111 protein-coding genes and 1 pseudogene (1 of these 112 only partly in view) are annotated in these 111696 nt (G+C 68.3%); 48 read left to right on the top strand and 64 right to left on the bottom strand.

Annotated features, from left to right (window positions below; translation table 11 throughout):
- Nucleotides 1-341, top strand: partial view of a DUF742 domain-containing protein gene (locus YWM_RS25085; protein ID WP_084612171.1) — the final stretch only. Its footprint begins 694 nt before the window's first position; the window shows 341 of its 1035 coding nt (coding positions 695-1035); its start codon lies off the left edge, out of view; the stop codon is at nt 339-341.
- Here YWM_RS25085 and YWM_RS26030 read toward each other — a convergent pair.
- Nucleotides 338-553: a hypothetical protein gene (locus YWM_RS26030; RefSeq protein ID WP_028849608.1), complete on the bottom strand. Its 216-nt coding sequence runs from the start codon at nt 551-553 to the stop codon at nt 338-340. The two genes, YWM_RS25085 and YWM_RS26030, sit on opposite strands and share 4 nt — an antisense overlap.
- Before the next feature lie 203 nt (nt 554-756).
- Between YWM_RS26030 and YWM_RS0103890 the strand changes: the two genes are divergently transcribed.
- The gene (locus tag YWM_RS0103890) at nt 757-1143 is read left to right on the top strand and encodes a cold-shock protein (protein ID WP_028849607.1); all 387 of its coding nucleotides are present in this window, start codon (nt 757-759) and stop codon (nt 1141-1143) included.
- Nucleotides 1144-1147: 4 nt separating this feature from the next.
- Here YWM_RS0103890 and YWM_RS0103885 read toward each other — a convergent pair whose 3' ends face one another.
- The 3 genes from YWM_RS0103885 to YWM_RS0103875 all read right to left on the bottom strand — a co-directional run bounded on the left by YWM_RS0103885 (nt 1148) and on the right by YWM_RS0103875 (nt 4445).
- Nucleotides 1148-1606 (bottom strand): DUF2771 family protein, encoded by a 459-nt coding sequence (locus YWM_RS0103885; protein WP_028849606.1) that lies wholly within the window; start codon nt 1604-1606, stop codon nt 1148-1150.
- A 9-nt stretch (nt 1607-1615) separates the two neighbouring features.
- The gene (locus YWM_RS22100; RefSeq protein ID WP_425426501.1) at nt 1616-3604 is read right to left on the bottom strand and encodes an MFS transporter; all 1989 of its coding nucleotides are present in this window, start codon (nt 3602-3604) and stop codon (nt 1616-1618) included.
- Nucleotides 3605-3752: 148 nt separating this feature from the next.
- Nucleotides 3753-4445 carry a glutaminyl-peptide cyclotransferase gene (locus tag YWM_RS0103875; RefSeq protein WP_342664926.1) on the bottom strand — a complete coding sequence of 231 codons (693 nt, stop codon included), beginning with the start codon at nt 4443-4445 and terminating at the stop codon, nt 3753-3755.
- On the opposite strand from YWM_RS0103875, the gene YWM_RS22095 reads away from it, so the two are divergent.
- Nucleotides 4413-5486, top strand: a complete 1074-nt coding sequence (locus YWM_RS22095) for a DUF3027 domain-containing protein (RefSeq protein ID WP_342664920.1) — start codon at nt 4413-4415, stop codon at nt 5484-5486. The two genes, YWM_RS0103875 and YWM_RS22095, sit on opposite strands and share 33 nt — an antisense overlap.
- Here YWM_RS22095 and YWM_RS0103860 read toward each other — a convergent pair.
- Complete coding sequence (locus tag YWM_RS0103860; protein WP_052344531.1) at nt 5471-5764, bottom strand: DUF2530 domain-containing protein; 294 nt, start codon at nt 5762-5764, stop codon at nt 5471-5473. The two genes, YWM_RS22095 and YWM_RS0103860, sit on opposite strands and share 16 nt — an antisense overlap.
- 76 nt (nt 5765-5840) lie before the next feature.
- On the opposite strand from YWM_RS0103860, the gene YWM_RS0103855 reads away from it, so the two are divergent.
- A complete protein-coding gene (locus YWM_RS0103855) occupies nt 5841-6278 on the top strand; it encodes a MarR family winged helix-turn-helix transcriptional regulator (protein WP_028849603.1) in 438 nt (145 codons plus the stop codon).
- A 170-nt stretch (nt 6279-6448) separates the two neighbouring features.
- Entirely contained in the window at nt 6449-6577 is a 129-nt protein-coding gene (locus tag YWM_RS27020) for a hypothetical protein (protein ID WP_281168790.1), read from the top strand.
- Between the two features lie 12 nt (nt 6578-6589).
- Here YWM_RS27020 and YWM_RS0103845 read toward each other — a convergent pair whose 3' ends face one another.
- Nucleotides 6590-7210, bottom strand: coding sequence for a superoxide dismutase (locus tag YWM_RS0103845; RefSeq protein WP_028849602.1), 621 nt, complete (start codon nt 7208-7210; stop codon nt 6590-6592).
- 196 nt (nt 7211-7406) lie between these two features.
- Nucleotides 7407-8897, bottom strand: coding sequence for a glutamate-cysteine ligase family protein (locus tag YWM_RS0103840; RefSeq protein ID WP_028849601.1), 1491 nt, complete (start codon nt 8895-8897; stop codon nt 7407-7409).
- A gap of 197 nt (nt 8898-9094) precedes the next feature.
- Between YWM_RS0103840 and YWM_RS0103835 the strand changes: the two genes are divergently transcribed.
- The 4 genes from YWM_RS0103835 to YWM_RS0103820 are packed head-to-tail and all read left to right on the top strand — an operon-like array spanning nt 9095 to nt 11458.
- On the top strand, nt 9095-9916 hold the full coding sequence (locus YWM_RS0103835) for a TrmH family RNA methyltransferase (RefSeq protein ID WP_028849600.1): 822 nt from the start codon (nt 9095-9097) through the stop codon (nt 9914-9916).
- Nucleotides 9917-9939: 23 nt separating this feature from the next.
- Nucleotides 9940-10533 (top strand): DUF2537 domain-containing protein, encoded by a 594-nt coding sequence (locus YWM_RS0103830; RefSeq protein WP_028849599.1) that lies wholly within the window; start codon nt 9940-9942, stop codon nt 10531-10533.
- Nucleotides 10534-10542: 9 nt separating this feature from the next.
- Nucleotides 10543-10911: an MmcQ/YjbR family DNA-binding protein gene (locus YWM_RS0103825; protein WP_028849598.1), complete on the top strand. Its 369-nt coding sequence runs from the start codon at nt 10543-10545 to the stop codon at nt 10909-10911.
- Between the two features lie 4 nt (nt 10912-10915).
- The gene (locus YWM_RS0103820; RefSeq protein ID WP_028849597.1) at nt 10916-11458 is read left to right on the top strand and encodes an MOSC domain-containing protein; all 543 of its coding nucleotides are present in this window, start codon (nt 10916-10918) and stop codon (nt 11456-11458) included.
- Nucleotides 11459-11475: 17 nt separating this feature from the next.
- Here the strand turns inward: YWM_RS0103820 and sepH are convergent, their stop codons facing one another.
- The 5 genes and pseudogenes from sepH to YWM_RS0103800 form a co-directional block, all read right to left on the bottom strand.
- Nucleotides 11476-12345, bottom strand: a complete 870-nt coding sequence (sepH, locus tag YWM_RS0103815) for a septation protein SepH (protein ID WP_028849596.1) — start codon at nt 12343-12345, stop codon at nt 11476-11478.
- A 199-nt stretch (nt 12346-12544) separates the two neighbouring features.
- Nucleotides 12545-13663, bottom strand: coding sequence for a phosphoserine transaminase (gene serC, locus YWM_RS0103810; RefSeq protein ID WP_425426465.1), 1119 nt, complete (start codon nt 13661-13663; stop codon nt 12545-12547).
- 101 nt (nt 13664-13764) lie between these two features.
- Nucleotides 13765-14098 (bottom strand): annotated as a pseudogene (locus YWM_RS25540) (ATP-binding cassette domain-containing protein); the annotation flags it as partial.
- Nucleotides 14099-14193: 95 nt separating this feature from the next.
- Entirely contained in the window at nt 14194-15540 is a 1347-nt protein-coding gene (locus tag YWM_RS0103805) for a serine hydrolase domain-containing protein (protein WP_028849594.1), read from the bottom strand.
- 100 nt (nt 15541-15640) lie between these two features.
- Complete coding sequence (locus tag YWM_RS0103800; protein ID WP_043659582.1) at nt 15641-16771, bottom strand: citrate synthase 2; 1131 nt, start codon at nt 16769-16771, stop codon at nt 15641-15643.
- A gap of 257 nt (nt 16772-17028) precedes the next feature.
- On the opposite strand from YWM_RS0103800, the gene pdxH reads away from it, so the two are divergent.
- From pdxH to YWM_RS22090, 5 genes are all read left to right on the top strand, one after another.
- Nucleotides 17029-17712: a pyridoxamine 5'-phosphate oxidase gene (gene pdxH, locus YWM_RS0103795; RefSeq protein ID WP_028849592.1), complete on the top strand. Its 684-nt coding sequence runs from the start codon at nt 17029-17031 to the stop codon at nt 17710-17712.
- A 304-nt stretch (nt 17713-18016) separates the two neighbouring features.
- Nucleotides 18017-18832, top strand: coding sequence for a hypothetical protein (locus YWM_RS0103790; RefSeq protein WP_028849591.1), 816 nt, complete (start codon nt 18017-18019; stop codon nt 18830-18832).
- On the top strand, nt 18826-19515 hold the full coding sequence (locus YWM_RS0103785) for a hypothetical protein (RefSeq protein ID WP_156914627.1): 690 nt from the start codon (nt 18826-18828) through the stop codon (nt 19513-19515). Before YWM_RS0103790 ends, YWM_RS0103785 begins: the two co-directional genes overlap by 7 nt.
- Before the next feature lie 111 nt (nt 19516-19626).
- Nucleotides 19627-20067 (top strand): hypothetical protein, encoded by a 441-nt coding sequence (locus YWM_RS0103780; RefSeq protein WP_028849589.1) that lies wholly within the window; start codon nt 19627-19629, stop codon nt 20065-20067.
- 38 nt (nt 20068-20105) lie between these two features.
- Nucleotides 20106-21443: an MFS transporter gene (locus tag YWM_RS22090; RefSeq protein ID WP_156914626.1), complete on the top strand. Its 1338-nt coding sequence runs from the start codon at nt 20106-20108 to the stop codon at nt 21441-21443.
- A gap of 13 nt (nt 21444-21456) precedes the next feature.
- Here YWM_RS22090 and YWM_RS0103770 read toward each other — a convergent pair whose 3' ends face one another.
- The 7 genes from YWM_RS0103770 to YWM_RS0103730 form a co-directional block, all read right to left on the bottom strand.
- Nucleotides 21457-21819 carry a hypothetical protein gene (locus tag YWM_RS0103770; protein ID WP_156914625.1) on the bottom strand — a complete coding sequence of 121 codons (363 nt, stop codon included), beginning with the start codon at nt 21817-21819 and terminating at the stop codon, nt 21457-21459.
- A gap of 242 nt (nt 21820-22061) precedes the next feature.
- Nucleotides 22062-22862 carry a hypothetical protein gene (locus YWM_RS0103765; protein WP_156914624.1) on the bottom strand — a complete coding sequence of 267 codons (801 nt, stop codon included), beginning with the start codon at nt 22860-22862 and terminating at the stop codon, nt 22062-22064.
- A 54-nt stretch (nt 22863-22916) separates the two neighbouring features.
- Entirely contained in the window at nt 22917-23693 is a 777-nt protein-coding gene (locus YWM_RS26025; RefSeq protein WP_156914623.1) for a hypothetical protein, read from the bottom strand.
- The gene (locus tag YWM_RS0103750) at nt 23690-24295 is read right to left on the bottom strand and encodes a hypothetical protein (protein WP_028849585.1); all 606 of its coding nucleotides are present in this window, start codon (nt 24293-24295) and stop codon (nt 23690-23692) included. Before YWM_RS0103750 ends, YWM_RS26025 begins: the two co-directional genes overlap by 4 nt.
- A gap of 14 nt (nt 24296-24309) precedes the next feature.
- Nucleotides 24310-25656 (bottom strand): putative T7SS-secreted protein, encoded by a 1347-nt coding sequence (locus YWM_RS22085; protein WP_052344530.1) that lies wholly within the window; start codon nt 25654-25656, stop codon nt 24310-24312.
- Entirely contained in the window at nt 25656-26021 is a 366-nt protein-coding gene (locus YWM_RS22080; RefSeq protein WP_043659579.1) for a hypothetical protein, read from the bottom strand. Before YWM_RS22080 ends, YWM_RS22085 begins: the two co-directional genes overlap by 1 nt.
- A 1266-nt stretch (nt 26022-27287) precedes the next feature.
- Nucleotides 27288-28436, bottom strand: coding sequence for an acyl-CoA dehydrogenase family protein (locus YWM_RS0103730; protein WP_028849583.1), 1149 nt, complete (start codon nt 28434-28436; stop codon nt 27288-27290).
- A 206-nt stretch (nt 28437-28642) separates the two neighbouring features.
- Here YWM_RS0103730 and YWM_RS0103725 point away from each other — a divergent pair, with 206 nt between their 5' ends.
- Nucleotides 28643-29956, top strand: coding sequence for a citrate synthase (locus tag YWM_RS0103725; RefSeq protein WP_052344529.1), 1314 nt, complete (start codon nt 28643-28645; stop codon nt 29954-29956).
- A gap of 178 nt (nt 29957-30134) precedes the next feature.
- Here the strand turns inward: YWM_RS0103725 and YWM_RS0103720 are convergent, their stop codons facing one another.
- From YWM_RS0103720 to YWM_RS0103710, 3 genes are all read right to left on the bottom strand, one after another.
- On the bottom strand, nt 30135-31340 hold the full coding sequence (locus tag YWM_RS0103720; protein ID WP_028849581.1) for an ABC transporter permease: 1206 nt from the start codon (nt 31338-31340) through the stop codon (nt 30135-30137).
- Entirely contained in the window at nt 31333-32256 is a 924-nt protein-coding gene (locus tag YWM_RS0103715) for an ABC transporter ATP-binding protein (protein WP_028849580.1), read from the bottom strand. Before YWM_RS0103715 ends, YWM_RS0103720 begins: the two co-directional genes overlap by 8 nt.
- Before the next feature lie 163 nt (nt 32257-32419).
- Nucleotides 32420-34045 (bottom strand): long-chain fatty acid--CoA ligase, encoded by a 1626-nt coding sequence (locus tag YWM_RS0103710; protein ID WP_028849579.1) that lies wholly within the window; start codon nt 34043-34045, stop codon nt 32420-32422.
- 237 nt (nt 34046-34282) lie between these two features.
- On the opposite strand from YWM_RS0103710, the gene mihF reads away from it, so the two are divergent.
- Nucleotides 34283-34594, top strand: a complete 312-nt coding sequence (gene mihF / locus YWM_RS0103705) for an integration host factor, actinobacterial type (protein WP_028849578.1) — start codon at nt 34283-34285, stop codon at nt 34592-34594.
- A gap of 126 nt (nt 34595-34720) precedes the next feature.
- Nucleotides 34721-35890: an isochorismate synthase gene (locus tag YWM_RS0103700; protein WP_052344571.1), complete on the top strand. Its 1170-nt coding sequence runs from the start codon at nt 34721-34723 to the stop codon at nt 35888-35890.
- On the opposite strand, the gene YWM_RS0103695 is transcribed toward YWM_RS0103700, so the two are convergent.
- Complete coding sequence (locus tag YWM_RS0103695; RefSeq protein WP_245565910.1) at nt 35874-36593, bottom strand: 4'-phosphopantetheinyl transferase family protein; 720 nt, start codon at nt 36591-36593, stop codon at nt 35874-35876. The two genes, YWM_RS0103700 and YWM_RS0103695, sit on opposite strands and share 17 nt — an antisense overlap.
- Nucleotides 36594-36639: 46 nt before the next feature.
- On the opposite strand from YWM_RS0103695, the gene YWM_RS0103690 reads away from it, so the two are divergent.
- The gene (locus tag YWM_RS0103690) at nt 36640-37401 is read left to right on the top strand and encodes a beta-ketoacyl-ACP reductase (RefSeq protein ID WP_028849575.1); all 762 of its coding nucleotides are present in this window, start codon (nt 36640-36642) and stop codon (nt 37399-37401) included.
- Between the two features lie 264 nt (nt 37402-37665).
- Here YWM_RS0103690 and YWM_RS0103685 read toward each other — a convergent pair whose 3' ends face one another.
- Genes YWM_RS0103685 through YWM_RS0103675 form a run of 3 tightly spaced genes read right to left on the bottom strand, consistent with a single transcriptional unit; the run spans nt 37666 to nt 40600 of the window.
- A complete protein-coding gene (locus YWM_RS0103685) occupies nt 37666-38310 on the bottom strand; it encodes a TetR/AcrR family transcriptional regulator (RefSeq protein ID WP_028849574.1) in 645 nt (214 codons plus the stop codon).
- Nucleotides 38301-39845 (bottom strand): ATP-dependent acyl-CoA ligase, encoded by a 1545-nt coding sequence (locus YWM_RS0103680; RefSeq protein ID WP_028849573.1) that lies wholly within the window; start codon nt 39843-39845, stop codon nt 38301-38303. Before YWM_RS0103680 ends, YWM_RS0103685 begins: the two co-directional genes overlap by 10 nt.
- Nucleotides 39842-40600 carry an enoyl-CoA hydratase/isomerase family protein gene (locus tag YWM_RS0103675; RefSeq protein WP_043659570.1) on the bottom strand — a complete coding sequence of 253 codons (759 nt, stop codon included), beginning with the start codon at nt 40598-40600 and terminating at the stop codon, nt 39842-39844. The genes YWM_RS0103680 and YWM_RS0103675 overlap by 4 nt, the downstream gene beginning before the upstream one ends.
- Nucleotides 40601-40649: 49 nt before the next feature.
- Here YWM_RS0103675 and YWM_RS0103670 point away from each other — a divergent pair, with 49 nt between their 5' ends.
- From YWM_RS0103670 to YWM_RS0103660, 3 genes are read left to right on the top strand one after another with little or no spacing between them, the layout of a single operon-like run.
- Nucleotides 40650-42278 carry an amidohydrolase gene (locus YWM_RS0103670; protein WP_028849571.1) on the top strand — a complete coding sequence of 543 codons (1629 nt, stop codon included), beginning with the start codon at nt 40650-40652 and terminating at the stop codon, nt 42276-42278.
- Nucleotides 42265-42702, top strand: coding sequence for a GNAT family N-acetyltransferase (locus YWM_RS0103665; protein ID WP_028849570.1), 438 nt, complete (start codon nt 42265-42267; stop codon nt 42700-42702). Before YWM_RS0103670 ends, YWM_RS0103665 begins: the two co-directional genes overlap by 14 nt.
- Nucleotides 42703-42716: 14 nt before the next feature.
- The gene (locus tag YWM_RS0103660) at nt 42717-43403 is read left to right on the top strand and encodes a metal-dependent transcriptional regulator (RefSeq protein ID WP_028849569.1); all 687 of its coding nucleotides are present in this window, start codon (nt 42717-42719) and stop codon (nt 43401-43403) included.
- Here the strand turns inward: YWM_RS0103660 and YWM_RS0103655 are convergent, their stop codons facing one another.
- Nucleotides 43404-43736 carry a YnfA family protein gene (locus tag YWM_RS0103655; protein WP_028849568.1) on the bottom strand — a complete coding sequence of 111 codons (333 nt, stop codon included), beginning with the start codon at nt 43734-43736 and terminating at the stop codon, nt 43404-43406.
- A gap of 409 nt (nt 43737-44145) precedes the next feature.
- Here YWM_RS0103655 and YWM_RS22075 point away from each other — a divergent pair, with 409 nt between their 5' ends.
- The 5 genes from YWM_RS22075 (at nt 44146) to lysS (ending at nt 51423) form a co-directional block, all read left to right on the top strand.
- On the top strand, nt 44146-44547 hold the full coding sequence (locus YWM_RS22075) for a hypothetical protein (protein WP_156914621.1): 402 nt from the start codon (nt 44146-44148) through the stop codon (nt 44545-44547).
- A gap of 221 nt (nt 44548-44768) precedes the next feature.
- Nucleotides 44769-47273: a bifunctional FO biosynthesis protein CofGH gene (locus tag YWM_RS0103645; RefSeq protein ID WP_043659662.1), complete on the top strand. Its 2505-nt coding sequence runs from the start codon at nt 44769-44771 to the stop codon at nt 47271-47273.
- 245 nt (nt 47274-47518) lie between these two features.
- Complete coding sequence (locus tag YWM_RS0103640; RefSeq protein ID WP_028849566.1) at nt 47519-48538, top strand: tryptophan--tRNA ligase; 1020 nt, start codon at nt 47519-47521, stop codon at nt 48536-48538.
- A gap of 133 nt (nt 48539-48671) precedes the next feature.
- Nucleotides 48672-49673 carry an inner membrane protein YhjD gene (gene yhjD / locus YWM_RS0103635; protein WP_028849565.1) on the top strand — a complete coding sequence of 334 codons (1002 nt, stop codon included), beginning with the start codon at nt 48672-48674 and terminating at the stop codon, nt 49671-49673.
- Between the two features lie 88 nt (nt 49674-49761).
- Entirely contained in the window at nt 49762-51423 is a 1662-nt protein-coding gene (gene lysS, locus YWM_RS0103630; protein WP_028849564.1) for a lysine--tRNA ligase, read from the top strand.
- Nucleotides 51424-51751: 328 nt separating this feature from the next.
- Here lysS and fxlM read toward each other — a convergent pair whose 3' ends face one another.
- The 3 genes from fxlM to YWM_RS22070 all read right to left on the bottom strand — a co-directional run bounded on the left by fxlM (nt 51752) and on the right by YWM_RS22070 (nt 55365).
- On the bottom strand, nt 51752-52945 hold the full coding sequence (gene fxlM, locus YWM_RS0103625; protein WP_028849563.1) for a methyltransferase, FxLD system: 1194 nt from the start codon (nt 52943-52945) through the stop codon (nt 51752-51754).
- 61 nt (nt 52946-53006) lie between these two features.
- The gene (locus YWM_RS0103620; protein WP_028849562.1) at nt 53007-53942 is read right to left on the bottom strand and encodes an esterase/lipase family protein; all 936 of its coding nucleotides are present in this window, start codon (nt 53940-53942) and stop codon (nt 53007-53009) included.
- A 187-nt stretch (nt 53943-54129) separates the two neighbouring features.
- On the bottom strand, nt 54130-55365 hold the full coding sequence (locus YWM_RS22070) for a D-alanyl-D-alanine carboxypeptidase family protein (RefSeq protein ID WP_052344528.1): 1236 nt from the start codon (nt 55363-55365) through the stop codon (nt 54130-54132).
- Nucleotides 55366-55448: 83 nt separating this feature from the next.
- Between YWM_RS22070 and YWM_RS0103610 the strand changes: the two genes are divergently transcribed.
- The 3 genes from YWM_RS0103610 (at nt 55449) to YWM_RS22060 (ending at nt 57324) form a co-directional block, all read left to right on the top strand.
- Complete coding sequence (locus tag YWM_RS0103610; RefSeq protein WP_028849561.1) at nt 55449-55799, top strand: hypothetical protein; 351 nt, start codon at nt 55449-55451, stop codon at nt 55797-55799.
- Between the two features lie 183 nt (nt 55800-55982).
- On the top strand, nt 55983-56879 hold the full coding sequence (locus tag YWM_RS22065) for a glycoside hydrolase family 16 protein (RefSeq protein WP_043659658.1): 897 nt from the start codon (nt 55983-55985) through the stop codon (nt 56877-56879).
- Nucleotides 56880-56949: 70 nt separating this feature from the next.
- Nucleotides 56950-57324, top strand: a complete 375-nt coding sequence (locus YWM_RS22060; RefSeq protein ID WP_043659565.1) for a hypothetical protein — start codon at nt 56950-56952, stop codon at nt 57322-57324.
- 60 nt (nt 57325-57384) lie between these two features.
- On the opposite strand, the gene YWM_RS0103595 is transcribed toward YWM_RS22060, so the two are convergent.
- Genes YWM_RS0103595 through sdhC form a run of 4 tightly spaced genes read right to left on the bottom strand, consistent with a single transcriptional unit; the run spans nt 57385 to nt 60819 of the window.
- Nucleotides 57385-58164, bottom strand: coding sequence for a succinate dehydrogenase iron-sulfur subunit (locus YWM_RS0103595; protein ID WP_028849560.1), 780 nt, complete (start codon nt 58162-58164; stop codon nt 57385-57387).
- Nucleotides 58164-59951 (bottom strand): succinate dehydrogenase flavoprotein subunit, encoded by a 1788-nt coding sequence (sdhA, locus tag YWM_RS0103590; RefSeq protein ID WP_028849559.1) that lies wholly within the window; start codon nt 59949-59951, stop codon nt 58164-58166. Before sdhA ends, YWM_RS0103595 begins: the two co-directional genes overlap by 1 nt.
- Before the next feature lie 26 nt (nt 59952-59977).
- On the bottom strand, nt 59978-60394 hold the full coding sequence (locus YWM_RS0103585; RefSeq protein WP_028849558.1) for a succinate dehydrogenase hydrophobic membrane anchor subunit: 417 nt from the start codon (nt 60392-60394) through the stop codon (nt 59978-59980).
- Nucleotides 60394-60819, bottom strand: a complete 426-nt coding sequence (gene sdhC / locus YWM_RS0103580) for a succinate dehydrogenase, cytochrome b556 subunit (protein WP_084612169.1) — start codon at nt 60817-60819, stop codon at nt 60394-60396. Before sdhC ends, YWM_RS0103585 begins: the two co-directional genes overlap by 1 nt.
- A gap of 344 nt (nt 60820-61163) precedes the next feature.
- On the opposite strand from sdhC, the gene YWM_RS0103575 reads away from it, so the two are divergent.
- The 6 genes from YWM_RS0103575 to YWM_RS0103550 all read left to right on the top strand — a co-directional run bounded on the left by YWM_RS0103575 (nt 61164) and on the right by YWM_RS0103550 (nt 68187).
- Nucleotides 61164-62258 carry a BMP family lipoprotein gene (locus tag YWM_RS0103575; RefSeq protein ID WP_245565909.1) on the top strand — a complete coding sequence of 365 codons (1095 nt, stop codon included), beginning with the start codon at nt 61164-61166 and terminating at the stop codon, nt 62256-62258.
- Between the two features lie 98 nt (nt 62259-62356).
- Nucleotides 62357-63943 (top strand): ABC transporter ATP-binding protein, encoded by a 1587-nt coding sequence (locus YWM_RS22055; RefSeq protein WP_052344526.1) that lies wholly within the window; start codon nt 62357-62359, stop codon nt 63941-63943.
- On the top strand, nt 63940-65238 hold the full coding sequence (locus tag YWM_RS22050; protein ID WP_084612168.1) for an ABC transporter permease: 1299 nt from the start codon (nt 63940-63942) through the stop codon (nt 65236-65238). The genes YWM_RS22055 and YWM_RS22050 overlap by 4 nt, the downstream gene beginning before the upstream one ends.
- Complete coding sequence (locus YWM_RS0103560; RefSeq protein ID WP_028849555.1) at nt 65235-66530, top strand: ABC transporter permease; 1296 nt, start codon at nt 65235-65237, stop codon at nt 66528-66530. Before YWM_RS22050 ends, YWM_RS0103560 begins: the two co-directional genes overlap by 4 nt.
- The gene (locus YWM_RS0103555) at nt 66527-66919 is read left to right on the top strand and encodes a cytidine deaminase (protein WP_043659560.1); all 393 of its coding nucleotides are present in this window, start codon (nt 66527-66529) and stop codon (nt 66917-66919) included. The genes YWM_RS0103560 and YWM_RS0103555 overlap by 4 nt, the downstream gene beginning before the upstream one ends.
- Nucleotides 66916-68187 (top strand): thymidine phosphorylase, encoded by a 1272-nt coding sequence (locus tag YWM_RS0103550; protein ID WP_028849553.1) that lies wholly within the window; start codon nt 66916-66918, stop codon nt 68185-68187. Before YWM_RS0103555 ends, YWM_RS0103550 begins: the two co-directional genes overlap by 4 nt.
- 187 nt (nt 68188-68374) lie before the next feature.
- Here YWM_RS0103550 and YWM_RS0103545 read toward each other — a convergent pair whose 3' ends face one another.
- A complete protein-coding gene (locus YWM_RS0103545; protein ID WP_052344570.1) occupies nt 68375-69403 on the bottom strand; it encodes a hypothetical protein in 1029 nt (342 codons plus the stop codon).
- 249 nt (nt 69404-69652) lie between these two features.
- Entirely contained in the window at nt 69653-70924 is a 1272-nt protein-coding gene (locus YWM_RS0103540) for a hypothetical protein (RefSeq protein WP_028849551.1), read from the bottom strand.
- A 148-nt stretch (nt 70925-71072) separates the two neighbouring features.
- Here YWM_RS0103540 and YWM_RS0103535 point away from each other — a divergent pair, with 148 nt between their 5' ends.
- Nucleotides 71073-73604: a DEAD/DEAH box helicase gene (locus YWM_RS0103535; RefSeq protein ID WP_052344525.1), complete on the top strand. Its 2532-nt coding sequence runs from the start codon at nt 71073-71075 to the stop codon at nt 73602-73604.
- A gap of 15 nt (nt 73605-73619) precedes the next feature.
- On the opposite strand, the gene YWM_RS26020 is transcribed toward YWM_RS0103535, so the two are convergent.
- The gene (locus YWM_RS26020; RefSeq protein WP_156914619.1) at nt 73620-73781 is read right to left on the bottom strand and encodes a hypothetical protein; all 162 of its coding nucleotides are present in this window, start codon (nt 73779-73781) and stop codon (nt 73620-73622) included.
- 87 nt (nt 73782-73868) lie between these two features.
- Between YWM_RS26020 and YWM_RS0103525 the strand changes: the two genes are divergently transcribed.
- Nucleotides 73869-74825, top strand: a complete 957-nt coding sequence (locus YWM_RS0103525) for a helix-turn-helix domain-containing protein (RefSeq protein WP_028849549.1) — start codon at nt 73869-73871, stop codon at nt 74823-74825.
- A gap of 1 nt (nt 74826) precedes the next feature.
- Here YWM_RS0103525 and YWM_RS0103520 read toward each other — a convergent pair whose 3' ends face one another.
- From YWM_RS0103520 to YWM_RS0103510, 3 genes are read right to left on the bottom strand one after another with little or no spacing between them, the layout of a single operon-like run.
- A complete protein-coding gene (locus YWM_RS0103520; protein ID WP_043659556.1) occupies nt 74827-75399 on the bottom strand; it encodes a TIGR03086 family metal-binding protein in 573 nt (190 codons plus the stop codon).
- 2 nt (nt 75400-75401) lie between these two features.
- Nucleotides 75402-76406 carry a sigma-70 family RNA polymerase sigma factor gene (locus YWM_RS0103515; RefSeq protein ID WP_028849547.1) on the bottom strand — a complete coding sequence of 335 codons (1005 nt, stop codon included), beginning with the start codon at nt 76404-76406 and terminating at the stop codon, nt 75402-75404.
- Nucleotides 76407-76452: 46 nt separating this feature from the next.
- Nucleotides 76453-76824: a VOC family protein gene (locus tag YWM_RS0103510; protein ID WP_043659554.1), complete on the bottom strand. Its 372-nt coding sequence runs from the start codon at nt 76822-76824 to the stop codon at nt 76453-76455.
- Nucleotides 76825-76951: 127 nt separating this feature from the next.
- Here YWM_RS0103510 and YWM_RS0103505 point away from each other — a divergent pair, with 127 nt between their 5' ends.
- Nucleotides 76952-79138, top strand: a complete 2187-nt coding sequence (locus tag YWM_RS0103505) for a carbon starvation CstA family protein (RefSeq protein WP_028849545.1) — start codon at nt 76952-76954, stop codon at nt 79136-79138.
- Nucleotides 79135-79332: a YbdD/YjiX family protein gene (locus YWM_RS0103500; RefSeq protein ID WP_043659550.1), complete on the top strand. Its 198-nt coding sequence runs from the start codon at nt 79135-79137 to the stop codon at nt 79330-79332. The genes YWM_RS0103505 and YWM_RS0103500 overlap by 4 nt, the downstream gene beginning before the upstream one ends.
- Before the next feature lie 86 nt (nt 79333-79418).
- On the opposite strand, the gene YWM_RS0103495 is transcribed toward YWM_RS0103500, so the two are convergent.
- Complete coding sequence (locus YWM_RS0103495) at nt 79419-80255, bottom strand: helix-turn-helix domain-containing protein (protein ID WP_052344524.1); 837 nt, start codon at nt 80253-80255, stop codon at nt 79419-79421.
- A complete protein-coding gene (locus tag YWM_RS0103490; RefSeq protein WP_028849542.1) occupies nt 80252-80770 on the bottom strand; it encodes a DUF6879 family protein in 519 nt (172 codons plus the stop codon). The genes YWM_RS0103495 and YWM_RS0103490 overlap by 4 nt, the downstream gene beginning before the upstream one ends.
- 381 nt (nt 80771-81151) lie before the next feature.
- On the opposite strand from YWM_RS0103490, the gene YWM_RS0103485 reads away from it, so the two are divergent.
- On the top strand, nt 81152-81526 hold the full coding sequence (locus tag YWM_RS0103485) for a hypothetical protein (protein WP_156914618.1): 375 nt from the start codon (nt 81152-81154) through the stop codon (nt 81524-81526).
- A 93-nt stretch (nt 81527-81619) separates the two neighbouring features.
- Here YWM_RS0103485 and YWM_RS0103480 read toward each other — a convergent pair whose 3' ends face one another.
- From YWM_RS0103480 to YWM_RS0103465, 4 genes are read right to left on the bottom strand one after another with little or no spacing between them, the layout of a single operon-like run.
- Entirely contained in the window at nt 81620-82537 is a 918-nt protein-coding gene (locus YWM_RS0103480; protein WP_084612166.1) for a carbohydrate ABC transporter permease, read from the bottom strand.
- Nucleotides 82534-83421, bottom strand: coding sequence for a carbohydrate ABC transporter permease (locus YWM_RS0103475; RefSeq protein WP_028849539.1), 888 nt, complete (start codon nt 83419-83421; stop codon nt 82534-82536). The genes YWM_RS0103480 and YWM_RS0103475 overlap by 4 nt, the downstream gene beginning before the upstream one ends.
- A gap of 10 nt (nt 83422-83431) precedes the next feature.
- Nucleotides 83432-84700, bottom strand: a complete 1269-nt coding sequence (locus tag YWM_RS0103470) for an ABC transporter substrate-binding protein (protein ID WP_028849538.1) — start codon at nt 84698-84700, stop codon at nt 83432-83434.
- A gap of 44 nt (nt 84701-84744) precedes the next feature.
- Nucleotides 84745-85746 carry a LacI family DNA-binding transcriptional regulator gene (locus tag YWM_RS0103465; protein ID WP_211232429.1) on the bottom strand — a complete coding sequence of 334 codons (1002 nt, stop codon included), beginning with the start codon at nt 85744-85746 and terminating at the stop codon, nt 84745-84747.
- A gap of 209 nt (nt 85747-85955) precedes the next feature.
- Between YWM_RS0103465 and YWM_RS0103460 the strand changes: the two genes are divergently transcribed.
- Entirely contained in the window at nt 85956-86570 is a 615-nt protein-coding gene (locus tag YWM_RS0103460) for a thymidine kinase (protein WP_028849536.1), read from the top strand.
- Between the two features lie 360 nt (nt 86571-86930).
- On the opposite strand, the gene YWM_RS0103455 is transcribed toward YWM_RS0103460, so the two are convergent.
- A complete protein-coding gene (locus YWM_RS0103455; protein WP_028849535.1) occupies nt 86931-87209 on the bottom strand; it encodes a DUF2277 domain-containing protein in 279 nt (92 codons plus the stop codon).
- A 119-nt stretch (nt 87210-87328) separates the two neighbouring features.
- Nucleotides 87329-88021: a C40 family peptidase gene (locus YWM_RS25080; RefSeq protein ID WP_052344523.1), complete on the bottom strand. Its 693-nt coding sequence runs from the start codon at nt 88019-88021 to the stop codon at nt 87329-87331.
- Between the two features lie 469 nt (nt 88022-88490).
- Between YWM_RS25080 and YWM_RS0103445 the strand changes: the two genes are divergently transcribed.
- Nucleotides 88491-89468, top strand: coding sequence for a patatin-like phospholipase family protein (locus YWM_RS0103445; protein WP_052344522.1), 978 nt, complete (start codon nt 88491-88493; stop codon nt 89466-89468).
- 130 nt (nt 89469-89598) lie between these two features.
- Here YWM_RS0103445 and YWM_RS0103440 read toward each other — a convergent pair whose 3' ends face one another.
- Nucleotides 89599-90321, bottom strand: a complete 723-nt coding sequence (locus YWM_RS0103440) for a TetR/AcrR family transcriptional regulator (protein ID WP_245565908.1) — start codon at nt 90319-90321, stop codon at nt 89599-89601.
- A 65-nt stretch (nt 90322-90386) separates the two neighbouring features.
- Here YWM_RS0103440 and YWM_RS0103435 point away from each other — a divergent pair, with 65 nt between their 5' ends.
- From YWM_RS0103435 to YWM_RS26550, 4 genes are all read left to right on the top strand, one after another.
- A complete protein-coding gene (locus YWM_RS0103435; RefSeq protein WP_028849532.1) occupies nt 90387-93089 on the top strand; it encodes an MMPL family transporter in 2703 nt (900 codons plus the stop codon).
- Nucleotides 93086-95131: a YhgE/Pip domain-containing protein gene (locus tag YWM_RS0103430; RefSeq protein ID WP_028849531.1), complete on the top strand. Its 2046-nt coding sequence runs from the start codon at nt 93086-93088 to the stop codon at nt 95129-95131. Before YWM_RS0103435 ends, YWM_RS0103430 begins: the two co-directional genes overlap by 4 nt.
- Before the next feature lie 128 nt (nt 95132-95259).
- Nucleotides 95260-95403, top strand: a complete 144-nt coding sequence (locus YWM_RS26555) for a hypothetical protein (protein ID WP_211232425.1) — start codon at nt 95260-95262, stop codon at nt 95401-95403.
- Nucleotides 95404-95427: 24 nt separating this feature from the next.
- Nucleotides 95428-95853: an alpha/beta fold hydrolase gene (locus YWM_RS26550; protein ID WP_028849530.1), complete on the top strand. Its 426-nt coding sequence runs from the start codon at nt 95428-95430 to the stop codon at nt 95851-95853.
- An 85-nt stretch (nt 95854-95938) separates the two neighbouring features.
- On the opposite strand, the gene katG is transcribed toward YWM_RS26550, so the two are convergent.
- The 15 genes from katG to YWM_RS22025 all read right to left on the bottom strand — a co-directional run bounded on the left by katG (nt 95939) and on the right by YWM_RS22025 (nt 109562).
- A complete protein-coding gene (katG, locus tag YWM_RS0103415; protein ID WP_028849529.1) occupies nt 95939-98170 on the bottom strand; it encodes a catalase/peroxidase HPI in 2232 nt (743 codons plus the stop codon).
- Between the two features lie 19 nt (nt 98171-98189).
- Nucleotides 98190-98627 (bottom strand): Fur family transcriptional regulator, encoded by a 438-nt coding sequence (locus YWM_RS0103410; protein ID WP_028849528.1) that lies wholly within the window; start codon nt 98625-98627, stop codon nt 98190-98192.
- A 214-nt stretch (nt 98628-98841) separates the two neighbouring features.
- Nucleotides 98842-100056 (bottom strand): ABC transporter permease, encoded by a 1215-nt coding sequence (locus YWM_RS0103405; protein ID WP_028849527.1) that lies wholly within the window; start codon nt 100054-100056, stop codon nt 98842-98844.
- Nucleotides 100053-100742: an ABC transporter ATP-binding protein gene (locus tag YWM_RS0103400; protein WP_028849526.1), complete on the bottom strand. Its 690-nt coding sequence runs from the start codon at nt 100740-100742 to the stop codon at nt 100053-100055. The genes YWM_RS0103405 and YWM_RS0103400 overlap by 4 nt, the downstream gene beginning before the upstream one ends.
- A complete protein-coding gene (locus tag YWM_RS0103395) occupies nt 100739-101809 on the bottom strand; it encodes a peptidoglycan-binding protein (RefSeq protein ID WP_052344521.1) in 1071 nt (356 codons plus the stop codon). Before YWM_RS0103395 ends, YWM_RS0103400 begins: the two co-directional genes overlap by 4 nt.
- The gene (locus tag YWM_RS0103390; protein WP_028849524.1) at nt 101806-102408 is read right to left on the bottom strand and encodes a hypothetical protein; all 603 of its coding nucleotides are present in this window, start codon (nt 102406-102408) and stop codon (nt 101806-101808) included. Before YWM_RS0103390 ends, YWM_RS0103395 begins: the two co-directional genes overlap by 4 nt.
- Nucleotides 102409-102455: 47 nt before the next feature.
- Nucleotides 102456-104282: a sensor histidine kinase gene (locus tag YWM_RS22035; protein WP_043659547.1), complete on the bottom strand. Its 1827-nt coding sequence runs from the start codon at nt 104280-104282 to the stop codon at nt 102456-102458.
- Nucleotides 104260-104952 carry a response regulator transcription factor gene (locus YWM_RS0103380; protein WP_028849523.1) on the bottom strand — a complete coding sequence of 231 codons (693 nt, stop codon included), beginning with the start codon at nt 104950-104952 and terminating at the stop codon, nt 104260-104262. The genes YWM_RS22035 and YWM_RS0103380 overlap by 23 nt, the downstream gene beginning before the upstream one ends.
- A 181-nt stretch (nt 104953-105133) precedes the next feature.
- Entirely contained in the window at nt 105134-106012 is an 879-nt protein-coding gene (locus YWM_RS0103375) for a nitrilase family protein (protein ID WP_028849522.1), read from the bottom strand.
- 55 nt (nt 106013-106067) lie between these two features.
- Nucleotides 106068-106421, bottom strand: a complete 354-nt coding sequence (locus YWM_RS0103370) for a VOC family protein (protein ID WP_028849521.1) — start codon at nt 106419-106421, stop codon at nt 106068-106070.
- A gap of 47 nt (nt 106422-106468) precedes the next feature.
- Nucleotides 106469-107995 (bottom strand): long-chain-fatty-acid--CoA ligase, encoded by a 1527-nt coding sequence (locus YWM_RS0103365; RefSeq protein WP_028849520.1) that lies wholly within the window; start codon nt 107993-107995, stop codon nt 106469-106471.
- Nucleotides 107996-108035: 40 nt separating this feature from the next.
- A complete protein-coding gene (locus YWM_RS25525; RefSeq protein ID WP_084612165.1) occupies nt 108036-108281 on the bottom strand; it encodes a hypothetical protein in 246 nt (81 codons plus the stop codon).
- The gene (locus YWM_RS27015; protein WP_281168788.1) at nt 108278-108400 is read right to left on the bottom strand and encodes a hypothetical protein; all 123 of its coding nucleotides are present in this window, start codon (nt 108398-108400) and stop codon (nt 108278-108280) included. Before YWM_RS27015 ends, YWM_RS25525 begins: the two co-directional genes overlap by 4 nt.
- 32 nt (nt 108401-108432) lie before the next feature.
- Nucleotides 108433-108828, bottom strand: coding sequence for a DUF4254 domain-containing protein (locus tag YWM_RS22030; RefSeq protein ID WP_245565907.1), 396 nt, complete (start codon nt 108826-108828; stop codon nt 108433-108435).
- Nucleotides 108829-108911: 83 nt separating this feature from the next.
- Nucleotides 108912-109562: a bifunctional DNA primase/polymerase gene (locus YWM_RS22025; RefSeq protein ID WP_245565906.1), complete on the bottom strand. Its 651-nt coding sequence runs from the start codon at nt 109560-109562 to the stop codon at nt 108912-108914.
- Between the two features lie 568 nt (nt 109563-110130).
- On the opposite strand from YWM_RS22025, the gene YWM_RS22020 reads away from it, so the two are divergent.
- Together YWM_RS22020 and YWM_RS26740 are read left to right on the top strand one after the other, a co-directional pair.
- The gene (locus YWM_RS22020; RefSeq protein WP_245565905.1) at nt 110131-111195 is read left to right on the top strand and encodes a transcriptional regulator; all 1065 of its coding nucleotides are present in this window, start codon (nt 110131-110133) and stop codon (nt 111193-111195) included.
- A gap of 187 nt (nt 111196-111382) precedes the next feature.
- Nucleotides 111383-111696: replication initiator (locus YWM_RS26740; RefSeq protein ID WP_043659545.1), on the top strand; the 314-nt coding region annotated here is incomplete at its 3' end.

The raw sequence follows: 111696 nt of genomic DNA, 5'->3' as shown, positions 1-111696 counted from the left end.
CCGAGCTGGACGACGTCGGCTGGGTGCGTCCCTACGTCTGGACCGGCGGCAAAACCGCGGCCCCGCCCGTGTTCGCCATGGAGACCCTGGTCAGCGCCAACCCTCAGGCGGCGACCGAGGTGGTGCGGGACGAACACCGGCAAGTTCTTGCGCTGTGCGACGAACCCCGCTCGGTCAGCGAGATCGCGGCCATGCTGTCCGTTCCGCTCGGCGCCGCCAAGGCCTTGCTCGGCACGATGGTCGAGGAGAACCTGCTCACCGTCCACCGAGCGGGCGCGGGTGCCGACGGCCCAGGACTGGAGCTGATGGAGCGCGTCCTGCGCGGCCTGCGCAACCTCTAGCCGCGCCGTCGGGCCTCCCGGACCAACGCGACAAGGCCCAGCGCGAAGCCGATCGTCGTCAGGCCGATCGCGGCCACGTTCAGCCACCACGGCAGCTCGGTCTGCCCGGCGGCGAACAGCCCGAGGATCACCAGCACGCCGAGGATTCCCGCGACGAAACACGCCACCGCGAGGGGAACAAGCCGGTTCGGTTTACGGGACTGAACGGTCACGGGATCCCAGGTTACGGCGCACTGTGTCGGATGCCGCAGCCGCGTGAGAATTCTTCGCGCCGCACCACATAAACTCGCTACGCTGTACTTGACGCGCGTCGGGAGGTTCGACTCCCGGTGCGCGTTCGTCGTGCGAGCAGGCTTGCGCGCGTGCTCGACGAGTTTGCGCGCGCCCTCGAGCAGGAAAAGGAACGGTGAGTTCGGTGCCGACCGGCAGGGTCAAGTGGTACGACGCGGAGAAGGGCTTCGGTTTCGTCTCCCAAGATGGAGGCGAGGACGTGTATGTCCGGAAATCGGCGTTACCGCGGGGCGTCGAGACGCTCAAGACCGGGCAGCGCCTGGAGTTCGGCGTTGCCGACGGTCGGCGTGGCCCGCAGGCACTGTCGGTGCGTCTGATCGATCCGCCGCCGTCCGTCGCCGAGGCTCGCCGCCGCCCGGCCGAGGAGCTGCACGGCCTGGTCGAGGACATGATCAAGCTGCTGGAAGCACGAGTGCAGCCCGACCTGCGTCGCGGCCGCTACCCGGACCGCCGCCACTCCAAGCGCATCGCCGAGGTCCTGCGCGCGGTGGCCGACGACCTGGATCCGTAGGCCGTCAGCGTCCGCGCAGCTGCACCGACCACACCCCGCGCGCGAGCACCTCACCGTTCTGGTCGAACCGGGCGCCTGCCTGCTGCACCTCGACGGTGAGCAGTCGCTGGCCGGGCGCGGGGCGTGCGGTGTAGGCGTAGGACTCGTCGGGGGCGAAGAACGTTCGCTGCACGGGCTGTGGCTTGCCCTGCGCGTCGACCGTCTGCACGTAGACCACCCACGGCGAGTCGGCGACGTCCGGCGGCACCGAGATCTGCATCGGTTTGCCGGGCCGCAGCGTCAACGTGCCTGCTGCCTGGGGGTTGGCCTGGCAGTCGGTCACCTGCACGTCGCAGTACTGCACCGGCGCGAGCTGCACAGCCTTCCCGTCGGCGTAGACCGTCACTTCCGGAGGGCTGGGCGCCGAGCAGCCGGCGACGAGGGCCAGGGCAGCGAGCAGCACGGCGAGGATCCGTCGTGGCATGCCGCGACTCTACTGGGGCGTCCACTTGGTGGTGCGCGGCCGCTGCTGCCGTGTGGCGCCGGACGCGCCTGCCTGCGGCGCCTCGCCCGCGGACGGACCCGGTGACTGCTTCGCCGACGCACCGGACGACGTCTTGCGCCGGGCGAAGACCTCCCGGCCGGGCAGCATCGTCCTGCCCTTGCGCACCAGGATCGTCTGCACAAGGCCGACCACCAGCATGATCGAGACGACCAGGAAGCCGAGCCAGTAGGTCGGCGGCAGCAGCAGGCCGACCGCGCCGCCGAAACACCAGGCCATCTGCAGCACGGTCTCCGAGCGGCCGAACGCGGACGCGCGGGACTCCTCGGGCAGGTCGTGCTGGATGACCGCGTCCAGGCTGATCTTGGCCAGAGCGCTGCACGTCGACCCGACGAGGCCGACCATCGCGGCGGTGGCGATCCCCGGCATCAGCGTGGCCAGCACGGTCGAGGTCAGTGTGACGGCGACGGCGATCGTGATGACCTGATCCGTGCTGCCCAGATGCAGCCGCGAGCCGATGGCGTTGCCCACGAAGCCACCCGCGCCCGCCGCGGCACCGATGACGCCGAGCAGCAGCAGCTGGGTGAACGGCCCCTGGTCGTTCTGCTCCGCCGAGGCCTTGACCGCGAACGCGGCGAACAACATCAAGAACCCGGTCAGCAGCCGGATGGTGCCGTTACCCCACAGCGCGACCAGCACGCCGGTGGTGATCGGCTGCTTGCCCGCAGGCTTGCGCCGGATGGCTTGCGAGTTCAGGGTCGCGGGCACCTCGCCCTCGGTGACCTCGACCCACGACGGGATGCGCATCGCCTGCCCGGCCCCGACCGCGCAGATCACCGCGGCCACCCAGGCCGCACCGGGTGAGCCTGCGATCCAGCTGAACAAGCTGGCGATGGCGCCACCGACACCACCCGCGGCCAGGCCGAACACGGTGAGCCGCGCATTGGTCTTGGACAGCGTGATCTCCGGCGGCACCACGCGCGGCGTGACCGCGGACTTGAGCACCATGTACGACTTCGACAGCACCATCTTGGCCAGTGCTGCCGGGTAGAGCAGCCACGTGTCGAAGTTGACCGCGATGACCATGCACGCCACCGCCGACGCCGCGGACGACACGGCCATCGCCAGCCGCCTGCCGCGTTGGATCTTGTCCAGCGCGGGCCCGATCAGCGGTGCGATGACCGCGAACGGCGCGATGGTGATCAGCAGGTAGAGCGCGACCTTCCACTTCGACTCCGCGCTGGCTGCGGAGAAGAACAACGTGTTGGCCAGCGCGACGGCCAAGGCCGCGTCGCTGGCGTAGTTGAGCATCAGCGACCAGCTCAGCGACGTCAGGCCGGACTCGTCGGCGCCGTCGGCCCGGTGCGCGCGCTGGAACAGGTGCACGGCCCGCTCGGACAGCTCGCGGCCGCGCATCGCGGCCACCCTGGTGACGGTGAGCTTCTTCGGCATCCGCCCGCCCGGACCCGCCGGGCCTTCCTGCGGTGGGTTGGGGCCACCCGGTGGTTCCTGGCCTCCGCCTGCCGCCCGGTAACCCGGTCGCTGGTAACCGCCGCGGTCGTCGTACCCGCGGTCGCGTGGCTCGTAGCCCGGCGGCGGGTAGCCCCGGTCCTCGTACCGCCGCGGTGGCGGCTCGGAACGCGACCGGTAGGAGGGCGGACGAACATAGCCGTCGGTGCCGTACCGGTCGAAGCCGCGCGCACCCGGCTCGGTCGGCTGCTGTCCCGGTCGGTCGGCGCGCCGCTCGCGCTCCAGCTCGACGGTGTACGCCTGGTCTGCGGTGATCCGCGGCGGCTGCTCGGGCTCCGGTGCCTTGGTGGTCGGCGGCTCGGGGTGGCGCGGCCGCTCCGGCTCGGGCCGCGGCGGCTCGGGATAACGCCTGGTCGGCGGGGGCACGAACCCGCTGGGCTTGGCCTGCGGCTCGGGCGTCCACTTCCGGCCCGACTTGTTGCGGCCACGACGAGTCCGGCCCCCGAACACCGAGGGGCCCTTCCTGTCGTCGGAACCGGAACCGATCACCCTTCTCATCCTGCCTCAACAACCCTGCGTTGTGCCCGAAACCCCGCAGCAAGGTCAGGTGAAAATCAGGGTGGTCTCGGACACTGTCGGTGGCCCCGCACCGGTGCGACTAGTTATCCGGAACGAACCGAACCCGAAACGTCTTCGGCCACAGTTTCCCGGTGATGAAGAACGCGTCGGTGCCCGGGATGGCCGCGATGCCGTTGAGCACGTCCGCCTCGTCCCGTTCGTCCGGCTGCAGCAACCCGGAAGCGTCGATCTCCCCGGTGACGACCCCTTCGTCGGGATCGATACGCAGGATCGTGTCGGTCTGCCAGACATTGGCGTAGACGACGTCGTCGACGCACTCCAGCTCGTTCAGCTCGTCCACCGGCCCGCTCCCGGAGCGGACCCGCACGCGGCCGATCGTCTCGAACGTCTTCGGGTCGCGGAAAGTCAGCACGTCGGAGCCGTCGCTCATCACCAGTCGCTCGGCCTCCGGCTGGTGGCAGATGCCCCAGCCTTCGCCCGCGTACCTGATCCGTTCGCGCTCTTCCAACGTGCGTGGATCGCGACGGAAGGCCACCCCGTCCTTCCAGGTAAGCTGCCACAGGTCGGTGTCGGTGATGGTGATCCCTTCCCCGAACATCGACGAGGGCAGCAAGATGCGGCGTCGTTCCTTGCCGGTCGTCAGATCGATCGCACGGACATAGGACTGGCCCTCGAGGCCGGTGCCCTCGTACAGTGTCCCGCGCGCGATCTCCAACCCCTGTGTGAAAGCGTTCCGATCATGTCGAAGCGTTTCAAGGACCTGTACGCGCAGGCGCTCGGGCGGCTGTTGCGCGACGAGCGGGTCCCGCCCGCCATCCGCGCGCGGATCGCCCGGTTCGCAGGCGAGCACGGTCATGCACCCGAGCACGGCCAGTACCACGCCGAGCCTGCTGCGGCACGCGCGCCGGAACCGCAAGGGGGTGCCGAGCCCGAGCAGTCGGGGGAGACGACGTCCGCGGTGCACCGGCCCAGCGTGCCAGATCCCTCGACGTCTATTCTCGAGCCCATGACTACCGCGACCGAGGCACCGCCGCGCCCGGCACCGGAGTTGCTGGACGCGGTCGAGACGGCCCGCGCCGTCGCCCTCGAGGAGGCGGAGGAGCGCGGATACGACGCCTCGGCGGTCGGTGACTACGTGGACCAGGTCATCGAGGACCACGCTGCGGTGACGTACCGGTTCGACGCCCACGTTCCCGGCTACCGGGGCTGGTTCTGGGAGATCACGCTGGCGTCGGCGGGTGAGGGCTTGCCGGTCACGGTCAGCGAAGCGGTGCTGCGGCCCGGCCCGGACGCGCTGGTCGCGAAGCCGTGGGTGCCGTGGGAGAGGCGAGTCCGGCCGGGTGACCTGGGCATCGGCGACCTGCTCCCGGCCGACCCCAACGACGAGCGACTCGTGCCGGGCTACCTGCACCATCCGGATCCGGCGTTCGAGGAAGTGGCGCGCGAGGTCGGCCTCGGTCGCCAGCGGGTGCTGTCGTACGAGGGCAGGATGCAGGCCGCGGCGCGCTGGCGTTCCGGGGAGTTCGGCCCGCGCTCGGACATGGCCCGCAGCGTCCGGGAGAGCTGCGGCACGTGCGGCTTCTACTACCCGTTGTCGGGTGCGCTGCGCGCGGCGTTCGGGGTGTGCTGCAACGAGTACTCGCCTGCCGACGGCCATGTCGTGCACGTCGAGTACGGCTGCGGTGCGCATTCGGAGATCAAGGTGCAGCGCGGCTCGCGTGTGCCGGTGGCCGAGCTGGTCTACGACGACTCACAGCTGGACGTCGTGCCGATGACGACGGGTGCCGACGACGGCGGTCAGAGTCCGCGCTGAGCTCCGCGCGAGCCACGCCGGGATGCTCGGCGTTGCCACGACACGATGCCCATTCCGATGAATCCGAGCGCCACGCCGGCCAGTGCCGTCTGCGGCCAGAGCCCGACGTCGACGCCACCGACGTATCGCAGCAACAGCGAGGCAGCGAGCGCGATCGCCCACAGCACCGTGCCGATGATCACCGGGGGTAGCAGGTCCACCAGGCTCTTGGGCAGTTCCGGCGGGGTGCGCCGACCATCCGTGGTGGTCGCGCCCCCGGTGTCCCGCTCGGTGGTCATGTCCCGCAGCCTACCTACGTCGCCGATCGGCTCGCCGACCTGCGTATCGCCCGCCGCGACTCGGTAGGCTGACGGAATGGACACCGTGCAGCGGACCAGTGAACGTGGGCTGGCTGCCCGCCTGCGGTTGGCCGTCGTCCGGCTCAGCAGGCGCCTGCGGGCGCAGAACCCCCCTACCGGTGTCACGCTCACGCAACTGTCCGCGCTGTCGACCTTGCACAAGTGCGGGCCGATGACGCCAGGGCAGCTCGCCGGCAAGGAGGGCGTCCAGCCGCCGTCGATGACCCGGGTGATCGCCGCGCTGGAGAAGATGGGCTACGTCGACCGGCGACCGCACCCCACCGACGGCAGGCAGGCGATCGTCGAGCTCAGCAGGCAAGGCTTGGAGTACGTCAACGCGACCATCACCGCGCGCGAGGCGTGGCTGGACGAGCAGCTGGCGAAGTTGACCCCGCAGGAGCGCAAGATCCTGGATCAGGCCGCGGAGCTGATCCAGCGAATGGCTGAACCGTAGGCCGAGCCTGGCACGATCGGGGACCCGGTGTTGCGCTGTAGGTGAGGTTAGGCTAACCTCAGTCTCGTCGCTTCGTGGTGGGAGCGGCAGTCAGTTCGGGAACGCACGAAGGCCCCGTGGCGGAGCAAGCGCCACGGGGCCTCGTCGCATCCGCATGATACTCCGGTCGGATGTCGGCACGGATGGTGGTGATGCCGGCCACGCAGACAGTGGCCGGCGAGTACCGCCCCCGGGTGCCGGAGATCATGCCGCCGAAACGGCAACTGGCCCGGCCGGCGAAGCCGGATCCGGGCCAGTGAAGCGGGTTGAACTCAGCCGAGCAGGCCGTTGCCGCCGTTGACGGCGTTGTCGAACCGCTTGCCGATCTCCGCCCAGTCGTAGACGTTCCACAGCGCCTTGGCGTAGTCCGGCTTCACGTTCTTGTACTGCAGGTAGAACGCGTGCTCCCACATGTCGGTCATCAGGATCGGCGTGGTGGGCAGCGCCATGTTGTTGTGGTGGTCCCGCAGCTGCTGGATGATCAGCCGCTTGGCCAGCGGGTCCCAGGACAGCGCGGCCCATCCGTTGCCCTGGATCGTGGTGGCCACCGCGTTGTAGTGGGCCTGGAACTTGTCGAACGAACCGAAGCTCTCGTCGATGGCCGCTGCCAGCTCGCCGGTCGGCTTGTCCCCGCCTTCCGGCGACAGGATCTTCCACCACACCACGTGGTTGGCGTGCCCGGCCAGGTTGAACGCCAGCGTGGTCTCCAGGCCGACGATCGCGCCGTAGTCACCGGCCTCGCGGGCCGCCTCCAGCTTCTCCATCGTGTCGTTCGCGCCCTTGACGTAGGTCGCGTGGTGCTTGCTGTGGTGCAGCTCGTTGATCTCGCCGGAGATGTACGGCTCGAGCGCGCCGTAGTCGTAGTCGAGATCGGGAAGCTCGTAGAGCGCCATCTGTGCTCCCTCAATTCACACGGGTGGGAATTCCGCTATCCAACCTAGTCCCGATCACCCCAAGGGTCGAACCGGGTGATCATCTGCCGAGACCACGATGCAACCTCGACTTAGCTGGAGGTCAATCGGGATGTGGTCACGACCACGTGATACCCACCCGCCCGGCTGAGATAACCGCAGGCTCACCCGGGCACGGCTACACCGGCCACTCGTGCACCGGATCGCCCCGGTGCATCAGGCCGATGTAGTCGGACAGCATCGCGCGCAACGCGTGCTCGCGGTCCATGCCCGCGCGTTCCAGCTTGTCGACCGTGGCGCGCTGCCACGCCGCGCCGGTGCGCCGGGTGAGGCACCGCTGCTCGATGACCCCGAGGTACTTGTCGGACACGCGCGACGACACCCCGGCGGCGGCCAGGCCCTCGGCGGCCAGCGGCAGCAGCTCGCGCAGCACCAGTTCGTCCGGCGGCACACAGCCCAGGCCGGGCCAGTAGAGCTCGGCGTCCATGCCGTGCCGGGCGCCGCGGTGCATGTTGTCCTCGGCCGCCTGGAACGACATCGACGTCCACACCGGCCGCTCCGCCTCGGCCAGGGCGCGCTGGGCGCCGTAGAAGAACGCGGCGTTGGCGACCATGTCGATCACCGTCGGGCCGGCGGGCAGGACGCGGTTCTCCACCCGCAGGTGTGGCTCGTCGTCCACCACGTCGTACACCGGCCGGTTCCACCGCCACACCGTGCCGTTGTGCATGCGCAGCTCGGTCAGTTTCGGTGTGTGGCCCGCGGCGAGCGTGTCCAGCGGGTCCTCCGGGTCGGTCTCGGTGAGCAGGCCGGGGAAGTAGCGGACGTTCTCCTCGAACAGGTCGAAGATCGAGTTGATCCACCGCTCGCCGAACCACACGCGCGGCCGCACGCCCTGGTTCTTCAGTTCCTCGGGGCGGGTGTCGGTGGACTGCTCGAACAGCGGCAGCCGGGTCTCGTGCCACAGCGCCTTGCTGAGCAGGAACGGTGAGTTGGCCGCCACCGCGAGCTGCACGCCCGCCAGGCATTGCGCGGCGTTCCAGTACGGCGCGAACTCCTCGGGACCCACCTGCAGGTGCAGCTGCATCGACGTACAGGCAGCCTCGGGCAGGATCGTGTCCGAGTACGCGCGCAGCCGCTCCGGTCGCCGCCCGGGCAGCGCGACGCCGTCCATGGTCAGCAGCGTGTGCTCACCGCGTTCGGCGAGGATCTTGTCGTTGAGTTTCGAGTAGCGGGCGTTCGACGTGAGCCACTTGGCCTCGAAGTGCTCGGCCCCCAGCGTCGGCAGGATGCCGATGATCGCCAGGCCCGCGCCCCATTCGCCGGCTTTCGCGTCCGCGTCGCTGAGGAAGTTGCGCAGTTCCAGGTCGAGCTCGAGCAGCGAATCGGCGTCCAGCCTGCGCGGCGGCACGTTCAGCTCCAGGTTGTGCCTGCCCAGCTCGGTGGTGAACGACGGGTCGTCCAGTGCCGCGAGCACTTCGGAATTGGTCATCGACGGGCGCATCTGCTCGTCGATGAGGTTGAGTTCGATTTCCAACCCGATGCGCTGCGGCCGGGAGATGAAACTGCCTTCGGCCAGCATCTGTGCGAGGGTGTCCAGGCACCGCTGGACCTTGCGCCGATAACGGGCACGGTCCGACGAGCTCGAGCTCGCCAGCACATCGTCGGTCATTGTTCTTGCGCTCCCCGCCCCGTTCGTCGTGGTGGCACTCGTGGCGAACCCCGGCCTGTAACGGTGACACGGGTTTGCCCGCAGCGGCTAGCGGCCAAACCGGTACAACGGGTAAGGCGGGGTTGACGCTGCGCAGTCGTTCCTGGTGGGAGACCCCTCGTCGTCGCCTGGACAGAGCACTGCGGGAGACTCGGCACGTGGCTGAGCTCGTCGACGTCGCCGATCCCGCGGACCACCGGCTGGATGACTACCGCGACCTCAAGCGCGCCGATCGCCGCCCCGACCGTCCCGGTGGCCGTGGTCTGGTGATCGCCGAGGGGACCAGTGCGGTGGAGCGGTTGCTCGATTCGCCGTATCCGGTCCGCTCGGTCATGGGTGTGCGCAACCGGGTCGAGGAACTGGCCGACCGGCTGGACAAGGTGGCCGTGCCGGCCTACGTGACGACCGCGGACGTGATGGATCAGGTGATCGGCTTTCATCTCAATCGCGGCGTGCTGGCTGTCGCCGACCGGGCCGCACCGGTGCCGTGGGAACGCCTGCTCGCGGGCCGCGTGCTGCTCGCCATGGAAGGCGTCAACGACCACGAGAACATCGGTTCGCTGTTCCGCAACGCGGCCGCGTTCGGGGTGGACGGGGTGATCGTCGGCCCCGGGTGTCCGGACCCGTTGTATCGACGCAGCGTGCGGGTGTCGATGGGTCACGTGCTGCACGTGCCGTTCACGACGGTGGACGACCTGGCAGTTGCGGCCGCATCGCTGCACGAAGCCGGTTTCACCATCGGCGCGCTGACCCCACGGCAGGGCGCCGTGTCGGTGCGGGAATTCGGTCGTCGACATCCCGGCAAGGTCGTCTTGCTGCTCGGCTCGGAGGGACATGGCCTCAGCGAGGAGGCGCTGGCGGTGTCCGACGTCGCGGTGCGCATCCCGATCGCCGAGCACGTGGACTCGCTGAACGTCGCGGTGGCGGGCGCGATCGCCTGCTACGAGCTGGCGGAACAGGCTAGGCTCGGCGAACGATGACGGCCGATCGCCAACGCTCGAGTGTGGAGCTCCGCGTCCGGGGTGAGCGTGCCGTGCTCACCGCCGGACGGCACGCCGCCGAACCCGAGTCCTTCCCGCTCGGTGACGAGCTGGCCGCGGCCCTGCACGAGTGGGCGCGGGTCGCCACGGCCATCCGCACCACGGAATCCACCGCCGAAACCGTCGGTGTGGTCAGCCGTCGTGGTCATCAACTCGCCGGTCGAGTGGCCGCGGAGTTGCATCGCCCGGTCCGCTACGTCGACCCCGTGACGGATTCGGCGATCGTGGTCGTCCCACAGGAGCCCACGCCACGACGGGCCACGCCGGCCGCGCACTGGTTCCGCCGCACCCCCGGCGAGCCGACGCCGTGGGGGCCGGGGCTGACCGTGTCGGTGATGATCGGTGCGGTCGTGCTGGTCGGCATGCTCGCGCTGGCCACCACGATCACCGAGGCCGTGGCAGGCTGGGCGGCCCTCGTCGCCGCGCTGATCGTGACCGCGGGCATGGCGCCGTCGCTGTGGATCGGCCGGCACGTGCCGACCATGCGGTGGGTCTGCTTCGGAGCCGCGGGCGGCCTGGCCGTTTCCTGGCTTGGCGTGCTGGTCGTCCTGCTCTAGCCTGCCCGCATGTCGGACGACCCGCTGCCACGCCTGCGCGCGCTGTGCCTGGCGCTTCCGGAAACCACCGAACGCGTCAGCCACGGCGAGCCCGCGTGGTTCGTGCGGGACAAGAAGCTGTTCGTCAGCTATGCCGATCACCACCACGACGACGTGCTCGGTTTCTGGTGCGCGGCCGCGCCCGGGGTGCAGGAAGCGCTGGTCGGCAGCGACCCACAGCGGTTCTACCGGCCGCCCTATGTCGGTCATCGCGGATGGCTCGGGGTCAACCTGGGTGTCGAGCAGGACTGGGACGAGATCGCCGAGATCGTGCGGGACGCCTACCGGTGTGTGGCGCCGAAAAAACTGGTAGCCCTGCTGGATCGATCGGCAGACTGACGGCATGGATGGAGTCGTCACCGCGGTCGCCGTCAGCCCGACCCACTCGTTCAGCAAGTACTCCCAGCCGGAGATCACCCTCGTCGCCGGGGAAGGTGCGGTCGGCGACGCGCACCGCGGCGCAAAGGTCAAGCACCGGTCCCGGGTCAAGCGGGATCCCGAGCAGCCCAACCTGCGCCAGGTTCATCTGATTCACTCCGAGCTGCACGACGAGCTCGTCGCGCAGGGCTTCACCGTCAAGCCGGGCGATCTCGGCGAGAACATCACCACCCGCGACGTCGACCTGCTCAACCTGCCGACCGGCACACGGCTGCGCATCGGCCACGAGGTCGTGGTCGAGGTGACCGGGCTGCGGAATCCCTGCTACCAGATCGACGACTTCTCCAGCGGCATGCTCAAGGCGGTGCTCACCAAGGACTCCTCAGGTCGCCTGGTCCGCAAGGCAGGCGTCATGGGCGTCGTGGCAACCGGCGGAACCGTCCGACCCGGGGATCCGATCTCGGTGGAGCTGCCCGCCGAGCCGCACCAGCCGCTCGAGCCGGTCTAGCCGCGCCGGCTTTTCACCTAGCCGCGCTGGCTCTTCACGCCCAGCAGGACGTCCTCCCACGCCGGAACGACCGGGTGGTTCTTGCGGCCCTTGCGCCTGCCGTTCGACGACGCGGCCGGGACCTTCGGGATCTCGGTGGTGTCGTCGTCGGCTTGCTCCGGACCGGGGTCGGGCGTTTCCGCGCGCGCCGGCTCGGGGCTCTTCGCGGCCGGGGTCTCCTCGAACGCCTCGTCCAGCGTGCCCTGCCAGTCCTCGCGCTCCTCCGCGGGCGGCGCGGTCTCCTCCAGCACCGGGCGCAGTTCGCGCGAGCGACCCTCCGGGTCCAGCAGGTCCTCGGCGGGTTCGTCCAGCGCGACCGCGGTGCCGCCGTGCGCGCCGGGGGAGTACGACCAGTGCGCGCGGTTGTCCGAGCGGCCCGCCTTCCAGCGCAGGCAGACCACCCACTTGCCGTCCTCACCACGCCAGGAATCCCACGTCGCGCTGCTGTAGTCCTGGCCGCGGACCGAGAACGCGTGCGCCACCACGTCACCGAGCGTCTGCACGTCCGGCCCGTCCTCGCGCACCGGGTGGGCTTGCTGGGCGAGCTCGGCGATCCGGGACCGCTCCAGCAAGACCGGGTAGGCGAAGCGCTCGACTCGCTGCTCCGGCATGCCCGCGGCGGCGGCGACCTGCGCGACCGTCTCACCGGCGCGGATGCGGGCCTGAATTTCGCGTGGGCGCATCTGGCTCTCCAAACTGATCTGGACCTGACCGAGCCGACTGAGGTCGCCCCGAGCTGCGGCAAGCAGCCGTTCGTCCACGGGGATCGAGTACTTCTCGCCTGCGGAGTCTTCGCACACGACGGACTTGCCGTCCTCGTGCAGCCCGACCACCCGCAGCGCTCGCATGTATCCCGCCTCCCACGACGTCACCTGTCTGGGTGGTAACCGTAGTTCGGCGTGGCGGCTTGACGTGCGAGGCGCGCCGGGGCACGCGCAGGTTGTTGTAGTTGATCACGCAATCGGGCTAGGTGCCTTGCCGAAGTGTCCGAAACGGACTAGCGCCGGGCCCCGATCACGGGACCCGGCGCCAGTCGGTGTCTCGGTGTCAGGCGAGCCGCTCGACGACCCAGTCGACGCACGCGGTGAGCGCGGAGATGTCGTCCGGCTCGATGGCCGGGAACATGCCGATGCGCAGCTGGTTGCGGCCCAGCTTGCGGTACGGCTCGACGTCCACGATCCCGTTGCTGCGCAGCGTGGCGGCGACGGCCGCGGCGTCCACGTCGTCGGAGAAGTCGATGGTGCCGACGACCTGCGAACGCAGTGCCGGGTCGGACACGAACGGCGTGGTGTAGGCGGTCTTCTCCGCCCACGTGTACAGCCGGTTCGCCGACTCGGCCGTGCGCTGCGTGGTCCACTCCAGCCCGCCGTTGTCGAGCATCCAGCGGATCTGGTCGTCGAGCAGGAACAGCGTGGCGACCGCCGGGGTGTTGTACGTCTGGTCCTTGCGCGAGTTGTCCAGTGCGGTGGTCAGCGACAGGAATTCCGGCACCCAGCGGTCCGACTTGCCGATCTCCTCGATGCGCTGGACGGCCGCGGGCGAGAGGATCGCCACCCACAGCCCGCCGTCGGACGCGAACGACTTCTGCGGCGCGAAGTAGTAGGCGTCGGCTTGCGTGATGTCCACCGGCAGTCCGCCCGCGCCGGACGTGGCGTCCACGGCCACCAGCGCACCGTCGCTGCCCTCGGGCCGCTGCACCGGCACGGCCACACCGGTCGAGGTCTCGTTCTGCGCCCAGGCGACCAGGTCGGCGCCCTCGGCGTAGGTGATCTCCGGCGCGGTGCCCGGCTCGGACTTGACCACGATCGAGTCGTCCAGGAACGGGGCACCGTCGGTGACCTTGGCGAACTTGGTGGAGAACTCGCCGTAGGCGAAGTGCTGCGCCCGCCGGCTGACCAAACCGAACGCGGCCGCGTCCCAGAACGCCGTCGTGCCGCCGTTGCCCAGCACCACCTCGTAGTCCTCCGGCAGCGAGAACAGCTCACGCAGACCGCTGCGCACGCTGCCGACCAGGGACTTCACCGGCTTCTGGCGGTGCGACGTGCCCATCACCGAGGCACCGGCGGAGGCCAGGTTGGCCAACTGCTCCGGGCGCACCTTGGACGGCCCGCATCCGAAGCGGCCATCGGACGGCTTGAGGTCTGACGGGATCTGCAGCTCGCTCATGCCGCTCACGGTAGTCGCCGTTCCCGCGGGTCGGGACACCGAGCCCGCAACGTCACACCGCCCGTCCAGCATGTGGGAGCAGGCCGCGTTCCAGTCGAGGAAACCAGCTCAGGATTGCCGATGATGCCCAGCGCGACGTCCAGGCGGCGGCGCTGCCCGCCGGACAGGCCACGTACGCGAGTGGTCGCCTTGTCGGGGAGCCCGACGGCGTCGATGACCTCGTCGGGATCGGCAGGTCGCGGGTAGCACGCGGACCTCACCTGCGTCGCGTGCGCGGTGGCCCTCCAGGATCTCGACGGTCGTCGTCTTCCCGGCGCCGTTCGGGCCGAGCAGGGCGAACACCTCTCCCTGGCGGATGGTCAGGCCGATGTCGTCGACGGCGCGGACGTCGCGATGCGCCTTGCGCAGCCCGCGCACTGTGATTGCTGCTGTCATGCCCCGATCGTGCGGTCCGCGCCACGCCTGGCGGGACGTCCAGCGGACCGAACCTGGGTGTCAACCGAACAGTGGACAGCGGCTGACGACTCGGGTCAGCGCCAGCCTTTCGGGTCCACGCCTCCCGGCACCGGCGCCTGAGGGTCGTACGGGGTGCGGGTGAAGATGAACGTCGCCAGGTTCAGGTACTTCGGGGCACCGTCGGCGTCCCGTCCGACCCGCAACGTCTCGCCCGCGTAGTAGCCGTCGAGCCCGACCCACTCGTCCTGTCCGGTCGGCCGGAAGCGGGAGCGTCGTCCACCGTCGCCGACCGGCGCCAGGTACAGCCAGCCGTTCGGCATGACGCGCAGATGGTGCGGTGTCGGGCCCCAGTGCCACAGACCGGTCAGCTCCAGCAGCGTGGTGTCGATGTCGGCGGGCTGCCACGGCTGCGGCAGCGGCGGCTCGTGCTGGTCGGCGAGTGCGATCAGGTCGAGCGTGACACCGAGGATCGGCACGCCCGCGGTTGTGTTGCTCATGGCGAGCGCGCCGGTGCCGGTGGCGCTGTCGACCATGGTGCAGGCGATGAAACCGGGCATCGACCCGGTGTGCCCGGCGTAGGCGTGCCCGTCCCGGCGCACCAGCTGAAGGCCGAGCCCGTAGCCGCTCTGCCATTGCTCGCCGTCCTCGACGGTGGCTGCCGCGCGCATCTCCGCCACGGTGTCCGCGGACAGCACGCCCGCGGTGTGACCCGCGACGAGCGCGGTCAAGCGGGAGAGGTCGTTGACCGTCGACCACAGCTGACCGGCCGGGGCCATCGCACCGGCGTCCGGTGCCGGTTCGGGGTGGAGCACGTCGGCGAACGGGTGCACCGCCCAGCCCTGGGCTGCGTGGTCGTCCGGGTGCGGGACCGTGCGCATCATGCCCAGCGGTTCGAGCACCTCGGCCTTCAGCGCCTCGTACCACTCCTTGCCGCGCAGCCGTTTGACCAGTTCGCCGAGGATCCCGTAGCCGACGTTGGAGTAGTGGAACTGCTGCCCGGCGCGGAGCTTGAGCTCCTCGGGCGTCAGGCTCTCCGCCAGCTGGTCCCAGCCGCCTCCTGGGCTGCGTTCCCACCACGACCCCGGGGACTCCGACGTGACGCCACCGGTGTGGGACAGCAGTTGCGCGATGGTCAGGTGCCCGAACGGTGAGTCGCCGAGGTGACGGCTCACAGGGTCGTTCAGCGCCAGCTTGCCTTCGTCGCGCAAGCGCATGACCAGCACCGCGACCAGCGATTTCGTGATCGAGCCGATGCGGTACTGGGTGTCGTTGTCCGGGATCGAGCCGTCGACGAATCCGCGCGCGCCGGACCAGACGAGTTCACCGTCTCGAACGACACCGGCCACCAGCGACGGCGCCCGGCCGTGGGCCTGCGCGGTGGCGATGCGCGACAGCAGCGCGTACTCCGTGGTGGGAAGCATGCGAGCCATTCTGCAGCGCTGATCGGCTTGGGGTGCCCATCGTTGCCGCTGGCCACATCCGGAAACCGAACTTCATTCGGATGTCGCAACCGGCGCGGCCTCAAACCTCCTGGTCAAGCACGGTGACCGACTCCCAGCCGGCGACCTCGTCCGGTTTGCGCGGCCCCGGTCCGATGTAGGAAGCGGACGGGCGCACCAGCCGCCCGGTGCGTTTCTGCTCCAGGATGTGCGCGCACCAGCCGCCGGTCCTGGCGCAGGTGAACATCGCGGGCATCATGTGCGGCGGAACCTCGGCGAAGTCCAGGATGACCGCGGCCCAGAACTCCACGTTGGTCTCGATCGCGCGGTCCGGTCGGCGTTCGCGCAGTTCGGCCAGGGCCGCTTGTTCGAGCGCCGCCGCGGCCTCGTACCTGGGAGCGCCGAGGTTCTTGGCGGTGCGGCGGAGAACGCGAGCGCGCGGATCCTCGGCGCGGTAGACGCGGTGCCCGAAGCCCATCAGCCGTTCCTTGCGATCCAGCAGGCGCTTGACGAAACCGGTGGCGTCACCGGTGCGTTCGACCTCCTCGACCATCGGGAGCACCCGCGCGGGAGCGCCGCCGTGCAGCGGGCCGGACATGGCACCGATGGCGCCGGAGAGCGCTGCCGCCACGTCAGCTCCGGTGGAGGCGATGACGCGAGCGGTGAACGTCGAGGCGTTCATGCCGTGCTCGGCGGCGGACACCCAGTAGGCGTCGATCGCCCGGACGTGCGCGGGGTCCGGTTCTCCGCGCCAGCGCGTCATGAACCGCTCGGTGATGGTGGAGCACTCGTCGATGCGTGCCTGCGGGACCGCGGGCTGGTGGATTCCGCGGGCCGACTGGGCCACGTAGGACAACGCCATGACGGCGGCCCTGGCGAGCTGTTCACGGGCTTGCTCGTCGGTGATGTCCAACAGTGGTTCGTAGCCCCACACGGGCGCGAGCATCGCCAACCCGGCCTGGACGTCGACGCGTACGTTGCCGGTGTGCACCGGGATCGGGAACGGTTCGGCCGGCGGCAGGCCGCGGCCGAACCTGCCGTCCACCAGCAACGCCCACACGTCGCCGAACGTCACCCGGCCCGCCAGGTCTTCGATGTCCACGCCGCGGTAGCGCAGCGCGCCCCCGTCACGGTCCGGCTCGGCGATCTCGGTGCGGAAGGCGACCACGCCCTCCAACCCGGGCACGAAACCGTCGGTCGCGCTGTCTGCCATGGTCAGGCCTCCTTCGCCGTTCCGGCCGGGCCGTCGGCACGGTGCGCGGCGGCGGTCCGCAGCGACGCGCGAGGGCTGGGTCGGTGTGTGTTACCAGGTCAGCGCGGGTCGAGAGATTGCTCACGTCGCGCTGCCATTGATAATGGTCCTGGCGTTGCCGAACCTCCAGTCGACGTTTTGGGTCTTCCCTAGAACTCGGCGCACGCTTTAACGTCGGTTGGGATCTGTCCGCTCCCGAAACCCGGAGGCGCTGCAGTATGTCCCAGACCACCACTGATCACGGCGAAGTACCCGATCTCGCCGTCGTGTTGCCTGGCATGCGGGTCTCCTACGAAGGGGAGGCCCTCAACGAGGCCGATCTGGCCCCGACATGGACAGAGCAACTACAGCGGTGGCTGGACGAAGCCATCTCGTCGGGCGTTTCCGAGCCGAACGCGATGGTGCTGGCGACCGCGGACCCGGAAGGTCGTCCGTCGTCGCGCACGGTGTTGTGCAAGGGACTGGACAGCCGCGGTGTGGCCTTCTACACCAACTACACGTCCGCGAAGAGCCACGAGCTGGCGAGCACGCGGTACGCGTCGGCGACGTTCCCGTGGTACCTGCTGCACCGTCAGGTACACATCCGTGGTCCGGTGGAGAAGGTGCCTGCCGCGGAGACCGCGAAGTACTGGGCGTCACGTCCGCGGGGTTCGCAGCTTGGCGCGTGGGCGTCGCCGCAGTCGGGCATCATGCCGGACCGGCGGGCGCTGGAGAACGCGCTGAAGGCCGTCGAGCGGCGCTTCGCCGACGTCGAGGAGATTCCCCCGCCGCCGCACTGGGGTGGCTGGCGCATCAAGCCGGACGTCGTCGAGTTCTGGCAGGGCAGGGAAGACCGCATGCACGACCGGCTTCGGTACGTGCGCGACGACGACGAATGGCGGATCGAGCGGGTCGCTCCTTGAGCTGAAAAGGGCCTCTTCGCCGGTTTTTCTTTGCCGGGCCCGTATACAGGCGGGCAGTCGGCGCGATCTGCGTTTGCGCGGCGGCATACGGCATCGCTTCGACTGGGCGACGCGAGTGGCGCATCAGGTGCGCTTAAACGCTCTGTTCGATACCCCTGACCGGTGACCACCCCGGCTTTCCCAGTACAGAGCGGGTCCACCGTGCGAAACTATCCCTCGACTGGAAGGGTCTGGGGGATTCATGTTGCGGGCGTTCGTTGCTGACGTCGCTCTGTGTCTGCTCGCTTCGGGTTGTAGTGCCACCGTGGCAGGCAAGCCCGTGGCAGGGCAGGTCGCTCCGGCGCCGTCCGCGCCGGCGAAGAAGGCCGAGCGGCCGAAGGATCGCAGTCAGGTCGCTGTGCTCTCGGCGCTGCGGCGAATCGACGCCTGCGCGCTGGTCGATCTGAAGCTGGCCAAGCGAGTCTCGTCGGAAAGTTCTGTGCAGAAGGCTCCGCTCGGCCCACACGCGTGCGCCGCGGTGGAGAAGCGATTCGGCGGCGACATCATGAGGGTGGCCGTCGGCGAGGTGCAGGAGCACATCGCCAGGTTCCGGGCCAAACCGATCGAACTCGCCGGCGCCAAGGCCTACGAGATGCGCACGCTCGGCGAGCTGGAGCAGTGCCGCGTGTTCATCCCGGTCAGCTTCGACCTGAGCGTCGATCTGGATTACGAGGACGAAGCGGGGGCTGGGCTCGACGCGTCCTGTGGTGTGCTCCACAGCTGGGGCGAGTACGTGGTGAAGAAGCTGCGCAGGCCCGGCTCGATCAAGCTGGCGCCGAACAAGCGCCCGTTCGCCGCGTGGGACGGCTGCACGATGCTGGTCGAGATTCTCCCGGACAGCAAGAAGTGCAAGTACCGGCCGAACGGGACATACGACCCGTTCAGTGGGTGCTGGGCTCTGGGCGAGAACAAATCGGTCAAGCTCGAGGTCCAGTACGGCAGTAAGGACGACATCCGGTCCGGTACGCGGCGCACCATCGGGGGCAAGAAGGTCACGGTGCGCGCCTGGTCGACGACTGCGTGGCCGAGTAGGTGCAGGGGCCCTCGCGGGTTGCCCAGGACGGCTCCGAGTCGTTGCTGATGGAGCTGTCGGCTCCATGCGGTCAGATCAACGGCCTGGTGTCGAAGGTGATCAAGAAGGCGAAGGGTAAGCCGTCGTCAGCGGGCAAGCCGCAATCCAGGTTGCTGTACAAGCCGACGGAGAACGATACGGCGGCTCCGGGTGCCTGCGCGCACTTTGCGAACGGGGCGGGGCCGCACTGCGAGCCGTATCACCCAGTACAGGCTGCGCGTGGCTATGACGCGATGGTCGAGGCGGACACGAAGACTCGCGACGCCACGTGCGCGGTGTTCTATCCGGCCATCCAGAAGCACTTCGGCGAGAATTTCGAGGCTGCCACTTACGGGGCATTCTGCTACTTCGTCGACGAGACGCACACGATCGACATCGGGGCTTCCGTACTTCCGGAGTTGCCGGGACACATACCCAATCAGTACGGCGACGAGCCGGGCGCATCGGTCGATCGTCGTCAGATCGAACTCGGTGGTCGTCCTGCACTGGTGTTCTTCGACAGCAGGAGAAACCAGTACGACATTTATGTCTCGCACGTGAATGATTTGGATGCACCGGGTGGATTGAATTTGTTCGTCCAGGTGTCGCCACCACGGGGGATCGATACGGACGAGAATCCGACCGTGAGCCCGGAACTGGTGGAAAAGGCCCAGAGGGCCATGGCGGATGTGGTGGAGCGGTCGCTGAACTGACCTGATGGACCGCCGAGCGCTGGTCGATCGGCCCGGCATGTCGGCGGTTCGGGCCTCGCCCGCCGGGCGCGCGAAGCAGCCCCGGAGGGGTACGAGGCGATCACCGCAGCCATGGCGCAAGACCCGAACGTTCAGTGCGCCGTGTTCGAGTCGGCCGTGAAAGCGCACTTCGGTGACAACTTCGAGCCACTGAATTTCCGGCAATCCTGCTACTTCGTCTCGCCGGATCACGAGCTGGAGATCACCACGAACGTGCTGCCGCCCGCTCCGATGTACGTCCCCCGGGAGTACTCCGACCTTGCCGGGCCCGGCGAGCTCGAGGAGATCCAGCTGAATGGCAAGCCTGCGCTGTCCTTCCGCACCGAGATCGGCGAGTACGACATTTACCTCTCGCATGTCGGAAACGTCGATGCTCCGGGCGGGTTGCACATCGGGTTGCGTCCGTTCCCGCCACGGGGGTGGTCCGTCAACGACACGCCGGAGATCAGTGCCGGGCAGGTGCAGCAGGCGCAGCAGGTGATGAAGGACGTGGTGAAGGCCTCGCCGAATTGAGTGGGAGTCGCTGCCGACCGTGAGTTAGCCTCACGAATATGGCGACGGGCACCCGGCGTGTGTCCCGGGTGCGCTCAGCGCTGGCCCGGGCGGTGATCGACACCCGGCCACTTCGCGTACCACAATTCCGGTTGCTGTGGTTCTCCACCGTGGCCACTGCCATCGGCAGTCAGCTGACCGCGGTGGCGGTGCCCAAGCAGATCTACGACATCACGCAGTCATCCGGGTGGGTCGGGGTCGCCGGCGGTGTCGGCCTGGTGCCGCTGTTGGTGTTCGGCCTGTGGGGTGGGGCGATTGCCGACGCGGTCGACCGGCGCACGGTGATGCTGGTCAGCAACATCGGCGTCGCGGTGACGTCCGCGCTGTTGTGGGCCCAGGCCGCGAGCGGGCTGAACTCGGTCGCGGCCGTCCTGGTGTTACTCGCACTCCAGCAGTCGTTCGTCGCGGTGAACATGCCGACACGGTCCGCGGCGATCGCGCGACTGGTGCCGATCGAGCTCGTGCCGACGGCCAACGCGCTGAACTTCACCACGACCACGTTCGGCATGGTCTTCGGTCCGCTGATGGCCGGGGCGCTGATCCCGGTGCTTGGCCTGTCGACGCTGTATCTGATCGACACGATTGCGCTGATTCTTGCCGCCCTCATGGTGTGGCGGCTGCCGAGAATGCCGCGTGCTGCGGAGGCCACCGGGCGCGCGGGCTTGCGTGACATCGCAGACGGCTTGCGCTACCTCGCCGCACGCAAGCTGCTGATGGTGTCGTTCCTGGTCGACATCATCGCGATGGTCGCGGGCATGCCGCGCGCGCTGTTCCCCGAGATGGCCGAGACGACGTTCGGTGATCCGCCGGGTGGCGGGCCCGCGCTCGGGTGGCTGTTCGCCGCGATCCCGCTCGGCTCGGCCATTTTCGGGCTGTTCTCCGGCTGGTTCTCGCGCATGTCTCGCTCCGGAGCCGTCATCGCCGTCGCGGTCATCTGTTGGGGTCTGACCGTCGTCGGTTTCGGCTTGTCGACCTCGCTGTGGCTCGCGGTGCTGTTCCTGGCGCTCGGCGGTGGTGCTGACCTGGTCAGCGCGGTGCACCGCAGTTCGTTGCTGCAGCTGGAGGCCACCGACGAGATGCGTGGTCGCATGCAAGGCGTGTTCACCGTGGTCGTCGCGGGCGGTCCGCGGGTTGCCGACCTCGTGCACGGCTGGGGCGGCGCCGCGGTGGGGGCGGGCTTGGCCAGCGTCATAGGTGGGGTCCTGGTCGTCGTGTTGACGATCGCGGTCGTGGCGTGGCTGCCGAGCTTCTGGCGCTATCGCACGCCGGCCGCGAGCGCACGACCCGCCGACGAGGCGGCGGACGAACACCCGGCGGTGTCGACCAAGCAGGATTGACCGGCTGTGCGGGTCAAATCCCGTCGATGAATATCTCCACCAGCTTGCCGCGTGCCCCGAACGGATCCAGCCAAGACACCCAGGTCTTTCGGGCGTGCGGCAGGTGGACCATCTTGTGGTCGACGATCCGTCCACCGCGAGTGGTCAACAAGGCTGCTGCGGTGTGGTCGTTGTCGAGCCGGGTCGTGGTCTCGTACCTGAGGTGAGCGGTCAGTTCCTGGGCGAGCCGGCGAGCGTCGTTCTCGGTAGGTGTCGTGATGACCGTGAGGGTGCCGATCTGCTTGTTCTCCGGCCGCCTTCGGATGACGTCGACCCGGCCCTGCTTGCTGGGGTTCCGACTGCGCGACCGCGCCGGCGAAGCCACTCGTGTGGCCACGCGTTGCGCTTTTCCGAGAAGATCGCTTCCAAGAATTGCTGCGGCCTGGACAAAACGACGGCGTCCGGCTGGATGCGGTCCGCCATGACGAGATTCGGTGCTCCACTTGCCACTCGCCGCTGTCCGGGTCCTTGATCCGTTGAGCAGGGCGGAGGATTGTCGGCCGACGAACTGACGTCGCCTCTGCGCTGATCCTGGTCGTGGTTTCTGTTGATCGCATGTCAGCTGTGCCTGCGCATGAGTCAATGTCCGAGGAAGTGGCCCAGCATCTGCCAGCGGAAGCCGCCAGGGTCAATTCGGTCTACGAGCGTCATGGTGTCAGGAATCCCGCCCAGGTGGACCATTTTCTCGTCGGCGATCCGGCCCTTGTGGCTGATCACAAGGCTCTGCATGTCCGGGTCGCGCGAGACAGTGACCGGAGCATGGTGCGTCAGCTGGGTAGCCAACGTCTGGGCCAGGCGGCGTGCGTCGTCTTCGGTCGGGGTCATGACGACCGTCAGTGCGGCGATACGTCCGTTCTCAGGCAGCGTCCTCAGCACGTCGACGCGTCCCTGCTTGCCCGACTGAAGGCGCTGAATCGCGCCGACGATCCACTGAATGAGAACTTCACAGCCGAGGAGAACCGAGAACATCAGCGCAACGGCCAGCCGAATCACCATTTCGAGCACCGTCAACGCGATCAAGAATAACGAGTAGGCGAAGCCCAGGACCCAAAGAACGATGAAGAGCAGGCCGTACGGAATTAGTTTCCAGGTGAACTCGTCGAGCGCCTCCTTCGGTTTGTCCGCGGTGTCCCCAGCTTCTTTGGAACCCCCGTTCTTCTTCAGCGGTGTTGGTGCCGGAGATGTTGGCCCGACTTCGCTGTAGCGCCTGGGTGTGAACCAAACGAGCGAAATTGGCTGGATACGCCGCCGCCATGGCGAAATACGGTGCTCGACCTGCCATTGCACACCGGCCGGATCCTCGACATGTAGAGCGGGGCGGAGAAGGGTCGGGCTGCGAATCTTCTTCGGCTCGGTATTGGTGCTGCTCGGGCTCGTCATGGGTGTGGCTCCCTGAGAAGTTTCTGCCGACGTAGATGAAACGGGCGTGCGGCATCACCGGAACAGACGGCGCCAGACGTCTGCGCGGGCGCTGCCGTCGGGGTCCAGACGGTCCGCAATGGTCAAGTTCTCGGCGCCCCCGCCCAGATGAACTGTCTTCACGTCAGTGATGTGCCCGTGGTGTCCGATGATGAGACTCTGTGCCTCGGGGTCGTCGCTGAGTTCGACCGGCGAGTGCTGCTGCAGATACGCGGCCAAGGCCTGAACGAGCTGACGTGCGTCGGCCTCGCTCTGCGTGGTGACAACCGTCTGAGCGGCGATGCATTTGTTTTCCGGAAGCGTACGGAGTACATCCACTCGTCCGCGCTTTTTGGGTGAGAGTCGGCTTATCGAGCCGACGATCCACTGCGCGAGCACTTCGATACCGAGGAAGACCGAAAGGATCAGGGCGACAGCCAGGCGGGCGGCTATGTCGACGACCATGAGTGCTAATACGAACATGCCGTAGAGCATCTCGAGTACCGCGATCAGAACTATTGTTATATAAGCGAGCCACGCGGGAAGCTTTTCCAGTCGATTCTTTCTCGGTCGCCGGATTTCCTGGGTCTTCTCGTCTTCGTCGCTCGGTGGCCTCGGTGCCGGTCGTTTCGGAGTGACCTCGCTGTAGCGACGCGGCATGAACCAGACAAAAGCGATCGGTTGAATTCGGCGTCGCCACGGCGAGATACGGTGCTCGACTTGCCACTCGACGCCATCTGGGGCCTGGACGCGGAGCGCAGGCCGCACCAGCGTCGGTCGCTTGACTTCGTGTGACCGCTCTGTTGTGGTCATTCCTCTTCCCACGTGAAGGTGTCGAAGATGTGCTTCGCCAAGCCGGCCACGTGTGACCAATCCTCCGCGTTGTTGCTGCTGACCTCGATAACCACCGTTTCTGGTAGGTGCGGTGCGGGGATCCACGCGCTGAGACTCCGGGTGGTCAGCGTGACCGGCCCGATCGGACTCTCGTGTCGGCCGGCGTGGCTGGTCTCGGTGACGATGCTCTCCCCGGCCGGGAGTGACACGCGCTCGAGACGGTCGAAACTATGAGTCGTTGAGAGCTTTTGCACCAGCTCCAATGCCTCGGACACTGCTTCGTGATCTGTCCGTTCGGTGAACAGATTCACCAGGACCATGATCGGGCGAGCGGCTTCCGGCGAACGGTAGAGCGCTGCCGATGTGTGCGTCGAACCCGCCACTGCGGCGGCCGTTCCGGTCGCCGCAAGCATGGCCGCGGTCTCCAGGCTGCCTTCGGTCAGTTCGCCCGGGTTCGGTACCCCGAGTGCGGCCTGCCACTCCTGCGCGAGCTCGACGAGACGCTCGGCGGATGGTTCGCTTTCTCTCGGTAACTCGACGAATCCTTCGGGTAAGGTCACCGAGAACGAAGGAACTTGCATGAGTCGGTTCGTCCTTAGTCGTCCGAGAACTTGTCTTTAGCGTATTCCGTTCCTAGTTTGATTCCTCCCGACTTCCCGGCCTGAGCGAGCGCGCCACCAATCATTCCGTCGGTCGAATAGGGCCCCTTGATCTCTTTGCCGAACCCCTTCGCAAAGAAGTTGGCAAGTTTGACGTTGTTCTGGTGTGCCTGCTTGGCGGCGTCGTGGACGATGTCGGAGATTCTTCCGCGGCCGAGGTTTCGAGCGAGATCTTTCGCGGCCGAGAAGTTGCCGGGTTGGAGTTTCTTGGCCAGGCCGGGTGAAATTTTTCTCAGCATGTTCTTGCCGGCGTCCTTTGCTGCGCCCATGGCGGCTTGACCGGCGGCTGTCTTCAATCCGGTGAGCGTCCGTCCGACTGTGCCGCCTTTGGCCATCGTGACTGTGATCTTGGATGCCTTCCCGGTGCTGGCGAGCTTGGTTGCTGCGCCGAGCCGGCCGCCGGGGACAGCCCCCAGGCCGTCCATGACGATGCTCATCGTCGAGATATCGGCCCCACCGGCCTTGGCCAGTAGTTTCGTGCCGGCCGCCAGGCCGCTGATACCTGCTGCGGCTGCGGCGGTCACGGCATTGACACCGGGAATGAATGAGGTGGCAAGCGCGAGAACTCCCATGGCGTTGCCGAGTACCGATAGGCACTCACCGAGTGTGGCCAGCGCGTCGGAGATGTCGGCGAGCAGGCCTTCGATGGTGTCGGCGACGTCGGAGAAGAAGTCACCGATGGCGTCGAACAAGCCGCCGATGTCGATCCACGGCGTGTCCGGAGCGATTTCGCGCGCCCTGTTGAGCGCAGCGGCGACCCGGACGGCCTCCTCGCCGTGGGACTCGAACAGGCGCCGTGCTTGCCGCCGGATCTCCTCGAGGCTGCGGTGTGCCTTCTCGACCTCGGCCTCGGCGGCTTGGAGCAAGCGCCGGGCGCGATCCAGTTCCGGGCCGATCGGGAAGCTGCGGTTCGCCAGGTCCAGGTCCGGGTTGGCTTGCGCCCGTTTCAACTCGCCTGCCGCCCTGGCGGCCTCCGCCTCCAGCGACGCGGCCTTCCGTTGCAGCTCGACGAGATCGTCGGCCCAGCCGGACAGGGCGGTGGAAGCATCGGAGAACGACCGGTGCGCCTTGTCCAAATACTCCGGCAGGTCCTCGACCGTTTCCGAGAAGGCTTGCGCGGCGGAACCCGTCCAGATGCCTTCCGATTTGCCCAGGTTGACCAGGTCCGTGTGGGCCTCACCGAGGTCCCGAGCGATGGTGCCGAGGTTGTCCGCCAGCGTGTTGATCCGGTCGATGTTGCCGGGTGCCGGATCGAAGCCGAGGGCGGGAAATTCGCGCGCCATCAGTTCCCCTCCAGGCGCTGCTGAATGATCGAGCTCCCGGGGTCGGGCCCGATGCTGCTCGCCACATGGCCCTGATCCCCACCGCCGAGCGTGTCCCGGACGCCCTCGTCCAGCTCCTGGTAGACCTTCAACGCTTTCCGTAAGCCGTCGACGATGTCCCCGGTGAGATCGCTGATCTCGTCGATGCCGTCTTCCCAGTCGTCCTGGAATTCCTCGGCCGCCTTGTCCAGGTGCGGATGACCGAGGTCGGTGAAGCTCGCGTCCCGCAGCTGATCGGTGGCGCGGGTCATGCGTTCTTCCGCATGTTCCAACGTGTGCACCAAGTGGCGCACCTCGGACAAATCGATGCTGAACCCGCCAGACATGAAACCCCCTGGTTCCTCCCTCCGGCGGCGAGGACAACACACCGACACTGCGGCTGCAACCGGATCCGGAAAACTCAGCCCGGAAGGGTCGCGGACAGCGGTACGAGGTTCACTCAGAGTGGTTCAACCAGGTCACAGGCGCCGAAAATCGATCGGGTCGACGTTCGCGTCCGCCGATACTGAGCAGCGTGAAGCGCAAGCAGCAGGGCTATGTGGTCTGGACGGCATCCCGGGAGTGGTCGCCGTCGAGGCGGAGCCGCAGGCTGCTTGCATTGCCNTGGCGGGTCGTCGACGCGATCCGGATGAACCGACGTGTCGTTCCCGGCATTCACATCTACGTCCTGGCTGCCGTGGTCGGGTTGGGGCTCGGGCTCGCCTCGGCCTTCGCGCTCGACTGGCCCTGGTGGCCTTTTCCCCTCGGCGCGCTAGCGCTGACAGTTGTCGTCTCCGCGGCCACGGCATTCACCTCGCCCGTGACGCGCAGCTACACGATGGAGGAATTGTACACCGTCATGTCGGCCGTTTCTTCCGATTACCACGAGCGGCGCCGCGCCGAATACGCGAAACGATTCACGACCGCCGACGTTCCGCTGTACGGGCTGGAGCCGACATGGCGTGGACTGCGATATTTCGACACTCTGATCGACGACACCAGACAGTTCACGTGCTGGGGCCTGACTCACCGACGCGACGACGACGCCGAGCTCGAAGTCATGACCTGTCGCACGGAGCAGACCCGGGCACAAGTGATCGACGAGATCTGGCTGAGCCGGGCCGACGAGGAGTTCGCCACGCTGCCGGAGCGAACCGACGTCACCTGGGAGGCTCTCCCGGTCGAGGTCGACGGTGAGCAGTACGAGTTCGCCCTGCTGGCGGGTTCGACCGAGTGGTGGGCGTACCACAACATCGGCGGTCAGGGGATCGTTTTGCACGGCAGGCAGGGTTTCCCGCGTGCGGGCATCCGGCTCGCCCGCATGCGGGATCTCGGGCCTTACCTCAGCGGGCACGCCGAGATGGAGCGCCGGCTCACCGAACAGTGAGCGCCGCCGGTCGGCCAGGTCTTCAGTGACCGTCCCGGAGGAGAACGCCGGTCGGCCAGGTCTTCAGTGAGCGCCCGGAGGACAACGCCGGTCGGCGAGGTCCTGCACGCGCGAGTGCCGAACAAGGCGAGCGGACCAGGCCGCCGGGGACAACGCCGGGGCAAGGGGCCGGGAACGCCCGTGCCGGGTGAGCAGCAGAGGCGGCTCGCGAACCCCGAAGGAGCCGTCAGGACGACTTGCGCAGTTCCCGCGCGATCACCAACCGCTGAATCTGGTTGGTGCCCTCGAAGATCTGCGGCACCTTCGCCTCGCGCATGTACCGCTCCACCGGGAAATCGCGCGTGTAACCCGCGCCGCCGAGGACCTGCACCGCGTCCGTGGTCACCTTCATGGCGTTGTCCGTCGCGACCAGCTTGGCGATCGACGCCTGCCGCGCGAACGGAAGCCCACGATCCCGGCGCCGCGCAGCTTCCAGGTAGGTCGCTCGCGCCGACTCCACCGCGGCCGCCATGTCCGCGAGCATGAACTCCACCGCCTGGAAGTCGATGATCGGCTGACCGAACTGCCGACGCTCACGCGCGTACGCCAACGCCTCGTCCAGCGCCGCCTGCGCGAGGCCGACCGCGCACGCGGCGATCCCGAGTCGTCCGGACGCCAGCGACTCCAGCGCGATGCGCAGCCCCTGACCTTCCTCGCCGATCCGGCGTTCCGCCGGAACCCGCGCGTCGTCGAAAATCATCTGTGCGGTGGTGGAGCCGGTCAAACCCATCTTCTTCTCCGGCTCGGCAGCCGAAAGGCCTTCGGTGTCCGCGTCCACCAGCAGGCACGTGATGCCCTTACCGCCGTCCGGTGACGTGCGCACCATCGTGGTGTAGAAATCCGCCTCGCCGCCGTGCGTGATCCAGGCCTTCGTGCCATTGATCACATACTCGTCGCCGCTACGCACTGCGCGGGTGGACAGTGCCGCCGCGTCCGACCCGGCATGGCTCTCCGACAAGGCGTAGGCGCCCAGTAGTTCACCACTCAGCATGGCCGGGAACCACTTGTCACGCTGTTCATCAGTGCCGTAGTGCGCCAGCGCGAAGCACGACATGGTGTGCACGGACAATCCGACGCCCATCGACATCCACGCCGTGGCGATCTCCTCCAGCACCTGGAGGTAGACCTCGTACGGCACGTCTCCGCCGCCCCAACGCTCCGGGTAAGGCAGCCCGAGCAGGCCAGACTTGCCGAGCAAGCGGAACTTCTCGCGCGGGAACCGCCCCTGCTCCTCGTACTCGGCGGCCAGTGGGGCCAACTCCTCGCGGGCGATCTCGCGCGCCAGCGACACCAGATCCTCGGCCTCGGTGGAGGGGAGCAGACGCTCGGCAGGCATGGACGGGTTCCTCCGATTTGATGCGAACAGCTGCTCACTTAAGACTACCGAGCGGCACCCGTCCGACACAGCCCAGGCGGGCGAGTGAGGTCGATCACCCGAACGGCCAGTGATGGTGGTGACGCAAAGTCGTCAGCGTGCTGCATAAACCGGCGTGAGTCGGATAGGTTAGGGCCGAATCCCCAATCCACGTGAGAGGACCACCCATGTCCGACGCCGCAGCCAAGCCGAGCAGCGCAGAGACAGCGACGCTGCGAGTACCGGGTGGCGAGCATGAGATGCAGATCGTGCCGGCCGTGGAAGGTGCTTCCGGCATCGAACTCGGCAAGTTGCTGGCCTCCACCGGGTACATCACCCTGGACCCCGGATTCGTTAACACCGGGGCGGCATCGTCTGCGATCTGCTACATCGACGGCGACGCGGGGATCCTGCGCTACCGCGGTTACCCGATCGAGCAGCTCGCCGAGAAGTCGTCGTTTATGGAAGTGTCGTACCTGCTGATCTACGGCGAACTTCCCACCGCCGAGCAGCTCGAGTCGTTCACCGACCGCGTCCAGCGGCACACGCTGCTGCACGAGGACCTCAAGCGGTTCTTCGACGGCTTCCCGCGCGACGCGCACCCGATGCCGGTGCTGTCCAGCGCGGTGTCCGCGCTGTCGACCTTCTACCAGGACTCCCTCGACCCGTTCGACGCCGAAGCCGTCGAGCTGTCCACCGTGCGTCTGCTGGCGAAGTTGCCGACCCTGGCCGCGTACTCGTACAAGAAGTCGATCGGCCAGCCGTTCCTGTACCCGGACAACTCGCAGAGCCTGGTGCAGAACTTCCTGCGGATGACCTTCGGACTGCCCGCGGAGCCCTACGAGGCGGACCCCGAGGTCGTCAAGGCGCTGGATCTGCTGTTCATCCTGCACGCCGACCACGAGCAGAACTGTTCGACGTCCACCGTGCGGCTGGTCGGTTCGTCCGAGGCGAACCTGTTCGCCAGCATCTCGGCGGGCATCAACGCCCTGTTCGGCCCGCTGCACGGCGGCGCCAACCAGGCGGTGCTGACCATGCTGGAAGGCATCCGCGACGACGGTGGCGACGTCGACCGGTTCGTCAGCCGGGTCAAGAACAAGGAGAAGGGCGTACGCCTGATGGGCTTCGGCCACCGGGTGTACAAGAACTACGACCCGCGCGCCAAGATCATCAAGCAGACCGCCGACGAGATCCTCAACAAGCTCGGCAAGAACGACGAACTGCTCGATCTGGCCGTCCGGCTGGAAGAGCGCGCGCTGTCCGACGAGTACTTCATCGAGCGCAAGCTGTACCCGAACGTCGACTTCTACACCGGCCTGATCTACCGGGCGCTCGGCTTCCCGACCGAGTACTTCACCGTGCTGTTCGCCCTCGGCCGGTTGCCGGGCTGGATCGCGCACTGGCGGGAGATGATGAACGACCCGGCGCGCAAGATCGGCCGTCCACGGCAGGTCTACACCGGTTACGGCAAGCGCGACTACGTTCCGATCGAGCAGCGCTGACGCAGCCTTCACCCAGGCCCGCGGAATCTCCCGAGCGAGATCCGCGGGCCTTCGTGCGTCGGGAAGCAGGCATCGCGTGAGCGGGCCTTCGTGGGTCTGCCGGCGAGCCGTGTGACGTGTCGGCGGGCTCTCCTGCGTCTGGAGCGGCGCACACGGGGCCTGGCTGCCCTTCGGGCGGCTAGAGGCGAGCCCCGCGCAGCGCGTCCCGCACCCGCATGCGGCTGCCGGTGTGCAGCACCGCGTTGTGGTAGACGCGGCCCCCGAGCCAGGTCAGGGCCGCGACCGTCGCCAACGTGACCACCAGCGACACGGCAATCTCCCAACCGGCCACCTGCCCTGCGGTGATGCGCCCCGGCATGACCACGGGGGACAGCAGGGGGATGTGGGACATCGTCACCACGCCGCTGCCGTTCGGGTTCTGCAGCATCAGGTTGAGGCCGACGACGAACCCGATGGTCAGCACCATGGTCACCGGCGTGGTCACCGACTGCACATCCTCCTGCCGGGACACCAGCGAGCCTGCCGCGGCGAAGATCGTGGCGTACAGCAGGAAGCCGACGAAGTACCAGACCACGCCCCAGACCAGGGCGCTCACGGCGACGCCGGACAGGGTCACCACGCCGCTGGCCATCGCCATGACCAGGCCGACACCGGCCACGATCATCAGTTGCGCGAGCCCGACCGCGCCGATTCCGATGACCTTGCCGAGCAGCAGCTGCCACGGTCGCACGGTGGCCAGCAGGATCTCCACCACCCGGCTGGCCTTCTCCTCCACCACGCCCTGGGCGACCATCGTTCCGTACGTGCTGATGGCCATGAACAGCAGAAACACCATGACCAGGCCGATGCCCAGGCGTTGCCCGTGCTCGGCGCCCGCCGGCTCGATCGTGCTGACGGCGACGTCGGCCTGGCCCGCCTGGGCGAGCACCTCCTGCGGGTCCGTGACGCCTGCCTTGGCCAGCTCTCCGGCGAGAATCTGCTGCCGCGACAGCTCGGTCAACGCGGTCCGCAGCCGCGAGTCCAGCTCGGCCCGCACCAGTACCTTGAGTTCGGCCGGATTGCCGTACACCACCGCGTCCAGCTCGTCGGCCTCGAGCTTGGCGCGGCCCTGCGCCTTGTCGGTGACCACGCTGGTGTGCACGTCGAGGCCCACCTGCTCGCCGGCGACCTGCAGGGGACCGGCGAGATTGGACGCCTGGCCGCTCAGCCCGACATCGGTGCGCGCGGCGTCGGTGAAGATCGACGCCTGCAGCAGGAGATAACCCACGAGCACGGCGATGATCACCGCGGTCGACAGCACGAACGAGCGGGTACGCAGCCGGGTGTTCAGCTCGCGCCGGGCGACCAGCCGGACAGCGGTCAGCGGAGCGACTTCGTCACGCATCGACCCTCCCGCCGGTCTCGTCGGCCACCACACTTCGGAACAGCTCGGCCAGCGACGGACGATGCCGGGTGAAGCCGGTGACCGGTCCGGTGGCGAGAGCAGCCTGCAACACCGCCTGGTCGTCGGCCCCCGCGGCGAGTTTCAGCAGCGTGCGTGGTGGCCGCTCCTCGACGACCGTCACACCGGGCACGTCGTTCGCCCAGCCCGGCTCCGCCTCCGGGGCGACGATCTCCAGCTGCGTCTCGGCCGACGAGGTGAGTTCCTCGACCGACCCGACGGCCACCATGCGGCCGTTGGCGATGATGCCGACCCGGTCGCACAACCGCTCGACCAGATCGAGCTGGTGGCTGGAGAAGATCACCGAGACGCCGCCGGCGGCTTGTTCGCGCAGCACCTGGCTCATCACGTCGACCGCGACCGGATCGAGCCCGGAGAACGGCTCGTCCAGCACCAGCAGGTCCGGCTCGTGCACCAGAGCGGCCGCCAGCTGGACCCGCTGCTGATTGCCCAGGCTGAGTTTCTGCACCTCGTCCTGGCGTCGGTGGCTCAGATCGAGCCGCGCCAGCCAGCGTTGGGTCGCGGCCTGTGCGTCCGCGCTGCTCATGCCGTGCAGTTCGGCCAGGTAGACCAGCTGGTCGGCGACCTTCATCTTCGGATACAGACCGCGCTCCTCCGGCATGTAGCCGATCCGGGTGCGCACCGCCCGCGTGATCGGCTCCCCGTCGAAGATCACCTCACCGGAGTCCGGGGTGAGCACGCCGAGCACGATCCGCATCGTCGTGGTCTTGCCTGCGCCGTTGCTGCCCACGAACCCGAACAGCTCGCCCGGCCGCACCTCGAAGCCCACGTCGTGCAGCGCGACCACCGAGCCGAAGCGCTTGTGCAGACCCTTGATGGCCAGCGTGTGCTCGGGCACGGCGTCCTCCCCGGTGAGCCCAGGCAAACATGGGGTGTCGCGGGCAATGATCGCCTACGACGACCGAACGGCCGTCGTGGGGTCGGCCAGTTGGCGGCAGGGGTACCGACGACAAGCGGGAGGCGAGCCGTGCCCGCCTCCCGCTCGCTCCGCTTGCCTGCGGCTACTTCACCGTCTCGATGTTCAGCGTCCCGTCGGCGTGCTGCGCCCGGATCCGCTTCTTGTCGAACTTCCCGACCGAGGTCTTGGGCACCTCGTCGATGAACGTCCAGTACTCCGGCAGCTGCCACTTGGCGACCTTGTCGACGAGGAATTCCCGCAGCTCGGCAGCGGTGACCGACTCGCCTTCCTTGACCACCACGGCCACCAGCGGCCGCTCGTCCCACTTCTCGTCCGGGATGCCGACGACCGCGGCCTCGGACACCGCGGGATGCGCCATCACGTGGTTCTCCAGCTCCACCGACGAGATCCACTCACCGCCGGACTTGATGACGTCCTTGGCCCGGTCGGTCAACGTCAGGAATCCGTCCGGGGTGATGTGCCCGACGTCGCCGGTGCGCAGCCAGCCGTCGTGGAACTTCTCCGGGTCGGGGTCGCGGTAGTAGGCCGCCGCGATCCACGGGCCCGCCACCTCGAGCTCGCCGACACTCTTGCCGTCCCACGGCAGCTCGTTGCCCTGGTCGTCGACCAGTCGCGCCTGCACGCTGGCGGGGAAGCGGCCCTGGGTGTACCGGTAGGCCCACTCCTGCTCGCCGGTGGCCTCCGCGGGCGGCCGAGCCACGCTGCCCAGCGGCGACGTCTCGGTCATGCCCCAGGCGTGCAGCACCGGCACGTTGTGCTTCTCCATGAACGCGTGCATCAGCGACGGCGGCACCGCCGAACCGCCGACGACGACTTCCCGCAGGTGGGAGATGTCCTGTGGGTTCTGGTCGAGGTACTGCAGCAGGCCCTGCCACACGGTGGGAACCGCGGCGGCGTGCGTGGGCTTCTCCGCCGCCAGGATCTTGGCGATCGGCTCCGGCTGCAGGAACCGGTCCGGCATGACCAGCGACGAACCGGACATGAACGCCGCATACGGCAGACCCCAGCTCATCGCGTGGAACTGCGGCACGATCGCCAGCGTCTTGTCCGCCTGCGACAGCGCCATGCCGTCGGCGGCGCAGACCTGCATCGAGTGCAGCCAGATGGAGCGGTGGGAGTACACCACGCCCTTCGGGTCACCGGTGGTGCCGGACGTGTAGCACATCGCGGCCGCGGTGTTCTCGTCGAACGTGGGCCAGTCGAACTCCTCCGGCTGGGCGGACAGCAGATCCTCGTAGCCGTGCACCTCGACGCCTTCCGGTGCTTCCACCGTCGCCGGATCGCCGTTGGCCACCACCACGTGCCGCACCGTGGTGAACTGCGAGAGCTGCTTGTTCAGCAGCGGCACCAGGGTCCCGTCGACGATGATCACGTAGTCCTCTGCGTGGTTGACCACGTAGATGAGCTGCTCGGGGAACAACCGGATGTTCAGCGTGTGCAGCACCGCGCCCATGGACGGCACCGCGAGGTAGGCCTCGAGATGCTCGTTGTTGTTCCACATGAACGTGCCGACCCGCTGGTCACCGTCCACGCCGAGCTGACGCAACGCGTGCGCGAGCTGGGCTGCTCGGCGGCCGATCTGCGCATACGTCGCCACGCGCGATTCGCTGCCGGTCCACGTGGCGACCGTGCTGGTGCCGTGCACGCTCGACCCGTAGCGCAGCAACTGTCCGATGGACAGCGGCACGTCCTGCATAGTTCCGAGCATCGCCTTTGCCTCCCGAACGATCGTTTCCGTGCGGCGAGCCTAGCCCTGGTTTGGCTGCCTCAAAAGGGGGTAAACCGGGTGGTCAGGAGGGTTAAAACCGCTCGTCGGCATGGCGTGTCGGTTGCGCTGCCAGCGCATTCGTGGCGTTTACTTGGGGCAGCGCACCGGCCCGGGGCACACGTCAGCGGCACACCGCCGCATCCGGGCGGGTGAAACTGGATAGGAAGGATTAGTACGTTGGCTCTGCCTACGTTGACTCCCGAGCAGCGCGCCGAAGCGCTGGCCAAGGCCGCAGAGGCCCGGAAGGCGCGGTCGGAACTGCTCGCGTCGATCAAGTCCGGCAAGCAGAGCATCGAGAAGGTGCTCAAGGCTGCCAAGGACGACAAGACCATCGGCAAGACCAAGGTCGCTCAGCTGCTGAAGGCGGTACCCGGCCTCGGCGCGGTGAAGGTCGCCAACCTGATGGAGCAGGCAGGCATCGACAAGGACCGGCGGGCCGCGGGCCTGGGTCAGCGGCAGCGCGAGGCGCTGCTGAACGCGCTGAAGTAAGTCGGACCGGCTCCGTCGCGGCGGGTGCGCGTCCGGCCCTGGCCAGGCGCGGCCTGTCGGCACGCTCGCCGTTGCCCCGGTCACTTGCGGCCGGGACGGCAGTCGGCAGCGTGACACAATCGGGTGGTGACCGATACCGCGCGCGCTGAGGCAACCGATCCGGCCGACTTACTGGACGGTTACCGAGCGGGCGAGTTCGCATTCGTCACGCCGGAGCGCACGGTGCTGGCCGCGGGCGTCGACCGCGAACTGACCGGCACCGATGTGTTCACGCTGGACGAAGCGCTGCCCGAGGAGTTCGCCACGGCGGCGACACCGGTCGCGGTCGGTGTGCTGCCGTTCTCCGACAGCGCTCCGGCGCGGCTGGTCGTTCCGAGCCACATCCGATCCACTGGTCCGGCGCACGCCGCCATGGCGCGCAAGCCTGACCGCGTGCTGGGTACCCCGGTCCGCATGACCGCGGTCCCGTCGGAGCAGCAACACCAGCAGGCGGTCGCCGAAGCGGTGCGCCTGCTGCGCGAGGGGCAGCTGCACAAAGTGGTGCTCGCTCGCGCGCTCGACGTGGAGTTCCCCGCTCAGGTCGATCCCGCGTTCGTGCTGCACAACCTGGTGTCCGGCAATCCGAGCGGGTTCACGTTCGCGGCCCCGCTGCCTGGCCCACGCGCGGCGACGCTGGTGGGTTCGTCGCCGGAGCTGCTGGTGCGACGCGTCGGGAACCGAGTTTTCGCACATCCTCACGCCGGCACGGCGCCGCGCTCGAACGACCCGGTCGAGGACGCGAGGAACGCCGAGCGCCTGGCGGCCTCGAGCAAGGAGCGCACCGAGCACTCCCTGGTGGTCGAGGCCGTGGTGGAGGGACTGCGGCCGTTCTGCCGACGGATGACCGTACCGTCCGAGCCGTCGTTGACCTCGACTCCTGCGGTGTGGCATCTCGGCACGATGATCACCGGGGAGTTGTCCGATTCGGGAACGGACGCCAGTGCGCTCCGGCTGGCCGCTGCCTTGCACCCGACGCCTGCCGTGTGCGGGACGCCGACCGAAGCGGCGCGTGGGCTGGCGGAGAAGCTGGAGCCGTTCGCCCGTGACTACTACGCGGGCGCCGTCGGCTGGGTGGACGCCGCGGGCGACGGAGAGTGGGCGGTCAGTATCCGCTGCGCCGAGGTCGACGGCCGGACGATGCGCCTCTATGCCGGTGGCGGGATCGTTGCCGCCTCGGACCCGGCGGCTGAGCTCGCCGAGACCTCGGCCAAGTTCGCCACGCTGCTGCGCGCCATGGGGATCAACTCAGCGGTCTGAAGTCGGCTGACTGCCACCAGTGCTGGGTGACGGCCAATCCGTTCGGCGTGAGTGCGGCCACCGCGGCGGCATAGCCAGGGCCGCACTGCAGGTCCACCAGGGCCGTACTGGCCGGCTGCACAGCGTCGTGGGCGCTGCCGACCACAGCCGGCTGTTGGCCAGGCGGTGTGAGCGTGACGCTTTTCAGCGGGATCTTCAGACCGAGTCCGGTCGCCTTCATCACCGCTTCCTTGCGTGCCCAGTAGGTGAAGAAGACGTCCGCTCGGTCAGCCTCCGGCAGCGCCGCGACCGTGGTGTACTCGGCGTCGGAGAGCACGTATCGCAGCAGATCGTCGCCGCTGTTGCGTGTCGTCGCCTCGACATCCAGCCCGACCGGTGTGCCGGAGCTGACCGCCAACCCGACCCGGTCCCCGGCGTGGCTGATCGACAGCTCGAGATCACTGTCGGGTACGCGTGGTTTGCCGTGCGGGCGGCCGCAGTCCGGACACGTTGCGTCGAGTTCCACGTCGGCCGGCGCGATTCCCAAGCGCCGGCCGAGGACAGTTCTGGCAAGCACCCGGCCGGTCAGAAAGCGGTCGCGGTCCTCGGCTTTCCGGTACGCGTCGAACCTGGTGCGCTCGACCGGAGTGAGCAGCGCAAGCCAGGCGTCGTCCGCGGGCAGGGGCGTTGCCCACCACACATCACACTCCACGGGGCCCGGCACGCTGTTAAGTTACGCGCCAGGAACCCAGCGGAAACCGGGAGGGCTGATGGCTGATCTGAAGGGCCGAGTCGCAGTGGTCACCGGCGCGGCGCGCGGCATCGGTGCGGCGACCGCGCAGCGTCTTGCCGCTGACGGGGCGGCGGTCGCGGTGCTGGACCTCGACCCTGCTGCGGCCGAGCCGACCGTCTCGGCGATCACGCAAGCGGGCGGCAAGGCGATCGCCGTCGGCGCCGACGTCAGCGACGAGGACGCGGTCAACAGCGCGCTGGAGCGGGTCGCCGACGAGCTGGGCCCGGTCGGTGTGCTGATCAACAACGCGGGCGTGACCAGGGACAACCTGTTGTTCAAGATGTCCACGCAGGACTGGGACACGGTCATGGGCGTGCACTTGCGCGGCGCGTTCCTGTGCAGCAGGGCGGCGCAGAAGTACATGGTCGAGCAGAAGTGGGGCAAGATCGTCAACACGTCGAGCGTCTCGGCGCTCGGCAACCGCGGTCAGGCCAACTACTCGGCGGCCAAGGCGGGCCTGCAGGGCTTCACCCGCACGCTGGCCATCGAGCTCGGCCCGTTCGGCATCAACGTCAACGCGGTCGCGCCGGGCTTCATCGCCACCGAGATGACCGACGCCACCGCGAAGCGCCTCGGCCTGGAGCCGGAGAAGCTGCGGGAGGAGACCGCCAAGGTGACGCCGCTGCGGCGGGTCGGCGCTCCGCAGGACATCGCCAACGTCGTGTCGTTCCTGTGCAGCGAGGACGCCTCGTTCGTCACCGGTCAGACGATCTACGTCGACGGCGGCCGCAAGCTGTAACGCTCCCGGCTCGCGGGTCGGCTCGGTACGCCGGCCCGCGCGCTGTCAGGGCCGCGCCACGATCACAACCCAAGGATCGTGAGCTGTGACATCGGCCGCGCGTCAGACCGGTGTGCACCGGTCGACGACGGCCCCGTTCGACGCGCGTCGGGTCCGAACGGCGCACGCGCAGGCTGTCAGACCGCGAACGGCGCACGTGCGGACGGACACCGCGAATCGCGCCACGCGCGGCCACCACACCGCGAACGGCGCACATGCGGGTCGTCAGACCTTGGTGCCCCACGTGTAGCGGACGATGGTGCGGCAGCGCTCCATGTCCGGCTCCGGCGGGTTCGGCCCCGCTCCGGCCGCCCGCAGCGTCAGCGTGGCGTAGCGGGAACCGAGCTCGCGCAGCGTGAGCGGGCCGCGCGGGGAGTACCAGCGCGCCACGCCGCTGCACATCTCCAGCAGCGCGCGCCGGGTGATGCCGTGCTCGTCGGGCAGGAAGACACCTGCTTGCTGTCCCTCGTCCAGCGCCTCGGCCCAGAGCCCCTCGTAGGCGTCGCGCTGCTTGATGATGCGCCGTCGTAGCTTCGGCGACAGCGCGCGCAGCTCGTTGTCCACCACCGCGGTCTCCTTGGCTTGCGCGGCGTGCGCGATGGCGTGCAGCGCGGCCAGCCTGCCGAGCTTCTCCTGCGGGTCCTGCACGTCGGTCGTCGCCAGCATCGCCGCGGACAACAACCGCTCCAGGCAGTCCCACATGATGTCGGCGAGCAGCTCTTCCTTGGTGCCCATGTAGTGGTAGAGGCTGGCCGAGGAGAGCTTGGCCGCTTCGGCCAGCTCGCGGATGCCGACGCCGTGGTAGCCCTTGGCGGCGAACAGCCGCACCGCCGCTTTGCGGACCCTGGTGTGGGTGGAGTTCACAGCCACGACCGCGCCACCCTGTCGTACACGCCGGCCAGCGGTTCGGCCGACCGCAGCTGTCCTTTGGCCACTCGCTCGGATGCTGTCATGGGTAAGTCGTCGACCACCTTCCAGTAGCGCGGCACCTTGAAGTAGGCGAGCTTTCTCGCGCAGTGTTCGGCCAGTTCGTCCGGGCTCGGATCAGCACCGTCCGCCGGGACGACCAGCGCCTTGACTTCTTCGCCGCGAATGTCGTCCGGTACGCCGATGACCGCGGCAAGCCGTACGTCGGGGTGCTGCAGCAACGCTCGTTCGACCTCGTCGGCGGAGATGTTCTCCCCGCTGCGGCGGATCATGTCCTTGGTGCGGCCGACGTAGAAGATGCGGCCGCGGTCGTCCATCCTGGCCAAATCACCGGTGTGGAACCAGCCGTTGCGGAACGCTCGCGCGGTGTCCTCCGGGCGGTGGTAGTAACCCAGCATCAGGCCGACGCCGCGGATCGCCAGCTCACCGGTCTCGCCACGGGGGAGTGGCTGGTCGTCGTCACCGAGGATGACCACGTCCCGGCCGGGCACCGGGCTGCCGATGCAGCCGCTGCCGACCAGTTCGTCGTGATCTTCCGGCCGCATGCGGATATCCGCCCCGGTCTCGGTCATCCCGAACGCCTCGAACCACGGCACGCCCCACCGCTGTTCGAGCTCGGCGTGCAGTTCGCGGGGGATGGCCGAAGCGTGGACGGCCCGCACGCGGTGCTTCTTGTCCTCGGGCGACGGCGGCTGGCGCAGCAGCAGGGTGGGCATCATGCCCAAGCAGTAGAACCAGGTCACGTCGTGCTCGCGCACCTTGGCCCAGAACGTCGACGGGTGGAAGCGGTCCAGCACCACCAACCGCGCGCCCGCGGCCAGCCCGAGGGCGACGTGCCACTGCGGGTCGATGTAGTGAAACGGCTGCGCGGTCAGCATGACGTCATCCGAGCCGATCGTCGGGTGCTCGGTGATCATGCCACGGGCCAGTGTGGTCCAGTACCGATGCGGCAGCACACAGCCCTTCGGGGCGCCGGTCGTGCCCGAGGTGTACTGAATGTTCACCGGCCGCTCGCCGGCGGGAGTGGGGAACTCGGGCGTCGGCTTCCCGGCCGGCAGCTCCGCCGCGGTCAGCACCCGCGCGTCGCCCGCGTCGGGGGCGATCCGGCGCAGCATGTCGGCGAATTCCGGCTCGCAGATCACGACCCGGGCGCCGGAGTCGGACAGCACGTGCGCGCCGTCGAGCTCGCGGTAGTTGATGTTCACCGGCACCATCGCCGCGCCGAGCTTGGCGGTGGCGAGCCACAGCAGGGGGAAGTCCGGACCGTTGCGCAGCATCAGCGCCACCCGGTCGCCCGGCGCGACACCGAGACCGGCGAGCGCACCGGCCAGCTCGTCACTGCGGGCGTTGACCTCGGCGAACGTCAGCGAGCGCGGCGTGCCGCCGGTGTCGAAGACCCACGCGGTCCGGTCCGGCCACAACTCGGCGGCCCGGACCGTCAGCCGGGTCAGGTCGTCGATGCGGTCCAACGCGCTCACGCCGACCCCTGGGCACGGAAGCGGGCGGAGGACTCGGCGACCTCGGCGGCCGTGTCGGTGATCAAGGCGTGGGCGACCTCCAGCTCCAGCGCGGGCTCCAGGGCCGAGTCGATGCCGGAGTCGAGCGCCCGCTTGGCCAGCGTGACCGCGTACGCGGGCTTGTCCGCGATGGCCCGAGCCCACTGCAGCGCTGCCGCGCGGGCATCCGGCACCACGGCGTTGACCAGCCCGAGACGGCCCGCCTCCGCGCCGCTGATTCGCTCCCCGAGCAGGAGCAGTTCCTTGGCCTTCAGCGGTCCGACGAGCAACGGCAGCAGGCGGGAGACGCCCCCGGTGACGCTCAGGCCCAGCCCGGCTTCGGGGAACGAGAACTGGGCGTCATCCGTGGCGAGGACCAGGTCGCAGCCGAGGGCGAACTCCGCCCCGGCGCCGATGGCATAGCCGTGCACCGCCGCGATGACCGGTTGCGGTAGCTCACGGATGCGGCGAGTCACCTGCTGGATGCGTTCGATCCTGCGCCGGGAGTCCCCGCCTGCCTGCGGTTCTTTCAGGTCGTGCCCGGCACAGAACGCGCGGCCGGCGCCTGCTAACACCACCGCGCGGGCTTCGCTGGCCGCCACCTCGTCCAGCACGGCCAGCAGATCGTCCACCAGAGCTGGGACGACGGCGTTCATCCGTTCGGGTCGGTTGAGGGTCACCACCGCAACGCCGTCGAGCATCTCGAGCGTCACGGTGCGCGTCGTCGGAACCGCCATGCCTGCAGAGTCTAGCTTCACGATCGATCGATCGATAGGCTTTCTGGTCATGCGGGTTGACGTGGTGTACACCGGGGCGCGGGTGCTCAGCGGGGCGGACTTCCGCCCGGTCGACGCCGTGGCCGTGCACGGCGGCCGGGTGGTGGCGCTCGGCGCGGAAGCGGTGGAGATCGAGGCGAACAAGCGCATCGACCTTTCCGGCGCGGTGGTCGTGCCGGGCTTCCACGACGCGCACAACCACATGGCCTGGTACGGCATGGAGAAGACCGCGCTCGATCTGAGCGAGCGGACGTGCCGCCGCGTCGACGACGTCTACGCGGCGGTGGCGGAAGCTGCGGGGAAGCAGCCGCCGGGCAGCTGGATCATCGGCAGCGGCTACGACCAGAACAAGCTCGTCGGCGGTCATCCGACGGCCGAGGGGCTCGACCGCGTGGCAGGCGAGCACCTGGTCCGGCTCGGGCACACGTCCGGGCACATGTGCGTGGTCAACTCGGCCGTGCTGCGACAGCTGGACCTGGACCACGTCCCCACCGGCGGCGACGTGGTGCGCGACGAGAGCGGCCGCCCGACCGGACTGCTGCGGGAGCAGGCACAGCGGTTGCTCGACCCGCTCCGCTACCCGGTGCCGCTGGACGACATCGCCCGCGGCATCGCGCTGGCGAGCAAGCAGTACCTGTCCGAAGGCATCACCAGCGTGCAGGAAGCGGGCATCGGGCGCGGCCTGGTCGGCAACAGCCCGATCGAGCTGGCCGCGTATCAGCAAGCCAGGGAAGCCGGGCAGCTCGGGGTTCGCACCACGCTCATGGTGGCCGCACAGTCATTGCACGCGCTGCAGCACGCGCAGGCCGACGACGTCAGCTTCGGCCTGGACCTGGGCATCCGCACCGGCTTCGGCGACGACTGGCTCCGCATCGGGCCGATGAAGCTGTTCTCCGACGGCTCGCTGGTCGGCCGGACGTGCGCCATGCACGAGCCGTTCGACGGCGAGCCGGACAACCGCGGCTACTTCCAGATGCCTGAGGAGGACATCGCGGACACGATCCGCGCAGCCCACCGGTCGGGCTGGCAGATCGCCACACACGCCATCGGCGACCGAGCGGTCAGCGTGGTCCTGGACGCCTATGCCGCAGCGCTCGCCGACTTCCCGCGGCGCGACCATCGGCATCGCATCGAGCACTGCGGCGTGATCGACGATGCCGAGCTGGCCCGACTGGCCGAGATGGACATCATTCCGGTCCCGCAGGGCCGGTTCGTCAACGAGATCGGCGACGGTATGCGCGCCGCGCTCGGGCCGTCGCGCGTTGACCGGTGCTACCGCCAGCGCAGCTTCCTCGACGCGGGTTGTGTCGTCCCCGGCAGTTCGGACCGGCCGGTGGTCGAGGGAGCGCCGCTGCTCGGGATCGCCGACCTGGTTCGTCGCCGCACGTCGAGCGGGTTCTTGCTGGGCGCCGACGAGCGGATCAGCGCCACCGAGGCGCTGCGGGCCTACACGTTCGGGTCGGCGTACGCCTCGTTCACCGAACGGGATCGCGGGACGATCGACGTGGGCAAGCTTGCCGACTTCGCGGTGCTGTCGCACGACCCGACAGACCCCGAGTCATTGGACGAAGTGCGTGTGCTGGCCACCGTGGTCGGTGGCGACATGGTTTACGAAAGGAGCGGGGATGCCGGTACGTGACGCCGAACCTGCCGACGTCGAAGAAATCTGCGCGCTGATCGAGGAGCACGCGGCCTACGAGGGCAGACACGATCTCAAGCTCGATCGGGCGGAGATGGCCGGGCACCTGTTCGGCGACGACCCGAAGGCCTGGGTCGTGCTGGCGCACCCCGACGGCCGGCCGGAGGTCGTCGCCGGCTTCGCGTTCTGCTGCTGGAACTTCTCCACGTGGGAGGGCAAGCCCGGCATCTGGATGGACGACCTCTACGTTCGCCCGCAGTTCCGCCGCAGCGGGTTCGCCACCGAACTGCTCCGGGAGCTGAAATCCCGCACCGACGGCCGGGTCGAGTGGGAGATGCAGGTCGACAACGCCAAGGGCAAGGCCTTCTACCAACGACTGGGCGCCCAGCCGGTCCCTGGTTGGATTCGCTACCGGTGGCTCTGACTTATCGTGAACATATGCCGGAGGCGAAGCGACGCTCGGCGTCGATCGAGGACTACGTGCGGGTGATCTACGGCCTTGCCGAACGCGGCGAGGAGGTCACCAACACGTCGCTGGCTGCCCGGTTGGCGGTCAGCCCGTCGTCGGCGTCGGGCATGGTCACCAAGCTGGCGCAGCAGGGTCTGGTCGCGCACGTGCCGTATCGCGGCATCGAGCTCACCGCCGACGGCAAACTGCTGGCTCGCTCGGTGCTCCGTCGCCATCGCCTCATCGAGACGTACCTGGTCTCGGAGCTCGGCTACACGTGGGACGAAGTGCACGCCGAGGCCGATGCGTTGGAGCACGCCGTCTCCGATCGGCTGATCGAGCGCATCGCGGCCAAGCTGGGCAATCCCGAGCGTGATCCGCACGGCGACCCGATCCCCACGTCGGACGGAGCGGTCAACGAGGCGCCGCTGCGCATCCTCGACGAGCTGGAGCCCGGCGCGGTCGGGGAGATCGCCAGGGTGTGGGACACCGACCCGGAGCTGCTGCGCTACCTGGCCGAACGGGCCATCAGCCTGGGTGAACGCATCGAGGTGATCGAGCGGCAGCCGTTCGGCGGGCCGCTGGTGGTCAAGGTCGGATCACCGCCCCGCGAGGCCACCCACGCGCTGGGTTCGGAGATCGCGCGGGCGCTGTCGGTCGCGGTCCAGCCCGGCTGATCAGCCGCGCGGCCCGTACATGATCACGGCGACGCCGACCAGGCACAAGGCCGCGCCGATCACATCCCAGCGATCCGGCCGGAACCCGTCGACGAGCACGCCCCACAGCAGCGAGCCTGCGACGAACACGCCACCGTAAGCGGCCAGGATCCGCCCGAAGTGGGGGTCGGGTTGGAAGGTGGCGACGAAGCCGTAGGCGCCGAGCGCGATGACCCCGGCGGCGACCCACAAGTACCCCGCGTTCTCGCGAATGCCCTGCCACACCAGCCAGGCGCCGCCGATCTCACACAGTGCCGCCAGCGCGAACAGCAACACCGAACGTGCCACGGTCATCGCCCGAGGCTACTGCGGGCCGGCGCCCCGTCGCCTGCAGCCGTCGGCGACTGAGCGCGGGGCCGCACGTCGCGGGCTCGTCGCCCGGCCGCAGCCCGTCGTGGAGTTGCAGGGCTGTGCGCCGACCCGTCGCGGATTTGCAGGCTGCCGCGCGTCTGCGACGCCGCCGGATCGCCGAGGCAGCCGCCGAGCGCGCTGAACTGCACGTTCACCGACGACTCGGCCGACACGCTCCGAATGTGCGCTGTCACGCTGTGACCCCGGTGCACCATCGACTACGACATTCGATAATCTCTGCCGCCGAGTCCGGGCGCGGGCAGCGGACTTGACACACTCGGTAGGTTTTCGCCTCGACGAGCTGAGGATCTGCCCACTCACAAGGGTGACAGCGATCTGGGAGGTACGGCGCGTGCGTAACCAGGAGCGGAGCAAGGTCGCCTCGGTGGCTGAGTGGGCGTTCCGGCTGGGCACCACCACGCTGGTAGTCCTCGGTGGCTTCGTGACCCTCGGCTCGCCCGCATGGGCTGCGGACATGGCAGCGCCGGCCAACTTCGGCATCCTCGGCCCGGTCGGCCTGATCGCCGTCGGTGTCGGCGTGCTCGGCATGATCGCCGGCCTGGCGCGCAGGCGCAGGCAGGCCCTCGGTCGTTCGGTGGCGGCTCGCAGCGCGGCGGCCGAGCAGGCCGCGGCGGACCGTGCCGCGCGGGTGGCCGCTTCGCAGCCGATCGGTGAGCAGCACGTTCCTGGTCCTTCGCAGCCCGCCGCGATCGAGCGGACCGGACAGCAGACGGCCATCCGCGAGCCCGCGTAAGCCCGTGCATTCGTGGCGACAGCCCGGCACTGAGCCGGCGGCTGTACATCGACTATGTGAGCGAACACACAGTGCTCGCGGTGACCGGGGCGTCGGCCGCGGTGGCCTACCTGGACACCCGTTTTCGTGGGGTTTCCGCCCCGTCGACGTGCTGAGTCCGGTACGCGTGACCGGTGGAACGGCGTGGCGCCTACGGCCGCTCCTTCCGTAGTGTCGGCTGCATGATCCCGTCTCGTTCGGCACTGTCGCGGGCGCTTCGTCGTGCGGAGACCGGAGCGACACTGGACGTCACCGAGGCGACCACGCTGCTGCATGCCACAGGCGAGGAGTTCGACCGGCTGTTGGCGGCGGCCGCCCGGGTACGCGATGCGCACCTGACCGACCAGGGTCATCCGGGCGTGCTGACCTACAGTCGCAACGTCTTCATCCCGCTGACCAGGCTGTGTCGCGACCGGTGTCACTACTGCACGTTCGTCACGGTCCCCGGCAAGGTTCCGCACTCGCTGTACCTGGAGCGCGACGAGGTCGTGGAGATCGCGCGCAAGGGCGCAGAGCTGGGCTGCAAGGAAGCCTTGTTCACGTTGGGGGACCGGCCGGAGGCCCGGTGGCCGCAGGCGCGCGAGTGGTTGGAGGCGCGCGGCTACTCCTCCACCGTCGACTACGTTCGCGCGTGCGCCATCGCCGTCCTCGAGGAGACCGGGCTGCTGCCGCACCTCAATCCCGGCGTGCTGTCGTGGGAAGAGCTGCAGCGGCTCAAGCCGGTGGCAGCCAGCATGGGGATGATGCTCGAGACCACCGCCGAACGGCTGTGGTCGGAGAAGGGCGGCCCGCACTACGGCTCGCCGGACAAGGAACCCGCGGTCCGGTTGCGCGTGCTCGACGACGCCGGCCGGGTCGGCGTGCCGTTCACCACCGGGATCCTGATCGGGATCGGGGAGAACCGCGAGGAGCGGGCCGAGTCGTTGCTGGCCATCCGGCAGCGGGCCCGGCAGTACCGCAACATCCAGGAAGTCATCGTGCAGAACTTCCGGGCCAAGCCGGACACCGCGATGCGGTCGGCGCCCGATGCCTCGCTGCACGACCTGGCGGCCGCGGTGGCCGTTGCCCGGCTGCTCATGCCGCCGGGGGTGTCCATCCAGGCTCCGCCGAACCTCATCGGCGAGGAGCACGAGCTGCTGCTGCGTGCGGGCATCGACGACTGGGGTGGCGTCTCCCCGGTGACCCCGGACCACGTGAATCCCGAACGTCCGTGGCCCGCGTTGGAGACGTTGACCGAGTGGACCGAGGCGGGCGGCTTCGAACTTCGCGAGCGCCTGACGGCGTACCCGCGCTACGTGCGTGCTGCCGAGCGGTGGATCGACGTCCGGTTGCACGGGCATGTGCGGGCGCTGGCCACCGAGGACGGTTTGGCCAACCCGGACGCCGAGGTGGTCGGCCGCACCTGGCAGGAGCCCGACGGTGGGCTGGAGACCGTCGGCCGGGCGGACCTGCACTCGGCGATCGACTCCGAGGGCCGCACGGACGACCGTCGTGGCGATTTCGACTCCGTCTACGGCGACTGGGATGTGCTGCGGGACCAGGTCTCCGCGGACCGTGCGCCGGAACGCCTGGACGGCGACGTCCTGGAGGGCTTGAAGCTGGCCGCGGACAAGCCGTCCGCGCTGTTGGAGCCGGAGAACGAAGCCGCGGCGCTGGCGCTGATCACGGCCGAGGGTGACGCCCTCGAGCAGCTCACGCGACTTGCCGACGACCTGCGCGCGGACGTGGTCGGTGACGACATCACCTACATCGTGAACCGCAACATCAACTTCTCCAACGTCTGCTACGTGGGCTGCCGGTTCTGCGCCTTCGCTCAGCGCGAGCGGGATGCCGACGCGTACCGGCTCTCCGTCGACGAGGTCGCCCAGCGGGCGGTGGAAGCCGCGGAGGCGGGGGCGACCGAGGTGTGCATGCAGGGCGGCATCGACCCGAAGCTGCCGGTGTCGTACTACGCCGACATCGTGCGGGCCATCAAGAAGGCGGTGCCGGAGATGCACGTCCACGCCTTCTCGCCGATGGAGATCGTCGCGGCGGCGTCGAAGGCAGGTGTGTCGGTCGAGGAGTGGCTGACCGAGCTGCGCGACGCCGGGCTGGGGTCGATCCCGGGCACGGCGGCGGAAATCCTGGACGACGACGTGCGCTGGGTGCTGACCAAGGGCAAGCTGCCCGCGCAGACGTGGGTCGAGGTGGTGTCGACCGCGCACCGGCTCGGCATCCCGTCCAGCAGCACGATGATGTACGGGCACGTCGACCGACCGCAGCACTGGCTCTGGCACTTGCGCGTGCTGGCCCGCGTGCAGGACGACACCGGCGGCTTCACCGAGTTCGTCGGCCTGCCGTTCGTGCACCACAACGCCCCGATCTACCTGGCGGGCGTGGCGCGCCCCGGCCCGACGATGCGGGACAACCGCGCGGTGCACGCCTTCGCGCGGCTGGCGCTGCACGAGCGCATCGACAACATCCAGTGCTCGTGGGTGAAGCTCGGTGACGAGGGCACCGCGCAGTTGCTGCGCGGCGGCGCCAACGACATCGGCGGCACGCTGATGGAGGAGACGATCTCCCGGATGGCCGGGTCGGAGCACGGCTCGTCACGCACCAGGAGCCAGCTCGAGCAGCTGGCAGCGCTGGCGGGTAGGCCCGCGCGGCAGCGGACCACCACGTACCAGCGGGTGCCTGCGTCCGTCTGAGCGGCGGGGCTCGCCTTTATCGGGCGGGCCGCGCGCCGGCGTGGCCCGAGCCGCAGGCGTCTTCGTCGGGCAAGGCCCATCGGCCGTGTACCTACGGCCGCTCGCGTCGGCCGATCTACGGCCCAGCCGCGGGCCGGCCTCCATCGGGCAGGCCGCGCGCCGGCGTACCGCCGTGTACCTACGGCCGCTCGCGTCGGTCTGAGCTGGCGCTCATCGCCTGCGCCGCCGTCAGTACGATGACCCGTATGTCGCAGCCATCCCGGAAGATCTCGCTCACGGGCATCCAGTCCACTGGTGACCCGCACCTCGGCAACCTGGTTGGCGCCATCCGTCCGGCGCTGAAGCTGGCCGAGTCGTACGAGACGATGTACTTCATCGCGGACTTCCACGCGGTCAACGCGGTCCGCGACCCGCAGCAACTGCAGCACAACATCCGGTCGGTGGCGGCGACGTGGCTTGCGGCGGGTCTCGATCCCAGTCGCACGATCTTCTACCGGCAGTCGGCCGTCCCGGAGATCTTCGAGCTCAACTGGGTGCTGTCGTGCGTGACCGGTAAGGGCCTGCTGAACCGCGCGCACGCCTACAAGGCCGCGCGGGATCGCAACATCGAGGCGGGCAAGGACCCGGACGACGGCGTCAACATGGGGTTGTTCAACTACCCGGTGCTGATGGCCGCGGACATCCTGATCATGGAGGCCAATGTCGTCCCGGTCGGCAAGGACCAGGTGCAGCACGTCGAGTACGCCGCGGACATCGCAGGCAGCTTCAACCACCTGTACGGCGACAAGTACTCGTTCGTGATCCCGGAGGTGCTCATCCCGGAGTCCGAGAAGGCGCGCACCGTGCCCGGCGTGGACGGCCGCAAGATGAGCAAGTCCTACGGCAACACGATTCCGCTGTTCCTGCCGGAGAACAAGCTGAAGAAGCTGGTGCGGCGGATCCCGACCGACTCGACACCGGTGGAGGAGCCCAAGGACCCGGACAGCTCGTCGGTGTTCCAGCTGCTCGAACTGTTCGGGCCGGACGACCTGGTGGCCGAGACGCGCAAGCGGCTGGAAGCCGGTGGCATGGGCTGGGGCGAGGTGAAGAACCAGCTGTTCGAGGTGCTCAACACCGAGCTGGCGCCGATGCGCGAGCGCTACGACGAGCTGATGGCCGCAGGCAGCGATCTGGACAAGGTGCTGGCCGAAGGCGCCGAGCGGGCTCGCGAGCGCGCGTCTCGGGTGCTGAAGTCGGTGCGGTCGGCCGTCGGCATCGACGCCTGAGCTGACTCGACCGGTCGGGCGCGACGCCTGATCGCGGGCGTTCGCGTCGTCGACGTCCACCAACCGGCTCACCCTCGGCGTCTACCCGCGTGCACAACGCGCGGAGCGGCGCCGTGGCCGTTAGCGTGGCGGAGTGAGCGAGCAACGCGAAGGCTTCGTCACCAGAATGCGCAAGCGCTATCTGTGGCTGGACCACATCCTGCGCGCGCACGAGGCGTACAGCAAGCGATACGGCGACCACTACGCCGCGGCCATCACCTACTTCAGCGTGCTGTCCATCGTGCCGATGCTGATGGTCGCGTTCGCCGCCGCCGCGTTCGTGCTGGCGGGCAACCAGGAGCTGCTCGACGAGCTGAAGGGCGCCATCACCTCGGAGGCGCCCGAGGAGATGGCGGCGACGTTGAACCAGGTGGTCGATCAGGCGATCGAGTCACGGACCACCGTCGGTGTGCTGGGTCTGCTGACCGCGCTGTACGCCGGGATCAACTGGATGTCGAACCTGCGGGACGCGCTGACCGCGCAGTGGGGCCTGCGCAAGGTCGATCGCCCGCTCATCAGCGGCACGCTCAAGGACCTGCTCGCCCTGCTCGGCCTCGGGCTGGCGCTGGTGATCTCGTTCGGGCTCACCGCGCTCGGTGTCGGTGCCGGCGAGTACGTCCTGGAACTGATCGGGCTGGCGGAGTACGGCTGGGCGCGGGCCGGGCTCACCGCGGTGGCCATCGTGCTGTCGATCGCGGCCAACTGGCTGGTGTTCCTGTGGGTGATCGCCAAGCTGCCGAGGGAGAAGGTGGTGCTGCGCGCGGCGGTGAAAGGCGCGCTGATCGCGGCGATCGGGTTCGAGATCCTCAAATCGGCCGCCACAGTGTTCCTGTCGTCGGTCACGTCGTCGCCCACCGGCGCGGTGTTCGGGCCGATCATCGGTCTGCTGATCTTCGCCAACCTGGTGGCCCGGTTCCTGCTGATGGTCACCGCGTGGACCGCCACGGCGTGGGAGAGCGAGAAGCCGCCACCCGAGCCGGAGCCGGTGCTGCTTCGGGTCGAGGTGCAGGAGGGCCCGCGGACCGGTCAGGTGGTCGGCCTGCTCGGTGTCGGCGGCCTGCTCGGCGCGGGACTGAGCCGGTTGCGTCGCAAGTAGCGGCAGGTGAGCCAGGTGGCGGCGGGTCGGTGCCGCGCTGCTAGCGTTGACTACCGCTGATGAGGCGTTTTTCGTTTACGGAGGATCGGTGTCCGAGTCGGAGTTGAGCTGGGTTCAGCGTGCCGCCGACCAAGCGATCGAGCACGCCCACCGGGCCGGTGCCAAGAAGATCATTTGCGCGTCCGGTGTGTCTCCGTCGGGGCCGATCCACCTCGGCAACCTGCGCGAGGTGATGACCGCGCACTTCGTCGCCGAGGAGATCAAGGCGCGCGGCCTGGACGCGGTGCACCTGCACTCCTGGGACGACTACGACCGGTTCCGCAAGGTGCCTGTCGGCCTGGACGAGAGCCTGTCGGAGCACGTGGGCAAGCCGCTGTCCGCGGTGCCAGACCCGTACGGTGAGCTGGACTCCTACGCGTCGCACTTCATCGAGGAGTTCTCTGCGTCGCTGCGCCGGCTCGGCGTTCACATGCACGAGATCCGCCAGTCCCGGCAGTATCCACGCGGCACGTACAACGCGGCGATCCGCAAGGCGATGGAATCGCGCGGCCAGGTGTTCGACATCCTGGCGTCGTTCCAGACCGAGGGGCGGCACGAGACCCCGGTGGAGGAGCGGCGGGCGCGCTACTACCCGTTCAAGCCGTACTGCGAGTCGTGCGGCAAGGACTTCACCACGGTGACCGACTACGCCGACCCGGTGGTCAGCTACGAGTGCCGGTGCGGCCACTCCGGTCGGATGACGCTGGAGGACGGTGCGGAGATCTCCGGCAAGCTGGTGTGGAAGGTGGACTGGCCGATGCGCTGGGTCCACGAGGGCGTGGACTTCGAGCCGGCAGGCGAGGACCACCACGCGCCGTCCAGCAGCTTCGCCTCCGGAAAAGTGCTGGTCGCCGACATCTTCGGTGGTACGGCGCCGTACTCGTTCGCCTACTCGTTCGTCGGCCTGGCCGGTGGTTCGAGCAAGATGTCCGGATCGGCCGGTGGTGCGGCCATCCCGGCGACCGCGCTGGACGTGATCGAGCCCGCGATCCTGCGGTGGCTGTACGCGCGGCGGCTGCCGTCGCAGAAGTTCACCATCGACCTCTCGCCGCGCGCGGTGCAGCGGCTGTACGACGAATGGGACCGCTTCAACGACCGGGCGGCCTCCACCGAGGGTTCGGCCATCGAGAAGCATCTGCTCGGGCTGTGCCGCCAGACCACGGCGGGTCCGGTGGAGTACTCGACGCGTCCGGTCTCCTTCCGGCTGCTGTCCTCGGCCGCGGACATCACGCAAGCCAACACCGAGCAGATGGCCCGGCTGGTCCGGCAGCACTTGGACGCCGACGCGCCTGCCGACGACGACACCATGTTCGCCGAACTCGAGCCGCGGCTGACCTGCGCGATCAACTACGCGACCCGGCTGGTGCCGCCGGAGGAGCGGACCATCCTGCGGTCGGAGTTCAACACCGAGGCGTGGGAGCAGCTGGACGAGCAGACCCAGAAGGGCGTGCAGATCCTCGCCGAGCGGTTGACCGAGGACTGGACGCTGGACGGCCTGACCCGGCTGGTCTACGGCGTGCCGAAGATCCTCAACGGCTTGCCGGAGGACGCCCAGCCGACCCCGGAGCTGAAGAAGGTGCAGCGGGCGTTCTTCAAGGCGCTGTATCAGCTGCTGTGCTCGTCGGACACCGGGCCGCGGCTGCCCACGCTGTTCCTGTCGATCGGGCCGGAACGGTCGCACCAGTTGCTGGTGGGCCAGGCGTCGGAGTAGGTGGCGCACGGCGGTCGCCCAGCTCCGGAGTGGCCGGCCCGCGGCGATCACCCAGCTTCGGAGTAGCCGGCCCGCGGCGATCGGCAGGTGTCAGAGCACGGAGCTCGCGGCAGTAGCCGGACGTCGGAGCAGGTGGCCCGCGGGCACGCACCAGGCGTCAGACCAGGTGGCCACGGCGACCGTCAGGCACACCGCAGTAGGCGGCCTGCGGCGGTCGCCAGGCCTCGGCCGACGGCGCCGTCCGTCCCCGCGCCGGTCGCCCTCCGGGCACTCGCACCCCGGATACCCGCCTTGCCGGGGTCGACCGACCTGGACGTGCCGCGCGCCGTCACCCGTCTTGCAGCACCAGGGTGGTCTGCCGCTTGGCGATGACCTGCCCGCTCACGCGCGGTTCGGTCCCGACCGGCCACGCGGTGATGACCGGCTGGGCCGCACGGTTGCCGTCCCAGCGCTTGATCGTCGCCACGATTCGATCGGCCAGCTCGTGCCCGCGGGGCCCGTGCCCGGTGGCGCCCAGCGCGTAGCGACGCTGCCCGTTCGCCGTCCGCCGCGCACTGGTGAGGTACGCCAGCGAATCGCCGTCGACGACCGCAGGAGCCCAACCGGGAAAGATCGGCTTCACCGGCCCGTGCGCGATCGCCGCCTCCGTCGCTGAGATGCGGCACGTGCCGGCCTCGGTGGCGGTGAGCCGGAGCCAGATCCCGTCCACACCCTCGTGCGGGGCGACGGTGACCCCGGACCACAGCGTGGTCCCGACGCCGCCGACCGCGGACCGCAGGGCAGCGGTGTCGATGCGCTGATCTTCGTCCCAGTGCAACGAGACACCGTCCGCGAGACCGGCGGAGCGCTCGCCACCCGCCACGTCGCCGACCATGGGAATGAACGCACAGGGCTGGCTGTCCACCGCCCGCAGGTGATCCTCGTGCCGCGTGAACGCAATGCTGCGGGACTGGCCCCGCCAATACAGCGGGACGACCAGCCGCCCGACCACGGCGAGCTGGTCGAACCACGCAGCCGGCAGATCCCACGGGCCCACGGTGACGATGATCTTGTCGTACGGGGCTCGATCCGGCGCGCCGAACGCTCCGTCCGCGTTGATCACCCGTACATGGTGGTAGCCGGTGGCGTCCAGCGCCTCGCGAGCGTGCGCGGTGACGTCCGAGTCGATGTCGATCGTGGTCACCGCTCCCGCCGGGCCCACCAGTTCGGCGAGCAGGGCGGCGTTGTAGCCGGCGCCCGCGCCGATCTCCAGCACGTTGTCACCCGGCAGCGGATCGAGCTGGCGCAGCATGATCGCCACGACCGACGGCATGGACAGCGTGCTCACCGGACCGTCCGGCCCTGGTTTGACGGTCACGGTCCGGTCCGCGTAAGCGTCCGCCAGGGACGCTGCGGGCGCGAACTCGTGCCGCGGCACGGTCCGCATGGCTGCCTCGATCCGCGCGGATCGCAGCAGACCCGCGCCGATGATGCGGTCGACCATCCGACCGCGCAGTTCCTCCGGGCTGTTCGCGCTGGTCATGCTGATCCTTCGGCTCGGCGGTCTCAGTTCGAGTGTGCCAATCCCGCCTGCCGAGGTCAGGTCACAAAACCGGCAGCCCGTATCCTCGGCACTCCGGCTGGAAGTTCTTCGGCCCGTCGGCCAGCGCGTTCAACGTCAGCTGCATCGTCGGCTCGTCGTTGAACAGGCCCACGTGGCCTGCCGGGTCCTGCGGGCAGCGTTCCTGCAGCACGACGTTGTTGACGTCCCGCCCGGCGAGCTTCTGGGTCTCGTACGGCGTCACCACGACGTCGTAGCGTGACATGATCACCGTGTACTTCGGACCCACGGGCACCTCGGGACCGTCGGCCCAGAGTTCCTTGGTGTAGTCGCTGGTGTAGAACTGGTCCAGCACGCCGGGGATCTGGCCGACCTCGGCGATCGGCATGGCGAAGCCGAGCAGCCGGAGCTTGTGCGCGAGCGTGACCACGCCGTCCACCGACGTGCCGTGTGAGCTGGGTGCCCAGCCGACGTAGTGGGCCACCTTGTGCGCGTTGCCCATCTTCTTCATCCAGTACATCGGCACGTTGCCGCCTTGCGAGTGGCCGATGATGTCGACCTTCTCGGCGCCGGTGGCTCGGAGCACCTTGTCCACGAACGCATCCAGCTCCTTGGCCGACTCCGGGATGTGCTTCAGGCCGCCGACTCGCCCGAGCGACACCGACGTCATGCCGTAGTTGGTGGCGAAGACGCAGTAGCCCTCGTTGTGCAGCCGGGGAGCGATCTTGACGAAGTTCACGCCGATGTTGAAAAACGTGCCCGGTAGCAGGACGACCGGGTGCGGCTTGTCCTTCGACGGTTTGCACGACCAGTCGTTGGCTCCGGCCACGGCGTCCGGCGACGCGACGTAGTTGACCAGGGCTTGGGGGAGATCGCCTTCGGGGATCTTCTCCGCAGCGTGGGACGGCGCCGCGCCGAGCGTGATCGCGACGGCGCTGATGACGGCGGTGAACAGGACACGCAAGCTTCGACGAGCCATGGGCGCTCCCCTTCGTGCGCAGCGAACTCTCCGGCGAGTGAGCATGATCTTGGCCTGGGGCGACGACCTGCACAATCCTTCGATCGGGGGCAAACCGAACGTTTGTTGTGCGGGATACGGTCGGCCGACCCTTCTGTCCGGCTCGTTGCGCGGTCCTGACGTCTCGTTGCGCGGTCCTGACGTTCGGTCAGCGTTGCCCGCGCGGCTTGCGCCGGAACACGAACCCGCCCGCCAGCGCTGCGGCGATGATCGCCAGCCCCAGGATCCACGGTGTGCTCGACGAACCCTCGTCCGTGCTCGACGCCGGTGCGGCTTGATCCGACGCGTCGGGCTGGGGAGGTTCGGCCTCGACCGTGTTGTCCGGCTGCGGGTCGACCAGCTGCCCGACCGGCTCGGTGTCCGCCTTGGCCAGCTTGAACCCGTAGTCCAGCAACCTTCGTGCCTGCTCGCTCGGCCGCAGCGGATCGGCCTCGGCACGCATCAACACCACGAACAGCCGCCGCCCACCGCGCTCTGCACCGCCGACGTACGTGTGCCGCGCGTCGTCGGTGAAACCGGTCTTGCCGCCGAGAAAGCCCGGGTAGGCGTCCGGGCCGTGCAGCAGCCGGTTGTCGTTGTACAGCGTGATCGGCCGCTTGCGTTCGTGCCAGCGGAACCGCATCTCGGTGGTGCGCACCGCCTTGGCGAACCGCGGCTGCTGCATCGCCGCCCGATAGATCAACGCCAGGTCGTAGGCCGAGCTCGACATCCCCGGACCGTCCAGCCCGGACACGGTGGCCGCCCGGGTGTCCAGCGCCCCCAGCCTGCGGGCCATCGCGTTCATCTTGCGCAGCGCCTTGCCGTTGCCGCCCAGCGCCGTGCCCAGCGTGTGCGCGGCGTCGTTGCCGGAGCTGATCAGCAGGCCGGTGAACAGCTTGTGCACCGGGTAGCGCTGCCACGCCTTGATGCCGATGCAGGTGCACTCCTGGCTGGCGTCGGTCTTGGTGGCCTGCACGATCTTGTTCGGCGGCAACTCGTCGATCACCACCAGCGCCAGCAGCATCTTGATCAACGATGCCGGCCGGTGCCTGGCGTGCGGCGCCTTGGCGGCGAGCACCTCACCCGAGTCCAGGTCGGCGATGATCCACGACGCGGCGGTGATGCGACGCGGCGGCCGCAACGGCGTGTCCGGCAGGATCGGCAGGCAGCCGCCCATCCGCGGGCCCCCGACGGGCTTGTCCGGCACCGGCAGCGGCTTCGGCGACGGCCGGCCGGGTGGTGGCACCTCGGACGTGTCGACCGGCGGCGGAGGAGCGGCCTGGTTCGCGCACGGCTTCGACGTCGTCGGCGGCGTCGGCTGGGCGGCGTGCGCAGGCGCCAGGCTCCCGGCGGCCAGCAAGCCGCAGAGCGCAGCGGTCAGTACGCGACGTGAGAGGCGGGACACGTCGGCAGGTTAGCGTCCGCATGATCGCTGATGCGCAGGGCTACCATCGCGGCAATCCTGCGAACGACAAGCGAGGTCCCACCATGGAGTTTGTGCGGCTGTTGCTGGTGTTCTTGCACCTGCTCGGCATGGCGATGTTGATCGGTACGTTCATGCTGCAGGCCAAAGCGGGTGCCGGGGCCCCGGTGAACAAGGGCTGGCTGCATGGCGCTGGTCTGCAGTTGATCACCGGCCTGATCCTGATGGGCCTGGACCCGATCAACGACGAGGTCGAGTACAACCCGATCAAGATCGGCATCAAGCTGCTCGTGCTGGTCGTCATCGGCGGACTGGCGCTGGGATTCCTGCGCAAGCCGACGGCGCCCAGCTGGCTGAACCCGACGCTCGGTGGCTTGGTCGTCCTCAACGTCGGCCTCGCCGTCTTCTGGACGTAACACCGAGACTCCTCGAGCGGACTTGCCGCGCGATCGGGTCGACTTGCCCGAGTGAACCTACTCACAGGTATCGACGTACATCTTTCAACCGATCGGGCGAACCAGCGTGCCACCATACGCGGCGGGAGGTCGATACCTGTGTCCGTCTTGCCTCGTCTCACCAGCAGATTCCGATCGCGAAAGATGCTGGCGCTCCCGGCCGCGGCCGTTGCCGCGCTGGCCGTGGTCGCTCCGGTCGCCGAAGCGGAAAGCGCAGCGCAGCAGCCCGAGTGGGTGGAGATCTGGTCCGACAACTTCGACGGCCCCGCCGGGTCGCTGCCGTCGGCCGACAACTGGATCATCGACACCGGTCACGGTTATCCGGGTGGCCCGGACAACTGGGGCACCGGGGAGATCCAGGAGTACACCGCCAACCCGGACAACCTCCAGCTCGACGGCAGCGGCAACCTGACCATCACGCCGCGCCGGGACGGTTCGGGCAACTGGACGTCGGCCCGCATCGAGACCCAGCGCAAGGACTTCAAGCCGCCGTCGGGCGGCGTGCTGGCGATCGAGGCGCGGATCTCGCTCCCCAACGTCTCGGGCAGGCAGGCGCTCGGCTACTGGCCGGCGTTCTGGGCGCTCGGCGGCCCGTATCGGGGCAATTACTGGAACTGGCCGGCCATCGGCGAGTTCGACATCTTGGAGAACGTCAACGGCATCAACCAGGCGTGGGGCGTGCTGCATTGCGGTGTCCAGCAGGGCGGCCCGTGCAATGAGACCGAGGGCATCGGCAACAGCACCGAGTGTCCGGGTTCGCCGTGCCAGGGCAACTTCCACACCTATCGCTTCGAGTGGGATTCCGGCGCCGACGAGCTGCGCTGGTACGTCGACGGTCAGCAGTTCCACACGGTCACCAGGGCGCAGATCGGCGACCAGGCGTGGAACGACATGACGTCGCACGAGGGCTACTTCGTGCTGCTCAACGTCGCGATGGGCGGTGCATTCCCCAACGGTGTCGCGGGCGAAGGGACTCCGGTGGCCGAGACCGAGCCGGGGCACCCGATGGTCGTCGACTACGTGAAGGTGGAAACCAGCTGATCGACTCCTGCTCGCGCACGCGGCGGGACGGAAACCAGGAAGACATGCCGCTGGGATTAGTCTCAGCGGCATGTCTTCTGCTCAGCCGCGGCGCGGCACGGTGATGGTCGTCGGAGTCCTCGGACTCGTCCTGGGCGCCGGGATCATGGCGTTGGTGTGGTGGATCAGCTCGGCGAGCTCCGGCGGGCCGGCGGCCGATGCGAACGCCGCGTGCGCGGTGGTCGATCGCACCGACTCGCTGGACCCGAAAACCGACATGGCCGGTCTGCGGCGGTGGGGTGGCGCGGCCGAGCTGGCGGCGGCAGCGGCCGAGGGCGACGCCGAGTACAAGTCGCTGGCCGATGCGCTGGTCAAGCCGCGCGAGTTGGTGATGCGGCACTTCGACGGTGAGCACCCGGAGGTGCTGCAGGCCGTCGAGGACGCCAGGAAGGCGTGTCAGGCGTAAAGCGCAAAGCGCCCGGCCACCGCGAGGTGGCCGGGCGCTTCGGGATTGTCTCTCGGACGGTCAGACGCGGCGGAACAGCAGGGCCCGCTTGACCTCCTGAATGGCCTTGGTGACCTCGATGCCGCGCGGGCACGCGTCGGTGCAGTTGAACGTGGTGCGGCAGCGCCACACACCCTCGGCGTCGTTGAGGATGTCCAACCGTTCCTCGGCGGCCTCGTCGCGCGAGTCGAAGATGAACCGGTGCGCGTTGACGATCGCGGCCGGACCGAAGTAGGTCCCGTCCGCCCAGTACACCGGGCACGACGTGGTGCACGCCGCGCACAGGATGCACTTGGTGGTGTCGTCGAACCGCTCCCGGTCCGCGGGCGACTGGATGCGCTCACGGGTCGGTTCGTTGCCGTAGGCGATCAGGTACGGCTTGATGGACCGGTACGCCTCGAAGAACGGCTCCATGTCGACATAGAGGTCCTTCAGCAGCGGCAGGCCCTTCAGCGGCGCCACGGTGATCGTGGTCTTGCCCTTCTTGGCCAGCAGGTCCTTGACCAGCACCTTGCACGCCAGCCGGTTGACCCCGTTGATCTGCATGGCGTCCGAGCCGCAGATGCCGTGCGCGCACGAGCGGCGGAACGCCAGCGAGCCGTCGATGTAGGACTTGATGTTGATCAGCAGGTTCAGCACCCGGTCGGTGGGCAGCGCGGGGATGTCGTAGGACTCCCAGTGCGGCTCGCTGTCCTGTTCCGGGTTGAACCGCTGGATCTTCACCGTCACGTCGACGGAGCCCTCGGGAGCGGGGACGCCGGAGGGATGCGTGGTGGGTTCGGCAGTAGCGGGTGCAGCCATCAGTACTTCCGCTCCATCGGCTCGTAACGGGTAAACACGACGGGCTTGTAGTCCAGCCGGATGTCGGCGGTGAAGCCGGTCAGGCCGAGCGGCGCGTCCGGCTCCGGCTCGGCGGGCAACTGCTTGTACGACATCGAGTGCCGCATGAAGTTCGTGTCGTCGCGGTTCGGGTAGTCCTCCCGGGCGTGCCCACCGCGCGACTCCTTACGCGCCAGGGCCGCGTTGACCAAGCACTCGGCCAGGTCGAGCAGGAAGCCCAGCTCGACGGCCTCGAGCAGGTCGGTGTTGTACCGCATGCCCTTGTCCTGGATGGCCACTCGCCCGTAGCGCTCCTTGAGCGCGTGGATGTCGTTGAGTGCTTGCTTGAGGGTGTCCTCGGTGCGGTACACCGCCGCGTTAGCGTCCATCGTGGCCTGCAGCTCGTTGCGGATCACCGCGACCCGCTCGCTGCCGTCGGACTCCCGCAGCTTGCCGACCATCGTGGTGACCAGATCGGCCGCGTCGTCCGGCAGCTCGGGGAAGTCCACCGTGGCGGCGTACTCGGCGGCGGCGATCCCCGCACGCTTGCCGAAGACGTTGATGTCCAGCAGCGAGTTGGTACCGAGCCGGTTCGCGCCGTGCACCGACACGCACGCGCACTCACCCGCCGCGTACAGGCCGGGGATGACGCGCTCGTTGTCCGCCAGCGCCTCGCCGCGCACCGTGGTCGGGATGCCACCCATCGCGTAGTGCGCCGTCGGATACACCGGCACCGGCTCCTTCACCGGGTCGATGCCCAGGTAGGTGCGGGCGAACTCGGTGATGTCCGGCAGCTTGGTCTCCAGCACCTCGGCACCCAGGTGCGTGCAGTCCAGCAGCACGTAGTCCTTGTTCGGGCCCGCGCCGCGGCCCTCGAGCACCTCGAGCACCATCGACCGGGCGACGATGTCGCGCGGCGCGAGGTCCTTGATGGTCGGGGCGTAGCGCTCCATGAACCGCTCACCGGACGCGTTGCGCAGGATCGCGCCTTCACCCCGCGCACCCTCGGTGAGCAGGATGCCCAGGCCGGCCAGGCCCGTCGGGTGGAACTGGTAGAACTCCATGTCCTCCAGCGGCAGGCCCTTGCGGAAGTAGATGCCCATGCCGTCGCCGGTCAGCGTGTGCGCGTTCGACGTCGTCTTGAACACCTTGCCGAAGCCGCCGGTGGCGAACACGATCGACTTGGCCTGGAAGACGTGGATCTCGCCGGTGGCCAGCTCGTAGGCGATCGCCGCCGACGCCACCGGGCCGTTGGCCGTCTCGGTCAGCGCGATGTCGAGGACGTAGAACTCGTTGAAGAACTCGATGCCGTGCTTGACGCAGTTCTGGTACAGCGTCTGCAGGATCATGTGGCCGGTACGGTCGGCCGCGTAGCAGGCCCGGCGCACCGCCGCCTTGCCGTGATCGCGGGTGTGGCCACCGAACCGGCGCTGGTCGATCTTGCCTTCCGGCGTGCGGTTGAACGGCAGACCCATCTTCTCCAGGTCGAGCACCGCGTCGATGGCCTCCTTGGCCATGATCTCCGCGGCGTCCTGGTCGGTGAGGTAGTCACCGCCCTTGACGGTGTCGAAGGTGTGCCACTCCCAGTTGTCCTCCTCGACGTTGGCCAGCGCGGCACACATCCCGCCTTGCGCCGCGCCGGTGTGCGACCGAGTCGGGTAGAGCTTGGTCAGCACCGCAGTGCGGGCCCGCTGACCGGCCTCGATGGCTGCGCGCATGCCCGCGCCACCCGCACCGACGATCACCACGTCGTACTTGTGAACCTGCATGGTCTTCTCGCTCCCGTGGTGGTGGGTCAGATGTTCGGGTCGAAGGTGAAGATCACCAGCGTGCCGAGCACGAGGATGACCGCCATCGAGACGTACAGCAGCATCTTCAGCCAGAAGCGGGTGCTGCCCTTGCGGGCGTAGTCGTCGATGATCGTGCGCAACCCGTTGCCGCCGTGCAGCTGCGCCAGCCACAGCATGAGCAGGTCCCAGAACTGCCAGAACGGCGACGACCAGCGTCCGGCGACGAACGCGAAGTTGATCCGGTGCACGCCGCCGTCGAGGATGTTCATGATGAACAGGTGGCCGAGCACCAGCACCACCAGTGCCAGGCCGGAGATCCGCATGAACAGCCAGCTGTACAGCTCGAAGTTGCTGCGGCGGGCCGCCGGGCGGCGGGGCGAACGGGGACGGTCAAGCGCGATCGCGGTGGTCGACTCGGCCATCAGGCACCTCCGAACAGCTCGGAGATGGTGCGCTCGAGCATGAAGTAGGTGCCGGGAATCATCACCAGCAGCCAGATCACCACGATGCCCCACAGCATCTGCCGCTGGTAGCGCGGGCCCTTCGACCAGAAGTCGACCAGCATGACGCGCAGGCCGTTGAGCGCGTGGTAGAGCACCGCACCGACCAGGCCCACCTCGAGCAAGTTCACCAACGGTGTCTTGTAGGACGCGATGACCTCGTCGTACGTGCTCGGCGACACCCGGACCAGCGCGGTGTCGAGCACGTGGACGAACAAGAAGAAGAAGGTCAGAACGCCCGTGATGCGGTGCAGCACCCACGACCACATTCCAGGGTCGCCGAAGTACAGGGTGCCCCCGCGGCGGACATTTCCGGCCCCCGTGGGCGGACTTGCCGTGGTGGTCATTCGGGAACCGCCTCCAGCCCTACTTTGGACGGACGAATAGTGATGCCCGGATGCTAGACCCGCTCCTGCATTTCGGCTGTGCAGCGGGCTGGCCGTTGTGACCGATCAGACACGGGCGGACGGCGCAAGATCGACAGTCGGTTGTGACGCAACGGGCACAGTGGCGTCACCGAGCGTCTTCATATTTACTCCGCGTGGACGCGTCGGCCCAACGATTCGATTACGCAGGGTCGTCCGTATCCGCAATGTTGAACCGGGAAGGTAGCCTTCCCGGTCGTTCCAGGCTTGTGCTTGGCACTTGACAACTGGACCGCTCGAGAACCGAGCGGGGAGGGAGAGGCGCGGTGCGTCGTACACACAAAATGCGTTTGGTCGCCGGTCTGGCGGCTGTCGGCCTGGCGACCGCGGCTTGCGGCGAGCCCCCCGGTGAGGGCAACGGGGGCAGCGGCAGCAGCGACACCGACTTCGTCGGCTGCATGGTCACCGACGAAGGCGGCCCGGACGACAAGTCGTTCAACGAGACGTCGTGGAAGGGACTGCAGGACGCCGCGGCCGAAGGGATCTCCGCCAAGCCGCGACTGGCCGAGTCGAACGCGGCCAGCGACTACGAGCCCAACGTCGACCAGATGGTCAAGGCGGACTGCGGGCTGATCGTGACGGTCGGCTTCCTGCTCGCCGACGCGACCAAGGCGGCCGCGGAGGCGAACCCGGAGGAGAAGTTCGCCATCGTCGACTACCTCTACACGGACAAGTCCGGCAAGCCGACGCCGATCGACAACGTCAAGCCGCTGGTGTTCAACACCCACGAGGCCGCGTTCCTCGCCGGGTACCTGGCCGCGGCACAGACCAAGACGAACAAGGTCGCCACGTGGGGCGGCGCCAAGATCCCGACCGTGACCATCTTCATGGACGGCTTCTACGACGGCGTCCAGCACTACAACAAGACCAAGAACAAGAACGTCCAGGTGCTCGGTTGGAACAAGAAGACGCAGGACGGTCAGTTCGTCGGCAACTTCAACAACTCCAACAAGGCCAAGCAGATCTCGGAGAACCTGCTCAACGACGGCGCGGACATCATGATGCCGGTGGCCGGCCCGATCGGTGAGGCCGCCGCGGTGGCCGCCAAGGAACAGGGCGACGTGTCGATCATCTGGGTGGACTCCGACGGCTACGAGGCGCTGCCGAAGTACAAGGACATCATCCTGACCAGTGTGATCAAGGGCATGGATGTCGCGGTGAAGAACGCCGCCGCCGAGACGGCGGAAGGCAACTTCTCCAACGAGCCGTTCGTCGGCACGCTGGAGAACAAGGGCGTCTCGCTCGCCCCGTACCACGATTTCGACAGCAAGGTCTCCGACGAGACCAAGAAGGAGATCGACGACCTCACCCAGCAGATCATCGCGGGTGACTTGAAGGTGGAGTCCGACGCCGCCTTCTGACGATCAGCGCGCGCTGCGGCGGGGGCCGGACCGCCCCCGCCGCTGGCACGTGCACGGGGAGGAGAAGCAATGAGCACAGCGGGGCGGAGCAGGACACGGTGAAACTCGAACTGCGCGGTATCACGAAGCGGTTCGGGTCTCTCGTGGCCAATGACCACATCGATCTGGTCATCGAGCCGGGGGAGATCCACTGCCTGCTCGGCGAGAACGGCGCGGGCAAGTCGACGATGATGAACCTCATCTACGGCCTGCTCGAACCGGACGAGGGCGAGATCTTCGTCGACGACAAGCCGCTGAAATGCAACAGCCCGAGTGACGCGATGGCCGCGGGCATCGGCATGGTGCACCAGCACTTCATGCTCGTGCCGGTGTTCACCGTGGCGGAGAACGTGATGCTCGGGGCGGAGCCGGTGCGCAACGGGGGGCTGCTCGACCTGGACGCCGCGCGCAAGCGGGTGCGGCAGATCTCCGAGCGGTTCGGCTTCGACGTGGACCCGGACGCCGTGGTGGAGACGCTGCCGGTCGGTGTGCAGCAGCGGGTGGAGATCATCAAGGCGTTGGTGCGGGACGCGCGCGTCCTCATCCTGGACGAGCCGACCGCGGTGCTGACTCCCCAGGAGACCGACGAGCTGATCGAGATCATGCGACAGCTCAAGGCCAACGGCACGTCGATCGTGTTCATCACGCACAAGCTGCGGGAGGTGCGGGCGGTCGCCGACCGGATCACCGTGCTGCGGCTCGGCAAGATCGTCGGTGAGGCTGATCCGTCCGCCTCGGAGGCCGAACTGGCGTCGATGATGGTCGGGCGTTCGGTCACGCTCGCGGTCGACAAGGAGCCGCCGAAGACCGGTGACGTCGTGCTCGACGTGCAAGGGCTGACCGTGGTGGACGAGCGCGACCAGGTGGTGGTCGACGACGTCTCGTTCGACGTCCGGGCCGGCGAGGTCTTGGCCATCGCGGGTGTGCAGGGCAACGGGCAGACCGAGGTCACCGAGGCCATTCTCGGATTGCAGTCGAAGGCGACCGGGTCGGTGCGGCTGGACGGCAAGGAGCTCATCGGCCGCTCGGTGCGCCAGGTGCTGCGCTCCGGCGTCGGCTTCGTGCCGGAGGACCGCAAGGTGGACGGCCTGGTCGGGGACTTCTCGGTGGCCGACAACCTGGTGCTCGACCTGCACGACCAGCCCCCGTTCGCCTCCGGTCCGATCTTCAAGCCCGCCGCGGTGCAGTCCAACGCGACCGAGCGGATCGCCGAGTTCGACATCCGTACCGGCAGCGCGGCCACGCCTGCCAAGACGCTCTCCGGTGGTAACCAGCAGAAGGTCGTCATCGCGCGCGAGCTGTCCCGCCCGCTACGCCTGCTGATTGCCGCGCAGCCGACCCGCGGGCTGGACGTCGGGTCGATCGAGTTCGTGCACAAGCGGATCATCGCCGAGCGGGACAAAGGCACCGCGGTGCTGATCGTGTCCACCGAGCTGGACGAGGTGAACGCGCTGGCCGACCGGGTGCTGGTGATGTACCGGGGCAAGGTCGTCGGCATCGTGCCCGGCGACACCGACCGTGACGTGCTCGGCCTGATGATGGCCGGTGTCCCGCCGCAGGAGGCGGACAAGCAAGCGGAAGAACATCCGACGCTCATCGAGCATGCCGAGGCGCTGCTGACCAAGCAGGACGAGGACCAGAAGTGACAGACCAGGACAAGCGTCCCGACACCGAGACGCGCCAGGACGGCGACGACTCCGGTGCGGTCACCACGACCGACCAGAAACCGGATGCGGGCAAGCCGGCACAGGACGAGCCATCCATCGGCCAACGCTTCCTGCGGGAGCTGACCACCGGCAGTACCGCGCTGACGATTCTGTCGGTGGTGCTCGCGCTGCTGATCGGCGCGATCTTGATCGTGGTGTCCGACCCGGACGTGCACGCCGCCGCGAGCTACTTCTTCTCCCGGCCGGGCGACACGTTCGCGGCCATGTGGACCTCGGCGAGCGAGGCCTACGCGGCGATGTTCTCCGGCGCGATCATCGATTTCGACGAATACACCGTCGGCCGGGCGCTGCGCCCGTTCGCCGACTCGCTGACCTACGCGACCCCGCTGATCGCCGCCGGGCTCGCGGTGGCGCTGGCGTTCCGCACCGGCCTGCTCAACATCGGTGCGCAGGGCCAGCTGATCCTCGGCGCGATCCTGGCAGGCTACATCGGTTTCGCGATCGACCTGCCGCCGGTCGTGCACGTCGTGGTGGCGATGCTCGCCGGGTTCGTCGGTGGCGCGATCTGGGGCGGTATCGCGGGCTTCATCAAGGCCACGCGCGGTGCGCACGAAGTGATCGTGACGATCATGCTGAACTACATCGCGCTGTTCCTGCTCGCGTACCTGCTCACCACCGATCCGTTCCAGCGGGAAGGCGAGGACCTGCCGCGCAGCCCGTTCATGCTGCCCACCGCGGAGCTGTGGCGGCCGATCGAAGGGTCGCGGCTCAACCTCGGCCTGGTGTTCGCGCTGCTGGCCGCGGTGTACACGTGGTGGCTGCTCAACCGCAGCACGATGGGCTTCCGGTTCAAGGCCGTCGGGTTCAACCCGCACGCGGCCACCACGGCGGGCATCTCGGTCGGGCGTAGCTACACCACGGTGATGTTCATCTGCGGTGGCCTGGCCGGGATCGCGGGGGCCACCCAGGTCATGGGCACGTCGCTGCACCTGCACGGTGCGATCGCCGAACAGCTCGGCTTCGACGCCATCACGGTCGCGCTGCTCGGCCGGTCCAGCCCGATCGGCACGGTGCTCGCCGCGATCCTGTTCGGCGCGCTGCGGGCCGGGGCGACCACGATGCAGGCGCAGACCCAGACCCCGATCGACATCGTGCTGGTCGTGCAGGCGTTGATCGTGCTGTTCATCGCCGCTCCGCCGCTCGTGCGGGCCGTGTTCCGAATCAAGGTGCGCGCCACCAGGCCGGTGGCGCCGGGTAGCGGGGGGCTGGCATGACCGAGACCACGACCGCAACCACGCCGGCCACCACCGAGCCGGAGAGCGAGAACGTCAAGGCGCTGACCCGCAACTGGGCCCCGCCGATCGCCTACACGGTGCTCGGCCTGTTCGCGCTGGTGGTGTTCGGCATCCTCGCCGACAGCGCGACCGCCACGTTCGGCTTGTCGACCCGCAGCGACGCGATCCAGCTGGACCCGCTGGCGGTGCCGTCGAAGCTGACGTCGATCGTGCTCGCGGTCGGCTGCTTGCTGGCCGCGGCGTACGCGTTCTGGCTGACCGGCAAGGCGCGCAAGCAACCGCTGTGGCTGCCCATCCTGTTCGGGTTGCTGTTCGTCATGTCGTTCCTGGTGTGGGCGGTGGCCGGCGCGGCCATCTCGTTGACCGGCTTGCTGCAGGGCGCGCTGGCGCTTGCCGTGCCGTTCATCTTCGGCGCGCTGTGCGGGATGGTCGGCGAGCGGTCCGGCGTCATCAACATCGCCATCGACGGGCAGCTGCTGTTCGGCGCGTTCCTGTCCGGTGTGGTGGCCTCACTGGCCGGCAATCTGTGGCTCGGCCTGATCGCCGCGCCGATCGCGGGCGTGATGGTGGCGTGGCTGCTCGCCGTCTTCACCATCAAGTACTTCGTCAACCAGATCATCGTCGGCGTGGTGCTGAACGTGCTGGTCTACGGCGTCACGAACTTCCTGTACGGCTCGTTGCTCGCGCCGGAGCAGGACACGTGGAACTCGCCGGGCAAGTTCGGCAAGTTGGAGATCCCGCTGCTGTCGGACATTCCGGTGATCGGGCCGGTGCTGTTCAACCAGACGATCATCGTCTACGTCATGTACGTGGTGGTCGCGCTGGTGCACGTCGCGCTGTTCCACACGCGCTGGGGTCTGCGGGTGCGCGCGGTCGGTGAGCACCCGGAGGCCGCGGACACCGCGGGCATCGACGTCAACTCGGTGCGGTTCCGCAACGTGCTGATCGGTGGCGCCATCGCCGGCTTCGGCGGTGCGTTCTTCACGCTGGCCCAGCAGGGCATCTTCAACAAGGAGATGACCGCCGGTGCGGGCTTCATCGCGCTGGCCGCGATGATCATGGGCCGGTGGACCCCGATCGGGGCGGTTTTCGCCGCGCTGCTGATCGGGTTTGCCGATAACCTGCAGAGCGTGCTGGGCATTATCGGTTTCCCGATTCCGAGCGAACTGATGGCGATGACGCCGTATCTGTTGACGATCCTGGCGGTGGCCGGGCTGGTCGGAAAGATACGCCCGCCTGCGGCCAACGGCGTTCCCTACATCAAGTCATGACGGTGCAGGTGAATTGGCCCGACCTGCGGGCCGCGGCGGTCGAGGCCGCCGAACTGGCCTACAGCCCGTACTCGGGCCTGCAAGTGGGAGTGGCCGCACTGGTCGACGACGGCCGGGTGGTCATCGGATGCAATGTGGAGAACGCCTCGTACGGCGTCGGGCTGTGCGCGGAGTGCACCATGGCCGGGCAGCTGCGGCTGACCGGCGGTGGGCGGCTGGTGGCCGTGGCGTGCCGCAGTGGTGATGCCGAGCTGCTCATGCCGTGCGGCCGGTGCAGGCAGATCCTGTACGAGCTGGGCGGCCCGGAGTGCCTGCTGGACACCCCGCGCGGCGTGCTGCCGATGGCGCAGGTGCTGCCCGACGCGTTCGGACCTCAGGACCTGCCATGACCGAGTTCCACAGTGCGGTCGACGTCATCCGCACCAAGCGAGATGGCGGGCGGCTGTCGAACGAGCAGATCGACTGGGTGATCGACGCCTACACGCGGGGCGAGGTCGCACCGGAGCAGATGTCGGCGCTGGCCATGGCGATCTTCCTGCGCGGTATGGACGCCGAGGAGATCTCCCGGTGGACCGCGGCGATGATCGCCTCCGGCGAGCGGCTGACGCTGGACGTGGACCGGCCGACCGTGGACAAGCACTCCACGGGCGGTGTCGGCGACAAGATCACGCTGATCCTGGCGCCGCTGGTGGCCGCATGCGGTGCCGCCGTCCCGCAATTGTCCGGGCGCGGTCTCGGGCACACCGGGGGCACGCTCGACAAGCTCGAGTCGATCCCCGGCTGGAGCGGGGACGTGCCCGATCTGGCTGCACAGTTGCGCGAGGTCGGCGCGGTGATCGCGGCCGCGTCGGCGAACTTGGCGCCGGCCGACCGCAAGCTGTACGCGCTGCGCGACGTCACGTCGACCGTGGAGTCCATCCCGCTGATCGCCAGCTCGATCATGTCGAAGAAGATCGCCTCCGGGCCGGAGTCGCTGGTGCTGGACGTCAAGGTCGGCTCGGGTGCGTTCATGAAGACCAGACAGCAGGCCACCGAGCTGGCCCGCACGATGCTGGCGATCGGGCAGGCGCACGGCGTGGCCACCACGGCCGTGCTGACCGACATGTCGACGCCGCTGGGCCGCACCGCGGGCAACGCGGTCGAAGTGGCCGAGGCCGTGGAGGTTCTGCAGGGCGGCGGGCCGCAGGACGTCGTGGAGCTGACGGTGGTGCTGGCGCGGGAGATGCTTGCGCTGGCCGGGCTGGACGTCGACCCGGCGAAGGTGTTGGCGTCCGGTGAGGCCTACGAGGTGTGGGGCAGGATGATCCGGGCGCAGGGTGGCGACCCAGATGCCCCGCTGCCGCGTCCCGAGCACGTCGAGGTGGTCACGGCCGCGCAGGACGGTGTTCTGGCCACAGTGGACGCGCTGGCGGTCGGAGTCGCTGCGTGGCGGCTCGGTGCAGGCCGCGCGGCCCCTGGCGACGCAGTGCAGTCCGCGGCCGGGGTGAAGCTCCTCGCCACGCGCGGGGACACCGTGGCCACCGGCCAGCCGATCGCCGAGCTGCACACCGACACCCCGGACGTGGTACCGGCCGCACGACAAGCACTGCTGGAGGGCATCAAGATCGCCGAGCGGGCGGAGGAGAACTCGCCGCTGGTGCTGGACGTCCTGCGCTGACACCTGGACGTCCGCGTTGGAACTTGCGGCGTCCCGCGCCGGCCTCTGGATGTTCCGCGCCGGCACTTACGACGACCCGCGCCGGTCGACCTGGCCGCGGCGCGCCGGGACGGGCGGCCACCCGTTCCCGCAACATCTGCACAGCACAACGGCCCGCGAACGCTCGCGGGCCGTTGTGCTGGTCTGCTTATTCCGACGTGGCCTCGGCTTCCTTCTTCGAGCCGTTGCGGGCACGCGAGTTGGAGTTGCGCGTACGACGCGGCTGCCGGGGCGGCGGCGCCTGCACCACCGGCGGCTGCGGCGGACCGCCCAGCATCAGCTCGGCGAACGTGGCCATCGCCTCGTCCAGCTGCCCGCCGATGCGGCGCTCGGACTCCTCGTTGCGCTTGCGCACCAGCGAGTCCAGCTCGTCGGTGTCCGGGCGCTGGGTGATCACGTTCTCCACGCTGGAGAACTTGGCCTTCACGGTGCCGTCCAGGTCGCCGAACCGGCTGGTCACGCTCTCCTCGACCGCGTCGATGCGCTTGCCGAGCTCCTCGACCGTGCTGGACAGCGACTCGAGCTTGCTGGTGATCGCCTCCAGCCGCTCGGTCGGGTCGATCGTCGACGCGGCGTCCTGCACGCTCTTGCGCAGCTCGTCGGCGGTCTCGCCGATCTGCTCCTTCAGCTCGGTCTCCAGCGCCTCGGTGCGGGCCCGGACGTCACTGTCGACGGTGTCCAGCCGCTCGCGCAGCGCGTTCTCGGCCAGCTCGATGCGCTCGCGCACCAGCCCGTACACCGAGCTGGGCAGGCTCTCCAGCTTCGAGTCCTGCTTGTCCAGGTGGCTGTCCAGCTCGTCCAGCCTGCGGTGGATGTTCTGCAGCTTGTCCTCGAGGCCCTCCATCTTGCCCTGGACGCCCTCGAAGCGGCCTGCCACACCATCCAGCCGGCCGTCCAGCTGCGCGAACGGCTTGGCGAGCCGATCGACGATGTTCTCGATCGCGCGCGTAGCGGCGGCAATGGCGTTGTCCTGCGCCTCCAGGCGGGACATCGCCTCGTCCAGGCGCTCGGCGAGCACGCCGACCTCGGTGCGGTCGGGCAGCTCGGACAAGCGCTTGCGGACCGCGCCCAGCGACTCGACCGGGGCCAGCCGGGCGTAGATGTCGTCCAGTGCGTCAAAGATCTGCTGCTGTTCGCTCTCCCGCACCTCGGCAGCGCGCACCAGCATGTTGCGCATCTTGTCGAAGGACGGGGCAATCGAGTTTTCGTTCACGGCGTTGACCTTCGTCGGCGCGATAGGGAGTGCTGAGAGATTACCTACACCCTGCGTGCACCCGATCACGCCCCCGGGCAAGATCGGACTATTGCAGGTCAGCCGGACAGCGCAGTGCTCCGAACGGCCGAATGTGAACCTTCACCTGAGGGTGAGACACCCCTCGTCCGAACGTGTTGGACGGCTGAGAACGACCCGTGGACGGGTGCGTCCTCAGTGCACCGTGAAGCGGTCTTCCAGCGCGTTGACCAGCTTCACCCATGCGGCGACCTCGTCGTCGAACGGCGCCGACGGCTCGAGCCGGTTGACGCTTGGCCGCAGCACGAACGACACCAGCCAGCCCAGCCGCTCCGACTCGGCGAGTGCTTCGGACGGCGCATCGTCGCCCGCCCAATCGGCCGCGTCCACGATCAGCTCGACGGCGAGGTCCAGCTGGTTCGGGTCGATGGCCGCAGGGCCCTCCGCGATGTCCTCGTCCAGGCCGGCCAGCACGTAGGTGTTGTCCTCGGTGACCTCGACCTCCAGGTCACCGGTGGTCGCCTTCGCGACGATGTCGTCCCACGTCGGCATCTCGGCCATGTCGTTCTCGCCCAGCTCCTTGGCGTCGGCGAGCTGACGGGCCAGCGCGCGCGGGCTGGTGAAGACGTCGATCTTGCCGTCCTTGCCGAGGAAGACCGGCTCGTCGTCCAGGTAGCAGCGCAGCGTGTAGTACTCCGCGTTGCGAGTGACGATCTTGATCGGGTCGATGCCGACCTCGCCCCAGAAGCCGAGCGATTCGTCGTCCTCGGTCTCCTCGTCGTCATCGGAGTCGACCGTGTCGATGTCGTCGTCGTTGCCGGTCAGCGCGTCGTCGTCCACCCCGGCCTCGGACTCGGCGGACTCCTCGTGGAACGCGGCGAGCTCCTCGGCGGTCTCGTCCAGCACCGCTTCGTCGATCTCCGGGATGACCACCAGCTCGTCGATCGCGTCCAGCACGATGTCCCACTTCTCGGCGACCGCGGTGGCCAGGTCGTCCCACAGCTTGGCGCCTTCCCGGCCGGTGAACGGCAGCCTGCCCTGCTGCAGCAGCGAGAAGCCTTCGTGTGCGTCCAGGACCTCGTGCACCTCGTCCAGCTCGCACACGTCGGCGAGCGACCGGACGATGTTGACGATCTCGGCCAGCTCGCCGATGGTCCACGAGTCCGGCTCTTCCGCGACCAGCTCCGGGACGCCGACCAGGTCGTAGGAGTGGTCGTCGTCCGGGATCAGCTCGGGCACGTTGAGCGCGGGGACGATGTGCCACGACGGGTGGTCGATCAAGTCGTGCTGCTCGGCCGTCCGTACGTAGGCGGCCAGGTGGGCAGCGTCCGGGAACGCGAACAGGTCCTCGTCGTCGCCGAGGAAGGCTTCCCACTCCTCGCCGTCCTCTCGCCAGCGCGGCGCCCAGAGGGTGACCAGGTCGCCTTGCGGCAGACCGAGCTCGATCGGAATGATGTCGCTTGCCACTGCATCCTCCGGGTGCGATACGCGGGTGCGCGCGGATGCGCGAGAGTGAGCCTACGGGTCGGCGATCATCGGCGCGTGCCGGGGCTGGTGCCACCGGGTGAACACCGCGGTGCGGCCCTTTTCCCCTGGATGGCACAGTGTAGTCACGATGACCGCTACCCGCGCCACCCTGTTCAGCGCCCTGTTCGACCTCGACGGCTCCACCGATCCCGACGCGCTGTACACCGCGTTCGCCGAGTGGGCTGCCGATCGTGGGCTGTCGCTGTATCCGCATCAGGAGGAGGCGCTCATCGAGCTGGTCTCCGGGGCGAACGTCATCCTGTCCACGCCGACCGGTTCCGGTAAGAGCCTGGTGGCGATGGGGGCGCATTTCTTCGCCTTCGCTCAGGGCAAGCGCACCTACTACACCGCGCCGATCAAAGCGCTGGTGTCGGAGAAGTTCTTCTCGCTGGTCGAGGTGTTCGGCGCCGAGTACGTCGGGATGATGACCGGCGACTCGTCGGTGAACCCGGACGCGCCGATCATCTGCTGCACCGCGGAGATCCTGGCCAACATGGCGTTGCGGTCGGGCCGCGACTCCGACGTCGGCCAGGTCGTGATGGACGAGTTCCACTTCTACTCCGAGCCCGATCGCGGCTGGGCGTGGCAGGTTCCGCTGCTGGAGCTGTCGGACGCGCAGTTCTTGCTCATGTCGGCCACGCTCGGCGACGTCACGTTCTTCCAGAAGGACCTGACCCGGCGAACCGGTCGCGAGACGGCGGTGGTGAGCTCGGCGGAGCGGCCGGTGCCGTTGACGTTCCGATACGCCATGACGCCGCTGCACGAGACGATCGACGAGTTGCTGCACGGCGGGCAGGCGCCGGTGTACGTGGTGCACTTCGCGCAGGCGGCCGCCGTGGAGCGGGCGCAGGCGCTGATGAGCGTCAACGTGTGCAGCAAGGCGGAGAAGGCCGCCATCGCCGAGGCCATCGGGGACTTCCGGTTCGCATCCGGATTCGGCAAGACGCTGTCCCGGCTGGTCCGGCACGGCATCGGCGTGCACCACGCGGGCATGCTGCCCAAGTACCGACGGCTGGTCGAGCAGCTGGCGCAGGCCGGTCTGCTGAAGGTCATCTGCGGCACCGACACCCTCGGCGTCGGCATCAACGTGCCGATCCGCACCGTGGTGTTCACCGCGCTGACCAAGTTCGACGGGGAACGCATGCGCCACCTCAAGGCCAGGGAGTTCCACCAGATCGCCGGCCGGGCGGGCCGCGCGGGTTTCGACACCGACGGCTACGTCGTGGTGCAGGCGCCCGACCACGTGGTGGAGAACGCCAAACTGCTGGCCAAGGCGGGCGACGACCCGAAGAAGAAGCGCAAGATCGTCCGGAAGAAGGCGCCGGAAGGCTTCGTCAACTGGACCGAGTCGACGTTCCAGCGGCTGATCGAGTCCGAGCCGGAACCGCTGACCTCCAGCTTCAAGGTCACCCACGCGATGCTGCTCAACGTCATCGCGCGGCCCGGGGACGCGTTCCAGGCGATGCGCAAGCTGCTGGAGGACAACCACGAGCCGCGGCCCCGGCAGCGGCAGCACATCCTGCGCGCCATCGCGATCTACCGGGCGCTGCGCAACGCCGGGGTGGTCGAGCGGCTGGACGAGCCGGACGAGGAAGGTCGCACGGTGCGGTTGACCGTGGACCTGCAGTTCGACTTCGCGCTGAACCAGCCGTTGTCACCGTTCGCGCTGGCCGCCATCGAGCTGCTTGATCCCGAGTCGCCGACGTATGCGCTGGACGTGGTGTCGGTGATCGAGTCGACGGTCGAGAACCCGCGCCCGGTGCTGGCCCAGCAGGAGCACCGCGCCCGTGGCGAGGCCGTGGCGGCGATGAAGGCCGAGGGCGTGGAGTACGAGGAGCGGATGGCGCTGCTCGAGGAGGTCACGTACCCCAAGCCGCTGGAGGAGCTGATCGAGGCGGCCTACGAGACGTACCGGCGCGGGCACCCGTGGGTGGCCGACACCCACCCGTCGCCGAAGTCCGTGGTGCGGGACATGTACGAGCGGGCGATGAACTTCGTCGAGTACATCAGCTTCTACCAGCTGGCCCGCTCGGAAGGCCTCGTGCTGCGGTACCTGTCGGACGTCTACGACTCGCTGCGGCACACCGTGCCGGACGCCGCGAAGACCGAACCGCTGATGGACTTGATCGAGTGGCTCGGTGAGCTGGTGCGGCAGGTCGACTCGAGCCTGCTGGACGAGTGGGAGGCGCTGCGGCATCCGGCAGGTGAGGAGGGTCAGCCGAAGCCGCCGGAGCTGAGTGCCCCGCGACCGGTCACCGGCAACGAACGGGCGTTCCGGGTGCTGGTCCGCAACGAGATGTTCCGCCGCGTGGAGCTGGCGGCCAGAGAGGACTACGCGGCGCTGGGCGAGCTGGACGGCGAGGACGGCTGGGACGCCGATGCCTGGGCAGAGGCGTTGGACGGCTACTTCGCCGAGTACGACTCGATCGGTACCGGGCCGGACGCTCGCGGGCCCGCGTTGCTGGCGATCGAGAAGGGGCCGGACACCTGGACCGTCCGGCAGACATTCGACGACCCCGACGGCAACCACGATTGGGCGATCACCGCCGAGGTCGATCTGAAGGCCTCGGACGAGGCCGGCTATGCGGTTGTTCGGGTACTTGACGTCGGTGAGTTGTGAGGCGACAACCCGAGCTCACCGGACCAGTTCCTGCCGCACCCGCTCGATGTCCCGGTCTTCGAACTCGAAGCTGCCGAACAGCGCCGGACGCGGTTCGCGTTGGGCCTCCGGCCCACGCCATGCCAGATAGATCACGAGTGCCACGACTGCGATTGCTGCGACTGTCAACATCATCATGTCACTAAGTTTGCGCTAATAAAAATTCCGCCACCAGTGGCAGAACGGACCTTGTGCGCAAACTTTCTGCCAAGTACTCTGGCGACCATGCTGAACAGCGTCGCCGTCGCGGTCATCGACCACACCACACCGTTCGAGTTCGGGGTGGTGTGCGAGGTCTTCGGGATCGATCGCCGGTCGGACGGCGGGCCGACGTTCGACTTCCGCGTCTGCGCGGAGCGGCCCGGTGAGCCGATCCGCACCAGCATGCCGGTAGGGCTGGTTCCCGAGTCCGGGCTGGATTCGCTGGTCGACGCCGATCTGGTGGTCGCTTCGGCGGCGACGGTGCGTGAGGAGTACCCGCCCGCGGTGCTGGAAGCGCTGCGGGAGGCGCACGCGCGCGGTGCGACGCTGTTGTCGTTGTGCAGTGGGGCGTTCATTCTCGGCGCGGCCGGCCTGCTGGACGGGCGCAAGTGCACGACCCACTGGCGTTATGTCGACGAACTGGCGAGGCGTTTCCCGAAGGCCGTGGTCGACCCGGACGTGCTGTTCGTCGACGAAGGTGACTTGGTGACCAGCGCGGGTACCGGCGCAGGTATCGACGCGTGTCTGCATCTGGTGCGCCGGGAGCGCGGCGCGGCCGCGGCGGTGGCGGTCGCTCGTCGCATGGTGGTCCCGCCACAGCGCGAAGGCGGACAGCGGCAGTACATCGAGCAGCCGATTCCCGCCGGGGAGTGCGACAGCCTGCAGCCGGTACTGGACTGGATGCTGGAGAACCTGGCCGAGCCGCACACCGTGAGCAGCCTGGCCAAGCGGGCGCAGATGTCGGAGCGGACGTTCGCACGCCGGTTCGTCGCCGAAACCGGGACGACGCCCAACCGGTGGCTGACCGTGCAGCGGGTGGCGCAGGCGCGGCGGCTGCTCGAGGAGACCGACCTGCCGGTCGAGGACATCGCGACGGCCGTCGGTTTCGGCAGTGCGGCGCTGCTGCGGCATCACTTCAACCGCATCGTCGGCGTGTCACCGAAGGCGTACCGGCGGACGTTCGCGCACGCCGCCATCTGACTCAGGGCTTGCGGCCCAGCCAGGCGAGCAGCCGGTCGGAGTGCGAGCTGTCCGCGGGCACCGGCACCGGGTCGGCGAACCGGCCGGGCCGGTCGTCCTCGCTGACCAGCAGGGGAGCCAGACGCAACAAATCGGCCGCCAGCTCCTCCGGCAGCGGTCGGACGGAGCCGCACCCCTGCGCGAGGTCCCAGCCGTGCACGGCCAGCTCCAGCGCGCCGGTGGCCGCGACGACCGATCCGGCGATCGCGCGGCCGTCGATCTCGATCGTGGTGAGCCCCGCGCGGTGCACGGCCACGGTGGCCAGCAACGCGCGCGCCGAGTCCTGCAGCACCGCGACCGGGCACTGTTTGCGTGGATCCATCTCGAGGTGAACCCAGCCGTCGTCGAACGCCTCTCCGATCGTGCTCATGCTGTCGTTGAGGTGGTCCATCACGTCCTGCACGCACCATGTGGCGCACGGCGTGGCCGCGCTCAGCCGATCCGGCGTCACCTCGCCGAACGCGCTCACCGCGAAGCTGATGGCGCGCTCCAGCAACTCCATGCCGCCGGAGAGCGACTGTGCGGGCTGCGCCATGGTCACCGGCCGGCCTGGTGGGCAGGCTCCAGCACCGAGGGCAGACCGCAGCGAGCGAACAACGACTCGTCGAAGAACACGTAGGCGTGCCGGACACCGTCGGCGCCGAGATCGAGCACCTGCAGTTGGAACGCCTTGTACCTGCCGTCGGCCTGGTCGCGCATGTACAGCGCGAACGCGGGCTGACCGTTCGCCCTGGTCGGCACCAACCGCATGTCGCCTGCCTGCTTGGCAGGGCAGTAGGCCTCGATGAGCTCGCCGATCCGCTCGGCGCCCTGCACCCAGTTGAGGAACGGCGGCATCTCCCACACCGCCTCGTCGGTGAACAGTCGCACGATCTCGTCGACGTCGTAGTTCTCGAACGCCTTGGCGTAGCGCTGCAACAGCTCACGCTGCTCGGACTCGTCCGGCTCGTCGAGCTGCTCCGGTGACGGTGCGGTCTTCTCCAGCTGGGCATGCGCGCGCTGCAGCAGGCTGTTCACCGCGGCCACACTGATGTCCAGCACGTCGGCCACCTCGCTGGCCTTCCAGCGCAGCACGTCGCGCAGGATCAGCACGGCTCGCTGCCGCGGCGGCAGGTGCTGCATCGCGGCCAGCAACGCCAGGCGGGTGTACTCGCGGGTGGCGACCACGGCGGCCGGGTCGCCGGTGTCGTCCATGGTGATCATCGCGTCCGGGATCGGCTCCAGCCACGGCACCTCGCCGCGCTGCAGCTTCTCCGCGCTGCTGCTGGTCTCCGGATCGGCCACGTCCGTCGGCAGCTCACGCCTGCTCTTGCTTTCCAGCGCGGTCAGGCAGGTGCGCGTCGCGATGGAGTACAGCCAGGTGCGCAGCGACGAGCGGCCCTCGAATTTGTCGTAGGCACGCCAGGCGCGCAGATAGGTCTCCTGGACCAGGTCCTCGGCGTCGTGCACCGAGCCGAGCATGCGGTAGCAGTGCGCGAGCAGCTCGCGGCGGAACGGGTCGGCAAGCCGGACAAAATCGTCGTCGACGCTGGGAGCGGACATAGCGGAGACCCTACCCCGCTCCCGCGACAAAATCGCCGTCATCGTCTCAGCCCATGTGCTCGTCGGCGATGTGGATCAGCTGCACGTAGTTGCCGTCCGGGTCGATGAGGGTGGCGAACCACGAGCCGTCCCGGTTCTCCGGCTCGGCCAGCCACCGCGCGCCCGCGTTCACGAACCGCTCGGCCGTCGCGGGCACGTCGTCGACGGAGATGTTGCAGATGACCCGGCCGGGCTCACGATTGGGGCCGGAGACGTCGTCGCGGCTGTCGAACATGACGTAGAAGCCCCCGACGTTGAGGTAGCGGTAGTGACCGTCGGGCGTCTCCTCCGCCGCAAGGCCCAACGCCTCGGCGTAGAACGAGCTCAAGCGCTTCGGGTCGTCGCTGGACAGCAACAGCGAATCCAGTACTGCGGTCATGCGTCCTCCTCGGTCGGCGGTTCCGCTACCTGTGCAGACCGGGCGAACGGCACGAACTCATCGCTCGGGAAAAAATTCCCGACCCAAACTCTTAACACGACGGTCAATCTGGAGTACCCCTGTCGTCATGAAAATCAAGTCGGTAGTCACGTGGACAGCCGTCGCCATCGTCGGCGCCGTCTGTTGGGGCGTGCTCGCGCTGGCGCGCGGTGAAACGATCTCCGCGATCTGGCTGCTCGGCGCGGCACTCGGCTCGTACGCCATCGCATACCGCTTCTACGCGCGGTTCATCTGCAAACGGGTGCTCGAGGTGGACGACACCAGGGCGACGCCCGCGGAGCGGTTGAACAACGGTGTCGACTTCCACCCGACCGACCGTCGGGTGTTGCTCGGCCACCACTTCGCGGCGATCGCGGGTGCCGGCCCGTTGGTCGGGCCGGTGCTGGCGGCGCAGATGGGCTACCTGCCCGGGACCATCTGGATCATCGTCGGCGTCATCTTCGCCGGTGCGGTTCAGGACATGGTCACCCTGTTCTTCTCCATGCGCCGCAACGGCAAGTCGCTCGGTCAGATGGCGCGCGACGAGATCGGCGTGGTCGGCGGCATTTCCGCGCTGGTCGGCGTCTTCGTCATCATGATCATCCTGCTCGCGGTGCTCGCGCTGGTCGTGGTCAACGCGCTCGCGCAGTCGCCGTGGGGCACGTTCTCGATCGCGATGACCATCCCGATCGCGCTGTTCATGGGCTTCTACCTGCGCGTCATCCGGCCGGGCAAGGTGATCGAGACGTCGGTGATCGGTGTCGTCCTGCTGCTGCTGGCGATCGTCGCGGGCGGTTGGGTCGCCGAGTCGTCGTGGGCGAGCGCGTTCACGTTCGACCCCGAGACGCTGACGCTGTTCCTGGTCATCTACGGCTTCGCGGCCTCGGTGTTGCCGGTGTGGATGCTGCTCGCACCGCGTGACTACCTGTCGACCTTCATGAAGATCGGCACGATCGCGCTGCTGGCCATCGGTGTGGTGATCGCCGCGCCGGTGCTGCAGACCGATGCGGTCTCCAAGTTCGCCTTCGACGAGACCGGTCCGGTGTTCTCGGGCGAGCTGTTCCCGTTCGTGTTCATCACGATCGCGTGTGGCGCGTTGTCCGGCTTCCACGCGCTGGTCTCGTCCGGCACGACGCCGAAGATGATCGAGAAGGAGTCGCAGATCCGGCTCATCGGCTACGGCGGCATGCTGATGGAGTCGTTCGTGGCGGTGGCCGCGATCATCGCGGCGTGCATCCTCGACCCGGGTTTGTACTTCGCCATGAACTCCCCGGCCGGGGCGACCGGTGGCGCGGTGCAGTCGGCGTCCGAGTTCGTCAACAGCCTCGGTTTCGTGATCACTCCGGAAGAGCTCGACGCGGCGGCCGCGGCGGTGGAGGAGGACACCCTGGTGTCCCGTACCGGCGGTGCGCCGACGTTGGCGGTCGGTATGTCCGACATCTTCGCCCAGGTCTTCGGCGGCGAGGGCATGAGAGCGTTCTGGTACCACTTCGCGATCATGTTCGAGGCGCTGTTCATCCTGACCACGGTGGACGCAGGCACCCGCGTCGGCCGGTTCATGCTGCAGGACACCCTGGGCAACGTGTACAAGCCGCTCGGCCGGGTCTCCTGGAAGCCGGGCCTGTGGTTCACCAGCGCCATCGTGGTGGCGGCCTGGGGCTACTTCCTGTGGGCCGGTGTCACCGACCCGCTCGGCGGCATCAACCAGCTGTTCCCGCTGTTCGGTATCGCCAACCAGTTGCTTGCCGCCATCGCGTTGACCGTGGCCACGGTGATCCTGGTGAAGAGCGGCAAGCTCAAATGGGCGTGGGTGACCGCGATCCCGCTGGCCTGGGACGCGGCGGTGACGCTCACCGCGAGCTGGCAGAAGGTGTTCTCCGACGACCCGAAGATCGGGTTCTTCGCACAGCGTGCGCAGTACTCGGAGGCACTGGAGCGCGGTGAGGTGCTGGCGCCGGCGCAAGACCTGGACGACATGTCGACGGTGGTCACCAACTCCACGGTCGACGGCGTGCTCTCGGCGTTCTTCGCCATCCTGGTCATCCTGGTGATCGGCAACGCGATCATCGTCTGCTGGCGTGCGGTGCGGGCGACGGAACCGCTGCCGACCACGGAGGAGCCGTGGGAGGAGTCCAAGATCGTTGCGCCGTCCGGTCTGTGGCCGACGGCGGAGGAGAAGCGGGAGCTGGCCGCGGTCGGCGCTCCGGCAGGCGGCTCCGGAGTCCGTGACAGCGACGAATCGGTCGGCTCGGGCAAAGACGGTGGATCGTCATGACCGTTCTGCAACGCGTGCGCCGCACGATGCGCGGAGTGCGCTGGTACCTGGCCGAGCTCACCGGCGAGACGGAGTACGACCGCTATGTGGAGCACCACAAGCGGCTGCACCCCGGAGAACCGGTGCTCAGCAGGCGGGAGTACGAGCGGCAACGCTTCGAGCGCTCCGCTCAACCCGGCGCACGGTGCTGTTGAGGTGAACTGGGCTGGGGTCGCTGGGCGGCCCCAGCCCAGTCATGTCTCCAGGGCTTTCCGAGCGCCCCGCGTGCCAATGGCGTCGACTAACTTCCTTTGCGTGCAGCCAACCGCATCACGAGGGCTTGTGCGGCTTCGCCTTCCAGCGCCACATCCCACAGGCGCTCGGTGATCGTGCGGTAGAGCGCAAGGTCGTCCCGATCGTCAGTGACGACTTCGGTGTGGTTGATCTCCACGATGACCGTGTCGTCGTGAATGGTGTACCCGTGCATGGTCACCGTCGGAATCACTGCGTCGAGAGGAATGATTCCGAGTCGAATGTGAGTCATCCCGCTGAGCGTGCCGAGGCGGTCCAGTTGGGGGCTCATGACCTCGGGGCCGGCCAGCGGAGCGCGGAGAGCCAGCTCGTGCACGAGGATCTCGATCTGTTTGTTCGAGTCGTAAAGAACTTCTTGGCGACGCAGTCGTTCACGGACCGCCTCTTCGGTGTCCTGTGGCGTGCCATGAAGATCGGCCGCCATGGCGAACACTGCTCGCGCATAGTCGGCGGTCTGGACGAGCCCGGGTACGAGGAACATCTCGACGGACGTGATCCTTTTGGCTTCCTGCTCGCTGACAGCTTCTTGGTGCTGTCGCCGAGCGTGGCCGCGTCGCAGTTGCCGCCGCCATGCCTCACGCGCCAGCCGGATCTCACGCAGATCTTCATACAGGCGTGCACCAATCTCCGGCGCGGGGTCGGTGGCGTCGAGCCACGCGTCGAGGTCGGTGACCGAAGGCAGGGTTCGGCCGTTCTCGATCCGGCTGACTTTCGACGATTGCCAGCCAATGTCCCTGGCGAAATCCCTACCCGTGACGTACCCGGCTTGAGCGCGCAGTCGGCGTAGCGCCTCGCCGAACTCCAACTGTCGCTTCTCGACGTTCAAGGTCCACCTTGTCTGTGCGTGGTGGCTACAGGCCAGACCCGAGCGCGGTACGCCAGGTGTTCGGATACTACGGCGGGATCGTCGTCGAGTTCGATCCCGGTCAGCTCGCCGTGGGCATCGAATCGCATGATGGCGACGCGATTCTCATCGAAGATGTAGAAGTCGTAGTTCGGCATGCCGGCGGCTTGCGCATCGCGGCGGGCAAGCCAACGGATGTCCTCTCCTGCGGCGACGTTCGCGTCAGTTGTGGTGATGATCCAGCGCTGGTAGGTGGTCGGTGGCTCGTCCAGGACGCGAACCCGCTCGAACGGAATACCGCGAGCGTGCAGGTTCTTGATGTAGTTCAGCCACTCCCGGTCTTCCTTGGTCTCCGCAGTCGGCTCTCCGGACAACCAAGCTGCGACTTCGTCTGCGTCGACGGCGTACTGCGGTTGGCATTCCCACCGCCATGAGGCCCGGCGCACCGTGGGGAACAGCGCGCCGAGCTCTTCCGCGGCCAGCAGGCGACGGGTCATCCAGCCTCCCGCACGAAGGTCAGGAGCGCTTTCGGGATTTCGACAGCGGTCTCATGATCTGGCAGCCCACGCTCGCGTAGCGTGGCCAGCGCTTCAGGATCGGTCACCGGGTCCCTTGCACGACGTATGTACCGCGATCGGTCTCGTAGATCTCTGGGCAGCCGCCGTTCTTGCTGGTGGTGCCGAGGTGAGTAAGTTTCACAGTCCCTCCCGGTGATTAGGATGCAATCTACAGAATCTGTAGATCAGAGCCTCGAGGGTGCCGACAAATCGGTGACATTGACGGCGTTGTCCGCTGATCGCGGAGCCGCTGAAGGTGGGACTGTGCGAAGATCCTACAGATTCTATTGACATCTCAAGGGGGCATGAAATGTTGGATCCATGAGCTGGAACAGTGGGCCGATGCTTTCGGGGAACGGTGAGGCCTGGGTCAGCGATGGTGACGGTGTCGTGCGCATCACGGACGCTGATGTGCTCGTGGACGAGGCGCAAATGCTCACGCAGGGCTACGAGATCGATCGACGCAGTGCCGTCGAGAGTGGTGAGCGAGACCGCCGTCTGTTTGTCCGAGTCGCTCAGACGCATCCCTCGATCGTCAGGTCGCTCCGCGTGCTGACAGCTGAGCTCGCAGATGCAGACGGGGAGCTCGCACGTCAAGTGCAGCGTGATCTTGGTGTATGGATAGGGCGACTTGGCGCGACGGTCGTCAAATGTGCGGATAGCGTCGCCTTCGACCAGCGGAAACAAGCTGACTGAATAAAACGAGACGGCTGGGGAAGGCAAACCCAGAAACGACACTGGCCCTGGCGTGCCTCCCACGCCAGGGCCAGATGCCGCCTGTCGTAGCGGTCAGCCCTTGACCGAGCCGGCCATCAGGCCACCGACGAACCAGCGGCCGAGCACGATGTAGACCAGCAGCGTCGGCAGCGAGGCGATCAGCGCGCCCGCCATCGATGCCGCGTAGTCCTGCAGCTGCCCGGCGGCCAGGAAGTTCAACCCGATGGTGACCGGCCCGTTCTGCGCGCTGGAGAAGAACATCGCGAACAGGTAGTCGTTCCACACCGAGGTGAACTGCCAGATGATCGTCACCACGAAGCCCGGGATGGACACCGGCAGCACGATCGAGGTGTAGGTGCGGATCATGCCCGCGCCGTCCACCTTCGCCGATTCGATGACTTCCGTCGGCACGGATGCGTAGTAGTTACGGAAGATCAGCGTGCAGATCGGCAGACCGTAGACCACGTGGATGAAGATCAGCGACGGGATGCCGCGCTCGGCGCCCACCGTGTTCATGATCTCGACCAGCGGGATCATCACCGCCTGGTACGGGATGAACATGCCGAACAGGATCAGCGTGAAGACCAGGTCGGCGCCGCGGAAGCGCCACCGGGACAACACGAACCCGTTCATCGAGCCGAGGAACGCCGAGATCAACGACGCGGGGATGACCAGGCCGAACGTGCGCCAGAACGAGTCCGACAGCGTGCTCCATGCCCGTTCCCAGCCTGCGGTGTCCCAGTTCTCCGGCAACGACCACGCGGTGTCCGGCGAGATGTCGGCACCGGTCTTGAAACTGGTGACGAACAGTACGTACGCCGGGATCAGAACGATGATCAAGAAGAACAGCAGTAGCACGTACTTGACCGTGCGCACCGCCGTCGACCGCGGCCCGCGGGTGCCGGGCAGCTGCGGCGGCCTGGCCTTCTTGGCCTTCCTGGCTTTCCTGTCGGCCGTCGGCTTGACTTCGTCGAGCACTGTCGTGGTCATCGGCGACGCTCCGCGCGGTAGGTGCTGATCAGGTACGGCACGATCAGCACGGCAACCACCAGCAGCAGTACGGTGCCGATCGCCGCGGCTTCGGCCCACTCACCGCTGGTGTACTTCAGCCACATCTGGGTACCGGGTACCTGCGTGGTGTGGTTGGTCTGCCCGGCCACAGCCATGATCAGGTCGAACACCTTCAGCGACATGTGGCCGATGATGATCACCGCGGACAGCGCGACCGGCGACAGCTGCGGGAAGATCACGTGCCGGTACATCTGCCACTCGGTGGCGCCGTCCACCCGCGCCGCCTCGCGCAGCTCCTCCGGGATGCCCCGGAAGCCCGCCAGGAACAACGCCATGACGTAACCGGACAGCTGCCAGATGGCGGGCATCGCGATGGCCAAGATGCCCCAGCCTTCGTGGGTCCACCACTGGCCCTGCAGGAACCCGAGCCCGACCATGTCCAACAGCCGGTTCAGGCCGCTGGCGGATTCGCCGGTGTTGCTGTTGAGCAACCACCGCCACACCACACCGGAGGCCACGAACGACACGGCCATCGGGAACAGGTAGACCGTGCGGAAGATGCCTTCGCCGCGCGCGCCCCGCTCCAGCATCCACGCCCACAAGAACCCGAAGAACAGCGTGCCCGCGACGAACGCGAGCGTGTACATGCCCACGTTGCGCAGCGAGTACACGAACGTGTCGTCGTTGAAGAGGTTCTCGTAGTTCTGCAGGCCGACGGTGCCGGTGGTCTGGCCGCGGACGTTGTCCGTCAGCGACGTCCAGACCCCGGCACCGATCAGCCCGTAGACGAAGATGCCGAGCAGGATCAAGGTCGGGGCGATCAGCAGGACGGGGGGACCCCAGCTCCTGATCCTGGTGAACACTCAGCGTCCTTTACTGCTTCTTCTGGTTGTCTTCCGCGGCCTTGACCAGGGCGGACTTCAACTTCTCGATGTCCTTGTTGGCGGAGAAGCTGCTGACCGCCTCGGTGATCGCGGTCGACCACTTCACCGACGCCGCGGCACCGTGCGCCAGCGACGGCACGATGGTGTCGTTCTTGTAGGACTCCAGCGCGGTCTTCTGGTAGTCGCCGTAGTCCTTCGGGTCGGCGTCGGTACGGGCCGGAATCGAACCCTTCTTGATGTTGAACGCCTTCTGTCCCTCGGCGCTGCCGACGGTCTGCAGCCACGCCTTGGTGCCTTCCTCGTTCTTGGCGCCGACCGGCAGCGTGAACGAGTCGGCCAGGAAGTCGAAGATGCCGTCGGTGCCCGGCACCGGGTAGGTGATGTAGTCCTTACCCCATTCCTTGTCGGCTTCCTGGAAGGCCGCCTCGGCCCAGTCACCCATGATGTTGAAGCCGGCCTTGCCGTCGATCACCATCTTGGTGGCGTCCGGCCAGTCGAGGTTCTGCCGGTCGGTGTTGGTGTAGCTGAGCAGCTTGGCGTAGTGGTCGATCGCCTTGCTCACCTCGGGCGAGTCCCACTTGGTGGAGCCGTCCCACAGCCCGATGTACTTCTCCGGGCCGAGGTCGGCGATCAGCACTGTCTCCAGCAGGTGCACCTGCGTCCAGTCGGTCGCGATCGACAACGGCGTGTCGACACCGGCCTTCTTCAGCTTGTCCAGCTGCTGGATGAAGCCGTCGATGTCCTTCGCGGGCTTGTCGTCCAGGCCGGCCTTCTTCAGCACCTCGGGGTTGGCCCACACGACGTTGGCGCGGTGCACGTTCGACGGGACGGAGTAGATCTTGCCGTCCACCGTGAGCAGCTCGATCAGGTCCTCCGGGAAGACCTCGTCCCAGCCGTTCTCCTTGTACAGCTGCGAGACGTCCTGCAGCTGGTTGGCCTCGATGTAGTCGAGCAGCTCGGCACCGGCGTGCGCCTGGAACGTGCTCGGCGGGTCTTGCTGCTGCAGGCGGGAGGCCAGCACGTTCTTCGCGTTACTGCCCGCACCACCGGCAACCGCACCGTTGACGAAGTTCAGATCGGGGTGTTGCTTCTTGAACTCCGCGACCAAGGCGTCCAGGCCGGCCTTCTCGCTGCCGTCCGCCCACCAGGTGAACACCTCGACATCCTTGGTGTTGTCGCCGTCGTCCCCGCCGCATGCTGTTGCGGTGAACGCCAGCGCGACTGCGGACAATCCCGCGATCAACGCTCTGAGCTTCATGGTGAAGCCTCCTCGCTTCCCTTCACATTGGATGTGGACGGTAGTCACGTCCCGATGCCGGTGGCAATCGGCATCTCACCGGACCCGCGCGGGATCAACCGCGTGGGCAACCGTACTGTTTTCGCACGTCCTTGCCGGTCGCCCGACAGTCTGGCGAACAGCATCTCGGCTGCGGTGCGACCCATTTCGGCAGGGTCTTGTGCCACAACCGTGATCCCCGGCCGCAGCACGTCGGCGAGTTCGAAATCGTCGAACCCGACCAAGGCGGGCTGGTTCGGCCGTCCGGCAAGAACGCGGAGCACCTCGACCGTCACGCGGTTGTTGCCGCAGAACAGCGCGGTGGCCGGATCCGGTCCGCCCAGCACGCGCTCCACGGCGTGACGGATCGCCTCGGCCGTCGGCGGCGCGAGGCTGGTCAACGATTCGTCATAGGGCAGTCCGGCGGCCTCAAGGCTCGCCCGGTAACCGGCCAGCCGGGCCGTCGCGGTGAAGATCGTGGGGGCGTCGCCGAGAAAGCCGATGCGCCGATGTCCGTGCGCGATCAGGTGGTCGACGGCCATGCGAGCGCCGCCTTCGTTGTCCACCAGCACGGTGTCCGCGTCGATGTCCACCGGCGGACGGTCGACGAACACCGCCGGTGTGCCCGCGGTGATCTCCGGAACCAGGTACCGATGGGTTGCGCCCGCCGGGACGATGATCAGTCCGTCCACCCTGCGGGCGCAGAACGCCAAGGTCAGCTCGCGCTCGCGGACACCGTCCTCGGCGGAGGACCCGGCGAACACCAGGGAGTCGTGCTGGCGGGCGATGTCCTCCACCGCGCGGGTCAGCGCGGAGGAGAAGGGATCTGCGACGTCTTCCAGCACCAGGCCGATGGAAGCGGTGCGGCCCTGGCGCAGCAGTCGCGCGCCCTCGTTGCGGCGAAAGCCCAGCTTGGCGATGGCCGCGTTGACGCGCTCGGTAGTGTCGGGACTGACCGATCCTTCGCCGTTGACCACGCGCGAGACGGTCTTCAGCCCGACGCCGGCGAGAGCCGCGACGTCTTTCATCGTCGGGCGGGCGGACATCATCGGCGCGAGACCTCTTTCGAAGGCAACGTTGTCAACGGACGAACGGTAGCGCATCGTCCGAGTTCAGCAAGGGGTCTTTGGTCACACACTGAACCGGCGATGACAACGTTGTCTGAAGGGTACCTCGGTTGTCGCCCGATCGGGCATCAGGCATCGATTATGGTGGCCTGACGCGCGAGGAGGGCACCGTGGCGAAGCTGTATTTCTACTACTCGGCGATGAACGCCGGAAAGACGACGACGCTGCTGCAAAGCGCGCACAACTATCACGAGCGCGGCATGCGCACGTTGCTGTTCACGCCGCACCTCGACGGCCGCTACGGCCAAGGGGTGATCGCTTCGCGGATCGGGATCAAGACCTACGGCCGCGCGTTCAAGTCCGACGACGACCTGTTCGAGCAGACCCAGGCCGATGTCGGCGCGAACGGCACGTTGCATTGCGTGCTGGTCGACGAAGCGCAGTTCTTGACCAAGGCCCAGGTGTGGCAGCTGACCGAGATCGTGGACCGCCTGCACATCCCGGTGCTGGCCTACGGGCTGCGTACCGACTTCCGCGGGGAGTTGTTCGAGGGCAGTCAGTACTTGCTGGCCTGGGCGGACACCCTGACGGAGATCAAGACGATCTGTCACACCGGCAAGAAGGCAACCATGGTCGTGCGGGTCGACGAGCACGGGCGGGCGGTGACGGAGGGTCCGCAGGTGGAGATCGGCGGCAACGATCGCTACGTGTCGGTGAGTCGCGCGGAGTTCAAGGACATCACGCGCGGGCGGAAGTCGCTGGGCGCGGAGGCGCAGCACACCTGAATCAGCGCGCCGGAGGCGACGAGCCGGCGGGCCGGGCGAGCGGCGGCAAATGCGCGAAAGCCGGGCGAGAGGTGGCAACGCGCGAAAGCCGGGCGAGCGGAGGCAACTGCGCGAAAGTCGCACCGCGCTGCGGCGACTGTGCGAACAGTCGGAGTGCACTGCGGCAACCCGCACGACCAGCTGGTCCTCCGGGCTGCGCGGCGGCAACTATGCTCCTGAGGGAAGCAGCGGTGCCCGATCGGTCGCGCACCGCCTGCGGTGTCGGTCGACGTCACGACGCGCGGAGCGCCGCGGCTGACTCGCCGCAGCGCGACCGAATCACTGCCGGCTCGCCCGATCACATCGGGCCGACCGCCGAGATCAGCTGGCGAGCGTTCCGTATCTCTTCGCCGCGCGCGCCTTGGCCTTGGCGGCCTCGACCTCCCGGTCCTTCGGCGGCGCGGACGTGACCAAGCTGTCCAGCAGCTTGCGGGCGGCGGCCGCCACCTCATCCACCGCCCGGTCGAACGCTTCGGCGTTCGCGGCCGACGGTTTGGTGGTCCCGCTGATCTTGCGGACGTACTGCAGAGCGGAGGCGCGCACCTCGTCGTCCGTGGCCGGCGGCTCGAAGTTGTGCAGGACGCGGATGTTTCGACACATGCGTCACAGCATGACAAACCGGACCGACAGTGGCCAGAGCTGCGAAAACACGCGACGGCGGCTGCGCCCGCCGAACCAGGGAGGATTCGGTGTGCGCAGCCGCCCGCGTGCCGGGCGCCTTACCAGGCGCGACCGACGTAGTAGCTGCTGTTGTAGATCTTGGCCTTCTTCACCGACTCGCCGGACTGCGGGGCCGTCCACATCTGGCCGTTCCCCGCGTAGATGGCGGCGTGGTACACGCTGCCGCCGCGGTGGAAGAACAGCAGGTCACCGGGCTTGCGGTAGGACTTGCTGATCTTGCGCACCTTCGAGTACTGCTGCTTCGAGGTGCGCGGCAGCTTGATGCCGACCTGCTTGTGCGCGTACTGCGTCAGGCCGGAGCAGTCGAAGCTGTTCGGGCCGGACGCTCCGTAGCGGTACGGGTCGCCCTTCTGCGCCGCGGCCGCCTTCACGATCCGCAGGTTGATCGGCACCTTCGCGACCACCTTCTGGGTTCGCGACCAGGACTTGGCGTACTTGGCAGTCCCGCGGAAGACCCAGCGGTACTTGGCGGTCGCCTTGATCTTGACATTGGTCACCGAGACCTTGCCGTTGCTGTAGCTGCGCGGACTGGCAACTCGGAACCACTTGCTGCCGTTGTAGGTGCGCATCAAGTCAACTTTGTAGCCACCGAGCGGGGTGCCGCCTGCGGTGGTCAGCTTGCCTCGGAACGAGATCCGGTGTCCTGCCTTCACCGTGTCCGAAGCCTCGTAGAAGCCTGTCCTGCTCTTCGCCGGGCTCGCCGCCGCGGCGGTGGAGTCGAAAGTCAGCAAAGCTGCGGCCGAAGCGGCCGTGACGAGAGCGGTGGCACCAATTCGTCGGCCGCGGCCAGAGCCGCTTACCGATGACGTGGGCACGTTCGTCCTCCAGATGTGTGCATGGATATGAATTCACGTCCCCCGACGTCGGCCGGAGGGTCCGGCCCGTTGGACACGATAAGCACACGCGAGCCGATACCGGAAAGTCTCAGCGGAATTTTCTTTTCCGGCTTGACTATCGACTCGTGATGTGTTCAACCGGCAAAGCAGCTGGTAAAAAAGCTGCCGTGATCTGTACGTGATCATCAGGATGGCGCGGATGGGTGCTTCGAGTCACACCATTTGGGTGGTGCGTGTCACGCCATGTGCGCGTTTTGAGTATAGGTTTGGAGTTATACAGAGCGTGTTTTCATGAATACTGATCTTGTTTTCCGCCCGGTCGAGTGCTGGCGTTTCGGAGTGACAATGTTTACAGTCCTGGGCCATGAGCGAGGTGGGGTCGACCGGCCCGCGTCAAGAGCGGAAAGGCCTGGTCATCGGCGCAGGTGGAGTCACCGGCCTGGCGTGGTCGGCAGCCACGCTGGTGGCCCTGGAGGAGGCCACCGGATGGTGTGTCAACGACGCTGACGTGCTGCTCGGCACGTCCCAAGGGGCCCTGTTGGTGTCACTGCTGGCCAGCGGAATCACGACGGACGACCTGCGCGGTTGGTACCGCAAGGAGCTGTCGGAGGGGCACCCGCTGCGTGCCAAGCCCAAGCCGGTGTCGGCCGCCGAGGTGCGGAGGAGCCGGATGCCTGCTGCGCCGCGGCTTGCGTTGCGCGGTGTGCTGCAGCCGCGGCGGGTTCGGCCGTCTGTCGCGCTGTCCGGGTTGCTGCCGCCCGGCACGCTGAGTCTGGACGACTTCCTCGCGCCGCTGACCGCGCTGACCGAACCCGGCGAGTGGCTCGACCATCCGGCGACTCGCGTCGTGGCGGTCGACTACGACTCGGGGGAGCGGGTGGCGTTCGCGGCCGACGGGGAAGCGGACATCCAGCAGGCGGTCCGTGCGTCGTGCTCGGTGCCCGGCGTCAGCCCGCCGGTGACCATCGCGGGCCGTCGCTACGTCGACGGCGCGGTGTATTCGTCCACGTCCGCGGATCTGATGATCGGCGCCGGGGTCAACGAGGTCATCGTGCTGGCGCCGATGGCTGGCGCATCCAGCTGGCAGCGGCCGAGATCGATGAGCGTCGCGGTGGACATGGCGACCAGGCACTACATGCAGCGTCAACTGCAGCTCGAGGTCGACAAGCTGCGGCGTGCGGGCTATCGGGTGCGGGTCTTCACACCGACGTTCGCCGACCGGGAGGCGATGGGGACGAATCCGCTGAGCCCGCGCCAGCGGATCGCGACGTTCGAGGCCGCGTTGCGCAGTGGTCCGGCGCGGGTGGCCGAAGCCATGGCGGAGCCGCGGGTTTCGGCGTGACGGGGTCGGTGACCTGAGGCTTGCGGGTGTCGGTGTGGTCGGCTGTGCGGCCCCGGGGCCCAGGCGCCGCTTGGCGCGGAGGAGTCGACGCCCGCCGCATCACCACCGTGGCCGCGCTCGTGAGCTTTGCCTAGTTCTGCTCGGCGGGCTCCACCAGAAGCTCGAGCAGTCGCGGCAGCATGTCGTCGAGGTACGGATTGCTGCCGGTGTCCGGCAGGTCGCCCAGGATGGCTTCCTCCAGCATGGCCTGGTAGACGGCGGTGACGGTGATGACGACCATGCGCGGGTCGGCCGTCAGCCGCATGCCCAGCCGCCCCACCACCTCGGTCAGGATCTCCGCCAGCTCGGCATGGAACCGGTTCTCCGCCGCCACGGTCGGCGCGTGCAGTTCGGGATGACGTAGCGCCTGAGCGCGGAACTCGACAGTCAGTAGATGCCAGGTGACGTCCTGGGCGATATTGCGCAGGAACACGGCGGCCGTCTCGTTGAGCACCCGCTGCACGGCGTCCGGACCGGTCATGTCGGCGGCCTCGATCGCGTCGTTCACCGCTTCGCGCAGCCGGTCGATGCGGTCCTGGGTTTGCGCCTCGAACACCGCGAGGAACAGCTGCTCCTTGCTGTCGAAGTTCGAGTAGAACGCCCCGCGGGTATATCCGGCGCGGTCGCAGATAACCTCGACCGGGGCGTCGCGGATCCCGGACTCGGCGAACACCTCGTAGGCGGCATCGATCAGCCGCTGACGGGTCTCCGCACGACGGCGAGTCAATCCGTCCGGCCTGCTGCTCGCCGTCATCGCATCCTCCTCGGGCTCGCCGGTGGCGCCGATCTTGGCACGGCACGTGATCGGATACACGTCGCATCCGGATACACAGTGCATCTACGATACACACTGTATTCAAATACCGAGGGGAGCTCGTTGTGTCGTCGTTGCTCTACCGTCTCGGGCGTGCGGCTGCCCGGGCACGCGTGCTCGTCGTCGTTCTGTGGTTGGGTGCGCTGGCCGCGATAGGTGGCCTGACCGCGGTGGCGGCGCAAGGGACCGACGACACCTTCTCCATCCCGGGCTCGGAGTCGCAGCAGGCGCTCGACCACCTCGGGCGGGTGTTTCCGCAGGTGAGCGGGACGTCCGCGCAGTTGGTGCTGCTCGTGCCGGAAGGCGAGCGAGTCGACACGCCGCAGATCAAGCAGGCGATGGAGCGGGCCGTCGACCGCATCGAGAAGGTCGACCAGGTCGCCGCCGTGCTCAATCCGTTCGACAAGAACGTCAACGGTGCGGTGTCCGAGGACAAGCGGGCGGCCATGCTGGCCGTCCCACTGGAGGTCGACCTGACGCACGTCGACCCGGACACCCGCACGGCACTGTCCGACATCGGCCACGACCTGGCGGAACAGGCAGGCGAGGGCGCGAAGATCTACACCGGTGGTGACGCGTTCTCCGACCGGGTGCCCGAGCTCAGCCCGATCGAGGGCATCGGCATGGTCGTCGCGCTGATCGTGTTGCTGCTGCTCTTCCGCTCGATCATCGCGTCGGTCATGCCGCTGATCACCGCGGTCATCGGGGTAGGCATCGCGGTCGCGCTGGTGTATCTGGCCACCGCGGTCACCACGATCTCGTCGACCACGCCGATGTTGGCGATCATGCTGGGGCTGGCGGTCGGCATCGACTACGCGTTGTTCCTGCTGTCGCGGCATCGCGATCAGCTCGCCGAAGGGCTCGGGGTCGAGGAGTCGATCGCCCGCGCGACCGCGACCGCGGGCTCCGCGGTGATCTTCGCCGGGTTGACGGTGATCATCGCGGTCGCGGGCCTGGCGGTGGCAGGCATTCCGTTCCTGACCGTCATGGGCATCGCCGCAGCTGTCGCGGTCGCGCTCGCCGTTGCCGTCGCCGTGACGCTGGTGCCCGCGCTGATGGCGTTCGCGGGGGAGCGGCTGCGGCCCAAGACCCGCAGGCGCCGGGCACACCAGAGCCGTCGACGGCTCGCGCGGTTCTGGGTCCGGGCCGTCACCAAGCTGCCGGTTCTCACCGTCGTGCTGGTGATCGGCGGCTTGGGCGTCGCCGCGCTGCCCGCAGCGGACCTCCGGCTGGCGTTGCCCGACAACGGCACGGAAGCCGAGGGCAACCCCGCGCGGGACACCTACGACGTGGTGACCGAGCACTTCGGCCCCGGCTACAACGGGCCGCTGATCGTCACCGCGGACATCATCACCAGCACGGATCCGCTCGGCCTGATGGACAAACTGGCCGACGAGATCCGACAGCTGCCCGGGGTGCACTCGGTGCCGATGGCCACGCCCAACCCGTCCGCGGACACCGGCATCATCCAGGTCATCCCGGAGACTCCGCCGGACTCGCCGGAAACCGATCAGTTGGTGGAGACACTGCGCGATCACCAGCAGCGCTTCCTGGACACCTACGGCACGCAGATCGCCGTCACCGGTCTCACCGCGATCGGTATCGACGTGTCCGAGCAGCTCGGGGACGCCCTGCTGCCGTTCGGCATCCTGGTCGTCGGGCTGTCGCTGATCTTGCTGGCCATGGTGTTCCGCTCGATCTGGGTGCCGATCAAGGCCACCGTCGGGTTCCTGCTGTCGGTCGGCGCGGCGTTCGGGGCCACCTCGTTCGTGTTCCAGCAGGGACACTTCGCCGACGCCCTGGGCGTCACGCACGTGGGCAGCGTGATCAGCTTCCTGCCGATCATCTTGATGGGCGTGCTGTTCGGGCTGGCCATGGACTACGAGGTGTTCCTGGTCAGCCGCATCCGCGAGGACTTCGTGCACGGCGGCGATCCGCACAAGGCCATCGAGACCGGGTTCATCTCGGCCTCCCGCGTGGTCGTGGCGGCCGCGGTGATCATGTTCGCGGTGTTCGCGGCGTTCGTACCTGCGGGCAGCGCGACCATCAAGCCGATCGCGTTCAGCCTGGCGGTCGGCGTGTTCGTGGACGCTTTCATCGTGCGGATGACTCTGGTGCCCGCCGTGTTGGCGCTGTTGGGCAGGCACGCGTGGGGTCTGCCGCCGAAGCTCGACCGCGTGCTGCCCGCGTTCGACGTCGAGGGGGAGGCCCTGGTGCGCGAACTGAACCTGCGGGACTGGCCGGGCGCGGACGAAGCGGTCAGCGCCCGGTCGGTGAGCCTCGACGACAACCGTGGCGAACCGATCTACCGAAACGTCGACATCCGGCTGCCGCACGGGGACGTGCTGGTCGTGCACGGCACCGGCGAGGTCGGTAAGTCGGCGCTGCTGTTCACGTTGGCCGGCCGGGTCACCAAGGTGCGCGGAGACCTCAAGGTGCTGGGCCGTGTCCTGCCGCAGCACACGCACGCCGTGCGCCGGGACGTCGCGGTGGTGCCGTGCCGGGACACCGAGGACCCCATGGCGGAGGTCCGGGCCGCACTTCGCGACGACGTTCAGCTCGTGTTGCTCGACGACGCCGATCTCGTGCTGCGCACGGACCAGCGCGACGAACTGCGCGAAATGCTGGCCCTACGGCACACCCGCACCGGGCGTCCGGTCGCCTTCGTCCTGAGCTGCCAGGACCCGCAGCGGCTGGGTGACCTGCTGCCGCCGGCCCGCACGCACTTCCTTGCCCTGACACCACAGCTGGTGGAGGTCGCTCGATGATCAAGCCGTTCGCCAACTCTGCCCGCGCGCTGTCGTCCGGCCCACTGACGTGGCGGACCTGGACCGGTCTCATCGTCATCCCCGTGCTGGTCATGGGCCTGCTGACCTGGGCGTTCTGGGCGCCGGACAGTGATCACGGCACCGCCACCGCCGCCGTGGTGAACAACGACGAACCCGCCAAGGTGGACGGTCAGGTGGTGCCGCTGGGCCGCGAGCTCGCCGGCGACCTGACGCACAACGAGGACTCCGCCTACAAGTGGGTCCTCACCGACGACGAGGACGCCGCCGAGGGGTTGAAGAACGGCAAGTACGCCGCCGTGGTCACCATCCCGAAGAACTTCTCCAAGCTGGCCACCTCCACGGCGTCGGACGATCCGCTCGACGCGCGTCGGGCCGTCGTCGACGTGAAGACCTCCACCAGCGCCGGCGTCGCCGACCCGAAGTTGTCGCAGATGGTCGCCCGCACGACCCAGCAGACGCTCAACCGCCAGGTCGTCGAGACGTACTTGGACAACATCTATGTCGGGTTCTCCACGCTGCACAAGCAGATCGGCAAGGCTGCCGACGGCGCGGGGAAGCTGGCCGAGGGGACCGGTGAGCTGGTGCCCGGGTCCCGCAAGCTCGCGGACGGGTCGAGCCGGCTCGCCTCCGCCGCTGACCAGCTGGCCGACGGCGCGGGGAAGCTCGCCGACGGAACCGGCAAACTGGCCGATGGTTCGTCGAAGCTCGCCGGCGGGTTGACCAAGGCGGAGAAGGACACCGCGCAGCTACCGGAGCTGACGCGACAGCTGGCCGACGGGGCCAAGCAGGTCGCGGACGGCAACGAGCAGCTGGCGAAGAACCTGGTACCGCTGGCCAACCGGATCATCAAGGCGATCGACGCGCTGCCGTCGGCCGGCGATGCCGCCGAGAAGCTGCAGGAACTGGCCGAGCGGTGCCCGGGCTCGGACGACGTGCCCGGGTTCTGCGGCCAGCTACGTGACGCCGCCGACCGGCTTGCCGGGGACGCCGAGAAGATCGACGGTGCCAAGAACTCGGTGCGTGCCGCCGCCGTCCAGACCCGGGATGCGGTCAGCGCGCTGGCCAAGGGGTCGCGGAAGGTCGCCGACGGCAACGAGCAGCTTGCCGACAACATGGGCACGCTGGTGCGCGGCATCTCGGACGCCGCCAAGGGCGCCCGGCAGCTGGATCAGGGCATCCAGCAGACCGACAAGGGTGCCAAGGAGCTCGCGGACGGTGCGGGCCAGCTCGGTGGCGGGGCCGGTGAGCTGGCCGGTGGAGTGCGTGAGCTCGCCGACGGAACGGTGCAGCTGGACGAGGGCGCGAAGGAGCTGAGCGACGGCCTGGCGAAGGGTGCCGACGAGATCCCGACGTACAACTCCGAGGAGCGGGATCACTTGAAGACGGTCGCGGCCAACCCGACGCTGACCAGCATGCAGGGGGCGGCGATCGGGCCGCTCGCGCTCACGCTGTTCGCCGCGCTGGCGCTGTGGTCACTGGCGCTGGCCACCTACATCGTCACCCGCGCGGTGCCCGACGCGGTACTGACTGCTCGCCAGGCGACATGGAAGATCATCGTCCGCGCGGCCATCCCGGGTGCCACGGCTGCCGCACTCGCGGCGGTGGCCATCACCGCGCTCGCCGTGCCGGTGCTGGACCTCAGTGCGGGGGAGACGGCCGGGTTCCTGGGGGTGGCGTTGCTGGCCGCGTCGGCGTTCGTGGCCCTGAACCAGGCGTTGGCCGCCATCTTCGGGCGACCGGGGCGGTTGGCTTCGATCGCCGTGCTCGTGCTCACCGGCGCAACCGGTGTGGTGTCGACGCTGCCGGGCCCGCTGTACTCGGTGACGGACTATCTGCCCACGCACGGAGCCATCCAGGCCATGCGGGCGATCGTCGCCGACGGCTCCGGACTCGCCGGTGGCATCGCGGAACTCGTCGGATGGCTGCTGGTCGGGACGTTGGCCGCCATCGTGGTCACCGACCGCAGGCGGTACCTGTCCGGCAAGCGGTTGCGCAGGCCCGCCCTGCCCGCACACGCGTAGCCGAGGGGCACGCCGGGGTTTGACGCGGCCATTCTCGGCAACCGAGGATGGCCGCTCGGCCTCCACAGGGGAGCCAGCAGCGACCCGACCGGCTCCGAGGCGGGCGACGAGCGAGCTGAGGGGCGCGCATGGAGTGCAGGATCGGGCAGGCCATCGTTCATTACGTCGAGCACGGAACCGGTGTACCGCTGGTCGCCCTGCACGGCGCGGGTGTCGATCACCGCGATGTCGAGTCCGCGTGGGAAGCCGTCGGGCCAGGTGACGGCTACTGACGGAGCTATCCCGACTTGCCCGCCATGGGGCGGTCCACCGCCGATGGCATCAACGGCAACGACGACGTGGTGACCGTGCTCGGGGAATTCGTCGACCGGGCCGCCGGGGCACCGGCCCTTGTCGTCGGCCACTCCTACGGCGCCTACCTGGCGCGTGGTGTGGTCGCGCGTCGTCCGGAGCTCGAGGCGAAAAAGTACGACGTCAGGTACATCGCCGACCTGGCCGTCGGCGCCCTGCTCGAAGGATTGCTGCCCGACGCCACCGATGTCGCCCTGCAGGTGCGGGACAGCGAGAGGTCGGCGATCGTCCTGTGCACCACGGGGTCCGGAGACGACAGGGAAGTGCCGCACGTCGGGTTCACCTTCCGGTGCAGAGGCAGCCGCCCTACGCCCGCCGACGACTTCCACCGCATCGACATCTCCCTCGAACCGACACAACGGCAAGGCTGATTCCCGACCGGACGATTCGGCCACGACGAAACCGCGCGGTGCCGTCCCCAGTGGACGGACACCGCGCGGTTGTCGGGTCAGCTGATCAGTTGTGCAGGTCGAACCGGTCGAGGTTCATCACCTTGTCCCACGCGGCGACGAAGTCACGCACGAACTTCTCCTGCGCGTCGTCGGCGCCGTAGAACTCGGCGACGGCCCGCAGCTCGGAGTTCGAGCCGAAGACCAGGTCGACCCGGCTGCCGGTCCACAGCACGTTGCCGGAGGCGTCCCGCGCCTCGAACGTGTCCGCGTCGGGCGAGGTCGGCTTCCACTCCACGCCCAGCTCCAGCAGGTTGGCGAAGAAGTCGTTCGTCAACACACCGGGGCGGTTGGTGAACACGCCCAGCTGGGACCCGCCGTGGTTGGCGCCGAGCACCCGCAGGCCACCGACCAGCACCGTCATCTCCGGCGCGGTCAGGGTCAGCAGGTTGGCGCGGTCCAGCAGCATGTACTCCGGCGGCAGCGGCAGCGCCTTGCCGACGTAGTTGCGGAAGCCGTCCGCCTTCGGCTCCAGCGGAGCGAACGATTCGACGTCGGTCTGCTCCTGCGTGGCGTCGGTGCGGCCCGGCGTGAACGGCACCTCGATGTCCTGGCCCGCGTCGCGCGCGGCCTTCTCCACCGCCGCGCAACCGGCCAGCACGATCAGGTCGGCGAGCGAGATGCGCTTGTTGCCGGTCTGGGCGCTGTTGAACGACTGCTGGATGCCCTCCAGCGTGCTGAGCACCTGGGCGAGCTCGTCCGGCTCGTTCACCTCCCAGTTGCGCTGCGGCTCCAGCCGGATGCGGGCACCGTTGGCACCACCGCGCTTGTCGCTGCCGCGGAACGACGAGGCCGAGGCCCACGCCGTCTTCACCAGCTGCGCCACGGTCAGGCCGGAACCCAGCACCTGCTGCTTGAGCGCCTTGACGTCCTCGGCGTCGACCAGCTCGTGGTCCACCGCGGGCACCGGGTCCTGCCAGATCAGGTCCTCCTGCGGCACCAGCGGGCCGAGGTAACGGTTCTTCGGGCCCATGTCGCGGTGGGTCAGCTTGAACCAGGCCCGCGCGAACGCGTCGGCGAACTCGTCCGGGTTCTGCCAGAACCGCCGCGAGATCTGCTCGTAGACCGGGTCGAAGCGCAGCGCCAGGTCCGTGGTCAGCATCGTCGGCGGGTGCGTCTTCGACGGGTCGTGCGCGTCCGGCACCGTGCCCGCGGCGGCACCGTCCTTCGGCCGCCACTGCCACGCGCCCGCCGGGCTCTTGGTCAGCTCCCACTCGTAGCGGAACAGGTTCTCGAAGAACCAGTTGTCCCACCGGGTCGGCGTCGGGGTCCAGGTGCCCTCCAGGCCACTGGTGATGGTGTCGCCGCCCTTACCGGTGCCGTAGGTGTTCTTCCAGCCGAGACCCTGCTCCTCGAGCGGGGCGGCCTCCGGCTCCGGGCCGACGTACTTGTTCGGGTCGGCCGCGCCGTGCGTCTTGCCGAACGTGTGACCACCGGCGATGAGGGCGACGGTCTCCTCGTCGTTCATCGCCATCCGGCCGAACGTCTCGCGGATGTCGCGCGCGGCGGCCAGCGGGTCCGGCTCGCCGTTCGGGCCCTCCGGGTTGACGTAGATCAGGCCCATCTGGACCGCGGCGAACGGCTCGGCCAGCTCGCGGTCACCGCTGTAGCGCTCGTCGCCCAGCCAGGTGGTCTCCGGGCCCCAGTACACGTCGTCGTCCGGCTCCCACGCGTCGATGCGGCCGCCGGCGAAGCCGAACGTCTTCAGGCCCATCGTCTCCAGCGCCCGGTTACCGGCGAAGATCAGCAGGTCGGCCCACGAGATCTTGCGGCCGTACTTCTTCTTCACCGGCCACAGCAGCCTGCGGGCCTTGTCCAGGTTGGCGTTGTCCGGCCAGCTGTTCAGCGGGGCGAACCGCTGCTGACCGCCGTCGGCGCCACCGCGACCGTCGTGGATGCGGTAGGTGCCCGCGGAGTGCCAGGCCATCCGGATGATGAACGGACCGTAGTGGCCGAAGTCGGCGGGCCACCAGTCCTGCGAGGTGGTCAGGACCTTGTCGACGTCCTTGGCCAGCTCGTCCAGGTCCAGCGTCTGGAATTCCTTGCGGTAGTCGAAGTCCGGGTCCGGGTTCGACGCAGGCTGGTGCTTACGCAGGATCGACAGGTTCAGCCGGTTCGGCCACCACTGCTGGTTGCCGTCTCCTTGCGTGGGGTGCTTCAGGCGGCCGGTGGATACCGGGCAGCCGCCTGCGCTCTCTTCGTTCAGGTCTCCGACCTTGGCGTCGTGGCCTTCAGTCACGTAGCTTCCTTTCGCGGTTTCAGCGGGTGTTCGTAGAACTCGTCGAGCAGTCCGGGCACAGTCCCCAGTAGATGACTTCTGCCTCGTCGATGACGTAACCGTGATCGTCGGCCGCGGTCAGGCACGGCGCGGGTCCGACGGCGCAGTCCACGTCGGTGATGGCTCCGCACGAGCGGCACACGAGGTGGTGGTGGTTGTCGCCAACTCGTGCCTCGTAGCGGGCCACCGAGCCCAGCGGTTGGATGCGTCGCAGCAGTCCCGCGTCGGTCAGTGCGTGCAGCACGTCGTACACGGCCTGGTGCGAAACGTCTCCGAGACTCTTCCGCACCGCGCGGATGATGGTGTCGGTGTCGGCATGAGGGTTGTCGTGCACCGCCGCCATGACCGCGAGGCGCGGACGGGTGACCCGGAGCTCTGCCTCGCGCAGCTGGCGCGTGAACTCTTCCCGGGTCGGCATACCCGGAGTGTGCCCAATTTTCTTGAATCAATCAAGTTTAGGGTGATCTTGACCGCGTTCGGGTGACGTGCGGGCGCAGCTGTGCTGTCGAGCCGTCAGACCAGTACCGGAGTGCGGTCGCCGTGGGGCCTGCGTCGGCCGACGCGAAGGTCCTGCCGCCCCACGAGAGGGAGAACCGTGGGACGGCAGGACCGAGGGGGAGGTCCGCCCGCGGCTAGGGCGCCGCGAGCGCTTCGGTCGGGGTCAGGCGAGAGGCGCGGATGGCCGGATACAACCCGGCCAGGGCACCGATCGCCATCGCCGACCCCAGCCCGCCGAGCGCCGCTTCCAGCGGCACGACGGCGGGCCAGCTTCTGAGGGCGGAGTAGATCGCGGTGCCGAGCACACCGAGCAGCACACCGGTCAGCCCGCCGAGCAGACACAGCACGACGGACTCGGTGAAGAACTGCGTGCGGATCTGTCCCTTGGTCGCGCCGAGCGCCCGGCGCAGCCCGATCTCGCGTTTGCGTTCCAGTACCGAGATCACCATGGTGTTGGCGACGCCGACCCCGCCGACCAGCAGCGCCACCGCCGCCAACCCGAGGAACAGCCCGGAGAACGTGGTCTCGGCGATGCGCTTGGCCGCCAGCGCGTCCGACGGCCTGCTGGCCTTGATGCGGGCCGGGTTCTCCGGGTACACGGTGGCGGGCAGCACCGACCGCGCGGACTCCAGCTGGGATTCGTCCGCCCTGGCATAGACGACCGTGGGATGGCCGTCGAAGCCGAGCCAGGTGCGCGCCGCTTCCCAGCCGACGAGCACCGAGCGCTCGATGTCCGGATCCAGCGGTGTGGCCCCGAGGATGCCGATGACGGTGAACCACCGGTTGTTGATCCACACCTTCGGGGACGGCTCGCCGCGGCGTAGCGAGGTGATGCCCAGCCTGCTCGCGGCCTTCTCGCCCAGCACCACCACGGGGAGGCTCTCGTTGCGTGCGGTGATCGGCGTGCCGGCGACCAGCTGGGCATCCAGCACCGACAGGAGGTCCGGACGCGCCGCCAGCACGGTCAGCCCGGAGGATTGCTCCGGCGGAATCTTGTCCGTGCGACGGACCTGGGCGTGCGTGTTCGCGACCGCGCTGGCCGCGGTGACCGGCCCGATCCGTTCCGCCATCGCGTCGGCCCGCTCGGGGACCGGCGGCAACTTGTCGGTCTGCTCGTCGATCGTGGCCTGCGCCCGCAGCAGGTTGGTGCCCAGCGCGGACAGTTGCCGGTCCAGCGCCTGCTGACTGGAGGCCGGAATGCCGACCACCACGACCATGGTCGCGATGCCGATGGCGATGCCGAGCGCGGCGAGAGCGGCGCGCAGCGGGCGAGAGCGGAGTCCGACGACGCCGAGCCCGAGCACGTCGAGCGGGTCGAGCCGGAACCGGTGGGGTCGTGTGTCGCTCATGCCGCCTCCCGGCCGGTGCCCGTGTCCCGGCGAATCCTGCCGTCGCGGATCTCCACCTGCCTGGGCAGCGACGCAGCGATCTCCCGGTCGTGGGTGATCACCGCGATGGTCGTCCCTGCTTCGTTGAGCTCCCGCAGCAGCCTCATCACCGCTTCCCCGTTGGTGGTGTCCAGCGCCCCGGTCGGTTCGTCGGCCAGCACGATCGCGGGCTCGTTCACCAGGGCGCGCGCGATGGCGACCCGTTGCTTCTCACCGCCGGACAGCTGGTGCGGACGATGTCCGACGCGATGGCCGAGCCCGACGCGCTGCAGCGCGGTGAGCGCCAGTTCGCGCCGACGGCGTGGCGGTACGCCGGCGTAGAGCAGACCGGTGCTGACGTTGTCCACCGCGGTCATGCCGCTGTCGAGATGGAACTGTTGGAACACCAGCCCGATGCGGTGCGCTCGCAGCGCGGACAATTCGCGGTCGGACAGCGCGGACACGTCCGCACCGTCCACCTCGACCAGACCCGAAGTGGGCCGATCCAGCGCGCCCATCAGGTGCAGCAGTGTCGACTTGCCCGAACCGGACGGCCCGACGATGGCGACGAGTTCGCCCGAGGAGATGGTCAACGACACGTCGTCGAGTGCGCGCACGTCACCGGGGTAGATCTTGCTGGCGTTGCGGACTGCGATGACCGGGCTCATGACGCTCGCACCACGCGCATGCCTTCTTCCAGGCCATCGCCGGACACCTCGACAAGCTGATCGGCGAACATGCCGAGCTCGACCCCGACCAGCTTGGTGGTCCCGTCGTCTCGCACCACCTGCACCGCGTACCCGCCTTCGGCCAGCGCGAGCAGCGCCGTCACCGGAACGGCGAGGACGTCCTTGCGCTGCTCGATCACCGCCCGGACCTCGACGTTCCCCGAGTTGATCTTGGCGACCGCGCTCGGGTGGTCGAACGTGATCGTGATGGCGACCTGCGGGCCGCCGCCACCCAGCCCGGCGCTGTCGCTGTCGTCGCTCGAGCTGTCTTCGCTGACCGTGGTCACGGTTCCGGTGGTTTTCGCGCCGTCCGGCAACGTCAGGTCGACCTTGGCCTTCGGCTTGAGGCCGCCGATGTCGACCTGCTGTGGGTTCACCTTCGCGGTGACCGACTTCGTCACCGACGTGTAGTCGAGGACCTCCGCCTGGGCATCGGCGCCGAGTTGCGCGCGCACCGACTTGACGCGGATCTTGCCGGGCAGCATGACGACGTCGCCCACGTCCAGCTCCCCGGTCCGGGGCAGGCCGTGATCGCGCTGGAACTGCTTGACCGCGTTGACCGTGGCGTCGTCGTAGCGCTTGTGGCCCGCGCTGATCGGATAACCGAGGGCGGCGAGGTTGTCGATGAGTTCGACCACGTCCGGCCCGGTCGCGACACCCTTCTTCAGCTTCCGGTACAGCGGTGTCTTGCCGTAGAGCAACGGCACCGGGCGCGCGTCGACCTTGTACAGCGTCTCGCCGCGTTGAACCACGCGTCCCGGTTCGGGCAGCCAGGTCAGCGTGCCCGACTTCTGCCCGGTCAGCGTGCTCGCTGTGCCGTACGCGATGGTGCCGGTGAACGTGGCCTCGTCGACCAGATCGGTGCGTTCGACCGTGACGGTTTCCGGCGCGGCGGGCCCGGCCGGGCGGTGGTCGGGGTCCGGCGCGCCGAGCCAGCTGATGGTGAAGGCGGCCGCGGCCCCGACAACCAGCAGGGCGACCAGGCTCGGGAGCAACCAGCGTTTCACTTCAGTCCCGCTACTTCTTTCTCGCATTCGGGGCCCAGTTCGAGGCCCTTGCGGATGGACTCGGGGTCGTTGTGTTCACCGCCGAGCGCGTACGTTCGCTGTTCGTCGCCGGGCTCCGGCGGTGTTTCCTCGACGTACTTGACGCCTTTGTTGCGCAGGCACTGCACGAGGTCGTGGACGAAGTCGGCCGATTCCGGGTTGTTGACGTCGTACTCCCACGGCGGCAGCGGTTCGAGCGACTGACAGGCGGCTTCGGCCTTCTTGACCTTCGCCGCGTCCGCGGGCTTGATGCTCGCGACCTCGCCGGAGTCGGGGTCGATCTCGGCGTCGGACATGTCCGCCCGGCCGCCGTCGTGCTCGGAGAGGCAGTCGTTGTACTTCTTCCACAGCGCGTCCGACTCTTCCTCGGTCATGTCGAGCCGTTCACGCGGGCGCTGGGCGTCCTGGTCAGCCTTGGCGGCCTTCTTGTCGGGTGTTCTCGCGGCGCTGCTGGAGTGGTCCTGCAGTGTCGCCACGCTGTTGTCGGCCGGTGGTTCGCTGCCGCATCCGCCGAGGGCGACGACGGCGGCGACACCGAGGACGGGAACCAATCTCTTCATGGCATCGACGATGCCGGGCGGATATGAAGATCTTTTGCAGCAGTTGTTCAGGTTTCTTCATATCCGGCGGGCAGCCGGACGGTGAACGTCGTGCCCACCCCGAGCGTGCTGTCCACCGTCACCGTGCCGCCGTGCGCTTCCACCAGCTTGCGCGTGATGGCCAAGCCCAGTCCGCGACCCCCGGTGGCCCGGCTACGGGAGGGGTCGGCGCGCCAGAACCGGTCGAACACGTGCGGCAGATGGTCCGGGGCGATGCCCTTGCCGGTGTCGGCCACCTCGATGAGGACCTGGTCGTCGGCGCGGGTTCCGCGCATCGTGATCTGCCCGGTGGGCGGTGTGTGCCGGATGGCGTTGCTCACCAGGTTCGTCACGACCTGCCGCAGCCGCACCGGGTCGGCCCGCAGGCGCAGATCCCCGGACGTCTCGACGGTCAGCGGCGTCCGACTTTCGGTGGAGCCTGCCACCTGGGTCAGGACCTGCGCGGCGTCGACCTCCTCGAGCCGCAGCTTGAGTTCGTCGGCGTCCGCAGCTGCCAGGTCTTGCAGGTCGTCGACCAGGTGCTGGAGCACGAGGGTCTCCTCCAGCAACGAGTCGATCAGCTCTCGGTCCACCTCGGCGACGCCGTCCTGGGCGGCGACCAGCCAGCCGCGAATGTTGCTCAGCGGGGTGCGCAGCTCGTGCGAGATGTCGTTGACCATGTCGGTGCGCTGCTGCTCGACGCGGGCCAGATGCTCCGAGAGTTCGTTGAACGCCGTGGCCAGCTCGGCGACTTCCCCCTTCGCCGGGGCCTCGGCACGGGCCTTTCGGTCACCACCGCGCATGCGCTTGGTCGCGTCGATGACGCTGTGCAGCGGCCGTAGCACGGGCCGGGCGAGCAGCATGCTGACCGCGACAGTGAGCACGAGGATGGCCGCTGCGGCGCCGGCGATGCGCAGTGTTGCGCTGTCGAGGATGCCCGGTTCGGCAGGTGGCACGACGAACAGCAGCGCAGGCGGGGCGACGTACGGCTGCAGTTGCTCGGTGCGGGCGGCGGTCAGGCAGGCGGTGAAGTCGTCGCGACGCGCGGAGGGGTTGGCCGGGCGGAACTGACCGATGGCGGTCAGTTCGACCCGCTCCGGCCGCAGCCCTCGCTGCTGGTAGCACCGGGCAACCAGGCCGTTGAGCTCCGCCAGGGCTTTCCGTTCGGTGGGTTGGAGCTCGGAAATCGGCTCGAGGTCGACGGGTGCGACGATCGGCTCTTCGTAAGGCGTCTCGCGGATCACCGAGTCGTCGACCGACCCGACCATGGAACAGCGCGGTGTCGGCACGCCGGCCGAGCGCACGTAGGCGCGGCCGTGCGGCGTGGTGGCCACCTTCGCGTCGGCTCCCTCTCGGCGCATGCACTGCGCGACTCGCTCGGCTTTGTCGCGCAGCTTCTTCCGTTCGGAGCTGGTCAGCCGGAACGGTCCGACGGCACGTCGATCGATTCGCTCGGACCCGCTGGCCAGCGTGGCGTCGACCGCCAGCGGGTTCAGCACGGCGCTGGGTTTGGCCGGGAGCGCGGTGGAGGCTTCGGCGAACGTGGCCGCGATCCGGTTGCGATGCTCGTCGGTCAGTGCCAGTCGCATCCCGGTGGAGGCGCCCAGCTCGCGCAGCACGGGGTCGACGCCGCCCCAGGTGGAGTGGGTGGCGGCGTAGCCGGCCAGCCGGTCGTAGATGCGGGCGAGTGCCGCCTGGTTCTGGCCCTGCTCGGCCTCGATGCTTCCCGTGGTGCTTTGCGCGGACACCCACGCGGTCACGCCGATCGAGCAGGCGGCGACCACGATCGTGCCGACGAGAAGGCGAGCCCGCAGCCCGAAGCGCCTGCGCGGTTCAGTCCTCGATCGTGCGGCCATCGGTCACCTTGTAACCGACGCCGTACACCGTGCGGATGTATGCCGGGTACCGCGGGTCACGTTCGATCTTCTTGCGCAGCTTGGCCACGTGCACGTCGATGGTTCGTTCGGTGATGTTGCCGTCCAGGCCGAAGGCTTGCTGGACGAGTTGTCCGCGGCTGAACACCTGGTCCGGTGAGGCGGCCATGGTGGCCAGGATGCGGAACTCGGCCGGGGTGCAGTTGATCTCCTGCGTCCCGAGGTGGACGGTGTGCCGCACCGGGTCGAGGACGAGGTCGCCGACGCTGAGCGAGCGGTCGGCCTGTGGTCGGGCTCGGCGGAGCAGGGCGCGCACGCGGGCCATCAGCTCGCGCGGGTCGTACGGCTTGGTGACGTAGTCGTCCGCGCCGAGGTCGAAGCCGAGCAGCTTGTCCTCGGCGTCCTTGCGTGCGGTGACGATCAGGACCGGCAGCTCGTAGTCGCGGCGCAGCACGCGGCACACGTCGAGCCCGTCGACGCCGGGCATCATGACGTCGAGCACCAGCAGATCCGGTCGCTGCCGGCGGACCTCGTCGATCGCCGAGCGGCCGTCGGACACCACACGCACCGTGTGGTCCTCCCGGCACAGGTAGCGGCGCACCAGCTCCGCCTGCTTCGGGTCGTCTTCGGCCACGAGGACATAGGCGCACACGGCCCGGACCCCCTCCTCTCGCAGTCCACCTGATCCCAACCGCCACGGGGCCGCGCCGCAAGCCCACGATGGTGGATTCGTGCCCTTCCGGGCAGACCGCGTGTGCTGTCGGCGCCTCGTCCCTGGTCAGCCCGAGCAGCGGGGTGTCGTCACGGCGTGCAGCAGCGCCATCGTGGAACGACTACCTGCGTCGGACAGAACCCCGGTAGCCCAGCAGCCCGTCGTAGAGATCGGTGCGGCGGTCCTTGTCGAGGTCGATCAAATCGTTCCAGACCTTGGCGGTCCGCGAGGCGACGACGTCGAGGTCGGCGTAGCGGATCGTCTCCTCGTTCAGCGGCGCCACGTCGTCGATCGGCCAGCCGTCGTGACCGGTGATCACCGAACCGCCGAGGAACTTGGTGTCCCGCTCGCTGCCGATCCGGTTCGCCGCCACGATCGGTAGCGCGTTGACGTGCGAGGCGGTCATCGTCAGATAGTGCGCCATGCTTCTGCCCGATTCGTCGGCGTCCGGCGTCCACACCCAGTTGTTCACGCTGCAGATCACGTCGGCCCCTTGCGCCGACAGCAGCCGCGGCACTTCGGGGAACCAGATGTCCCAGCAGATCAGCAACCCGATGCGGCCGAGCCGGGTCTCGAAGACCGGGAAGCCGTCGTCGCCGGGCTCGAAGAACAGCTTCTCGCGATTCCACAGGTGGGCCTTGCGGTAGCGCCCGATCACTCCGTCCGGCCCGATCAGCACGGCCGTGTCATACAGCCGCACACCGTCCTGCTCGGCAATCCCTGCCGCCAGGTACAGGCTGCGTTCCCGCGCGAACGCGGACCAGGCGTGCACACTCGGGCTGGACGACAAGTCCTCGGCGTGTGCGTACGCCTCTTCCCTGGTGGAGAACGAGTAGCCGGTATTGGCGAGCTCGGGCAGCACGATCAGTCGTGCCCCGTTGTCCGCGGCCTCGGCGGCCAACTCCAGCGAGCGGCGCAGATTCCGCTCCTTGTTCTCCACACCCACCTGTGGGTCGAACTGCACCGCGGCGGCGGTCACCGGACCAGCCCCTGAGCGCATGGCCTTCTCCTCGGTCGACGGGACTCCCTCACCTCGACCGTAGCCCGAGCCGCGCTCAGTGAGCGACGCCGAGGATGCAGAACTCGTTGCCCTCGGGATCGGCGAGCACGACCCACGGCTCGTCGCCGGTCTGCCCGACGTCGGCGTGCCGGGCACCCAGCGCCAGGAAGCGCTGGACCTCCGCTTCCTGGTCGTCCGGGCGAAGGTCGATGTGCAGCCGGTTCTTGCCGCCCTTCTCGTCCGGCGAGACTCCGAACAGCAGGCCCGGCTTGCGGTCGGGCGCGGGACGGATCTCGAATTCCTCGTCGGTCTGGTGCACGACCACCCAGCCCAGCGCCTCCTGCCACCAGCGGCCGAGCGCGATCGGGTTGGCGGCGTCGACGATGAGCTGCTCCCACTCCACAGCCATGGCCGCCACGGTATTCGCACGCCTCCGCGCCCGCGACGGAATTCGCGCTACTGCACCTGGGCGCGCAGCTCGCGCTTGAGGATCTTGCCGGTGGCGTTGCGCGGCAGGGCAGGCACGGCGGTGACCGAGGTCGGGCACTTGTAGTGCGCGAGCTTGTCCCGGGTGAACTCGATCAGCGCGGCTTCGTCGAGCGTCGCGCCTTCGTTGAGGACCACCACGGCCTTCGGGGTCTCGCCCCACTTCGGATGCGGCACACCGATCACGGCGACGTCCGCGACGTCCGGGTGCTCGGCCAGCACGCGCTCCACCTCGGCGGGGTAGATGTTCTCCCCGCCCGAGATGATCATGTCCTTGACGCGGTCCTCGAGGTAGAGGTAGCCGTCCTCGTCGACGCGCCCCGCGTCGCCGGTGCGCAGCCATCCGTCCTCGGTGATGGTCTCCTGCGTGGCCTCCGGCTTCTGCCAGTAACCCGCCATCCGCTGGTCGGACCGCACCCAGAACTCGCCGAGCTCGCCGGTGGGCACGTCCCGCCCGGTCGTCGGGTCGACCACGCGGAGTTCGTTGTCGCCGAGCATGCGCCCCGCGGACGCCAGGAGGTGGCGACGGGTCTCGTCGCGGTGTTCCTCCGGGCGCAGACAGCAGATCGCGCCCGACATCTCGGTCATGCCGTACACCGAGTAGAGCGGCGTCGACAGCTTCTCCAGGACGACGTTCATCAACTCGGCAGGCATGGGGGAGCCGCCGTAGGCGAGCACCCGCAGCGGGCTGAGCAGCTCGGGCGTCTTCGGATGCTGCAGCAGCGCGTGGAGCACCGCGGGCACCACGAACGCGTGCGTGGCCTGGTGTTTGGCGACTTCCGGCAGAAGCTCGGTCATCTCGCGCACCACGATGGTCCGCCCGCCGGTCGCCATGCTGCCCAACGCCCAGCTCGTCCCGCCGACGTGGAACAGCGGCATCGCCACGATGTTGACGGTGTCCTGATCCATCTCGTACGCCGGCGCGACCGCGTTGGTGTGCGTGGTCATGCTCCGTTGCGTCAGCATGGCGCCTTTCGGCCAGCCGGTCGTGCCCGACGTGTAGAGCTGCAGGAAGCAGTCGTCGAGGGTGGTCTCGGGCAGCTCGCGCAACGGCTCCGCCTGGCCGACCCAGTGCTCGTACTCGTCCTTCTCGCCGCCGAGCACCACGGTCTGCTGGATGGTGGGCAGCCGGTCGCGCAGGCGGTCGAGCGTCTCGGCGAACTCCGCTCCGACGATCACCAGCTTGGCCGCGGAGTCGCCGAGCACGTAGACGAGCTCCTCCTCGGCCAGCCGGAAGTTCACCACCACGTTGACGGCGCCGATGACCGACGCGGCCAGCGTCAGCTCGAGGCACACCGGGTGGTTCTTGTCGAGCACCGCGAACCGATCACCGGCGGACACCCCGGCGGCTTGCAGCGCGGCGGCCGCCTTGCGTACTCGGGTGTCGAGCTCCGCCCAGCTCCAGCTTTGCTCGCCGAAGATCAGCGCTTCGTGGTCCGGCTCGGCGGCGGCCCAGTGCTCAACCAGGTCGAACATGCGGGACAGACGAAAGGTCATGGGCGGCCCTCCGTGGTGGATGTCATGACCGTCGTGGTGATCAAGGATGGTAGTCCCGGCGCCGGTGTTTTCCAGAGCCTCGGACGGGGTCGATGCCCGAATGACGTAAAGGCTGGGGGCCTGTGCCGGCAGCGACCTCGCGCCATCGGGAATCCCAGGCATCCACCGTGCCGACGAGGTGGGCGTCCGGCATCCCACGGTGCAGCCAGGCGAGTTGCGTGGTCTTGCCGACGTTGTCGACGCCGTTGAGCGACACCGACAGGTGTTGGTGTGCCTCTGCGGTCACGATGCGCTCCGGTAGGTCTTCAGGGGCCGCCACGCCGGGAGCCGTCGGTGGCCGGTGGCGACGTCGCGGATCAGGTCGTCGTAGGCGTCGGCCAGCTCGGCGAGCTGCCGCAGAGCCAAGCGGGCTCGATCGCGGGCATCGTTGGTGTTGATCAGGCTGTTCGCACGGACCCACGCGATCGCCAGGGGTCGACCACCGAGCCGAGGGTCTCGGTGTGCAGGGAGGCGTCCGCGCGGCTGTGGACCTGGGCCGACACCCACTCGTCGATCCGTTCCACTAGGGCGACACGTCGGGCGTTGAGGTCGTCGATGAGCCGCTTGCTCTCGGCGATGGCCTCGGCGGACGCGCCGGAAGCGCGGCTGACATCCTCGGCCTGCCACTGCTGCCCGTGTTGGGCCGCCAGCTCGTTCGCCGTGTCGAGGACGAGCTGGCCGGGATGGTCTCTGCTGGTGGTGTCGCGGAACGCCTCGATGATCGACGCGGATCGTGGCAGGATTTCCCGCACTCGCGTCACGTGCTGTGTGGCCTGTTCACCGCTGTCAGCCATGATCGGCACCTCCCCTTGGGTCGATGTGGGCGTGGGTGCGCCTGCGCCGAGGGCGGTCGGGGCATCCTCGGCGCAGGCGCGGCTTACTCAGGTGAGGCTGGGTCGTGCGCCGCTGGTTCCACGGCTGAGCGACGCGACCAGCACTCGTTGAACCTCGGCCGAGGCGGGCAGCGCCCAGCCGACGGTGGACGGGGCACCCGCCAGCGATACGGCAGGCCGCCACGCGCCGTTGGCGGGATGGGCAACCACGCCCCGCTCGCGTGCAACTGCGCATGTGCGTTCGCGGCCAGCTCAGGACGCAGCGGTTCGTCGTCGCTGCGAACGAAGAACAACCACGAACCGAAGGGCGTGACGGCGACCGGACCACGCTGGGCCGGCGAGAGCTGTGCCAGCGCGCGGTGCCCGTGGGCGGCGGGTACCTCAACCCCGTCGACCCCGGCGCCGCACGCCAGCAGCACCGAGTACGGCCGCCGTGTCCACCACTCCATCGCCACGTCCGGGTTGGTCGTCGTGGCCAGTTGCCACAGCGCGGTGACCGGTTCCAGCCCTGCCGCGCCGGACCTGCCCAGCCAGGCCCCGTGCTCGGCAAGCTGGTAGGTTCCCGGCAGCACGGGCCAGCCGTGCTGCGCCAGGTCGACGGCGACGGCGCGTGTTTCGGCCCAGGCCAGTCCCGGAATCCCCGGCACGAGCGGCGCGGTCCGCGTTCCGTGAGCGGTGTCAGCGCGGTCGTTCATCGGTGTCCACCCCCGGTTGACCTGGTGTAACTACGTCTACGAGTTCACCAGGCAGCAGGGACGAACACGACCACAGCAAGTACCCACAGTTGGGCCAGATCGGGGACATTGGGGGGACATTCCTGATCTACGGCTGTAGCACGCCCTACCGTAGATCCTGTGTCATCCGACGAGCCCCGCATACCGAACACCGTACTGATCGCCCTGCGCGAGCGGGGCGGGCTGTTCCCAGCAAGACCTGGCTGACGAGCTGACCAACCTCGCCACCCGATACGGCAAGCACCCGCAAATCACGCACAAGACCATCGGCCGATGGGAGCGCGGCGAAGTCGTGTGGCCACAGCCCTTCTATCGCCGACTGCTCGCCGAGTTCTTCGGTTGCGCGGGCGACGAACTCGGTTTCCGCAGGCCGCGCTCGGTCCGACCCGAGCAGGACCAGACCGAGCCCCTTCCCGCGCCGCTCACATTCGCCACCGTGCCCACAAATGCCGACCCGCATGTCGAGCGCGACCAGGACGAGTGGCGCCAGGTCCGTGCGGCCTTGGGCAAGCATCGCCGCGACCTCGCGGTGCTCGCCGAGTCGCTGTACCGCGACCATCGCGTACCAGGGCTGAAGAACACAGGCGTCATCAGCGCGCCCAGCTGGATACCTGCCGAGCCCGTCCCGCTGGACGAGATCATGCTGACCCTGGACTCCGTGGTCGCCGAGCCCACGATCACCGGAGAAGAACCCGAAAGCGCCCTGGTTCGCCCGCTGGCCACCATCGACGCTCGATACCGCCGCTACCACGACGCCATCCGCGACCTCGCCGCGCCCCGCTTGTTCGAAAACCGGCTGTGCTTCCGTCTGCTCGAACTCGACTGGGCCCAGCCGGGCATGCACTTCGGGCAGATGGGTTTCTTCGACGCAGTCGACACCAATGAGGCGCTCGCCCACGAATTCGCCGCTCACCACCTCTCGATCGACAGCGACCGGGAAACCGTCATGCCACGTGCCTCCATGCGGCGGCTGACATTTCGCAAGCTGATCGCAGACCCGTTCGATCTCGGCCGCCGACCGCTCATGGGTGCGATCGGCACCCTGACCATCAGGGGCGGCGACAGCCCCAGCGTCGTCCTTCACCAGCGTGACTCCGCCAGCGTCTCAGGCGGCGGCGGTATGGCACACCTGCTGCCCGCGGGCATCTTCCAGCCCTCCTCCGTCATCCCCGCCGCTATCGCCGCCGACTTCTCGATCTGGCGCAACATCCAGCGCGAGTACGCCGAAGAACTGCTGGGCCATGACGAGTACGACGGCTCCGGTAAGCCGATCCGATACGACGAACTGGAACCGTTCACCACGATGGACGAGGCACTGCGCGACGGTCACATCCGCCTGTTCTGCCTCGGCGTCACTCTCGACGCGCTCACTCTTGCCGGCGACATCCTCACCGTCGCGGTCATCGCCCCGGACACCTACGACGCGCTGTTCGCCAACGCCGTTGAGACCAACTCGGAGGGCTCCATGCCCGCGCGGGCCTTTCCGTTCGAGGAGAACACCCTGATGTGGCTCAGCGAGTCCAAGCGCCTCTCTCCCGGTGCGGCGGCGGCGTTGCACCTTGCCTGGAGCAATCGCAAGGTCCTGCTCGCCTGAGTCCGCAAGCACTGGGCCGTCGGTGGGCCACTCAGCAGGTCACGGACCGGCCAGTGAGCCAGCCACTTATGACTGGCCCGCTGACTGACTCGGGGTGGTCCGCTGTTTCCGCAGATCAATAGCCCTACAGACCGGTCAAGCGCCTCGCCCGACATCTGTAGATCCGGCCGTAGAGACCAGGAGCGCGATGGCCGCGCACGCCGGCATCCGAGTTCGAGAGTTTGGCGAGTACCTGCGCTTGTCCTACGGCAAGGTCGCCGAATACCAGCGGCGCGGACTGGTGCACTTCCACGCCGTCATCCGTCTCGACGGGCCGGACGGACCAGCTGACCCCACACCCGGGTGGGCCACCCTCGACGTGCTGGATGCGGCTATCCGAGCAGCCGCCGCCTNGGTCACCATCACCACCCACCGGCCCGACGGGCAGGCCCTGGACCTGGCGTGGGGCGAACAGGTCGACATCCGCCGAGTCAACCCCACCACCGTTCAACGGGTTGAAGG

Origin of the sequence: Thermocrispum municipale DSM 44069, from assembly GCF_000427825.1 — a bacterium.
In the GTDB taxonomy this organism is placed as follows: Bacteria; Actinomycetota; Actinomycetes; order Mycobacteriales; family Pseudonocardiaceae; genus Thermocrispum; species Thermocrispum municipale.
Note: the sequence above shows the minus strand (reverse complement) of the source record. Positions and strands in the feature narration are given on the sequence as shown.

What these genes read in the sequence shown, in the direction of transcription:
- YWM_RS0103885 (WP_028849606.1), bottom strand. Translation starts at nt 1,606, where the DNA reads ATGCCACGACGGATCCTCGCCGTGCTGCTCGCTGCCCTGGCCCTCGTC.
- YWM_RS22095 (WP_342664920.1), top strand. Translation starts at nt 4,413, where the DNA reads ATGTCGAAGCGTTTCAAGGACCTGTACGCGCAGGCGCTCGGGCGGCTG.
- YWM_RS0103860 (WP_052344531.1), bottom strand. Translation starts at nt 5,764, where the DNA reads ATGACCACCGAGCGGGACACCGGGGGCGCGACCACCACGGATGGTCGG.
- YWM_RS0103855 (WP_028849603.1), top strand. Translation starts at nt 5,841, where the DNA reads ATGGACACCGTGCAGCGGACCAGTGAACGTGGGCTGGCTGCCCGCCTG.
- YWM_RS27020 (WP_281168790.1), top strand. Translation starts at nt 6,449, where the DNA reads ATGTCGGCACGGATGGTGGTGATGCCGGCCACGCAGACAGTGGCCGGC.
- YWM_RS0103845 (WP_028849602.1), bottom strand. Translation starts at nt 7,210, where the DNA reads ATGGCGCTCTACGAGCTTCCCGATCTCGACTACGACTACGGCGCGCTC.
- YWM_RS0103840 (WP_028849601.1), bottom strand. Translation starts at nt 8,897, where the DNA reads ATGACCGACGATGTGCTGGCGAGCTCGAGCTCGTCGGACCGTGCCCGT.
- YWM_RS0103825 (WP_028849598.1), top strand. Translation starts at nt 10,543, where the DNA reads ATGTCGGACGACCCGCTGCCACGCCTGCGCGCGCTGTGCCTGGCGCTT.
- YWM_RS0103820 (WP_028849597.1), top strand. Translation starts at nt 10,916, where the DNA reads ATGGATGGAGTCGTCACCGCGGTCGCCGTCAGCCCGACCCACTCGTTC.
- sepH (WP_028849596.1), bottom strand. Translation starts at nt 12,345, where the DNA reads ATGCGAGCGCTGCGGGTGGTCGGGCTGCACGAGGACGGCAAGTCCGTC.
- serC (WP_425426465.1), bottom strand. Translation starts at nt 13,663, where the DNA reads ATGAGCGAGCTGCAGATCCCGTCAGACCTCAAGCCGTCCGATGGCCGC.
- YWM_RS0103805 (WP_028849594.1), bottom strand. Translation starts at nt 15,540, where the DNA reads ATGCTTCCCACCACGGAGTACGCGCTGCTGTCGCGCATCGCCACCGCG.
- YWM_RS0103800 (WP_043659582.1), bottom strand. Translation starts at nt 16,771, where the DNA reads ATGGCAGACAGCGCGACCGACGGTTTCGTGCCCGGGTTGGAGGGCGTG.
- pdxH (WP_028849592.1), top strand. Translation starts at nt 17,029, where the DNA reads ATGTCCCAGACCACCACTGATCACGGCGAAGTACCCGATCTCGCCGTC.
- YWM_RS0103780 (WP_028849589.1), top strand. Translation starts at nt 19,627, where the DNA reads ATGGCGCAAGACCCGAACGTTCAGTGCGCCGTGTTCGAGTCGGCCGTG.
- YWM_RS22090 (WP_156914626.1), top strand. Translation starts at nt 20,106, where the DNA reads ATGGCGACGGGCACCCGGCGTGTGTCCCGGGTGCGCTCAGCGCTGGCC.
- YWM_RS0103765 (WP_156914624.1), bottom strand. Translation starts at nt 22,862, where the DNA reads ATGACGAGCCCGAGCAGCACCAATACCGAGCCGAAGAAGATTCGCAGC.
- YWM_RS26025 (WP_156914623.1), bottom strand. Translation starts at nt 23,693, where the DNA reads ATGACCACAACAGAGCGGTCACACGAAGTCAAGCGACCGACGCTGGTG.
- YWM_RS0103750 (WP_028849585.1), bottom strand. Translation starts at nt 24,295, where the DNA reads ATGCAAGTTCCTTCGTTCTCGGTGACCTTACCCGAAGGATTCGTCGAG.
- YWM_RS22085 (WP_052344530.1), bottom strand. Translation starts at nt 25,656, where the DNA reads ATGGCGCGCGAATTTCCCGCCCTCGGCTTCGATCCGGCACCCGGCAAC.
- YWM_RS22080 (WP_043659579.1), bottom strand. Translation starts at nt 26,021, where the DNA reads ATGTCTGGCGGGTTCAGCATCGATTTGTCCGAGGTGCGCCACTTGGTG.
- YWM_RS0103730 (WP_028849583.1), bottom strand. Translation starts at nt 28,436, where the DNA reads ATGCCTGCCGAGCGTCTGCTCCCCTCCACCGAGGCCGAGGATCTGGTG.
- YWM_RS0103725 (WP_052344529.1), top strand. Translation starts at nt 28,643, where the DNA reads ATGTCCGACGCCGCAGCCAAGCCGAGCAGCGCAGAGACAGCGACGCTG.
- YWM_RS0103720 (WP_028849581.1), bottom strand. Translation starts at nt 31,340, where the DNA reads ATGCGTGACGAAGTCGCTCCGCTGACCGCTGTCCGGCTGGTCGCCCGG.
- YWM_RS0103710 (WP_028849579.1), bottom strand. Translation starts at nt 34,045, where the DNA reads ATGCTCGGAACTATGCAGGACGTGCCGCTGTCCATCGGACAGTTGCTG.
- YWM_RS0103690 (WP_028849575.1), top strand. Translation starts at nt 36,640, where the DNA reads ATGGCTGATCTGAAGGGCCGAGTCGCAGTGGTCACCGGCGCGGCGCGC.
- YWM_RS0103675 (WP_043659570.1), bottom strand. Translation starts at nt 40,600, where the DNA reads ATGGCGGTTCCGACGACGCGCACCGTGACGCTCGAGATGCTCGACGGC.
- YWM_RS0103670 (WP_028849571.1), top strand. Translation starts at nt 40,650, where the DNA reads ATGCGGGTTGACGTGGTGTACACCGGGGCGCGGGTGCTCAGCGGGGCG.
- YWM_RS0103665 (WP_028849570.1), top strand. Translation starts at nt 42,265, where the DNA reads ATGCCGGTACGTGACGCCGAACCTGCCGACGTCGAAGAAATCTGCGCG.
- YWM_RS0103660 (WP_028849569.1), top strand. Translation starts at nt 42,717, where the DNA reads ATGCCGGAGGCGAAGCGACGCTCGGCGTCGATCGAGGACTACGTGCGG.
- YWM_RS0103655 (WP_028849568.1), bottom strand. Translation starts at nt 43,736, where the DNA reads ATGACCGTGGCACGTTCGGTGTTGCTGTTCGCGCTGGCGGCACTGTGT.
- YWM_RS0103645 (WP_043659662.1), top strand. Translation starts at nt 44,769, where the DNA reads ATGATCCCGTCTCGTTCGGCACTGTCGCGGGCGCTTCGTCGTGCGGAG.
- YWM_RS0103640 (WP_028849566.1), top strand. Translation starts at nt 47,519, where the DNA reads ATGTCGCAGCCATCCCGGAAGATCTCGCTCACGGGCATCCAGTCCACT.
- fxlM (WP_028849563.1), bottom strand. Translation starts at nt 52,945, where the DNA reads ATGACCAGCGCGAACAGCCCGGAGGAACTGCGCGGTCGGATGGTCGAC.
- YWM_RS0103620 (WP_028849562.1), bottom strand. Translation starts at nt 53,942, where the DNA reads ATGGCTCGTCGAAGCTTGCGTGTCCTGTTCACCGCCGTCATCAGCGCC.
- YWM_RS0103610 (WP_028849561.1), top strand. Translation starts at nt 55,449, where the DNA reads ATGGAGTTTGTGCGGCTGTTGCTGGTGTTCTTGCACCTGCTCGGCATG.
- YWM_RS22065 (WP_043659658.1), top strand. Translation starts at nt 55,983, where the DNA reads ATGCTGGCGCTCCCGGCCGCGGCCGTTGCCGCGCTGGCCGTGGTCGCT.
- YWM_RS22060 (WP_043659565.1), top strand. Translation starts at nt 56,950, where the DNA reads ATGTCTTCTGCTCAGCCGCGGCGCGGCACGGTGATGGTCGTCGGAGTC.
- YWM_RS0103595 (WP_028849560.1), bottom strand. Translation starts at nt 58,164, where the DNA reads ATGGCTGCACCCGCTACTGCCGAACCCACCACGCATCCCTCCGGCGTC.
- sdhA (WP_028849559.1), bottom strand. Translation starts at nt 59,951, where the DNA reads ATGCAGGTTCACAAGTACGACGTGGTGATCGTCGGTGCGGGTGGCGCG.
- YWM_RS0103585 (WP_028849558.1), bottom strand. Translation starts at nt 60,394, where the DNA reads ATGGCCGAGTCGACCACCGCGATCGCGCTTGACCGTCCCCGTTCGCCC.
- sdhC (WP_084612169.1), bottom strand. Translation starts at nt 60,819, where the DNA reads ATGACCACCACGGCAAGTCCGCCCACGGGGGCCGGAAATGTCCGCCGC.
- YWM_RS0103560 (WP_028849555.1), top strand. Translation starts at nt 65,235, where the DNA reads ATGACCGAGACCACGACCGCAACCACGCCGGCCACCACCGAGCCGGAG.
- YWM_RS0103555 (WP_043659560.1), top strand. Translation starts at nt 66,527, where the DNA reads ATGACGGTGCAGGTGAATTGGCCCGACCTGCGGGCCGCGGCGGTCGAG.
- YWM_RS0103550 (WP_028849553.1), top strand. Translation starts at nt 66,916, where the DNA reads ATGACCGAGTTCCACAGTGCGGTCGACGTCATCCGCACCAAGCGAGAT.
- YWM_RS0103545 (WP_052344570.1), bottom strand. Translation starts at nt 69,403, where the DNA reads ATGCGCAACATGCTGGTGCGCGCTGCCGAGGTGCGGGAGAGCGAACAG.
- YWM_RS0103535 (WP_052344525.1), top strand. Translation starts at nt 71,073, where the DNA reads ATGACCGCTACCCGCGCCACCCTGTTCAGCGCCCTGTTCGACCTCGAC.
- YWM_RS26020 (WP_156914619.1), bottom strand. Translation starts at nt 73,781, where the DNA reads ATGATGATGTTGACAGTCGCAGCAATCGCAGTCGTGGCACTCGTGATC.
- YWM_RS0103525 (WP_028849549.1), top strand. Translation starts at nt 73,869, where the DNA reads ATGCTGAACAGCGTCGCCGTCGCGGTCATCGACCACACCACACCGTTC.
- YWM_RS0103520 (WP_043659556.1), bottom strand. Translation starts at nt 75,399, where the DNA reads ATGGCGCAGCCCGCACAGTCGCTCTCCGGCGGCATGGAGTTGCTGGAG.
- YWM_RS0103515 (WP_028849547.1), bottom strand. Translation starts at nt 76,406, where the DNA reads ATGTCCGCTCCCAGCGTCGACGACGATTTTGTCCGGCTTGCCGACCCG.
- YWM_RS0103510 (WP_043659554.1), bottom strand. Translation starts at nt 76,824, where the DNA reads ATGACCGCAGTACTGGATTCGCTGTTGCTGTCCAGCGACGACCCGAAG.
- YWM_RS0103505 (WP_028849545.1), top strand. Translation starts at nt 76,952, where the DNA reads ATGAAAATCAAGTCGGTAGTCACGTGGACAGCCGTCGCCATCGTCGGC.
- YWM_RS0103500 (WP_043659550.1), top strand. Translation starts at nt 79,135, where the DNA reads ATGACCGTTCTGCAACGCGTGCGCCGCACGATGCGCGGAGTGCGCTGG.
- YWM_RS0103490 (WP_028849542.1), bottom strand. Translation starts at nt 80,770, where the DNA reads ATGACCCGTCGCCTGCTGGCCGCGGAAGAGCTCGGCGCGCTGTTCCCC.
- YWM_RS0103485 (WP_156914618.1), top strand. Translation starts at nt 81,152, where the DNA reads ATGAGCTGGAACAGTGGGCCGATGCTTTCGGGGAACGGTGAGGCCTGG.
- YWM_RS0103480 (WP_084612166.1), bottom strand. Translation starts at nt 82,537, where the DNA reads ATGACCACGACAGTGCTCGACGAAGTCAAGCCGACGGCCGACAGGAAA.
- YWM_RS0103470 (WP_028849538.1), bottom strand. Translation starts at nt 84,700, where the DNA reads ATGAAGCTCAGAGCGTTGATCGCGGGATTGTCCGCAGTCGCGCTGGCG.
- YWM_RS0103465 (WP_211232429.1), bottom strand. Translation starts at nt 85,746, where the DNA reads ATGAAAGACGTCGCGGCTCTCGCCGGCGTCGGGCTGAAGACCGTCTCG.
- YWM_RS0103455 (WP_028849535.1), bottom strand. Translation starts at nt 87,209, where the DNA reads ATGTGTCGAAACATCCGCGTCCTGCACAACTTCGAGCCGCCGGCCACG.
- YWM_RS0103445 (WP_052344522.1), top strand. Translation starts at nt 88,491, where the DNA reads ATGAGCGAGGTGGGGTCGACCGGCCCGCGTCAAGAGCGGAAAGGCCTG.
- YWM_RS0103430 (WP_028849531.1), top strand. Translation starts at nt 93,086, where the DNA reads ATGATCAAGCCGTTCGCCAACTCTGCCCGCGCGCTGTCGTCCGGCCCA.
- YWM_RS26555 (WP_211232425.1), top strand. Translation starts at nt 95,260, where the DNA reads ATGGAGTGCAGGATCGGGCAGGCCATCGTTCATTACGTCGAGCACGGA.
- YWM_RS26550 (WP_028849530.1), top strand. Translation starts at nt 95,428, where the DNA reads ATGGGGCGGTCCACCGCCGATGGCATCAACGGCAACGACGACGTGGTG.
- YWM_RS0103410 (WP_028849528.1), bottom strand. Translation starts at nt 98,627, where the DNA reads ATGCCGACCCGGGAAGAGTTCACGCGCCAGCTGCGCGAGGCAGAGCTC.
- YWM_RS0103405 (WP_028849527.1), bottom strand. Translation starts at nt 100,056, where the DNA reads ATGAGCGACACACGACCCCACCGGTTCCGGCTCGACCCGCTCGACGTG.
- YWM_RS0103400 (WP_028849526.1), bottom strand. Translation starts at nt 100,742, where the DNA reads ATGAGCCCGGTCATCGCAGTCCGCAACGCCAGCAAGATCTACCCCGGT.
- YWM_RS0103390 (WP_028849524.1), bottom strand. Translation starts at nt 102,408, where the DNA reads ATGAAGAGATTGGTTCCCGTCCTCGGTGTCGCCGCCGTCGTCGCCCTC.
- YWM_RS22035 (WP_043659547.1), bottom strand. Translation starts at nt 104,282, where the DNA reads ATGGCCGCACGATCGAGGACTGAACCGCGCAGGCGCTTCGGGCTGCGG.
- YWM_RS0103375 (WP_028849522.1), bottom strand. Translation starts at nt 106,012, where the DNA reads ATGCGCTCAGGGGCTGGTCCGGTGACCGCCGCCGCGGTGCAGTTCGAC.
- YWM_RS0103370 (WP_028849521.1), bottom strand. Translation starts at nt 106,421, where the DNA reads ATGGCTGTGGAGTGGGAGCAGCTCATCGTCGACGCCGCCAACCCGATC.
- YWM_RS0103365 (WP_028849520.1), bottom strand. Translation starts at nt 107,995, where the DNA reads ATGACCTTTCGTCTGTCCCGCATGTTCGACCTGGTTGAGCACTGGGCC.
- YWM_RS22030 (WP_245565907.1), bottom strand. Translation starts at nt 108,828, where the DNA reads ATGGCTGACAGCGGTGAACAGGCCACACAGCACGTGACGCGAGTGCGG.
- YWM_RS22025 (WP_245565906.1), bottom strand. Translation starts at nt 109,562, where the DNA reads ATGAACGACCGCGCTGACACCGCTCACGGAACGCGGACCGCGCCGCTC.